The following is a 112,708-nucleotide window of genomic DNA, read 5'->3' on the forward strand; positions in this document are numbered from 1 at the left end:
TAGCGGCAACGGCGGATGGGGCGGCAACGACACCATTCAGCTGGGCGCGGGTATCCTCGCAAGCGAAGTGTCGGTGGCGCAAGCCAACAACGGCCGTGATCTGGTGCTAACCTTCATCGACGGCGGTTCGATCACGATCAAGGAAACGATGGTCAGCGGCGACTATCGCGTTGAAAGATTGGCGTTTGCCGACGGCATGACCTGGACGCATAACGAACTTGTTGCACGTTCAATGTCAATGAATGCCACACAATCTTCCGCTCGTATGAACACATTCGAATATCAAGAGGAGGCGCTGATCGACAAAACCGCATTCAGCGAGGTCGATCCGGATTGGGATAGCGAACATTATCCACAGAGCGTGTTGGACCCCGCCTTCAAATCGATCATAGCAGCGGCACAAATTGTTGAGGCTGCAGCCGCGTTCAGCCCTCGGGTCGCCGGAATGATCCAATGGTCAACGTCTGGCGATCGGGTTCGTATAGATTCTCATGTGTTGGGTATTAGCGAGCGTCGTATCTTTGCCGACATTCAATAACAGACAAGTGCCGCCCGCCATATCGCTTTGGGCGGCACCTGCCGCGCCGCTCATGTTTCACTAGGCCGCGTTGACAAAAGGGATTCCCAATCCGGTCGGTTTCTGATTCAGAGCTGCTTTTTGGGGAGCAGTCATGGGTCGCGGGGATTTGTCGGATGCGGAATGGAGCGTAATCGGGCCGCTGCTGCCATCTGAGCGGGGACGCTGGGCGCGTCCCGCAGGCGATAACCGGCGGTTCCTGAACGGGATGCTTCATGTGCTGCGGGTCGGTTGCCCATGGCGCGACATGCACGAGCGCTATGGCAAGTGGAACTCGGTCTATGTCCGGTTCCGGCGCTGGGCCGAACAGGGCGTGTGGGATGCGTTGCTGCAAACGCTGGTCGATCTGGGGCGCACCGACGACTGGCAGCACATGATCGACAGCACCACGGTTCGCGGCCATGTCTCGGCCGTCGGCGGAAAAGGGGGGGGCTGCGAACGCTTTTGGTCGATCGCGCGGCGGCTTTACGTGCAAGGTCCACGCCCGCTCGGACAATCAGGGACGCCCTCTCGGCTTCCTCCTGACCGGCGGCGAAGCATCGGATTACGCCGCCGCCGAACCGTTGATGAAAATCCCGGTCGCCAAGCCCAGGGCGCTGCTCGCCGATAAAGGCTATGACGGTGACCGCTTCCGGGAAAGCCTGTTGATCCGAGGCATCCTGCCGATCATCCCGCCGCGCTCGAACCGCAAGACCCCCGAACATCCCGACTATCGCCGCTACACGGATCGCAACCGCATCGAGCGCATGTTCGGAAAGCTCAAGCAACAGCGCCGCATCGCCACCCGTTACGACAAATCCATCCTGTCCTTCGAGAGCTTCCTCAACCTCGCAGCCGTCCGGCTATGGCTGAAGTCTTTTGTCAACGCGGCCTAGGCCTGACGTGCTCCCCTGATTGTTACCAGTCAGAAGTAGAGTCCGGCTCCTTCATGATGGTTGATTGATGGGATGGCAATGGTCCTGGGGGCATGCCCCCAGGACCATTGGCCGGCGATCTCGGCGGGGGTTTGCCCACCCAGTTTAGAGTGCGGCCTGACGTGATTATAATCGTGCCGCCAAGCCATGAGCACGAAGCGGGCGTGCGCCAGCGACGTAAACAGGGTCTCGTTGAGGCATTCGTCGCGCAGGCGACCATTGAAGCTCTCGACGAAGCCGTTCTGCATCGGCTTCCCCGGCGCGATATAATGCCATTCGACCTGACGCTCCTGCGACCAGCGCAGGATCGCCGACGAGGTCAGTTCGGCGCCGTTGTCGCTGACGACCATGTGGGGCTTCCCCCGCAGGCCGATCAGCGTCGTCAGTTCCCGGGCAACGCGGATGCCGGATAGCGATGTGTCCGCCACCAGCGCCAGACACTCCCGCGTAAAGTCATCGACGATGCACAGGATGCGGAACCGCCGACCGCACACCAGGCTGTCCGATACGAGGTCGAGCGACCAGCGCTGGTTCGGACCCTGCGGCAGTGCCATCGGCGCTCGCGTGCCCAAGGCCCGCTTGCGGCCACCACGGCGGCGGACCCGCAAGCCCTCCTCGCGATAGATGCGCAGCAGCTTCTTGTGGTTCGGGCGCATGCCCTCCCGCGCCAGAAGATACCCCAAGCGACGATAGCCGAACCGGCGGCGCTCGGCCGCCAGCTCGCGCAGGCGTTGCCGCAGAGCGCCGTCATCCGGCCTCGTCGGCTCATATCTGATTACCCGGCGACTCACGCCCACCAGGATGCACGCCCGACGCTCGCTCAGCCCGTGATGGTCACGGGCATATGCGACGGCCTCCCGCTTGGCGCCGGGCGTCACCATTTTTTGATGTCAGATCCTTCAGCACCGCATTGTCGAGCATCGCCTCGGCCAGAAGCTTCTTCAGCTTCGCATTCTCGTCCTCGAGCGCCCGAAGTCGCCGCGCTTCCGACACGTCCAGACCCCCGAACTTCGCCTTATACTTGTAGAAGGTCGCCGAGCTGATCCCGTGCCGGCGGCATACATCCGCCGTCGGCATCCCCGCCTCATGCTCCTTCAATATCGCGATGATCTGCTCTTCGTTGAACCTGCTTCGCTTCATTGCGTCCGACTCCTTCGCGTCGGACTCTACTCAAAATCGGTCACATTTCAGGGGAGCACGTCAATCGCGGAGAGCCACCATTCGGCAAACCACCCCAAAGTAGACGTGAGCGTCATCTACGGAGGCGTGATCGTGACGCGGCACCGCACGACCTTCTTCGATTTTTCCGCAGCCCGTTCGCAATCAGCAATCGTCTTCTTGTTACGACCCCGCATTTCGGCGGCATCCGATATCGCGCGCCAGTCCAACGGACTCCCCACCTTCAAGAGGCGCACTCCGGCATCCCATACCGACGGCTCACGGAGCGTCCGCATCGCAATCCTCTCAGGCATATGCCAGCTCTCCGGAAGCTGCCGTGCAAGGATTCCGGGCACGATCGCCCACAACAGGCATCCGGCCAGTACTCCGCCACACGCCGCCCATCTCAAATACTCGCGCTGGTACGAGGCACTCCAGGCCGACGCGACGATCTTAGTCAGGTCGCGCATCGCATCGTCATATCGGGTCTCCGCTGCCGCGATCTGCTCGCGGTCTGATTGGCGGGCGCTACGCGCCGCCTGATCCATCCGCTGCGCCATACCTTCGGGGGTCATGGCCATGGCAGGCTTGGCGGCAATCGTGTCCAGCGTATCGGCCACGGCCGCAAGAGACTCAGCCATTTCGCCAAGGGTGTCGCTGTAGTCCGGGATGTCGATGTTGGCCTTCTCGGTCGCGAGATTCTCGACCGCTCGGCGCATCAATGCAATTTGGCTTTCGAGGCGGGTGAACGCGGCCGCGGCGGGGTCCTGAGGCTGAGCGGTCTGGTCGTCGGTCGTCATTCATCCTTCTCCTACATGCCTATTCCAATGCCGAGCGAGCGGGTACGGCCGAGCACGGCGATGTCAGCCAGTTCCTGAGCGATGGGGCGAACCGATCGCATGTCGATGCCGAGCGCCGCCTTCCGAGCGCTGAGGATCGATTCGATCTGCGCGTCGCGTTCAAGGCTCTTTGCCATCGCGCCCATCTGGCCCGATATCTGACGCGCCGCGTCATGTGCCCCCTTGCGGGTAGCCATGTCGCGCTGCTGGCGCAGTTGCTGCCAGCTCTCGGTGAACCGGTCGGCGCGCTTGCCGGGATCGATACGGATTTCGAATTCGAACTGCATCGCGCGGATCGCCGCCCGGCTATCGCCTCGCGCCGCCGATCCGGCCAGGTCGGGTTCCCGCTCGAACGCCGCCGCCAGATCGGCGCGCGCGTGCGGACGAACCGCGTCGAGATCGGCGCCGGCCTTGTCGAGCGCACTGCGCTGGTGCGCGAGCGTGGGATAGCCTTTGGCTGTCATGCGATCGATGTCGGCCTGTGCACGGGCATAGCGTTCGACCGCGCGCGGCAAGGCGTCGGTTCGCGGCGCCTGCTGCGGTTCGATGCTCGCACGCATCACGGTCGGCTTGAACCCTGCGAAGATGCTGCGCGCCTTCTCGGGCACGGCCTTGACGATCTCGGCAACGCGCTCACGGATCATAATCCCGCGCCGCTCGGCAAATACGCGCGCCGGATCGGCCTTGGTATAGTCGCTCGCCATATCCTTCGCGCGCTCGCGCGACAGCGTGCGGGCGAGCTTGCCCTGATCGGCAAAATCGTCCCGGCCGTAATGGAGCGCGAGCCCGTCCCTGTGCCGCGACAGCGCGACATAGGTGCTATGGCTATCCATGCCCGGTGTCGCGAGCACATGGGCGCGATCAACGGTCATGCCCTGCGCCTTGTGGATCGTCGCCGCATAGCCATGATCGATGTCGCGATAGTCCTTGATGTCGAACGCGATCGATCGTCCGTCGTCGGTGCGCACCGCCATATTCTGTTCGCTGACGCGCTCGACCGTGGCGAGCGTGCCATTCTTCGCACCAAGGCTGCGCTCGTTGCGCAGGAACATGACCCGGTCGCCCGAAGCAAAACTGCGGTCGCCGCGCTCGACCTTGATCGCGATATCTTCGCCAAGATCGCCGCTTGCGTGCATCCGGTCGCGCGCTGCTTCGTTGAGCGCGCGCACTTCGTCATTGGTGTGGGTGAGAATGATCCGGCTGGCGTCCGGATGGAGTTTCCGGTCTTTGTCCCATTGCCCTACCAACTCCGCGCGCGCCGCTTCCCTCGTCTCGGCGGCGCACACCATCCCTGCTTCGTCATAGGCGTGGATCGCGTCGCCGGTGCGTCCCGTGGCAAGCTCGCGCGTCGCCTCGCGCTGCCACTCGGCATGCTGACGACGGACCTCGCCGATTTCGGCGGCGCCGTGTCGTTCGTGGAGCGCACGGAACGCGGCGCCGGCTTCGATCGACTGCAGCTGTTGCGGATCGCCGACCAGCACGACCTTGGCGCCAGCATCAGCCGCATGGCTCAGCACCCGCTCCATCTGCCGCGTGCCGACCATGCCCGTCTCGTCGATGACGAGAACATCGCGGGGGCCAAGGAGATCACGTTCCTGCGACCAGCCGTGCTCCATGCTGGCAATGGTGCGCGAGGGAATGCCGCTGCCATTCTCGAGGCCCTCCGCGGCGATGCCGGAGAGCGCAGCGCCGCGAACGTTCAGGCCCGCATCTTCCCAAGCCTCGCGTGCAACCCCGAGCATCGCGCTCTTGCCGGTCCCGGCATAGCCGACGACGATTGTCAGGCCCTGTTCGCCGGTTATATGCGCAAGCGCCGCCTGCTGTTCGCGACCAAGACGCAGGGCGGTCGTTCCGGCGATGTCCTTCCCTCCCTGGAGAGATGTCGCCGGGACCTTCATACCCCGACCCTGTGCAAGCCGCTGAGCCGCGTCATGCAAGCGTTGTTCGGTGTCGATCATGGCGCGCGACGTGAACCGCTCCGCGCCGCGTCCGTCCTGGCCGAGGGCGATCAGATCGGGCGACGAGCGGATCGCACCCAGCACCGCATCATATTGTTCGCGGCCGTTGCTGTGGCGATGCACGAACATAGCGAGATCGCGATCGGTGAACGTCGCTTGGCTGTGCGTGATAGCATCGAGCGCAAGGCTTGGGTTCGCGATGATGCGTTCGCCGTTACGCGCGGCGATCTCGCGATGCTGGTCGATCCGTTCGGCCTCTAGCCCGCGACCTTCCATGCGCGATGCGGCGGCACCAATCTTGTCCTGCGGTTCGAGCGCGATACCTTGCGCGTCGAGGCTACGATGATCGACGCGCGTATCGATATCGAGTTCGGCCAAGCGCTCGTTGACATGATCCGCCCAGCGCTCACGCCACTGCTCGACCATCTCCGTGCGGTTCCAGTCGCGCACCTTCGCGCCGAACCCGACTTCGCCATCGTCGCCGACGACGATCTCGCGCATGGTGAGCATGACATGCGCGTGGGGTTTGGCGAGCCCGTCGGCGCCGATGTCCCAATGGACATTGAGGTCGGCGATCATGCCGCGTTCGACGAACTCGGCAGCCGCAAAATCACGGGCCAGTTCGATGCCCTGCTGCTGATTCATCTCGCGCGGGATTGCGAACTCGACTTCGCGCGATAGCTGCGCATCCTTCCGCTTCTCGAACGCCTCGACAGCATTCCACAGGCGTTCGCGATCGTGCCATTCGTCGGGCGCGTCCTCCGGGAGCAGGACTTCCGAATGCACAACGCCCGACTTGTTTGTGAAGTCATGCGCGCGATCGAGCCGCTCGTCGTGCAGCCGCTCGGCCGAACGATAGGCCGCCGCCGCCACGGCGCTCCGCCCGGCGGCGCGGCTGATGACGTTAACCGAGAGGTGATAGATCGCCATGACGGCAATCCATCTACGCCATGAAGAGCACGTCGGCACGACGTATAAGCGCGCCCTCACACGAATAAATCCGCGGAGGGATTAGGCTGTGCCAGGCTGTCCCGACGACTTTGCTGCGCATCGAACGGCGCATCCCTATGATGGGCGCATCACCCCATCATGGAGATGCGACATGCGCAAACCACGCGATATCGATTCGGAACTGAAGGCGCTCGAAGCGAAAGCGAAGGCCCTAAAAGAACGCCGCGTTCGCCAGCTCGGCGAACTCGTCATTGCCACCGGCGCCGATGCACTCGATGCCGATATGCTGACCGGCGCATTGCTAGGCGCGGCCTCGACGAAAGATGCAAGCACGAAGGAGGGCTGGCGCAAGGCGGGCGCGAGCTTCTTTCAACGAGGGCCACGCAAAGCTGCGGCGCGATCTGATCGCGGTGCAGCGAATGACACGGCGCCTGATGGCCATGCGGCATCGGCTTGAAGCGGTGAAGGCACGAACCGGCACACGCGAATGGCAGGTGAAGCGCCGCGAGCGCACGCGCCAGCTCATCGAACTCGGCGGGCTTGTCGTCAAAGCCGGGCTGGTCGATCTGATCGATGACGATCGGGCGAAGCTCTATGGCGCTTTCCTATGGATGGCCGACAAGCTGCGGAGCGAACAAGGCGAACACGCCGCTGCACTCTGGCAACGGCGTGGCAAACGGGCCTTTGAGGCGGCATCGGTGCAGGCGTCATCATTTTCTTCCGACGGTGACCTTGCGGCATCGCGCTAGTGCGCGCCCCATATGCTTTTCAACCGTCTTGGCGCTGAGCCCGAGTTCGGCGGCGATCTCCGCATAGGTCATGCCGCGCAGCCGGTGCATCAGGAAGATACGCCGCGTCCGCGCGGGCATGGCGAGCAACACGGGCCGAAAGGCGCGCCGCAGATCGATCGATTCGATCCGTCGTTCCTGCTCGGGCGCTACGGGTGCATCGCAGCTTTCGTCGAACGGACAGGCGGTGCCTCCCTCACGCATAATTTTGCGCGCGCGCTCGATCAGCAGATTGTGGGCGATGCGCGCCAGATAGGGGCGCGGATATGCGACCCGATCGAACGCGCCGCTGCGAAGCAGCCGCGTGAAGGCTTCCTGCACAAGATCGGGCGCGGCATCGCGCCCGATCCTCCTGCGGAAATAATGGAACAGCCACCCTCGCTCGGCGCGATAGAAGGCCGCGAAATCGACCCTCCAACCGGGCGGGGCAAGAGATTCCGCCCGTTCGCGAACGTCGGCCGCGTGCTCGCGCCGAAGACATGTCTCGCCCATCATTTCGCGGCCACCGCCGCGCGGCAGAGTGTCAGCGCCCGCATCATATGATATTCGACGGTCTGGACGCAGACACCGAGCCGCTCGGCGATCTCCATGTAGGTCAGATGGCGCATTCGGTGCATGACGAAGACGCGCCGGGTCTTGGGCGGCATGGCGCGCACGGTTCGCCGGTAAAGATGGAACAGGTCGATCGCTTCGATCCGCCAAGTCTGATCGGCGTCGGTTGGCGCGATCCATTCTTCGTCGAATGGAAAACAGACGGGGCGGTTCACCATCTTCCGGCGCGCGCGGTCGATAAGGAGGTTGCGCGTGATCCGGGTCAGATAGGCGCCGTAATTCTCGATCCTTTCCAATTCTTTGCTGCGGAGCAGCCGCGCGAAAATCTCCTGCGCAAGGTCCGGTGCTTCCTCGGGGCCCACCCGTCGTTTGAGATAGCGAAGCAATCGAGGATGCTCGGCGCGATAGACGGTATCGAGCGTTCGGATGATGCCTGTCATGGCCGCACCCTCCCACTCTCGCGGCCACCCAGCGGCGCATCGCGCGAAGCGCGATAGAGGGTGATGCCGGCCTCCAGCCGGTTGAGGATGAACCTGTCGCGCTCCGCTTTGGCGATGCGGATGTCGGCGCGAGAGTAAATCTCAAGATCGACCGCGCAGCGGTCGCCAAGTTCGCGGCAAATGACGTCGCGGGCACGGCGCCAGCAGCATTCTTCCTTGAAAAGCTGATGATTGACGACGACCCAGAGTTCGTAATCGGAAAAGTCGATCGTTCTCTTGTCTTCGTACCAATTTCGCCGCGCATAGGGTCCGATCAGGACGATGCGTTTGATCCGCCCCGGTTCGGGCGCTTGCACTTGGGCTGGTTCGAAGAAGGCGCGCAGGATGCGCGTGACCTTCTCGATCTCGCCCTGCTTGCGGCGAATCAGATGGCCGACACGCGCCATCACGACTTCGCGCGCGTAAACGTCGTTCGTTGGGGTAGACATGATAAGCTCGCACAGCGGCGGTCCGCGCTTCGATGCGCGAATGTGCAAGCGGTGTCCGCTGTGCGCCGCTAATGCGGTCTACAGCAACTGCCCGACCTTAAGGGCCGGACCTGCATGATGCTGGCAGGACGTTCCTCGGGATGGACGCCAGTCATTCCATCCCGTAGACAAGATTATGTCAGAATCCGGGAGTCCCGGCAAGCGGGGCGGCGCAACGCAATTATGCGCGAGCCGCCTTTTCGAGTTCGGCGATCTTGTCAGCGCAGACCTCGTGGACGACGCGGCCGAGTTCTTCGACGCGCTCGCCAAGCCAGGTCAGTTCCTCTTCGCTGATCCGGTACTGACGCGAATACCTTGCCTTCGTATACGCTTCCTTGAGCTTCTGGAACATCGCGCGATCGCGGCGACTGGCCTCGGGCCAGATACCGTAGAGTCGCCGGTCGAGGCCTTCGGCGAGCGACCGAAGGAAGGCGATATTGTGGTTGTACGGCGTGTAATACGTCAGCGTGAGCATCAGTCCTTGGTACAGGCGTTCGGTTGCCTGATGCAGCATAAACGCGGCGTCGCGATGCTCATGCTGGGATAGGAAAAAGAGGAAACCCTTCTGGGCGCTGGCCGCTTGTGGCATCCATTCTTCAAAATACTCTCGCGCGGTATCTAAGGCTTGCTGCGGTGTCTTCGGTTTGGGCGTAGCGAGTCCGTTGCCGTCGGCTTCATAAACGGCAATCCCATCCTTCGCGACCTCCATAAAAAAGACGCGCCCATGCGCGAGCCCGTCGTTCACTTCGTGCAGCGAATGAACGATGAAGTTGACCGGTGTCCTCAGCGTCTTCTCGATGGTGTAGGCGCGGATCAGCCGTTCCTCGGCCTTCGCCCAATAGGCGGCACGGTCGGTTAGTTCCTTCTGGCTGACGATGACGAGAATATCGTAATCGGATTTATATTGGTTCGCCGACAGCGGCGCATCGACCCAATCGCCGCGCGCGTGTGATCCGAACAGGATGATTTTGAGGATGCGGGCTCCCTTGCGGCGCCCGGTCGCATTTTCGGTGGCGGCGCCGAACTCGTCGAAGATGATCTCGACGATACGCTCAAGCTCGCGCTGCTTGGCGGCAGGAAGATGATCGAGGTCGGTTCGCATTCCTCAAGAATCTTCGGGCAATGCCCGTCACTTGGCAAGAACAGATTGCCCGGCGCTTTGCGCCGGGCGAAAAATCTGGAGGGACGAGCAAAGCCGTCCCTCCAATTTGGCCGCTGGGAGAAATCAGGCCGCTTCGCGAAGTTCCGGTTCGGCCTCGACCTGCCCCGGAGCAAGCAGCGACGCAATGCGTTCGCTCCGCTCGACACAGCCGACACCGCCGCGCTCGGTATAGCCGCTCGGCGGAAAGGCGAACCAGCGCGGAAGCCAGCCCTCGACCTTTGCCCGGCCATTGCTGCCAGTGAGACAATCGACGAGGATGCTCCGCTGCACCTTGGCGGTGGCTCCCGCGTTGGCCTCGGCGACGTCAGTGCCCGCTACCTCTGCAACGACAGCATTGAGTAATTGCTTGTCGCGAATGAGGTCGGGCAGCACGGTCGTATCGTTCCAGCATGTCCGCAAATCGGTTTCGGTTACTTGCCCCAGCATATCGACCTCGGTGCCGCCGACGGCAAGCGTCTCGCCCATCACGACGGGAAGGATGCTCATCACCGCCTCATCGGACAGCGCCGCCAAGCGGGCGTACAGACCGGAAACGCCATGATCGCCGTCATAGCCGCCGACGACGGTCGGGGCTTCGGCATCGAATCCAATGAGGTCAAGCACCGACCGCCGCGCTTTGTCGAACGCGGCCTCGCTCGCCGATACCTCGACGCTCTCGGCGATGGCATCGCTCGCCGCGCGCTGCTTCTCGACATCGGTACGCCAGAGGTGCGAGCCGACGATGGCATGGGCGACCATCATGCGCAGCGCAATGGCGGGTTGGGATAGCAAGGATGCGCGCACGGCGGCATGACGGTGAAGGTCGATATAATTGCCGAGCGCCGCATTGACTTCGGGACGCACCGGCTTGTTGGTGTTCAGTTCACCCTTGACCCGCTGCCGCGCTTCCTTGGTGGTGATATAACCCTCGTGGAAGGCGACCTCGCCGCGATGAGTGACGGTCACGAACACTTTGCCACCCTTCTTTTTCGGGCAGCGTTCGTGCTCCCACGTATTGAAGTAGGTGCCGCGTTCCATGACGACGACATCGGACCAGCCGCTGTCGCTGTAGAAGGCGGCCTGCTTCTCGACCTCGGCCATCTGCGCCGTCCAGAAGACATCGGCATCGGCAAAATAGCTGTCCTCGCCGAACAAATCCGAAATCACTTCGCCCGCATAATCGGCAAGGTCGAACATCGCGACCTTCGCCGCAATCGCGCTGCCGCCGAACAGCCATGCTTTAAGCTGGCTTCCGGTCGGCGCATGCTTTTCAGGGCAGTCGACCAGCGCCAGCCATTCGCGCTGCTGCGCCTTGGTGGCAAGGGTCAGGTGGCGCATGGTGACGGCATCGAATTTGTCGGCGCGATACATGGTGCGGATGCGGGGGAGCAGATTGCCGATGGCGAGCGTCCGCTTCACCTGTAACGCGGTGAGTCCAAAGGTCAGGCCGATGTCCTCGATGCTCCGCCCTTCGCGGACAAGGCGGGTGAAGGATTCGCAGCGGTTGACCTCATCGGAGTCCAACCGGGCGATATTCTCGATCAGCGAGGCTTCCAATGCCGCCGCATCGTCCCCGGCTTCGATCACAGCGCAAGGCAGCGGGTCGATGCCATCCTGTTCCTCGGCAACGGTCAGCGCCGCATGATAGCGCCGCTTGCCCGCCACGATCTCGTAGGCCCCGTCTTCCGCTCTCGGCCTGATGATCAGCGGCACCAGAATGCCGCGCGCCCGGACGGACGGCAGGATATTGGTGAGGTCCGGCTTCTTGGTCACTCCCCGCATGTTGGCGGGCGACACAGAGAGGTTGGCGATGTCGATATGTTTGAGTTCCATGACTTGTCTCCTTTGCTCTTCAACCACCGCAGCCCCGGATGAGCGGGGGGAGCGGCGAGAGCGACCGGGGAGGCCCGCCACAAAGGCAGGGCGCACCCGAAGGGTCGAAATGCAATGGAGAACCCCGAAAGGGGTTGCGCACTGCCGGGCGGGCCTCAGAGGAGAGCGACGCTCCCACCGCACGGCCGGAGATCAACGCCAGCGCGCGAACGCGCGATGACCTTCGGGCCGGAGCCAAGCTCCGACCTCTTGCGTCGGCGATCGTCACGGCCGTCAGCCGACGAGACGGCGCGTGAGCGCAGGCTCGGTGGAGCGAAGCGGAATAGAGCGCGGCCATCGCAGATGGGACGCCCGCTTCTCTAGCTGCTCACATAGGGTCCAGGCACAAATGAGCGGCTTTCGATCTTATGGGGTCGTTTCTGCGACATGCTTCCGCAATCGAAGCTGCAGGAACCATAGGTGACACGAGAGGCAGATCGATGCCTCCCCCATTGCGTGAACCGAATCGACTGATGCAAACTGGCTGGTGGCGGGCAGACCATCAATGACGAGGCCTGCGATATGACAAGAACAGATAAAGCTGCACGCTCGTCGAACGGCGCATCCGGCAAAAGGCCAGCCAATTCTTTCCAGGGCTTTCCTATTCGCGCCCTTTGGCGCCGATTGGCGCCTTTTGAGCGCTATTGTTGTCGGGCGCCTGTTTTCGCATCCTATGGTTCGATTGCACCGGAATGCACCGAAGAGACACTTGAAAGGCAGGTGCCGTTTATCGAAATTCGTGCCGAGGGGGCATCGTCAACTATCCGCCAATGGAGATAACCCCATGCCTGCTCCCGATAGAATTCTCCGCCTCGATACCGTCCGTCATCGCACCGGCCTGTCGCGCTCGACCATCTATCGCAAGATCGCCGAAGGCACCTTCCCGAGGCAGGTCAAGGTGAGCGTTCACGGCGCCGGCTGGCACGAGTCCAAGATCAATCGATGGATCGCCGATCCGCCCGCCTACCGCGCCGAGAATGACGATCGGCCCGTCGATGACGGGCCGCTATGAAAAAGGATGATGCACCGCGCTCGCGCCCCATCGCACCCGCCAACGACAACCACATTGTCCCTGATCCGGTCGCCATCGATGCGGCCCTGACGCGCATCGCCGAGGCGATCGGCCGACATATCGCCCGCGAGCATATTCGGGCGCGCTGTGCGGCGAACGATAACGATCCTCAGCCGGAAAAGCCTCGGTCCCCAAAGCATTGACCATAGGGTGTTTGCGCGGGACACTGTCTTACTCGGCTGTGCGGGCCATACTCCCGCCACGCGAAAGGAAGACATGATGATCCGCGCCGCGCTCTATGCCCGCTATTCCTCCGACCAGCAGAATGCCGCGTCGATTGCCGACCAGCAGCGCATCTGCCGCGAACGCGCCGAACGCGAAGGCTGGCAAATCGTCGCCAGCTTCGAAGACGCCGCGATCTCGGGCGCGACCATGATCCTGCGTCCGGGTGTCCAGCGGCTGCTTGCCGAAGCGCAAGCGGGGAAGTTCGATATCGTGCTCGCCGAAGCGCTTGACCGCGTGTCGCGCGATCAGGCCGATGTCGCAACCTTCTACAAGCATTTGCAGTTCGCGCGCGTCCCGCTGATCACGCTTGCCGAAGGCGAAATCTCCGAGCTGCATGTCGGGCTGAAAGGCACGATGAACGCGCTGTTCCTCAAAGACCTTGCGAAGAAGACGCATCGCGGCCTGCGCGGGCGGGTCGAGAAGGGATTTTCCGCTGGCGCGGTCGGCTACGGTTATCGGATGGTCCGGCGCCTCACCAGCGAAGGTGAGCTTGTACGTGGCGAACGCGAAATCGATCCGGTACAGGCGTTGGTCGTCGAGCGCATCTTCCGCGAGTTTGCGGACGGCAAGAGCCCGCTTGCCATTGCGCGCGACCTCAATGCCGAAGGCGTTGCCGGTCCGGCGGGCAAGTCATGGCGCGACACCAGCATCCGCGGCGATGTTCGCCGGGGAACCGGCATCATCAACAACGAGCTTTATGTCGGCGTCCGCGTCTGGAACCACAAACATAGCGTCACCGATCCCGCCTCGGGCAAGAGCGTCACCCGGTTCAACCCGGAATCGGAATGGATTAGGAATGAGGTGCCCGAGCTTCGGATCGTCGCCGACGATCTTTGGGAAGCGGCCAAGCGCCAGCAACGGGCGCTTGCCGAACGCCATGCCGGAATCCGGGAAGCGGCGCAGGCGCGCGCGCTCGTCGGGGCGCGGCGCCCGGCCTATCTCCTGTCAGGCCTTCTCGAATGCGGTGTTTGCGGCGGCACTTATGCCGTGGTCGTCGGCGACCGCTATGGATGCGTCGGCCATCATCGTAGCCGTAGCTGCACCAACAGTCGGACGATCCGGCGCGGTGAACTGGAACGCCGGGCACTTGCCGGTATCACCGAAAAGCTCGTGTCGGCCGACAAGATCGAGGCGGCGGTCGCGGCCTATGCGGCGCACATCAACCGCGAGAATCGCGAGCAGCGCATTCAGGCGGAGGCAGACCGGCGGGGACTGGCACGGATCGACAAGGCTGTCGCGGGCATCATCGCGGCGATCGAGGATGGACTCTACCAGCCCGCCATGAAGGCGCGGATGGACGAACTCGAACGCGAGCGGGTCGAGATCACCGCGCGGCTGGCGGAAGCGCCGCAAGAAGTCCCCGACGTTCATCCCGGCATTGCGGAAATCTACCAGCGCAAAGTCGTCAAGCTCGCCGAAACGCTCGATGACCCCGAAACGCGGCTCGACGCGTCAAGCGACATTCGTTCGCTCGTCGGCAAGATCGTCCTCCATCCGGGCGCGAAGCGCGGCGAGGTGCACGCGACGCTCCACGGCTCGCTCATGGGCATTCTCGACTTCGCTAACGATAACCTGCAAACCGGGGAGCGCCGAGTTATAACATCGGTGCCCCCGGGTTCGCGGGGGTGACAGCCTAGGCCGGCAATTCGCCTTCGGGCCAGGGCCAGGGGCGTTCGCGAAACCATTTGGTGATGATATATTTGCGGCCCTTTCGCACCTTCATCCCGTGATGAAGCGTGTCGGCATTGGGAGTGCCGTCGGGGTTCACATTATTCCACGCCAGCAGCTTTCCCTGTTCGGGCTTGTGCATTTTTCCGGTCGCAAGAAAACGGGTGGCGCCCCCGGCGGGCGGTTCGTTGAGATAGATCATCAACGTCCAGCTGCGCTGCCCCGGAATCGCGCAATAAGTCTGCCAGTCGCTGCCGGCGGGATCGAAATAGTCGGTATGCGCCTTGAATTCCTGTCCCACATCATAGCGCTGCCCCTGCATCGGCTCGCCATAGGGCAGGGGAATGCCGGTGATGTCGTGGAGGCGGACATTCAGCGCGGCGACCAGCGGATCGCGGTGATCGAGATCGCAGGTGGTGCTGGTGCGAAAGGCGGTGTCGCCATTGGGATCGGCGATGGTCGAAGGATGGACGTCGCGGTCAATCCGCTCGATCAGCGCCTCGCACAAATCGACATCGAGAAAGCCCGGCAGGGTGAATTGCTGAAGCCGGGGCGTCGGGGCGCGGCGAATGCCCGGAAGGCGCGCCAGACGGTCGGCGGTGCGATCGGCGCCAGAGGTCGCCATGTCGACAATATGCTGTGCTGCCATGGGCGCCTTTTTAGAGGGGAGCGGGCGCGCGAACAATGCTTGACGAAAGGGGACGCGCCGCTTATCGCCCGCGCCCTGCCGACGGCATATTTGCACGCGGCGCATGGCGATCGTAGCTCAGTTGGTTAGAGCACCGGTTTGTGGTACCGGGGGTCGCGGGTTCAAGTCCCGTCGGTCGCCCCATTTTTTGCGATGATGACGAAGCAAAACGGGTCCGCAGGAAACGGCGTGACTCGCCACCCCTGTTGCATTATTACGCCCTCACGTAATTTTTGAACGTAGAGGGTTCCGCCATGTCCGCTGTATGGGATTTCGCCGATTTCGACGATCATGAACATGTTCATATGTTCCGGGATCGTGCGAGCGGACTGACCGCCGTGATTGCCGTGCATTCGACCCATCTTGGTCCCGGTGCGGGCGGTGTGCGCTATTGGCATTATCCCGAGCGTGCCTCTGCGATTACCGACGCGCTGCGCCTGTCGCGCGGCATGAGCTATAAAAATGCCATGGCGGGTCTGCCGATGGGCGGGGGCAAGGGCGTGATATTGGCCGATGAAGGCCAGGTAAAAACGCCCGAACTGCTCGCGGCCTTTGGCCGGGCGGTCGAATCGCTCGGCGGCGCCTATGTCACGGCCGAGGATGTCGGCGTGAATGATGCTGACATGGTCGAGATTTCCAAACACACCAAGCATGTCAGCGGCCTGCCCGTGGGCAACGGCGAGGTCGGCGGCGACCCGGGGCCTTTCACCGCGCTGGGCGTGTATCTGGGCGTCAAGGCGGCAATCAGGGAAGGGCTGGGCGTCGACGAGGTCAAGGATGTCCGCATCGCCATTCAGGGTGTGGGCAGCGTCGGCGGCAAGGTTGCGCGGCGGCTGGCGTCGGAAGGCGCGAAGCTGACGCTGGCCGATGTCAATCTGACGCGCGCGCAGGCGCTGGCTGAGGAATTGGGTGCCGATCTGGTCGATTCGGCGGCGATCATGGAGGTTGAGGCCGATGTGCTGAGCCCCAATGCGCTGGGCGCCATTCTGACCGAACAGAGCATCGAGCGGCTGAAGGTTCCCATTGTGGCGGGCGGCGCGAACAACCAGCTCGCCACCGCTGCCGATGGGCAACGCATCCATGATCGCGGCATCGTCTATGCCCCCGATTATGTGATCAACGCGGGCGGCATCATCAATGTCGCGCTGGAATATCTAGGGCAGGGCAGCCGCGAAGAGGTGGAAAGCCGGATTCACAAGATTCCGGGCCGCCTCGCCGAGATATGGGCCGAAAGCAAGGCGAGCCAGACCCCGGCATCGGTGGTTGCCGACCGGATGGCGCAACAGTTGATCGGTCGCGGCTGAGGACGGCCGGGGATGCCCCGGCGGCACAATGGGCGACGATAGGAGTGGCGGCGCGACCAGATTGCGCTAAGCCTTCTCGCGATGAAGCGGCATTTATTCTTTGTCGGCGGCTGGCTGTCGCTTGCCCTTGGCGCGGTGGGGGCGGTGCTGCCGCTGTTGCCGACCGTGCCCTTTGTCATTCTGGCCGCTTTCTGCTTTGCGCGCTCTTCGCCCCGGCTGGAGGCGTGGCTGGTGACGCACCCGCGTTTCGGGCAGCATATCGTCGCCTGGCGCGAGAATGGCGCGATCAGCCGCCGGGGGAAGGTGGCGGCACTGCTTGCCTTTGCGTTCAGTATCCTCATGGCCTTGCTGTTCGCCCCCTGGCCGTGGAAGCTGGTGCCGGTGGCAGCGGCGCTGATCGGCGGGAGCTGGATCTGGACGCGGCCGGAGGCCTGAGGCGCGCCGGGAAGGGCGCGGGCAAATTGCTGGACCGTCCGGTTCGGCTCGCCTAAGGACGCGGAACCGATGCACGCCTATGCGAATCCGACCCGTTTTCTGGCGATTGCCAAGCCGCTGACGCCCTGGCTGCTGGTGCTGGGGCTGCTTTTTGTGGCGGCCGGGGCCTTTGCCGGCCTGACGATGGTGCCGGGCGATTACAAGCAGGGCGAAACCGCGCGCATCCTTTATGTTCACGTCCCCTCGGCCTGGCTTGGCATGGGGGGATGGACCGGCCTGGCGCTGGCAGGGCTGGTGCAGCTGATCTGGCGGCATCCGCTTGCCGGGGTGGCGGCGCGCGCGATTGCGGTGCCGGGCATGTTGTTTACGGCGCTGTGCCTCGCCACCGGCTCGATCTGGGGCAAGCCCACCTGGGGCACCTGGTGGGAATGGGACGGGCGCATGACCTCGATGCTGGTGCTGCTGTTTCTTTATGCCGGTTTCATCGCGCTGACCAATGGCGAGCGCGAGAATGAAGCGGGAGGGAGCGTGTCGCGCGGCGCGGCCATTTATGCGCTGGTGGGGGCGATCAACCTGCCGATCATCAATCGCAGCGTCGTATGGTGGAACAGCCTGCATCAAGGGCCGAGCATCACCTTGCGCGGGTCGAGCATCGATGGCGCGCTTTTGTGGCCGCTGGGGCTGACATTGGTTGGATTCTCCCTGCTGTTCGGTGCGATTGTCCTGATGCGGATGCGGCGGATCATTGCCGATAATCGCGTGACGGCGCGGCTGCGGCGCATGGCGGGCAGCGAAGAGGGGGCGCTATGAGCGGAGTGATTACGGGGTCGGGCCAATGGGCCTATGTCGTTGCCGCCTATGCGCTGACGGCGCTGCTGACCGGCGCGGTGCTCTGGCATAGCTGGCGGAGCATGGCCAAGGCGGAAAAGCGCAGCGACGCGCTACGCCGGGACCGGCGATGAAGGCGAAGCATCAACGCCTGATATTGGGATTGCTCGCGCTGGCGGGCATTGTTGGCGCGGGCGTGCTGGGCGCCAGCGCGCTGCGCGACGAGGCCGCCTATTTTCGCACCCCTCAGGACGTGGCGGGCGGCGCGGCGAAGGTGGGCGAGGCGATGCGGCTGGGCGGCATGGTCGCCGCAGGCAGCATCGCGAAACAGCCCGATGGGGTAAGCATCCGTTTTGTTGCCACCGATGGCAAGGCGAGCGTGCCGGTCGAATTCACGGGCATCGTCCCCGATCTGTTTGCCGAAAAAGCTGGCATGGTGGCCGATGGGCGGATGCGCGCCGACGGGGTGTTTGTCGCCGACCGGATTCTCGCAAAACATGATGAACGCTATATGCCGCCGCAGATGGGCGATATGCCCGCGGCGGTGGCAGCGGAAGTGCAAGGGGCGGGGTCCGGTGCGGTTCAGGCGCGCGAGGCGGGGCTGTGATTGCGGAACTGGGCCTTGCGCTATTGTGGATAGCGGCGGCGCTGGCGTGCCTGACGCTTGTTTCGGGCATTTTGTTCCTGCGCGACGGACGCAGCGAACTGGCCTCGACCGTGCGGCCCGCCAGCGTAGCGCAGGGGGTGCTCACCGCCCTGTCCTTTGCCCTGCTGATCGCGCTGTTCGTGCGGTCGGACATGTCGGTCGAGCTGGTCGCGCGCAACAGCAACAGTCTGAAACCGATGCTGTTCAAGATCGCCGGAACCTGGGGCAATCATGAAGGGTCGATGCTGCTCTGGCTGACGATCCTGTCGCTGTCGGGGGGATTGATCGCGCTGTTCGAAAAGCGGCTGCGCGAGGATACGCTGATCGCGACCCTGACCGCGCAGGCCGCGCTGAGCCTTGGCTTTTTTGCCTTTCTGCTCTTTTCTTCCAACCCTTTCAGCCGTTTGCCGGTTGCGCCGCCCGACGGGCAGGGGCTGAACCCGCTGTTGCAGGATATCGGGCTCGCCTTTCATCCGCCGACGCTTTACGTCGGCTATGTCGGCCTGTCGGTGGCGTTCAGCTTTGCGGTCGGCGCACTGGTCACGCGCGAGATTGGTCCCGCCTTTGCCCGCGCGATGCGCCCCTGGGTGCTGGGAAGCTGGATCTTCCTGACCTTGGGGATCACCGCGGGCAGCTATTGGGCCTATTATGAGCTGGGCTGGGGCGGCTGGTGGTTCTGGGACCCGGTGGAAAATGTCTCGCTTCTCCCCTGGCTCGCCGGGGCGGCCCTGCTCCATTCGGTGGCGGTGACGGCGACGCGCAATGCGCTGCGCGCCTGGACGGTGATGCTCGCCGTTGTCGGCTTTTCCATGTCGATGGTCGGCACCTTCATTGTCCGGTCGGGGCTTTTGACCAGCGTGCACAGTTTTGCGGTCGATCCCGAACGCGGCGCTTTCCTGCTGGTGCTGATGGCGCTTTATATCGGCGGGGCGCTGACCCTGTTTGCGCTGCGCGCCGGGGCGGTGGCGGAGGGCAAGAAATTCGCGCTGCTCAGCCGCGAAGGCTCGCTGGTGATCAATAATTTGCTGCTCACTACCATCTTGGCGCTGGTGCTGCTGGGGACGCTTTATCCAATCGTTGCCGAGGCGATGGGCGAGAAAATTTCGGTCGGACCGCCCTATTATAACCGCGTGGCGGGGCCGCTCGCGCTGATCCTGTGCCTGGTCATGGTGGCGGGGCCACTGCTCGGCTGGCGCAAGGATGACGGGCGCAAGCTGTGGACGCGCCTGCCGGTGCCGCTGTTTGCGGGGGGCGCGATCCTGTTCTCGCTCGTCCTGTTTGGTGGGCGGGTCGAGATATTGCCGCTGCTCGGGATGACGGTGGCGGCGATTGTCGCGCTGGCGAGCTTTGCGCCGCTGTGGGGGCGCAATCTGCGCCGGACGCCCCTGCCCGTGTGGGGCATGGTGGTCGCGCATTTCGGGGTTGCCGTGACGCTCGCTGGTATGGGCGCCGAAAGCGCGTTCCTGAAAGAACGGCTGGTTGCGGCCGCGCCCGGCGATATTGTCAAAATTGACGATTTTTCGGTGCGCTTTGACGGCGTTCGTCCGGTTGCTGGCCCGAATTATACTGCGCTCAAGGCGCGGCTGGTTGTCACCGACCCGGGCGGGAAGGCGGTCGTCATGGCGCCCGAATCGCGCATGTTCCCGGGGCTGATGGGGCGCACGCCGGTCGAAACCAATGAAGCCGCCTTGCTGACGCGGCCGGGTGGGCAGCTTTACGCCGTGCTCGGCCAGCCGGTGCCGGGCGAAGGTGCGGGTGTGGCGCGCTATCAACTGCGCCTGTGGTGGAAGCCGCTGGTGTGGTGGATATGGCTGGGCGGCGGCCTGATTGCCTTGGGCGCGCTGCTCGCGCTGATTGGCCGCGCGCAGTGGTTGACCCTGTGGCGCGCGCGCCGTGCGCGCAAGGCAGAGGAGCGTTTTGCACCATGAAGAAACATTGGCTTTTGTTCGTGCCGCTGGCGATTTTGGGCCTGCTGTTCGGCGCCTTCCTCTATCGGCTGACCACCCCGGCCGAAACCCTGGTCCAGTCGCACTGGATCGACAAGCCGATGCCGCTGTTCAACCTGCCCCCCGCGACCGCCGGGGTGCCGGGGCTGAAAAGCGCCGATCTGGCCGATGGCAAGCCGCGGCTGGTCAATATTTTCGCAAGCTGGTGCATTCCCTGCCGCGCCGAAGCGCCGCAGCTGGAGGCGCTGAAAAAAGCCGGAGTGCCGATCGACGGCATCGCCATTCGCGACCGGCCCGAGGATGTCGCGCAATTTCTGAAGGAATATGGCAATCCTTTCGACCGCATCGGCTCTGACATGCAAAGCAGCGTGCAGATTGCGCTGGGGTCGTCGGGGGTGCCGGAGAGCTTTCTGGTCGATGGCAAGGGGATTATTCGCGAACAGATTCAGGGCGTGATCCTGGCCGAGCATGTCCCCGAAATCCTCGCCAAGCTGGAGGCGATGGAGTGAAGGCGCCCGGCCTGCTGCTGACGCTCAGCCTCTTGGCGGCGGCTTGGTGGGGCGGGGCGGGGCCGCTTGCGGCGCAGGATCGCTTGCCGCCCGCGCCCTATGCCTATCAGCAGCTTCGCGATCCTGCGAAAGAGGCGGAGGCGAGGGCGCTGATGGAAAGCCTGCGCTGTCTGGTCTGTCAGGGCCAGTCGATTGCGGACAGCGACGCAGCGCTCGCGGGCGATATGCGGCATGAGGTGCGAAGCAAATTGGCGGCGGGCGAAAGCCCCGAAGCCATTCGCGAATGGCTTGTCGCGCGCTATGGCAATTGGGTGAGCTATGACCCGCCGCTGGATATGGCGACGGCCTTGCTGTGGGGCGGCCCGTTCATTTTCCTTGCGCTGGGCATCTGGCTTGCCTCGCGGCGGTTCATGGGGCGCGGAACGCCCAGCGAGAATGAGGCCCCATGACCTATTTCTGGATATTGGTCGCGATCGGCGTCACCATGGGCGTGATGATCTGGCGGGGACGGCTGGTGGGCGATGCGCGCACCCGGCTGGCATCGGCGATGGTGATTGCGCTGTCAGGCTATGCTTTGCAAGGGCATCCGATGTTGCCGGGAAAACCCGTCGCGGCGCCCGACGAGCCCGAAGGATTTGGCGAGGCGATCCGCGATCAGCGGCGCGGCATGTCGGAACGCTTCGGTCCCGCGGCGCAGTGGCTGGGCATGTCGGACGGCTTCATGCGGACGGGCAAAACCAGGCTGGCCGCGCAAACGCTGGAAAAGGCGCTCGAAAAATATCCCGACAATGTCGATCTGTGGGTCGGGCTGGGCAATGCGCTGGTCGCCCATGGCGGCGGCATGATGTCTCCGGCGGCGTCGCTTGCGTTTGACGAGGCGGCGCGGCGCGATCCCGCGCACCCCGCGCCGCCTTTCTTTGAGGGGTTGGCGAAAGCGCAAAGCGGCGATTTCACGGGCGCGGAGCGCGTGTGGTCGGACTTGCTCGCGCGCAGCCCGGACGACGCGCCGTGGCGGCCCGATCTGGAGCAGCGGTTGACGCAGCTTCGCGCCGTGCTGGAGCCGGCACCGCCGAACCCTTCCGAAGCAGGATGATTTCCATGCTGTTCCAAATGGAACGACTGGGCTAAAGGCCCCGGCATGTCTGCTGAGTCGCAAAAGGCGACGGACCGCGCCATGGGCGCTGCTCCGACCGCCGCCGAAACCGGCCATTATGGCCACGGCCATCAGGGCGACGGCAAATTAAAGCTGGCGGTCGGCGCCGTTGGCGTCGTTTTTGGCGATATCGGGACCAGCCCGCTCTACGCTTTTCGCGAGACATTTGCTGGCCATCATCCGATCGAGCCCGACCGGCTCCACATCTATGGCGTACTGAGCCTTGTTTTCTGGTCGATGATGCTCGTCGTCACCTTCAAATATGTGCTGACGATCATGCGCGCCGACAACAAGGGGGAGGGCGGCAGCCTTGCCCTTCTCGCGCTGATCAGCCGCTCCTCCGAAGGCAAGCGCTGGACGTGGCCGATCATCCTGCTCGGCGTTTTTGCAACGGCGCTATTCTATGGCGACAGCATGATCACGCCGGCCATGTCGGTTCTTTCGGCGACCGAGGGGCTGACTTATGTTAACAAGGGCTTTTCGCCTTATATTGTGCCGATTGCGCTTGCGATCCTGATATTCCTTTTCGCCATTCAGTCGCGCGGAACATCGAAGGTCGGGGCCTTGTTCGGCCCGATCATGCTCTGTTATTTTCTGATGCTCGCGACATTGGGCGTCATGCATATCGCCGCCAATCCGTGGATTATCGTCGAAACGGTCAATCCGCTGAATGCGCTGCGTTTCTTCTATCTCGATGGTTTTACCGCGTTTATCGCCCTTGGTGCAGTGGTGCTTGCGGTGACGGGGGCCGAGGCGCTCTATGCCGATATGGGCCATTTCGGACGCGGGCCGATCGGGCTGAGCTGGCTGGTCTTTGTGCTGCCCGCGCTGATGCTCAACTATATGGGGCAGGGCGCGATGGTATTGGCCGCCGAAGCGGGGCCGCGCGCCGACCTGATCGCCGACCCCTTTTTCCAGATGATGCCCGACGCCTGGCGCATTCCCGTGGTGATATTGGCCTTGCTTGCAACGATCATTGCCAGTCAGGCCGTGATTTCGGGCGCTTTCTCGCTAACCCAGCAGGCGATCCAGCTCGGCTTTATCCCGCGCCTGCGCGTTGAACATACCAGCGCGTCGGCGGCCGGGCAGATTTATATTCCGGTGGTGAACTGGTTCCTGATGACGATGGTGATCATCCTCGTCCTCTTCTTTGGATCGTCCAGCAATTTGGCTGCGGCCTATGGTATCGCGGTGACGGGGGCGATGTTCATCGACACATGTTTGATGAGCGTGGTTCTTTTCACGCTGTGGAAATGGCCCGCTTGGAAAGCGTTGCCGGTTCTGGCTGTCTTCTTCATCGTCGATATCGCCTATTTCGGGGCGAACCTTATCAAGGTTCCCGATGGCGGCTGGGTGCCGCTGGCCATTGGTCTCACCATCTTCACGCTGCTGACCACCTGGTCGCGCGGCCGCGCATTGATGCAGCGTGAGATGGCCGAAGGCGCAATGCCCATCCCGGTGTTCGTCAAATCCGCGGCGAACAGCGCGACCCGCGTGCCCGGAACGGCGGTTTTCATGACGTCGTCGGCGGACGGTGTCCCGCATGCGCTGCTTCACAATCTGAAGCATAACAAGGTGCTGCACGAGCGGATCATCCTGCTCACGGTCAAAATTGCCGATGTGCCTTTCGTGCGCGAAGAAAAGCTGTGTGCGCTGGAGGATCTGGGGCAGGGATTCCACCGGCTTGTGCTGAATTATGGTTTCATGCAGCCCGTCGATGTTCCGGCGGCTTTGGACCGCGTGACCAGCTGTGGCGGCGAGTTCAAGATGATTGAAACCAGCTTCTTCCTGTCGCGCCAGACACTGATCGCCGCCAAGAAGCCGGGTATGCCCCTGTGGCGCGAGAAATTATTCGCATGGATGCTGCGCAATTCGGAAAGCGCGATGGAATATTTCCGCCTGCCGTCGAACCGCGTGGTCGAACTGGGGAGCCAGGTCGCCATATAAGCGGGGGGCGGGGGGCCGGGCTGTCAGCGCCTTTTTTCGCTGCATCCTGTGTTTTGGCAATCCCGCGCGGATGAATAGGGGGAATTTGCCCCTCGTTCATCCGCGCATCTGTGTCAAAGCCCCGCTTCAGGCGCGATATTTCGCCTGCAGAGCGCGATAGGCCTCATGATATTCTTCGGCGAGCTGAGCGACGAAATCGGCGGCGGGGCGGACCGCGCCGACCGCGCCAATGCCCTGGCCCGAGCCCCAGATATCCTTCCATGCTTTCGCTTTGCTGCCGTCGCCAGAGCCGAAATTCATTGTCTTCAGGTCACCCTTGGGCAGATTGTCGGGGTCGAGGCCCGCCGCGACGATCGAGCCGCGCAGATAATTGCCATGAACGCCGGTGAAGAGGTCGGAATAGACGATGTCGCCCGCGCGCCCTTCGACGATGCCTTCCTTGTAGCCTTCCGCGGCATTCGCCTCCTCACACGCGATAAAGGCGCTGCCGATATAGGCGAGGTCGGCACCGCACGCCTGCGCGGCGAGCACCGAGCGGCCATGGGCAATGGCGCCGGACAGAGCGATGGGCCCGTCGAACCAGCTGCGGATTTCCTGCACCAAGGCAAAGGGTGACTGCGTGCCAGCATGGCCGCCTGCACCCGCTGCGACGGGGATCAGCCCGTCGGCGCCCTTTTCCACCGCCTTGCGGGCGAAACGATCGTCGATGACATCGTGCATCGTGATGCCGCCCCAATTATGCACCGCCTGATTCAGCTCTTCGCGCGCGCCGAGCGAGGTGATGGTGATCGGCACCTTCCATTTTTCGCAGGTTGCAAGATCCTGTTCGAGCCGGTCGTTCGAGCGATGGACGATCTGGTTGACGGCAAAGGGGGCGGCGGGCTTGTCCGGATTGTCGCGGTCCCACGCGGCCAGTTCTTCGGTGATACGGTGCAGCCATTCTTCGAGAAGGCTTTGCGGCCGGGCGTTGAGCGCCGGGAAGCTGCCGACGATTCCGGCCTTGCACTGTGCGATTACCAGATCCGGTCCCGAAACGATGAACAGGGGCGAGCCGATAACGGGCAGGCGAAGACGGTCAAAAATCGGGGGCAGGGCCATGAATCACTCTCTCCGGTTGCGGTTTGAAACTGACCTTAACGTAAGCGGAAGGTCGTGCAAGATTGATTGCGAGTTTTTACCTCATTCTTCTGGCCCTTGCCTCACTCTTTCGATCGGATACACAGGGGCGATATCAGCATGCGGCGCCGAAGGGGTGTCCAAGGCTTTCCATACCGTAAACAGGGGACAAGCGTTTATGCCATCGGGCCTTTTTGCTCTGCTTGACGATGTCGCCACGATCACCAAGGTGGCGGCGGCGAGCATCGACGATATTGGCGCGGCAGCGTCCAAGGCGGGGGTGAAGGCCGCCGGGGTTGTGGTTGATGATACGGCGGTCACCCCGCGCTATCTGACCGGTTTTACGCCGGACCGCGAATTGCCGGTGATCTGGCGGATCGCCAAGGGCTCGTTCAAGAACAAGCTGCTGTTCATCCTGCCGGTGCTGCTGCTTTTGTCGGCGTTTGCCCAATGGGCGATCACCCCCATTTTGATGATCGGCGGCACCTATTTATGCTTCGAGGGCGCCGAAAAAGTCTGGCACTCGCTACGAAAGAAAAAAGGCGATCTGGCCGAAGAAGCCGCCATCGTTGCCGACAAGGCGCATGAGGAAAAAATGGTTTCCGGCGCGATCCGTACCGATTTCATCCTGTCGGCGGAGATTATGGTGATCGCGCTCAACGAGGTGCTGACCGAACCCATGCCGATGCGGGCGGCGACATTGGTGGTGGTTGCGATCGGCATCACCATTGCTGTCTATGGCGTGGTCGGCCTGATCGTGAAGATGGATGATATCGGGCTGGCGATGACCCGGGGAGGGTCGGGGTTTCGCAAGGCGGTCGGACGCTGGCTCGTCGCCTTCATGCCCAAATTGCTGGCGGCGCTGGCGGTAATCGGAACGGCGGCGATGCTGTGGGTCGGGGGGCAGATCGTCCTGCACGGTCTGGATGAATATCATATCGGCAATATCGGCCATGGCCTGCATGATATCGCCCAAGCCGTAGCAGGCGGCCTGCCCGGTGCGGGGCTGTGGGAATGGGTAATCAATGCTGCCGGTGCGGGCGTGTTCGGTTTGATCCTGGGCGGGATGGTCGTGGCGCTGCTCCACTTGATACCGGGGCGCAAGGCGGAGCATTGAGGAGGGGCTGCTAGCCCAGCCGATCCCTTAGCGCATAATAGAGCAGTCCCAGCACCGCGAGCGGGGTCTGAAGCCATTTGCCGCCGGGAAAGGGGCGAGCGGGCAGATTGGCGAAAAGGTCGAAGCGTTCGGCAGTTCCCGCCATCGCTTCGGCGATAAGCTCGCCCGCCAGGGTCGTCACGAGCGCGCCATGACCTGAAAAGCCATGGGCATAGAATATATTGCCGCGTCGCCCGACATGCGGAAGCCGGTTCATCGTCACCGCGACCGCGCCGCCCCAGCCATAGTCGATGGGCGCGGCGGCGATCTGCGGAAACAGCTCGGCCATAAAGGGGCGGACAAAGGCGGCGATGTCGCGGGGTGGGCGCTGTGTATAGCGTTCGCCACCCCCGAAAATCAGCCTCTTGTCAGCCGACAGCCGATAATAGTTGAGGATGAAGCGGCTGTCGGAAATGGCGGCATCGCCGGGGATGAGTGCGTCAGCTTCGCGTAGCGGCGCCGTGGCGATATTAAAATTCATGATCGGCACGGTGTAGCGGCCCAGCGCCGGATCAATTTCCCCGATCCAGTGATCGGTGGCGTTGATGACATAGCTTGCCTTCGCGCTTGCCTCCTCAGGCGTCATCCGGCGCTCTTCGATCAGGCGCACTCCTGCGGCTTCGGCCGCGCGGGCGAGGCCGAGGGCATAGTTGAGCGGATGAAAATGGCCACCCTGCGGGTCGCGGATGCCGCCATGATAGCAGGTGGTGGCGACATGGGCGCCCATCTCCTCTGGCGCAATCCGCTCTGTCGCATAGCCAAAGCGGCGTTCGAGATAATCGGCCTCGCGCTGCATGGCGGCAAAGTCCCGCGGGGTCCAGGCGGCCTCGACATGGCCGGATTTGAGGTCACAGGCGATGCCATGGCGGTTGATGCGCGCCTTGACCCGATTGCTGCGCCAGCAGAGGTCGAACAAGGCGTCGGCGCGTTCGCGCCCCAGTTCGGCCTCGATCTGGGAGGCGCTCCAGCGCAGGCCGGGGATAAGCTGTCCGCCATTGCGCCCCGAAGCGCCGAAGCCGATATGCTGCGCTTCGTAGAGGATGACCGAAAAGCCGCGTTCGGCGCAGGCCAGCGCGGCGGCAAGGCCGGTGAAGCCGCCGCCGATCACCGCAACATCGGCGCGCTCTTCGCCCGCGAACGGCCGGGGGCGCCAATCGTTCGCCGTCGCGGCATAATAGCTGTGGTTGAGCGGGTCGGGGGTCATGGACGAAGGGAGCAGGGGCCGCGCGCCGGGTCAGACGCGCATCAGCAGATGCTCACGCTCCCAGCTCGACACGACCGATTGATAGTTGAACAGCTCATAGTCCTTCACCGCAAAGAAGATTTCGAAGAAATCATCGCCCAGAAGATTGCGGACCTTTTTGCAGGACGAGAAGCGGTCGAGCGCAGCCTCCAGCGTGCGGGGCAGGGTGCGCGCGCGGTTATAGGCGCTGCCGGTGATCGGCTTGGGCGGCACCATCCGGTCGGTCATGCCGATATAGCCGCAGAGCAGCGAAGCGATGATGGCGAGATAGGGATTGGCATCGGCCCCCGGCAGCCGGTTTTCGACGCGCCGGTTCGCCTTGTCCGAAATGGGGACGCGAAAGCCGCAGGAGCGGTTGTCTATGCCCCAATGGCCATTGATCGGCGCGGCGCTGTCGGGGCGCATCCGGCGGAAGCTGTTGACATTGGGCGCCCACATGGGGGCGATTTGCGGCATGAAGCGCACCAGCCCTGCGACATAGCTGCGGAACATCGCGCTGTCGCGGCCATTGGCCGTGGCGAACAGGTTGCGACCGGTCTCGATATCGACGACCGACTGGTGGATATGCATCGAACTGCCCGGTTGGCCCGACATGGGATTGGCCATGAAGGTCGCGTAAACGCCATGCTGCCGCGCGACATTGCGGACCACCCGCTTGAACAGAAACACTTCGTCGGCAAGGCGCAGCGGATCGCCATGAAGAAAATTGATCTCGAGCTGTGCCGGGCCCATTTCGTGGATCATCGTGTCGATATCGAGCCCCATCAGCTCGCAATCGTCATAGATATGATCGATGATATCCTCATATTCGTTCATCGCCTCCAGCCCATAGGGTTGACTGGCATTTTCCGACCGGCCCGACTGGCCGGTGGGCGGCGTCAGCGGGAAATCGGGGTCGGTGTTGGGCGAGACGAGGTAAAATTCCACCTCGGGCGCGATGATCGGCCGCCAGCCGCGTTCGGCATAAAGGGCGAGCACCTTTTTCAGCAGCGCGCGCGGGGCGATATTCACCTCGCTGCCGTCGCTGTTGAAGGCGTCGGCGATGACAAAGGCCGTGGGGGTGGAAAAGCCCGGTGCCACCCGGATCGTGTCGGGGTCGGGCACCAGAATGCGGTCGGGGTCCTTGTCCCATATATCGCCGATATCGTCGGGATAATGGCCGTCGATGGTGCAGATGAAAACACTGCCGGGAATGCGGAGCGATCCGTCGCTGACCGACGACAGAAATTTCTTGGCCGGCAAGACCTTGCCGCGCTGAACGCCATTGATGTCGGGAACGATGCACTCGACCTCGTCGATCTTGTGCTCGGTGATCCATTGTTTGAGATTGATCGTCATATGCCCTCGTGCGGGCCGGGCGCCCGCTATGCCCCGCAGCCTATCGTGAAGCGCAGGGCGGCGCCAGTGGCCGCATTGGCGATTGCCACTCTGACAGAGGCTTGGCACATTCGCTTCGCGGGGGCGACAACAGGTGCCGGGATGGCGCCGTGAAATGGAGAGCCGAATGCGCGGGGACAATGACCAGTTGGCGGCCTTTTGGATGCCTTTCACCGCCAACCGCGTATTCAAGACGCATCCGCGCCAGCTCGTTTCGGCGAGCGGCCTCTATTATCAGAGCAGCGACGGGCGGACGATCCTCGACGGCACCGCCGGGCTGTGGTGCAGCAATGCAGGCCATTGCCGCCCCGAAATTACCGAAGCGATTGCGAAGGCGGCAGCGACGCTCGATTTTGCGCCGACCTTTCAGCTGGGGCATCCCTTGCCCTTTGAGCTGGCGCAGCGGGTCGCCGCGCTGATGCCGCCGGATCTGGACCGGATATTCTTTACCAACAGCGGGTCCGAATCGGTTGATACGGCGCTGAAAATAGCGCTCGCGGTACAGCGGGCGCGGGGGCAGGGGACGCGGACCCGGCTGATCGGGCGCGAGCGCGGCTATCATGGCACCGGCTTTGGCGGGATCAGTGTTGGCGGGATCGTCGCCAATCGGCGCAGCTTTGGCAGCGGCCTGCCGGGCGCCGACCATCTGCGGCACACGCATGATCTGGCGCGCAATGCCTTTACGCGCGGATTGCCGGAGCATGGCGCCGAGCTGGCCGATGATTTGCAGCGCCTCGTCGATCTGCATGGCGCCGACACTATTGCGGCGGTCATTGTCGAACCGATGGCCGGATCGACCGGGGTGCTATTGCCGCCAAAGGGCTATTTGCAGCGGCTGCGCGAAATTTGCGACCGGCACGGCATCATCCTGATCTTTGACGAGGTGATCACCGCCTTTGGTCGGCTGGGCGCGGCGACCGCCGCCGAAGCCTGGGGCGTGACCTCCGATATCATCACCATGGCCAAGGGGCTGACCAATGGCGCGGTGCCGATGGGCGCGGTGGCGGTGCGGCGAGGGCTGTACGATCTGGTGATCGACAGCGTGCCGGGCGGGATCGAGCTGTTCCACGGCTATACTTATTCGGGTCATCCGCTGGCGAGCGCGGCGGGACTGGCGACGCTCGACCTCTATGCAAAGGAGGGATTGTTCGACCGCGCGCGCGGGCTGGCGCCTTATTGGGAGGAGGCCGCGCATCAGCTCAAGGGGCGGCGGCATGTCATTGACATTCGTACCGCCGGCCTCGTCGCGGGGATCGAGCTGGAGCCGCGCCCCGGCGTTCCCACGGCGCGCGCGACCGAATTATTTCATGCCGCCTTTGACGCGGGGCTGCTGGTGCGCGCGACAGGCGATACCATCGCGCTGTCGCCGCCGCTGATTGTCGAGCGTGAGCATATCGACCGCATGTTCGCTATGATCGGCGATCTTTTGGGGCAGATCCGCTGAGGAAGCGCGGAGCGCTCGTCAGTCGCCCGCCTTCAAGGGCAGGTTGATCGAGACAATCGTGCCCTTTCCGGGTTCGCTGGCGATGTGAAGCTTTGCCTGATGACGTTCGGCAATATGTTTGACGATGGCGAGGCCAAGGCCGGTGCCGCCAACCGACCGGCTGCGGGCTTCATCGACACGGTAGAAACGCTCGGTCAGGCGCGGCAGATGTTCGGGCGCAATGCCATCGCCCTCATCCGCGACCGATAGCAGCGCCTGTTCGCCCTTGCGCTTCAATGTCACCGTAACCGGCGTGCCAGGGCGGCCATATTTCATCGCATTGGAGATGATATTATGCGCCATCTGGCCAAGCTGCGCGGCGTCGCCTTCGAGCGGGAAGGGCGCTTCCTCGATCCGGGTGACGATATCGGCGGCGCGCTTGTCTTCGCCATCCTTGATCTGCGCGGCGGTCGCCCGCACGATGGCGCCGAGGTCGATCAGTGCGGTGGGCCGGCGAAAGCGGTCGGCCTCGACCCGCGAAATGGACAATAGGTCAATCACCAGTTGCTGCATCCGCCGCGCTTCGCGGTCGATGATGGCAAGGAAACGGCTGCGCGTCGGCTGGTCAGCCTCGCCATTCATATCCTGCAGCGTTTCGACATAGCCGAGGATCGCTGCGAGCGGCGTACGCAGTTCATGGCTGGCATTGGCGACGAAATCCGACCGCATCCGGTCCGCCGCGTCGAGCGCCGAGCGATCGACCAGAAAGATGATCCGTTCGTTCCCCGACAGGGTGGCGGTCCGCATCGTCCAGCGCTGGCCCGAGCGCGGAAAATCGGCGAGGTTGATGACCTGCAGGGCCGCCGCCTCGTCGGGCTGCGACAGATAGTCGGTCGCGGCGGGGTGGCGGATGGCGGTGCGAATATCGGCCCCCACAATGTGGCGCCCCAGCAACTGGATCGCTGCATCATTGGCGATGGTGACGATATTGTTTGCCGTGCCGATCACCGGCTCTTTTTCCTGATCGGCCCAGCGCGCGAAATCGGGATGATGGAGCAGCGACACAAGCGGGGCGTCGGCGCCCTCCGATGCAGCGGCGCCCGGTTCGGGCAGGGATGACGGCAGTGCGGCATGGACGGTGGCGGCAGCCGCCACCCCTGCAAGCGTCAGGATCAGCACGGAAAGCAGGTCCCCGCCCGCCATCAGGGCAAAAATCGCAGCCAGCGCCACCAGCGTCAGCGCGATGATCAGGCTGGAGAGACGATCGAACATCAATGCTGCGCCTTGCATGGTGGCGCCGCTTTCGCAAGCCGCTTTACGCCTGTTAACTTGGGGCGTGCGCCTGTCCCATAGCGGGAATGGCCGGACGGTGGCGGGGGTTTTTCTTTTCCTGTTAACAGGATTGGGCTATGCGCGAAGCCCATGGAAAACAGCGAAACTCCCAACGACGTCCCCGCCGCTGCGGGCGAGGAAGCACCGTCCCGCCGCAAAATGCTGGCGCTGGGGGCTGTCGGCGTGTCGGCGGCGCTGACCATCCGGCCGGCTTTCGCGCAGACGGCGGCATCGGTGATGAATTGCCAGATTCCGGTGCCCGGCCCGCATGGCGTGGGGCAGTATATCGACCGCAACGGCCAGTTGGTTCCGCCGGGAACGAAGGATGCATTTCCCGGTTCGCCGCGGCCTTTTACGGGCGAGGAAGTCAAACGCGCCTTTCGGGGGCGCTCGCTGCCCGGGGCGACTTATGAACAGTCGCAGGCCTATCTGAAATATATCCGGCGCTTGCAGGCGGGGCAGAGCGGCTTTACCTGCTACGCATCGATCCAGATGCCGCGCTGACCCATCGCACCCCCCAATCCTGCGATGCACAAAGAGCCGGCATCGCAGACAAAGGGATAGAGTGTGAAACTAGCTTCGCTAAAGCATGGCCGCGACGGTCGCCTGGTCGTCGTATCCGACGATCTTGCCTGGTATGTCGATGCTACGCAGATTGCCCCGACACTGCAGGCCGCGCTCGACAATTGGGCCGAGGCTGCACCCCGGCTCGCGGCGCTTGCCAATGATCTCAACCATGATGCCATTCCCAAGGAGCGGTTCCACGAACGCGACGCGGCCTCGCCGCTGCCGCGGGCCTATCAATGGGCCGATGGCAGCGCCTATGTGAACCATGTGGCGCTGGTGCGGCAGGCGCGCGGCGCGGAAATGCCCGAAAGCTTCTGGCACGATCCGCTGATGTATCAGGGCGGAAGCGATGCCTTTCTTTCGCCGCGCGATCCGATCCCGCTCGGCGATCCTGCCTGGGGCTGCGACATGGAGGCCGAAGTGGTCGTCGTGACGGGCGATGTTCCCGCAGGCATTGACCCGGCTGCGGCGCGTGAGAAGATTTTGCTCGTCGGCCTGACCAATGACGTATCGCTGCGCGGGCTGATTCCCGCCGAGCTTGCCAAGGGCTTCGGCTTTTTCCAGTCAAAGCCGTCGAGCGCCATGTCGCCGGTATTCGTCACCCCCGATGCGCTGGGCGAACGCTGGAAGGACGGGAAGCTGCACGGCACACTCAGTGTCGATCTCAATGGTCAGCCGCTGGGCCGGGCCGATGCCGGGGTCGACATGACCTTTGATTTCGGGGCGCTGATCGCCCATGCGGCCAAGACGCGCAATCTGGGCGCGGGAACGATCATCGGATCGGGAACGGTCTCCAACCGCGACGCCGATGGCGGGCCGGGCAAGCCCATTTCCGAAGGCGGCCTGGGTTATAGCTGCCTTGCCGAAGTGCGGACGGTCGAAACCATTCAGCAGGGCGAGGCCAAAACGCCCTTCATGAAGGCGGGCGATACGGTCCGCATCTGGATGGACGATGATCGGCACCACAGCATCTTCGGCGCGATTGAACAGCAGGTCGTGGCCGTCTGATCCGGCCCGGTCTCGATGAAAAACAAGGGGGAAGGGCGGCAGGGCGCCGCGCCTTCCCCTTTTTCGTTTGGACTATTGCCCGCCGCCCATCACGCCCGACGACATCACATCGCTGAGCGAGCAGGCCGCCGGACCCAGAATGACGATGAACAGCACCGGCAGGATGAAAAGGATCAGCGGCACGGTCATGATCGCGGGCAGGCGCGCGGCCTTTTCCTCGGCACGCATCATGCGCTCGTTGCGGAATTCTGCCGAAAGGACGCGCAAGGCGCTGGCGAGCGGCGTGCCATATTTTTCGGTCTGGATCATGGTCGTCACCACGCCCTTCATCGCTTCCAGATCGACGCGATAGGCGAGATTTTCAAACGCCTGCCGTCGTTCCGTCAAGAAGCCGAGTTCAATGGACGTGAGGGCAAATTCCTCCGCCAGTTCGGGATAGGCGCGGCCGAGTTCCTTTGCGACGCGGCTGAAGGCGGCGTCGACGGTCAGCCCCGCTTCGGCGCAGATGACGAGCAGGTCGAGCGCGTCGGGCAGCCCCTTGCGAATGGCGTCGGTGCGTTTTTGCCGCTTGTTCTGAACAAACAGGTCCGGAGCCTTGTAACCGAGCAGCAGCGCCACCATCACCGCGCCGGAGCGTTTGAAGGGCGTCCAGTCGGGGAAATAGTTAACGACATAAACCAGAAGGGCAACCAGACCGCCCAGCGCGATTGGCAGCACCATCCGGCCAAAGATAACGGCGACGGCCATATCCTTGGAGCGAATACCGGCCTGCGCCAGCTTTTGCTGCACATCCTTGACCTGTTCCTCTTGCAACACTTGCAGGCGGCCGAGGAAACTGCGCAACTTGTCGGTGGTTTCATTTTTCCGCACCAGGCGCGCGCGACGCTTTGTCGTTGAAGCGGTAATGCCGGCCTTGAGCTGTTCACGGCGCTCGTTCAGCGCCTTGACGCGGCGCGTCATCGGATCGCGAACCGTCATCGCGCCATAGACGGCGATAACGGCGGCAAAGACGCCAACGGCGGAAAGGATGGTCGCCGCCCAGATGACGTCGATGCCGAGCAGCTTGGGACCGGGCTGTGCTCCCGTAAAGGCGCTGAGGAGAAGGTTGATGTTCATGGCCTTTCCCCCTTATATTTCGAAGCTGATCATGCGGGACATGATGAAGACGCCGATGCCCATCCACGTCAGCCCGCCCAACCCTGCGATGATCAACCGATCTTCATAGAAAAAGCCCTGAAGATATTCGGGATTCATCATCCAGACGATGCCAAAGACGAAAAAGGGCAGCGCGCCGACGATATAGGCGGAGGCCTTGGCCTCCGACGACATGGCGCGGATTTTGAGCTTCATCTGAGCACGTTTCCTGAGCACATCCGACAGATTGGCGAGCGTTTCGGCAAGGTTGCCGCCCGTTTCGCGCTGGATGGCGATGGAGATGCAGAAGAACTGAAACTCGGGCGTGCCCAGCATATCCGCTGTTTCCTGCAGCGCGGCTTCCATCGTGTTGCCGATGCGGATGCGTTCGACGACGCCCTTGAACTCTTCGCCCACCGGCCCCGGCAATTCCTGACTGACGACCTGGAAGGTTTCGGTCACGGGAAGGCCGGATTTAAGGCCTCGCACCAGAAGGTCGATGGCGTCCGGAAAGCGGGCGTTGAAGGCGGCCACCCGCTTGTTGATCAAAAATCCGGTCACGGTATAGGGCAGGCCGATGGCGGCCAACAGCCCGATCATCAGGCTGAGCACCGGCGGCGAGCGCATCAACAGCATGAAGCCCGTGGCGAAAATGAACAGTCCCATCGATGCCAACATATATTGGGTAATGGTCCATCCGCGCCCGGTGCGGCGCAAGCGAAGCTCCATCTGGTCCCGCTGCGGCATAAGGGCCGATAGGCCCCCTTCGCCTTTGCGATTGACGGCCTGAATTGTCTTGCGCATCTGCGCTGCCACCACCGCTTCTGCCGAAGCGGCGTGGCGATCCTTGACCGCTCCCAGCCGCCGGCTTTTCGCCTTGGCGGGCGAAGGACCGCCCAAAGCCATGGCGAGCAACGCGAAGGCCGATATGGCAGCGCCGACAATGAGGAGTATCGGAAGGGTCATGGTTGTTATTCGTCCCGTCTCCGGCAACTGGAGGCAGGGCGCCGTCAGCCGCCGCCCGCTCCGTCGCCGCTATTTGGCGCTTTTTTTGCTCCGGCGGCTCAGTCCGGCGAGCTTGCCCAGAAGCGAATTGCCGCCCTTGGCCTGATCCGCGCCCTGCACGCCATTGCTGTCCGATCCGTCGAGAACCAGCTGCATCAGATTGCTCCAGACCTGGCTGGCCTTGGTGCCTTTGCAGATTTCGGCATAGGATTTGCCCAGCTTGGCGGCCTGGCTCATCAACTTGGGGTCAAAAGGCACGACGATGTCGATTTCGCGCTCGATCGACGATTCAAACTCCTTGCGCGACAATTCGCCGACGCTCGTCTGGAATTTGTTCGCGACCAGAATGACACGGGCACTCGGCACATTCTGTTTGAACCAGGACAAGAGCCGAATGGTGTCGCGCGCCGCGGCAAGCGTTACGTCGCTGACCAGAACAATGGTTCCCGCTTCGGACACCAGGTGTGGGAAGGGAATGAGAACCTGTCGCGGAATATCGACAATTGTAACTTCAAAGGCGTTGCGCAGCTCTTCCTCAAGCTGGAAATAAGCCGATCCGTCGGTGAGAACCGGCTGATGAATTGGCGCTTCGGCCGAGAGCAGGCTGAGCTTGTCCGAGGCGCGAACCATGGCGCGTTCGATGAACAGCCCGTCGATGCGGCTGGGATTGTCGATGGCATCGATCAGCCCGCGGCCGGGTTCAAGATCAAGCGTCAGCGCGCCGGTGCCGAAATGCACATCGAGATCCAGCAGTGCTGTCTGGCGGTCGCCTTGTTCGCTCATCGCCCAGGCGAGCGATGTCGACACCATCGAGGCGCCTACGCCGCCCCGTACTCCGACGACAGCGGCCAGATGGTGCGGCTTGTCATCCATCATGTCCATCTGCTTGGGCGCAGAGAGCAAAGCCTGCGCCATGGTGAGCGATTCGCGCAGCTGGTCGAGCGACAGCGGCTTCAGCAGATAATCCTGAATCCCGCTCGACAGAAGGTCGCGGTAAAGGCGTACGTCATTGACCTGCCCCGCCGCGATCACCACCGTTCCGGGTTCGCAAACCTCAGCGAGCGCGTTGATGTCATTGATAGGATCGCCCGATTCCGACATGTCGACGAACAGGATGTTCGGACTGGCGGAAACCGACAGCGATTGCACCGCGTTGCGCAGGCCGCCCTTGTTGCACTTTTCCATCGGCCAGCCCATGTCATTGGCGGCCACGCGGATCAGCTCCAGTGTGTCATCGTCGCAGACAAAGGCGTTGAAAGGGTCGCGTACCCCCGTCGGCTTGAACGGAGCGTTCACTGGCTTCCTCCCCCATTGTTGGTCGTTTCGCCGCGCAGTTCGCCTGCGCCGGTGGGTGTTTTCTCACGATAGGTTTTGATCGCCCGCGTGGCGGCGGCGGGATCATAGCTTTCGTTGCGCGCACCCTTGATCAGATCATTGGGGTCGGCGACCATCGCGGCCAGATTGGCGTTCGTCGCGCAGCCATAGTTGGACGATGTGGCATTATTGGGATTGATCGAGGATTTGCTCGACCAGTCGGGGCAGCCGGGGACATGAGCCGTTGCGCGCGTCACGACGATACGCAAATGCCCCGGCGGCACCGCGCCGGTGGTGACGGGCACGTCCTTGCTGACAAGCAAGCCGCGCCGTGCAAGCATCGCGCGCACCGTTTCCTGGGCGGCATCGCTGCCATAGGTGGAGGTATCTTCGATGGCGATCCGGTCGCCGTAGCGCACGCCCATGGCGTCGAGCCAGCCTTGCAGCCGTCCCTGTTCGCTGGGGCCAAGATCGCCCCCCGTCGCGGCGACGTCGAACTGATAATTTTGCATCTTTACGACCGGCTGGTGCACCGAATCGAGGCTGCGATTGCTATGCGCGCTGCCCGTGCATCCGGCGAGGGTGGTCGCGAAAGCGAGGGCGGTCCAAGTGGCAATATTTTTCATCGTCATGCTCCTGAAAAGCAGCGCATCAGTTAAAGCTGAAGCCCGGCGACACCGCATCGTCGCCGCGCAGCCGGGCGGCATCGCCCGCCGAGGTGTCGAGGCGCGGCTTGGGCCGTTCCCCGCCGGTTTGCCCGTCGCTCGTCTGGCCCACAAACAGCCGCGCGGCATCATTGGCATCGCGATAGGCATCGGTCGGCAGCTTGATCTCGTTCGCCGAGACGGGATTGACCAGATAGGGGGTGACGACGATTACCAACTCGGTCTCGCCGCGCCGGAAGCTGTCGGATTTGAACAAATTGCCCAGGATCGGCACGTCGCCCAGCCCCGGCATCTTGTCGATCGCGCCGATTGAGCGATTGTTCATCAGGCCCGCGATCATGAAGCTTTCGCCCGAACCGAGTTCGACCGTCGTTTCCGCGCGGCGAACGGTAAGGGCTGGGATCTGGAACCCCTCCATTTCGATCGCGCCCTCGGTGGACAGCTCCGAAACCTCGGGCCGTACGCGCAAGCTGATGCGACCGTTCGACAAGACCGTGGGGGTGTAAGCGAGGCTGACGCCATATTTGCGATATTCGATAGTCGTTCCGGCGATGGGGATCGGAAATTCGCCGCCCGCAAGGAAGTCGGCGGTTTCGCCCGAAATGGCGGTCAGATTGGGTTGCGCCAATGTGGCCACCATTCCCGAACGCTCACCCATGTCGAGCGAGGCGATCAGGTCGAGGCCGAACAGGCGCCCCGCACCCGCAAGGCTGCGAACGCCGCTGGGGGTCGTTATCTCATAGGTTCTTCCCGTCACCGGGGGTTCCCCCTCGCCGGGATAAAGAATATTGCCCGCCCGGCGACCACTGAAGACACCGCCAAGAAAGCCATTGCCCAGCGGACCGTCGCGGTCGCGGGTCAAGAGGTTGCCGCTCATTTCCTTCACCAACGAGCGGTTGACCTCGGCAATGCGCACCTGCAGATTGACCTGCAGCGGCGTCGCGGTGCGCAGGCGGGACAGGACTTTGGTTCCTTCGCCGACAAAGGCCTGAACCAGCCGTTCGGCTTCGGCGGCATCGTCGGGCGATTGCACCGTCCCCGTCAGCAGCACAAAGCCGTTCATCGTGTTCGAGGTGATATTGGCATCGGGCATGGCGAGCGAAAGCATCTGGCCGATGGTTTCGATATTATTGCCGACGCGCGCGATGGTCGAATAGACGACCCGCCCGCTGGCGTCGGTGGCATAGATGCTCGTTTCCCCCGGCTTTTTACCGAAAATATAAAGCTGCCGGCTTGATCGCACCTGCACATCGGCCACCTCGTCATTGGCGACAAAAATGTCGCTCATGGCGGTGGGCAGGCTGATCAGCCGGCCCCGACCGACCGACAGGTCGATGCTCTGGTTGGCGTTCTGGGTACCCTGCGCCGCCGCGGGCCGGGCAGGCGCCCCCACCAATGTCGCGGTGACGAGACTTATGGCAAGGGTGCGGGCGAGCGCCGACCCTGCAAGCTTCGCTTTGATGGTCATCTTATTTCCCCCCGACCGGAACTTCGGTCACCTTGTCACCCCGCGTCACACGGACGACCGGGCCGCGCGGCGCTGGCGCCGCGATGCTGGCCGCCGGCATGGCGGGCGCCGACATATTGGCTGGCGCATTGGCGTTTGACTGCTGACGCGGCACAGAGACGCGGCCGCGCACCGGAACCCAAAAGCGCGAAACATCGCCCCCGGTGGTGGCAGAGGAACGACCGCTGGTAGGACGCGCGGCCGCTTCGGCCATCATCTTGCGCTCGGCGGCGCTGCCGCCTTTGGTCGGCACGCTTACCTCGCCCGAGGCAATGGCAGCGTCGAGTTCACCGGCGCTTTCGGCCAGCGGCCGCAAAGCGAGCGACAATTTGCCCATATTCTGGGCGACGGCGATTTTTTCGGCGATTTCCGGGGTTGCTTCAAGCGTCACCGAACCAAAGGTCAGAACCTCGGTTTTGCCTTCCTCATTCGCGGCATTATAGCGCTGATCCGTCGCGAGGACGCGGACATTGCGGACAATGGTTTCGGCGGTGAAAAGCTGATCATCCGGATAGGAGCCGCCTTCCTTGACCTCGAGTTCCTGCGCGAGCACGACATCGACGCGGTCGCCGGGAAAGACAAAACCCGCCACGCCCTGTTCGTGCGAGACCTTCACGGTTACAGCGCGCATGCCGGGACCAAGGGCGGCGGCGAGGAAGCCGCGATCATCCGGGTGGACGAGTGCCCCCTGCGTCAACGGTTGGCCTGCCGTGATCGGGAACCGAACGACCGTTCCCACCAGCGCCTGCGTATCGGTCTTGTCCTTCAGGAAATAGGCGCTTTCCACCAACTCCTTGGGCCAGGGCTGAAAGCGAAAGCTGTCGGGGCCGATAATCGTCCCGGTCGGCAATTGCCGTGTCGCCACCAAAATCATCGGGCCATCGATCTGCGGCGCGGCTGCAGCGCGCGCTTCAGGCGCGGAAGAGCCGCGCATCATCATATTGACCCCCAGCGCGGCGCCTATGGCAATCACCAGCGCGCCAGCAATCAGTATTAATTTTCGCGTATCCATGACGATTAGTCGCCCTCCTGCACCCACCAGAGATGGCTGAGCCTGCCCTCAGCTCGCTCCGATAGCCTCAAACTGGTTAAAATAATGTTGGTGAAGCGCCCAAAGTCCGGCGGCGGCAATCGCCACGCCGTACGGCACTTGCTGTGACATGGCCGATGGACGCCATTTATGCTGGATCAACAGGATGATCGACAGCAGCCCCCCGGCAATCGCCATGATGGTAAGCGTCGGCAGCATCAGCGGAAGCGAGACCCATAACATAACAGCCCCGATCATCTTGACGTCGCCGCCGCCCATCGCGCCGATTGCAAATAATCCCAGGAAAAGCAGAAACACCGCAAAGGCCGCCCCGGCCTGCATGAGCATGTCGGGCCAGGGGGCAAGCCCGCTGGCGACCCAGAAAAGGGGCGCGAGTGCGGCCATGGCCAGGTTGAGGCGGTTCGAGATGGTGCGCGATCGCACGTCGCTGATCGCTGCCGCGATCATCAAGGCGGCCAGCGCGGTCATAAGCCCCAGTGCAATCCATTTACTGTCCATGACAAAGGGGTTAGCGACTATGGCTTACCAAATAGTAACCTTGTCTTTCCGCGCTTGGCCTTGCAATCGCGCGGCAAGCCGATATGCGGCGACGCATGACCGACGCCCCGTCCGCAACGACCGACGTGCTGATCGTCGGCGCCGGGATTGCCGGCGCCAGCCTGGCCGCGCAGCTCGCCCCCTATCGCCGGGTGATGATGATCGAGGCGGAGGATATGCCGGGCTATCATGCCACGGGCCGCTCGGCAGCTTTCTGGCTGGAAAGCTATGGCGGCGTTCAGGTGCAGCCGCTGACGGCGGCTTCCGGCCCTTTTCTCGCACACCCCGATCCTGAATTTTCGGACCATCCCTTTTTGCTGCCGCGCAGCGCGCTCATCATCGGGCGCCGCGAGGAACGATCGGCCGTCGATGCTTTTGTGGAAGAATTTTCGGGGCGCGGGGTCGATGTGGCGCGCTTGTCCACCGATGCGCTGCGCCAGCAGGTTCCGGGCCTGCGGCCCGAATGGACCGAGGCAGCGCTTGAGGCCTCTTGCCGCGACATTGATGTCGGGGGCCTGCATCTCGCCTATCTGAAAGCGGCCCGAAAGACCGGGGCGGTGCTCGCGACGCGAACAGCGCTGCTTTCGGCCCGCCATAACGGACGCCATGGCTGGACCGTGGAAACGGGGCAGGGACGCATTCATGCCGCTACTCTCGTCAACGCTGCCGGGGCTTGGGCCGACCATGTCGCCCGCGCTTGCGATGTGGCGCCGATTGGCATCCAGCCCTATCGCCGCACGGTGGCGCAGATCAGATTTCAAACGGCGGTTCCCGCCAGCCTGCCGCTCATCTCCCACATTGGCGGCGAATTTTATTTCAAGGGCGAGAGCGAAGGGCGCGTGTGGCTGAGCCCACATGATGAAACCGCCTCTCTCGCTTGCGATGCGGCGCCGGAGGAAATGGACGTTGCGCTCGCCATCGACCGGCTGCAGCAAGTGGTCGACTGGCCGATTGCGGCGGTTGAGCGCAAATGGGCGGGACTGCGCAGCTTTGCACCCGACCGTTTACCTGTTTTCGGCCTTGATCCGCATCAGCCCGATTTTTTCTGGTGCGCCGGACAGGGAGGCTTTGGCATTCAGACCGTGCCTGCCATCTCGGCGTTATTGGCCGAGCAAATGGGCGGTGCTCCGGCCCCAGCGGCCATAGGGGCAATTGATGCCAGGCCTTTTTCGCCCCTGCGTTTTTCTGGTTAACTATCGATACTTGCAAGCGGCGTCTCAAGGCGTAACATGCGCCTGTCCCGTCATTCCGGCGGGTGCGACCAATGGAGAGACCCATGGCCCATTATTTCGAGATCAAGCAGAACAAGGCGGGCGAATATGTCGCCTATTTCAAATATAATAGCGAAACCATGTTCTGGACCGAGGGCTATTCGAGCAAAGCCTCTGCCTTGAACGCAATCCAGTCGATCAAAACCAACGGTCCCAGCGCCGAAACGCGCGAAGCTGAGTAAGGGGGCCGAATAAGGGGGAGGGGCGGACGCTGCGGGCGTCCGGCCCCTTTCAACCCGGTCAGCCGCGCGCGATTTGCAAGGCGGCGTCGCTGGCCAGTTGGTCGGCCAGCTCATTATCGCCATGCCCGGCATGACCCTTTACCCACAGCCATTCGATCCGGTGCCGCTTGGCTTCGGTCAGCAGGCGCTGCCACAGATCGGCATTGGCCACGGGCTTCTTCGCGGCGGTTTTCCAGCCGTTCTTTTGCCAGCCATGGATCCATTTGGTGATGCCGTCGCGGACATAGACGCTGTCGGTCGACAGTTCGACGTCGCAGCTTCGCTTGAGCGCAGCCAGGGCTTCGATGGCACCCATCAACTCCATGCGGTTGTTGGTCGTGTCCTTTTCGCCGCCCGACAGGGTTTTGACCACATCGCCCCAGCGCAGCACCGCTCCCCAGCCGCCGGGACCGGGATTGCCCTTGCAGGCGCCATCGGTCGCGATGACGACCTTTCGGGTGGGCGCATCCGTCATGCGAGGCCGTCGAACAGGTCGGCGGCGTCGGCCTGCTGATAGCGTTTCAGGCGGTTGAGAAAGGGCAGCGGGTCCTTGCGCGTTACCAGCGCATCAGCAGGCGTGTGAAGCCAGTCGTGGGCGCGCGTCAGCAGGAAGCGCAAGGACGCGCCGCGCGCAAAGATCGGCATGGCAGCGATTTCGGCGTCGGTCAGCGTAACATCGCTTGCATAACCGCGCATCAATCCTTGCGCCAATGCAGGGTCGCAGCTCTGCCCGTCGTCGGAGAAGGTCCAGGCCGCATGGGTGACGGCAAGGTCATAAGCGCGAAAATCGGTCGCCGCGAAATAAAAGTCGATCAGGCCGGTGACCCGGTCGCCCAGCATCAGCACATTGTCGGGGAACAAATCGGCATGAATGACATGGGCAGGAAGGCCGCTCGGCCAATGCGCGTCCAGATAGGCGAGCTCGTCCGTCACAATGGCGTCAAGGCCGGGCAAAACGCTATCGAGATCGCCCGCCCCCGCGGCCACGGCGCGCCACTGGGCATGGCCCATGCTATTGTCGCGCGCGCCTTCATAAGCGGCCAGCGCCTTATGCATCGCGCCTAGCGCCGCCCCCGCCGCTTCGCACTGCGCTCCATTGGGGTGGGTCAGTGAAATGCCGGGCAGAAACTGGATGATGCAGGCCGCGCGATCTGAAATGCGCTGGATGGCCTTGCCCTCGCGGTCGGCGATCATGGCGGGGACGGGACAGCCGGACCGGGCCAGATGGGCAAGCAGATCGACGAAAAAGGGTAGGTCGCCTTCGCTCACCCTTTTTTCATAGAGGGTCAGGATGAAGCGTCCGCCGCTGGTTTCGAGCAGGAAGTTGCTGTTCTCGACGCCCTCGGCAATGCCCTTGCACGATTGCACGGTGCCGATGTCATAGCGCGCGACGAGCGCGGCGAGATCGTCGGGATCGACGCTGGTGTAAACGGCCATGGATCAGGCCGATTCCGCTTCCAGTCCGCGCGGAAGCTTGAAGATCATCTTTTCTTCGGCGGTGACGACGACTTCTTCCTGCATCGGTCGGTGGGCGGCGACCGCATCAATGACTTCGCGCACCAAGGTTTCGGGTGCGCTGGCCCCGGCGGTGATGCCGAGTGTGGCGATATCGGCGAGCCATTCGCCGCGAATATCGCTGCCGCGCTGCACCAGATGGGCCGGCGTTCCCATACGCTCGGCGACTTCCACCAGGCGGACGCTGTTCGAGCTGTTGGGCGCACCGATAACGATGACGCGGTCGCAAAGGCCGGCAATGGCTTTCACCGCTTGCTGGCGGTTCGATGTGGCGTAGCAAATATCCTCACCGCGCGGCCCGACGATGTCGGGAAAGCGATGATGGAGAGCGGTGATCATATCGCGCGTGTCATCGACCGACAGGGTGGTCTGGGTGAGGTAGCTGAGTTCGACGCCCTTGGGCGGGTCGAGCCGGGCGACATCATCGACCGATTCGATCAGCGTCATCGCGCCTTCGGGCAATTGGCCCAGCGTGCCGATCACTTCGGGATGGCCCGCATGACCGATGAACAGGATATGGCGTCCGGCCTCATGGGCGCGTTCGGCCTGCCGGTGGACCTTGGACACCAGCGGGCAGGTCGCGTCGATATAATCGAGCCCGCGTGCCTCCGCCTTGGCGGGAACCGCCTTGGGGACGCCATGGGCACTGAACACCACGGGAACGCCGTCAGGCACTTTGTCGAGCGATTCGACGAAAATTGCGCCTTTTGCCTTCAAAGAATCGACAACATAGCGATTATGAACGATTTCATGGCGAACATAGACGGGCGCGCCAAAGCGTTCGAGCGCCAGTTCGACGATGCGGATCGCCCGGTCGACCCCCGCGCAAAAGCCGCGCGGGGCGGCGATCAATACCCGAAGATCGGCCTTTTTGTCGCTATCGGGGCGGCTGGTGGCGAGCGGAGCGTTCATGATCGCGCGCTCTAGCGCAGGCGGGCATATGGGGTAAAGCCGCTTCGTCCCCGTTGCGCCGCGTTAATCACACCGATAAGAAGCAGCGCGCATAAAAACCCCTCGCTCCTTCCGCGCTATTTTGGAAAGCCGATCACCATGAAGCCCATTTCGCCGACCGCCCCTCGCAAATATATGGCCATGCTGCTTGCGCTGGGATCCGTCGCGGTGGTGAGCGGCTGCGCGCGCGACAATGATATCGACCTGTCCTCAGGCGTAGGGATCACCGCGACGCGCGGCGTCTGCCCAGCGGTGGCGGTGCCGCTCCATACCGGGGATGTAACCTTGTTCAACCCGGCGACAAGCCGGGATGCTGCGGCCATTGATGTGGTCGCGTCGATCACCAATATAACGCCGCAGTGCAACGATGAGGGCGAGAAAATCTATCAGCTCGCCAGTTTCGATGTGGTGGCAACCCGGCGCGAAGCCGGGCCTGCGCGTACCGTCACCTTGCCCTATTTCGTTACGGTTGTGCAGGGCGGAACCGCGGTTGTCGCCAAGCGCGTGGGACAGGTAAATGTAAGCTTTGCCGAAGGGCAGATTCGTGGGAGCGGAAGCGGGCAGGCGTCGGCTTATGTCGATCGCGCTGCGGTAACTCTGCCCGCCGATGTACAGGAACGAATTACGCGCCGCCGTCGTGCGGGCGATCAGGATGCCGCCGTCGATCCGCTGAGCATTCCAGAAGTGCGCGCAGCCGTGCGCCGGGCGAGCTTTGAATTGCTGGTCGGATTTCAGCTGTCACAGGATCAGCTCGAATATAATGTGCGACGATAGAAGATAGCGGGGGCGCACGGGCTGCGCTATCCGCTTATCATGCGCGCCACACCGCGAAACCGTGGTGTGGGGCTTTTCGCGCGCGCCTGGCTGAGCTAGGGCGCGCCCGCTTTTAACATGCGAAGATAGGTCTTTTGCCGTGACCCTTTTCAGCCGCTTCTCTGATCATATCAATGCCGCTCTCGACCAGCTTGTCGCGCGCGATGTTCTGCCCGAGGGATTGGAGCGCAGCGCGATCAGTGTGGAGCCGCCGCGCGACGCAGCGCATGGCGATATTGCCACCAATGCCGCGATGGTACTGGCCAAGCCCGCCAAGACCAACCCGCGCGCGCTTGCCGAGCAATTGGTGGGCGAGTTGAGCCAGCTGGACGAGGTGGTTGAAGCGGGCGTCGCCGGACCGGGTTTCATCAACCTTCGTCTCGCCGATCAAAGCTGGCGCGCGGAACTGGAGCTGATCCACGCGCGCGCCGCCGATTATGGCCGCTCGGCGACGGGCGACGGGCGGCGGGTGAATGTCGAATATGTCTCGGCCAATCCGACGGGGCCGATGCATGTCGGCCATTGCCGCGGCGCGGTCGTCGGCGATGCGCTCGCCGCGCTGCTCGAATATGCCGGGCATGAGGTGATCCGCGAATATTATGTCAATGACGCGGGCGCCCAGGTCGATGTGCTCGCTCGTTCGGTTCATATGCGGTATCGTGAGGCGCTGGGTGAAGATATTGGGATGATCCCCGAGGGGCTTTATCCCGGCGATTATCTGAAAGCGGTCGGAAACGCGCTCGCCGCCGAATATGGCGATATCTATGTGAATGCGCCCGAGGGGGAATGGCTTGTGCCCTTCCGCACCCATGCGGTGGCCGCCATGATGGACATGATCCGCGCCGATCTCGCCAAGCTCGGCATTCATCATGATATTTTCGCTTCCGAGGCTGAATTGCAAGCGGCGGGCAAGCCCGCGGCCGCCGAGCAATGGCTCCGCGAACAGGGGCTGGTCTATGATGGCGTGCTGGAAGCGCCGAAGGGCGAGACGCCGGAGGATTGGGAGCCTGTTGAGCTCCCGCTGTTCCGTTCCACCCAATTCGGCGACGATCAGGACCGGCCGATCAAGAAATCGGATGGCAGCTGGACCTATTTTGGCGCCGACCTCGCTTATCATTTCCAGAAAGCCGAAAATGCCGACGAATTGATCGATATCTGGGGCGCCGATCATGCGGGCACGGTGAAGCGGATCAAGGCTGCCGTCGCGGCGCTGACCGGTGGCGCCAAGAAATTCGACGTCAAACTGGTGCAGATGGTGCGCCTGCTCAAAAATGGCGAACCGTTCAAAATGTCGAAGCGGGCGGGCAATTTTGTCACCCTCGCCGACGTGGTGGATGAAGTCGGCAAGGATGCGGTGCGCTTCACCATGCTGACGCGCAAGGCCGATGCCCAGATGGATTTCGACTTTGCCAAGGTGGTCGAGGCTTCGCGCGATAATCCGGTTTTTTATGTTCAATATGCCCATGCGCGCATCGCTTCGCTGAAACGCAAGCTGGTCGAGGCCGGGGTCGCGGCGGCAGAGCCCGCGCCGGAGCGGCTGGGCGAGGAAGAACTGGCGCTCGTCAAGCTGCTCGCCCAGTTTCCGCGCATCGTCGAGGCGGCAGCAGCGGCGCGCGAACCGCACCGTATCGCTTTCTATCTGGGTGATGTGGCCGCGGCTTTTCACGCCTGGTGGAATCTCGGCAATGATCGGCCCGACGCCCGTATCATTTTGGCAAAGGACCCTGAACTGACCGCAACGCGCCTTTATCTGGCGGACGGAATAGGGCAGGTTATTCGAAACGGGCTGAGCCTGATGGGGGTGGATGCGCTCGAGGAGATGCATTGATGGCAAAGAAACAGGATGCGACGGGCGAGGAACAGGATCTTGGCCTGACCGAAGAAGATCGACTTCCCTGGCTGGAGGCCGCCGATGATTTTGAGGAAGAGGGCGAGGTTTCGCCCGTGCGTTTGCTGGCGATGGTGCTGGGCGGCCTGATTCTGATCGGCGCGGTGCTGGGCGGCCTGTGGTGGATCCAAAATGGCGGCACGCGGGGCGGACAGGGCGAATTGATCGCCGCGCAGCAGGGCGATTACAAGGTCGCGCCGACCGATGACGCTGCCCGAACCTTTGAAGGCGAAGGCGACGCAAGCTTCGCCGTGAGCGAAGGCGGCGCCCCGGCAGCCAAGGTTGATCCCAGCCGCATGCCCGAAGAGCCAGCGGTGTCGCCGGAAGCGCAGGCGGAGGCTGCCGCAAAAGCAGCCGAGGCCAAGCCTGCAGCGGCAAAGGCGAAGGAAAGCGACACGGCGGAAAAGCCCGCGGCGAAGATGGCGGCAGCGCCCGGAACCATTCAGCTTGGCGCGTTCAGCAGTGAAGGGGCGGCGAACAAGGCCTGGGCAAGTTTGTCAAAGCGCTTCACCTATCTCGGCGAGTTGAATCGCTCCGTTTCCCCGGCCAAGATTGATGGCGGAACCGTCTATCGTCTGCGCGTATCCGCAGGATCGGGTACGAAGGCGGCAGAACTGTGCGGAAAACTGCGGGTCGCCGGGGAGAATTGCGTCGTCGTTCGTTGATTCGGCTCGTTTTGCCGCAGAAAGCTTTGGCGCCTCCTTTTCCTTGTGGCATGGTCATCTTTTGATGAGCGGCAGTGGGGTGTCGATGGAGGTTGAGACAGAATGATACCCGCAATTTTCGGACTGTCCGGTCCGGTGCTGACCGATGACGAGCGTGCTTTTTTCCGGGATTGCCGTCCGGCGGGGTATATATTGTTCGGGCGCAATATCGAAAATCGCGACCAGCTTCGCCGCCTGACCGACGACCTGCGCAGCCTGGACGGGCGCGATGCTACCCCGATTCTGATTGATCAGGAAGGGGGGCGGGTAGCCCGGATGAAAGCGCCTGAATGGCCCGATTTTCCGTGCGGAGCGGTCTTTGACGCGCTGTACGAGCGTGCGCCCGCGAGCGCGATCGAGGCCGCGCGTCTGAACGCCATGGCGCTTGCCGTCATGCTGGCGGAAGTCGGCATTACCGTCGATTGCCTGCCGCTGCTCGATGTGCGCCAGCCGGGGGCAAGCGACGTGATCGGCGACCGCGCGCTGGGCAGCGAGCCGATGCGGGTCGCCGCGCTGGGACGCGCCATTCTGAGCGGATTGCGCGCGGGCGGCGTGGTCGGCGTGGTAAAACATATCCCCGGCCATGGGCGTGCGCTTCTGGATTCGCATAAGGACCTTCCCCGCGTTGCGGCCTCGGACCAGGAGCTGCAAACCGATCTTGCTCCTTTCGCGGCCCTGCGCGATGCAGCCATGGCAATGACATGTCATGTTGTGTTTGAGGCGTGGGACGCCGAGCGGCCCGCTACGCTGTCGCCCTATATTATCGAAACGATCATACGCCAGCGCGTCGGTTTTCACGGCCTGTTGATGACCGATGATATCGACATGAAGGCGCTGTCGGGCGAGATACCGGAACTGGCGGCGCAATCGCTGGCCGCTGGCTGCGACATTGTTCTGAACTGCTGGGCCAAGATGGACGATATGATCGGCATCGCCAAGGCGGTGGGCCCGATCAGCAGCGTCTCGCGCGCGCGGCTGGACGGCGCGATGGAGCGTATTTCGGGGGGGAAAGATGCCCATGAATTTGCCGCGCTTGTCGATCAGCGCGACGCGCTGTTGACGATAGCCTGATGGGCTGTTGAGCGGTCTGTGGAGGATGTGCCCCTCAGCTTTGATGTGACAAACGCCGGATTATCGGCGGAGCGCGAAGATGCGCTGCGTGTCAATCTGGAAAGCTGGGAGGGGCCGCTCGACCTGCTGCTCACCTTGGCGCGGGGGCAGAAAGTCGATCTGCGCCAGATTTCCATTTTAGCGCTGGTCGAACAATATCTGGACTTCATTGCCGAAGCCCGCGCGCTGAAGCTGGAGGTGGCGGCCGATTATCTGGTGATGGCGGCCTGGCTCGCCTATCTGAAATCGGCGCTGTTGCTACCCAAGGACCCGTTGGAAGAACCGTCGCCTGACGAACTGGCCTTGCGTCTGCAATTGCGGTTGCAGCGGCTGGCCGCAATGCGCGAAGCGGCGGCGCGCTTGATGGCGTGCGACCGGATCGACCGCGATATATTTCTGCGACCCAAGCCGGAGGGGCTACGCGATGTGAAGGTGCGGCGCTGGGATGCCAGCCTTTATGACCTTTTAGCGGCCTATGGACAGGTGAAGGCGCGCAGTGAGCCGGTGGTGCATATGGTGGCGCGGCGACCGGTGATCACGCTTGACGCGGCGCTGCATCATCTGGAACGGATGATCGGAACGCGGCTGGACTGGAGCGCGCTCGTCGATTTCCTGCCCGCCGATTATCAAGGGCCGCTGCGTCGATCGGCCATTGCATCAAGTTTCGTCGCTGCCCTGGAACTGGCGCGGCAAGGACGGATCGACCTGAAACAGGAGGCGGCCTTCTCGCCCCTTTACTTGAAAGCAGCGCCAGCATGAACGAGATCGACGACAGCGAACGCGCCATCGAAGCAATGCTTTTTGCGAGCGACGCGCCACTTGATCCGCGCCAACTGGCAGCGCGAATGGACGGGGCGATGACGCCGGGCGAGGTAAAGGCGATTGTCCAGGCGATTGCCGCGCGCCATGCGGGGTCGGGCATCGAACTGGTCGAACGCGGCGGAGCGTGGCATTTCCAGACGCCCGCCGATCTGGCCCATCTGCTGCGCCGCGAACGCGAGGAGCCGCGCAAATTATCACGAGCCGCCTCTGAAGTGCTGGCGATTATCGCTTATCATGAACCGGTAAGCCGGGCGGAAATAGAAGCGATCCGCGGCGTGCAGACGTCGAAGGGAACGCTGGATGTGCTGATGGAGGCCGAATGGATTGCGCCGGCCGGTCGGCGTGAAGTTCCGGGGCGCCCGCTCATCTACAAGACCACCGACGTTTTTTTGCAGCATTTCGGACTTAGCAGCCGCAAAGACCTGCCGGGAATCGATGATTTGCGCGCGGCGGGCCTGCTCGATCCGGTCTATCTGGCTTTTGAAGAGGCCATGGACGAGCGGGACCTAGTAAAAGACGAAGAAGGCGCCTAAATGGGCGCTTCAAGGAGATAGGAAATGGGTAGCTTCAGCATCTGGCATTGGCTGGTGGTCGGGATTCTTATCCTGCTGCTCTTTGGCAAGGGCCGTTTTTCGGACATGATGGGCGACGTTGCCAAGGGCATCAAAAGCTTCAAAAAAGGCATGGCCGACGATGAAGAAACGCCGCCTGCCGCGCCCAAGCAGATCGAAGGCCAGCGCAGCCCCGAAACGCCCGCGCCCAGCCCGACCGCCGATACCAAAACCCACTGATCGCGTCCGCGCCCGGGGGAAAGTCTGATCCATGCTCGATGTTGCGCCCACCGAGTTGTTGCTCGTCGTGGTGGTGGCCTTGGTCGTCATTGGCCCCAAGGACCTGCCCAAGGCGATGCGCTTTGTCGGCAAATGGATGGGTAAAGCGCGCGGCATGGCGCGGCATTTCCGGTCCGGCCTCGACACGATGATGCGCGAGGCGGAACTAGAAGAGCTGGAAAAGCAGTGGCGCGAGCAAAATGAAGCGATCATGCGGGAGTTTCCCCGTATTGACGGAGACGCAGCGCCGCCGATGATCCCCGCGACCGCCGTGCCGCCCGCTCACCCAGGAGACGAAAATCCGCCCCAGCCGGGCGCTGCTCCTGCACCCACAAAGACCGTGAAAACCGAACAAGCGGACGCCAAGGACGCCAATCCCTCGCTGACGCCCAAAGAAGACAAGCCGCTGCCATGAGCGAGGAAGCCCGGCTTACACCCGAGGATGAGGAAGGCGCAGGCGGAAAAATGCCCCTGCTCGACCACCTGATCGAGTTGCGTTCGCGCTTGCTTAAATCCTTAGTCGCTATCGCCATAGCTTTTGGTGTCTGCCTTTATTTTGCGCGGCAGATTTTCGCCGTCCTCGTTCAGCCGCTCGTCCAGGCCGGGCAAGGCAAGCTCATTTACACCCAATTGTTCGAGGCCTTTTTCGTCGAGATAAAGGTGGCGCTGTTTGCGGCCATGATGATCGCATTTCCAGTGCTCGCCAATCAATTGTGGAAATTTATCGCGCCGGGACTCTATCGGCAGGAAAAGAGGGCGCTTTTGCCTTTCATTTTGGCGACGCCCATATTGTTCGGCATTGGTGCGAGTTTCGCCTATTTCATCACCATCCCCGTCGCGCTCAAATTTCTGCTCGGCTATCAGGGGGATATTGGCGGGGTGACGCAGGAAGCGCTGCCGTCGGTCGGCCATTATCTCAGCTTTACCATGCAGTTCATCATGGCGTTCGGAATCGCGTTCCTGCTGCCGATCCTGCTGATGCTGATCGAGCGGGCAGGGCTGGTAACGCGCGATCAACTGGTCTCGGCGCGCCGCTATATGATCGTCGGCGCTTTTATCATCGCAGCGATTTTTACGCCGCCTGATATTCTGAGCCAACTGCTGCTCGCCGTGCCGTTAACGCTATTGTACGAACTGTCGCTGCTGGCGATCTGGTTCACGCAGCGGCGACGGAAAAAAGGCGCCGAAACGACGCCTGAATAGGTCCGGAAACCGTAGTTTCCGGCGCGGGAAAGAAAGGCGAGGCCCGGTCTGGACAAGACCGGGCGGCAGGATCAGATAGCGCGATCGGCGGCTTCGCCGACGGATTCGACGTCACGCCCGACGCCCTTGATCGTATTGCAGCCTGCAAGCAGAGCACCTGCCAACAGGGTCAGGATAACAGCGCGAAATCCAGTCATATGTTTCACCTCTTCCCCCGTTTTAAGGCAATATGGCCCGGCGCGCTCGAGGGGGGGGGAGGGTTGCGGGCCGGGCCAATGTTGCTGAGCAGCGCTGCGGGGGGCGATGATCGCTGCTCAATCCCCCAACGAGCGGGCTTCTTATAAGGTTCCCCAAGATCCACCGGCAAATGTTGTTTTTTTCAAAAGCAGCAGAAAAGGCATCGCTCAGCCGTTACAGCGTGGTCAGGCCGCTTGCCACCGCCAGCCCCAGAAATGCCAGAAAACCCATGGAGTCGGTGGTCATGGTCACAAAAATCGAGCTGGCAACGGCCGGGTCCTGATCGAGCTTTTCCAGAAGCAGCGGAATCGCGACCCCGGCCACCCCGGCGACGAAAATATTGACGACCATTGCCGCCGCGATGACCACCCCCAAGCCGGGATTGGAAAACCAGAGCGCGGTTGCGGTTCCGGCGATCAGCGCAATGGTCCCGCCATTGAGCAAGGCAATCTTCATTTCGCGAAAAATGGAGCGCCAGCTGTTCGAATCGGTGAGCTGGTTCATGGCGAGCGCGCGCACGGTCACCGCAAGCGTCTGGGTGCCGGCATTGCCGCCCACGCCCGCCACGATGGGCATGAGGACGGCGAGCGCCACCATCTCCTCGATTGCGCCGCCAAAAAAGCCGATAATCGAAGAGGCGACGAGCGCGGTGCCGAGGTTGGCGATGAGCCAGCGAACGCGCGCGCTGTAGGTTTCGCGGATTGGCTCGTTGATATCACCTTCGCCTGCGCCCGATAGGCGCAAAATATCTTCGCCCGCTTCTTCCTGAATAATATGGACGATGTCGTCGACGGTGATCATGCCGACGAGCCGCCCCGCATCGTCAACGACCGCAGCGGAGATGAGCGCATATTTCTGAAAGCGCAGCGCGACCTCTTCCTGGTCCATGTCCACCGGGATCAGCGTCTGTTCGCGTTTCATCACATCGCTGATGGCGATGTCGCGCGGAGTGCGGAGAATCCAGCTGAGCTGGCACGTGCCGACCGGTCGATGCATGGGGTCGACGATATAGATCTCCCAGAAATCGGTTGTCATATCGCCGTCTTCGCGCAGACGGTCGATGACATCGCCGACGGTCACATGTTCGGGCACCGCGACATATTCGCGCTGCATCATGCGGCCGGCGGTTTCCTCCGGGAAAGACAGCGCATTCTCGATCGCGGCGCGATCTTCGGGCTCCATCGCGCGCAGCACCGCCTGCTGCTCGTCAACCTCCATATCCTCGATGATCGCAACGGCATCGTCAGTATCGAGTTCAGCGGCGAGTTCGGCGACTTGTTCGGGCGCAAGAAGGTCGAGCAACTCCTCGCGGACATAGTCATTCATTTCCGCCAGAACGTCGGCGGACAGCATGTCGCCCAGCACGGCGGCCAGAAGCTGCCGCTCGTCGCTGTCAGACAGTTCGAAAAGATCCGCGATATCGGCCGGATGCAGCCGCCCTATTCGTTCGCGCGCCTCTTCATGCTGTCCCGCTTCGGCATGAGCGATCACGATGCGGACGAATTGGGGCTTTAGCCGGTCGTCTTCGTCCAGTTCGGTCTCGGGCGGAGGGGCGCTGCGCGCCTCTTCGGCCGCGTTGTCGCTGATGTCGCGGGGAGGCAGGGAATCTTCGCGTTCGTTCATCGCGCTTCTCCCTGATCAATATGCCGTTCCTGGCGCCTCCCTAGAACCAGCGGGCGCGCATGGCAACGCCGCAGCGGTGGGCCGCGCGCAAATTTCCGCGTGGCATATGCGGCGCGGGTCGCTATGGCGGCGCAAATCCAATTATCAGGAGCTTTTCATGTCCGACCAGACGCTGACCCTCAGCCTTTCCACCGGCGATGTCGTTATCAAGCTGCGCCCCGACCTCGCGCCCCAGCATGTCGAACGCATCACCCAGCTCGCCAAGGAAGGCTTTTACGATGATGTCGTTTTTCACCGCGTGATCGACGGTTTCATGGCGCAGGGCGGTGACCCGACCGGTACGGGCATGGGCGGCAGCAAGCTGCCCGACCTTCCCGCCGAATTTAGCGCTGAACCGCATGTGCGCGGCGTTTGCTCGATGGCGCGCGCGCAGAATCCGAACAGCGCGAACAGCCAATTCTTCATCTGCTTCACCGATGCCCGCTTCCTCGACAATCAGTATACGGTCTGGGGCGAAGTGATCGAAGGCATGGAAAATGTCGACGCGCTGCCCAAGGGCGAGCCGCCGCGCGAGCCCGGCAAGATCGTCAAGGCGACTGTATCGTAATTTGGCGTCGCCCCCGCGAAGGCGGGGGCCGCCATCCACGGCTGAGGTCGCCAGCGGCCACCGCCTTCGCGGGGGCGACGGTGGTTTTTCAGCGGCTTTTCTTAGTCTCTTTCCGAGCCTTTTTCAGCGGCTCATTCCTCCAGAAAGCCGTTCAGCCGTTCTGCGGCGGCGATCCAGTCTTCCTTGAAGGCTTGCACGACCTGCCCCGCGCTCATCGCTTCATTCATCAGACCGACGCCCTGGCCGACCCAATAGGTGGCGAGCGCCTTTGCGCCTTCATGCCCGCCTTCGGATAATTTATCGACCTTGCGAAGCGCGGGTTCGCTGACCAGCGATTGCAGCGGCATGGGCAAAGCCTTGGGCGCGCCGTCGGCTTCCCAGGCATCGGTCCAGGGCGAGCGAAGCTGGCGCGAAGGTTTGCCGGTGCGGCTTTTCGAACGCACGGTATCGCGCGCACTGGCGGCGAGCATCTTGTCCTTGACCACCGGGTTCGTCTCCGCCTCTGCCGTCGTCAGCCAGACCGATCCGCACCAGGCGCCATGCGCGCCCATCGCCATGGCCGCCGCCATCTGGCGCCCGGTGACGATGCCGCCCGCGGCGAGGATCGGCGTATCCGCGCCGATGGCGCCGAGCGCGGCGGCGACTTCGGGGACGAGCACCATCGTCGCTACCTCGCCGCAATGGCCGCCGGCTTCACCCCCCGCAACGACGAGAATATCGACCCCGGCGCGGACCTGCGCCAGCGCATGATCGCGCGTGCCGACGAGCGCGGCGACCGGGACATGATGGCGCTTTCCCAGTTCGAGCATCAGCGGCGGGGGCACGCCGAGCGCATTGGCGATCAGCCGGATCGGGTGACGAAAGGCGACGTCGAGCAGGCGGGCGGCGCCGTCGGCGCGCATATTGTCGCCGAAACTCTGGCGCGCGGCCATGGCGCTGTCGAGGTCGCCCGCGTCAATATCGTGGCGCGCGAGCAGGTCGGCGGTGAAGTCGCGGTGGCTTTGCGGGATTTGCGGCCCGGTGGCGGCAGGGGCGGGCGCTTCGCCCTTTCCGGCGAAGCTGTTGGGGACGATGAGGTCGACGCCATAGGGCCGGCCGTCGATATGCGCGTCGATCCACGCCAATTCTTCCTCCAGCCGTTCGGGCGGCAGGGCGGCGGCGCCGAACACCCCCATGCCCCCGGCTTTCGACACGGCGACGACGACGTCGCGGCAGTGGGAAAAGGCGAGGAGGGGAAATTCAATGTCGAGCATTGTGCAAATGGGGGACCGCATATCTTGCCTTTCCGATGGTGCCAAAGGTGTTACGCGGCACCATGTCAGCGTCAGTTTACGTAAACGTCAAGTTGATTTGCACGGGTTGATTTGCGCCGTCGCTGGGGTATCGCATGCGGCCATGAGCGATTTTTCCCTGCCCGGTTTCGACCTTTCCGCCTTTGTCCGCGCCACTTTGGCCGAGGATCTGGGGGCGGAGGGCGATATCACCTCGCTGGCGGTGATCCCCGCCGACGCCCGTTTCGAAGGGGTGATGGACAGCCGCGATGCGATCATCGTTGCGGGATTACCGATTGCCGAAGCCTTTTTCCGGGCGCTCGATCCCGAGATGGAGATCGAGATATTGGCGGAGGAAGGCGCAGCGGTTCCGGCAGGGGCCGATCTGATGCGACTGTCGGGCAATGCGCGCGCGATGCTGACCGCGGAACGTTCGGCGCTGAACACGGTGCAGCATCTGGCGGGCATTGCGACGATGACGCGCCAATATGTCGATGCGCTGGCGGGCGGCGCGACCTTGCTCGACACGCGCAAGACGATCCCCGGGCTGCGCGTGCTCGAAAAATATGCGACGCGCATGGGCGGCGCGACCAATCACCGCATGGGATTGTGGGACGCGGCGATGATCAAGGATAATCATGTCGCGGTCGCCGGATCGGTCGCCGAGGCGGCGCGGCGCGCGGTCGCGGCGGGGATCAAGGATATTATCGTCGAGGTCGATCATATCGAACAGATTGAGCCTGCGCTCGGCGCCGGGGCGACCCATTTGCTGCTCGACAATATGAATGTCGAGCAATTGCGCGCGAGCGTCGAGCTGGTCGCAGGGCGCGTGCCGACCGAGGCGTCGGGCGGGGTCACGCTGGAAACGATTGGCGCGATCGGCACGACGGGCGTGACCTATGTGTCGGTCGGGCGGCTGACCCAGTCGGCCCCGGCGGCGGACATCGGGCTTGATTTTGCGCTGGCATAAGCGGGCAGGCAAGGGCGCGGCGCGTGCGCTGTGCGCGGCGCTGCTGATCCTCTGCCCCGCGACGGCGCTGGCGCAGGCCAAATCCTGCGTCGTTCCCGACCGCACGCCCGTCCCCCGGCTGGAAAAACCGGGGCGCGGGGAAAAGGTCCGCAAGACGCCGATCACCAGCTATCTGCTGGCATTGAGCTGGTCGCCGCAGCATTGCGCCGGGGTCCGCAACCCCAAGGGCGCGCGCGACCGTTTCCAATGTTCGGGCGATTATGGCCGCTTTGGCTGGGTGCTCCATGGTCTGTGGCCCGAAACCGACCATCCGGGCTATCCCCAATGGTGCCGCCCGGCAAAGACTGTGCCGCAGCCGGTGCTGCGCCGCCATTTGTGCATGACCCCGTCGGCGCAGCTGTTGCAGCATGAATGGGCCAAGCATGGCACCTGCATGAGCCCGAACCCCGCCGCCTATTTCCGGGCATCGCAAATATTGTTCGACGCGGTGAAATTTCCCGACATGAAGAAATTGTCCGCGCATCCGCAGACCGCGGGCAGCATCCGCGCCGCCTTTGCCGCCGCCAATGAAGGCATCGGCCCGGCGATGATCGGGGTGACGGTGGACGGCCAAGGCTGGCTGAAGGAAGTGCGCCTGTGCCTTGGCGCGCGAATGCGACCGCAGCGTTGCAAGCCCTTTCAGGCGGGCGCAGGCGACCGGCGGCGCGTGCGGGTGCGGCCCCCGGTTTGAGCCGGGGGGCTTTTGCGGGCGCCGATGGGCGTTTTGACGTGGCGGCTCCTTTCGCACCCATCCCATGTCATTGCGAGGTCGGCGAAGCCGACGGAAGCAATCTCCAGCGCGCGTTCTGGCATGGCCGATAGCGGGAGATTGCTTCGCCCGGCTGCGCCGGGGTCGCAATGACGGTTGGGGGAGTGCGCGAGGGCGGCTGCATCAGGATTCGCGCAGAGGCGCAGAGGGCGCAGAGATAATTTTGTTCGCGCGGAGACGCGGAGACGCGGAGAGATGGTTTGTTCGGTCGTGGGGCGCTCATGGTCGGGGCATAGGTTTAGCCAATGTGACCGATTTGGAGCGGCTCTGCCGCTCCGATCATTTTCTCCGCGTCTCCGCGTCTCCGCGTGAACCCTCTCTTCTTTCCTCTGCGTTCCCTGCGTCTCTGCGCGAAACTTGTGACGGCGTCGGGGTTCCACGCTTTGGGGCGTGGATACTGAAACAGATTCCGCATGATGGAAGATGGGGGCGCAGGAGGAAAGCGGGTCCCGGGTCAAGCCCGGGATGACGAAGCGGGTCAAGCCCGGGAGGGTGAGGGGTTCGACGCGGCGCTAAGTTTTGGCGGGGCTTTCGTCCCGGGGCGGGACGGATGGAGCGTTGACGCATTTTTAACCTTATCGCTTCGTTAACTTCGTCCTAGCCTTTGGGCATGGAGTCGCACGAACACCCCGATATTCGCGAGCGCATCCGGGCGCATGGCGCGCGGCAACTGGTGATTGCGCGGATGAGCGCGCCAGCCGACTGGGAGGGCGAATTGCGCCGTGCGCTGGCCAGCGAACGCGCGGCGACAATGCGCCCCTGGGGCAGCAAGGATGCGTGGCTGTTCGTCCAGAGTTTCGCTATTTTCTTCACCGCGACGATGATGTTTCTGATGTGAAGATCGGCGCCCAAGGCTTTGGGATGTTTTTGTTTCGCGCAATGACGAGAAAGGGGCGGGCCCCTAATCGCAGGCTTTGTGTAGTTTCCAGGCGAGGAGCGCGGATACCACGCACATGCCGGCGACCATCATCAGCGTGTCGTCGATGGTGAGGCCCATGCCGATCAGCAGGCTGAGCAGCAGCGCGGCGGCGACCATGAAGGCCGAGTTGACGATATTGTTCGCCGCGACGGTGCGCGCCGTCTGGGACTTCGCGACGGTGGTGGTCAGAAAGGCATAGAGGGGGACAACGAACATGCCCCCGGCGATGGCGATGCCGAGCAGGTCGAGGATGATGCGGTCCCCGGCGGTGAGCGCGAGAAATTCACGCCATCCCATGAGGTCGCCGCCGATATGCTGCCAATTTTTGACCGACCACCAGAGGTCGAGCACGAAAAAGCCCATGACGATGACCGACCCGGGGGAGAAGCGCGCTGACACCTGCCCCTTGAGCAGCCGGTTGACGACGATCGAGCCGATGGCGACCCCAACCGAGAAAATGGCGGTGAACAGCGTCGCAACCGTATTGTCGGCGCCGAGCGCATTTTTGACGAGCGGGGGGAATTGCGCGGCGAGAATGGCGGCGATGGCCCAGAAAAAGCTGATCGACAAAATGGCGAGGAAGAGGCGCGGGATATGCATCGTCGAATTGACGAGCCGCCAGGAGGAACGGAAGATGTTGAGGTCGATCACCAGCCCTTCGGCCTCTTTTTCCGGCGGAGCGGGGGGGACATAGGAGGCGGTCAGGCGGCCGATGACCGCGACGATCAAAATGCCGATGATGGCGACGGGAGGCGAGGCAAGGCCGCCGACGATGGTGCCGCCGAGGATCGCGATATAGGTCCCCGCCTCGACCCAGCCGGTGCCCGCGAGCACCTCATCCTCCTCCAGATGCTGGGGCAGAATCGCATATTTGATCGGGCCGAAGAAGGTCGAATGCACCCCCATGGCAAAGAGGGCGAGCAGCATCAGCGGCACATTGTGGAGCCATATGCCCAGCGACCCGGCGATCATGATGACGATCTCAGCGCTTTTGATGAGGCGGATGATGCGCGTCTTGTCGCTGCTGTCCGCCAATTGCCCGGCGAGCGCGGAAAAGAGGAAATAGGGAAGGATGAACAGCCCGCCCGCGAGCGCGTTGAACCAGGCCTCGGTCTCCGGATCCTTGTAGATCGTGAAAGTGACGAGGATCACCATCGCCATCTTGTAGAAATTATCGTTGAAGGCGTTGAGAAACTGGGTCGCGAAGAGCGGCAGGAACCGGCGTTGCTTCATCAGCGCAAAGGAACCGGTCATGTCAAATCCACTTTTAAATCACCAACAAGGATAATCGCCTGTCCCGGGGGGCAAAGCGGTTGTCGCGCGGCGGGCTTATCGGCTAGGGGTGGCAGGGTCAAAACCAATTTCGGACATTGAGGCCATGCGGAGGCCGCACGCGCGGGACTAAGGGGATTATGCTCAGCCTTCCCAATATTCTGACCATGTCGCGAATCCTGGCGGTTCCCATCCTGCTTTTCCTTTTATGGCCGGGGGTGGGCGAGGGTGTGCACCAGCCCAAACCCATTGATTATGCCCTGGCCTTTGTCCTCTACTGCCTGATGGGCATTACCGATTATTTTGACGGATATGTTGCGCGCGCGCGCGGAACGGTGTCGCGGCTGGGGGTGTTTCTGGACCCCATTGCCGACAAGATCATGATTGCGGCGGTGATCCTGCTGCTGGTGTTTACGCGCGATATTGCGGGATGGCATGTGATTGCCGCGCTGATCATCCTGCTGCGCGAGATTATCGTGTCGGGCCTGCGCGAATTTCTGGCGACGCTGCAGGTGTCGATGCCAGTGACCAAGCTGGCCAAGTGGAAAACCACCTTTCAGATCGTCTCCTTTGGCGCGCTGATCCTTGGCGGGGCCTTGCCCGCGATGCCGTGGATCGAGAGCGTGGGGCTTGCGACCTTGTGGGGCGCGGCGGTGCTGACGCTGATCACGGGCTGGGACTATCTGCGCGTCGGCCTGAAACATATGGATTGAGGGAGGACGCCGCGGATGCTGCGCCTTTGCTATTTCGCCTGGGTGCGCGAGGCCATGGGCGTGGCGGAGGAAGAATTGCGCCTTCCCGATGATGTTGCAACGGTCGGCGCGCTGATCGGCTGGCTGGCAGGGCGCGACGCGCGCGGCGGTCAGGCCTTTGCCGAGCCCGCGCGCATCCGTGCGGCGGTCGATGGCGAGATGGTCGGCGCCGATCATCGGCTCGCCGGAGCAGGCGAGGTGGCGCTGTTTCCGCCGGTGACGGGGGGATGATCCGCGTTGCGGTCGGGGCCGCGCCGGTCGATGTCGCGGGCGAAATGGCGCGGCATGATGCGGGCGGATATGGCGCGAGCGCGAGCTTTGTCGGCCGGGTGCGCGGCGATGGCGGGCTGACCGAACTCTATCTGGAGCATCATCCCGTGATGACGCCGCGCGGGCTGGAAAAACTGGCGGCGGAAGCGCAGCGGCGCTGGACGCTGTCCGCGCTGACGCTGATCCACCGGGTCGGGGCGATGGCGCCGGGGGAGACGATCGTGCTGGTGCTGGCAAGCAGCGCGCACCGCGCCGAGGCGCTGGCGGCGTGCGAATTTCTGATCGACCGGCTGAAAACCGACGTCATGCTGTGGAAGCGCGAGGCTTTTGCCGACGGGCGCGTGCGCTGGGTCGAGGAACGCGCGGGCGATCAGACGCGCGCGGCGCGGTGGGAGCGGGGCGCTTAAGCCAGCGTTATTGGGGGGGCGATAGCTGGAGATTGCTTCGCCCGGCTGGTGCCTGGCTCGCAATGACGGTGGAAAGGGGGCGCCGCCCTAATCCCCCTGATGCTTGCGGAAAATATCGGCGAGCATGCGAAATTCGTCGGCGCGCGGGCTGCCCTTGCGCCAGACGAGCGCGATGGTGCGCCAGTCATGCTGCGAATCGAGCGGGCGCGTGTCGATGTCGGTATGGTCGAGAATGCCGGCCTCAATCGCCATTTGCGGGAGCATGGTGATGCCAAGGCCATTGTCGACCATCTGAACCAGCGTGTGGAGCGACGTGCCCATCATGCGGGCGCCCGCGCGCAATTCGGGGCGATTGCAGGCGGCGAGCGCATGATCCTTGAGGCAATGGCCATCCTCCAGCATCAAAAGCTGGGCCGGGTCGAGCTGGTCGGCGCTGACCATCGCGGGCAGTTCCTCCGCCTGATCGCCGGGGAAGGCGACGAACAGCGCATCTTCGAACAATTTTTCGGTTTCGACATCGCCGCAGGCATAGGGAAGCGCGAGCAGCACGCAATCGACCAGCCCGTGATGGAGCGATTCGCAGGCCTGCGCGCTCGGCTCTTCGCGGAGAAACAGTTTGAGCGCGGGGCGTTCCTGGCGGAGCCGGGGGAGAAGGCCGGGGAGGAGAAAGGGGGCGATGGTCGGAATGACGCTCATCCGCAGCTCGCCCACCAAAGGCGCGGCAGCAGCGGCGGCCATATCGGCCAGTTCCTCCGCCTCGCGCAGCACGCGGTGCGCCTTGTCGACGATCGCATTGCCCAGCGTGGTGAAGCGCACGACGCGGCGGGTGCGTTCGACGAGCGTCTGGCCGAGCAACGTCTCCAGCTCCCTGATGCCTGCGGACAGGGTGGATTGGGTGACATTGCAGGCATCGGCGGCGCGGCCGAAATGCTGATGATCGTGCAGCGCGACCAGATATTGCATCTGTTTGAGCGAAGGCAGGTAATTGTGCATCGATCGGATATAGTGATGGAAAGCGGTATTTTGAATAAACATGTCGATAAATGGTAGCGAAGTTTCATTGCGAGCGCTTTCAGGCATGTTATGTGACGTCATAAGCTCAATATGGCTTGCAGGGGGACTATGGCGATTTCGCGTTTTCTGATCGGCGGCGTCGCGAGCGCCTTGCTGCTGACCGGCGGGCTGTTCCTGTGGCAGGGGCATAGCCAGACCGCCGAGGAAGTGGAGATTCCCGAACCGCCCCCGCCCTTGCCCGCCATTCCGGTGGCCGCCGCCGACGCGCCGAAGCGCGGGCCGGCGCCGCCCGAACTGCCCTCGGCCAAGGAGGCATCGCGCGAGGAACGGCGCTTCAACCGCTATGACCGCAACCGCGATGAACGGATCACGCGGATCGAGATGATGTCGACGCGCACCGCGGCGTTTCGCAAGCTCGACAAGGATGGCAATAATCTGCTGACCTTCGAGGAATGGGCGGTGTCGACGAGCGACCGCTTTGCAGGCGCCGATGCCGACAAGTCGGGCGATTTGACCCGCGCCGAATTTGCGACGACCGCGCCGAAACGGAAGCCCAAGCCGACGTGCCGGTGTTGAGGGGCGGAAGTTTTTGGTGTGCAAGGCGCCATTGCGGGCCGGGCGAAGCAATCTCCTGCCAAGGTTCCGCGCGATGTGGTTTCGCACGAAGCCACAAAGCCACAAAGGCGCGCACGCCTTCTCCGCAGGTCGGGCGCTTCCCCTCGCCATCGGGGGCTTGACCCGGTTCGTCATCCCGGACTTGATCCGGGACCCGCCTTCCTCCTCTCGATCATCCATCTTGTTTCGGCATTTATGGCAGAGCGCGGGATAAAGTTTCGCGCAGAGCCGTAGAGGGCGCAGAGAAAAAAGAGGGGTTCACGCGGAGGCGCGGAGACGCGGAGAAAAACGGAGCGGCAGAGCCGCTCCATATCCGTCACCGTGCGAAAGGCCGAGACCCCGACCATGAGCGCCCCCCTCCCGAATAAACCATCTCTCCGCGCCTCCGCGTCTCCGCGTGACCAAAATATCTCTGCGCGCTCTGCGCCTCTGCGCGAATTAACCAGCCACCCCTCTCGCGCCAGCCAGCCGCGTCGCCCGTAATTCCCATGTCCCGGCGCGCGCAGCTTGTCAGTCGGGACGGGCGCCGGGTGGGGGTGGCCTTGGTGATCGGGTGGCATTCGGGGGCGTCGCCATGACGTTGGCGTGGGAGGTGGACCCCGGATCAAGTCCGGGGTGACGAGGGGAGGGGGTGGGTTGACCCGCGGATCAAGTCCGGGGTGAGGAGGAAGGAGAGGGCGTGGCGGGCGAGGGGGTAGCTGTCAGGCCGCCTTGCTCTCCGCTTGCTGGATCCACTGGGCGAGGGCTTCGCCGGCGCGCTGGGTGTAGCCGAGTTTGCGGTCCTTTTTGCGGACCTGCTCCGCGAGCGGGGGGAAGAGGCCGAAGTTGACGTTCATCGGCTGATAATTTTCCGCATCCGCGCCGCCGGTGATGTGGGTGAGGAGCGCGCCCAGCGCGGTTTCGGGGGGCGGCGGTGGCAGGGTGCGGCCCGCCAGTTCGGCAGCGGCAAAGCGCGCGGCGATCAGGCCGATGGCGGCGCTTTCGACATAGCCTTCGCAGCCGGTGATCTGCCCCGCAAAGCGGATATGCGGCGCCGATTTCAGGCGCAATTGTTGGTCGAGCAATTCGGGCGAGCGGATGAAGCTGTTGCGATGTAGCCCGCCAAGCCGCGCAAATTCCGCCTTTTCGAGGCCGGGAATGGTGCGGAACAATTCGACCTGTGCGCCATATTTGAGCTTGGTCTGAAAACCGACCATGTTCCACAAGGTACCCAGCGCATTATCCTGCCGAAGCTGGACGACGGCATAGGGCCAGCGTCCGGTGCGCGGATTGTCAAGGCCGACGCCCTTCATCGGGCCAAAGCGCAGCGTTTCGACGCCGCGTTCGGCCATCACCTCGATGGGCATGCAGCCTTCGAAATAGGGTGTGTCCTTTTCCCAATCCTTGAAGTCGGTCTTTTCGCCGTCGATCAATCCCTGGACGAAGGCATAATATTGATCCTTGTCCATCGGGCAGTTGATATAATCCTTGCCATCGCCAATCGGGCCGACCTTGTCCCAGCGGCTGGCCATCCACGCAATGTCCATGTCGATGCTGTCGCGATAGACGATGGGGGCGATGGCATCGAAAAAGGCGAGCGCATCCTTGCCCGTCGCTGCGCCGATGCTTTCGGCAAGGCTGGCGGCGGTGAGCGGGCCGGTGGCGACAATGGTGAGGCCTGCGTCGGGCAGCGTGTCGATGCGTTCGCGCACGATGGTGACATTGGGATGCTCCGCCAGCGTACGCGTCACTCCGCCCGCGAACAGGTCGCGGTCGACGGCGAGCGCCGATCCTGCGGGAACCTTGGTCGCATCGGCCTCGCGCATGATCAGCGAGTTCAGCGCGCGCATTTCGCGGTGGAGCAGGCCGACGGCATTGCTGTCGCCATCATCGCTGCGAAAACTGTTCGAACAGACCATTTCGGCAAGCGCATCGCCCTGATGCGCCGGGGTCATGTCGCCGCCCCCGCGCATTTCGGAGAGGCGCACACGCAAGCCCGCTTCGGCCAACTGCCACGCGGCCTCCGACCCGGCGAGGCCGCCGCCGATGATGTGAATATCGTAGTCCATTTACCGTTTCCGTTGACAGCGATGAAAGCGACGGCGAGCAAGGACGCCGATCAGCCGATGTTTGGGCGCCTGTGACATGTTGCGCGGCAGTTGGCAAAGGGGGGATGATGAGCGGAGCGGGTGATGTGGCGGGCTGGGACCGGGCGCGCTGGCTGTGGTGGGCGGCGCTGGCGGCGGGGGCGAGCTATTTTATCACGGTGCTGATGCGCTGGGACGGACCGCTGTTTCATCTGTGGAAGGCGAGCGGCGTGGCGCTGCTCGCTGCATGGGCGGCAGTGAATGCGCGCGGCGACAAGGCGGCGATGCTTGATGGACGGTTGATCGCGGCGGCGCTTGCCTGTGGCGCGCTGGGCGATTGGCTGCTCGATGCGCGCGGGATGGTGCAGGGCGGCGCGGCCTTTGCCGTGGGGCATGGGGTGGCGATTTTTCTTTACTGGCGCAACCGGCGCGCCGCGCTGGCACCTTCGCAGCGGGCGCTGGTGGGGCTGACCGTGCCTTTGGCGCTGGTCATCGTCTGGGCGCTGGCGCGTGGGGCACCGCCCGAACTGGCGGCGGCGGCGATTGGCTATACGGCGATTGTCGCTGTCATGGCGGCGGCGGCATGGGCCAGCCGTTTCCCACGCTATCGCACCGGCGTGGGCGCGATGCTGTTTTTGCTCAGCGATTTGATCATTTTTGCCGGGGAAGGCGGGGCGATGGCGCCCGATTTGCGCGCGTGGCTGGTGTGGCCGCTCTATTTCGGCGGGCAGGCGCTCATTGCCTGGGGGGTGGTGAGCAGCTTGTCGCGCGAGGGGGCGATTTGATTCGCGCAGAGGCGCGGAGAGCGCAGAGATTTCCTGTTCGCGCGGAGACGCGGAGAGGTTTAACCAAAGAGACATATTGAGCGGCTTTGCCGCTCCTCTCTTTTCTCCGCGTCTCCGCGTGAACTTCCCTCTTTCTTTCTCTGCGCTCTCTGCGTCTCTGCGCGAAACAAAGGACATGCAACGGACGAAGGCTGGAGATTGCTTCGTCTCCCGGCTTTGCCGGGCTCCTCGCAATGACGTTGCAGGTTAAAGGGGCGGGGTGGGCCGTGCGCCACCCCGCCTGTCGTTGATCAAAGGCCGTCGAGGCCCTTGCTGACGAGGATATTGACCGCGACGCGGCGGTTCTGGGCCTTGCCCTCGGCGGTGTCGTTGCTCGCCGCCGGATCGGCCTCGGCCATGCCCGTGGGGGTGAGCATGCGATAGGGTTTCCAGCCGCACGCCTGTTGCAGATGATTGACGACGCGGCCCGCGCGTTTTTCGCTAAGCTGTTGATTATATTCAAGCGGTCCGGTGCTGTCGGTATAGCCGACGACGAGCAGCAGCGCATTGTCGATGGCATCGGCAGCGCGCGCGGTTTCGCATAATTGCTGTTCAGCGCCGGGCGACAGGGCGGCCTTGCCCGTGTCGAAATGCACATGGGTCGTGCTTTTGATATTATATTGGTCGATGTCGCCCAGACGCCCGCGCAGCGCCTCGGTCGCCGCTTCCTGCGCGGTGAAGCGCTGGTCGGTGCCATTGTGGATCATCGCGGCGGTTTTCATATCCTTGCTCTTGAGCTCGATGCGGTCGGCGACCAGCATTCCGCTTCCCTGCCGCGTTTCGACCCGAACGGGCAGGCCGTTGAGGAGGGCATTGGCGCCGAGCTCCTTGCTGCTGAGCCCCAGAAAGCCGCCGCTGGCCTTGATCTGGGTGGCATCGTGCAGCGTCACCACGGCGCGGTTGCCGTCGGCAGTGGTGATTTGCAGCGCATTGCCGCTGCGCGCCGAAATAATCCCTTCCAGCTCTGGCCCTTCGGCCATGGCGGCGATCATCGCCGCATCGGCTTCGGTCGAGCCATAGACGGTGGTCATCACCTGTTCGTCGGCCCCTGTTTCTTCGGGTTGGGCCGCCATGCCGCCCGCCGCCGGCATCGCCAGCGTGGCAAGGGCAAGCATGGCCCCGGAATATTTGATCGTGCCGCTCATTAACTTCTCCTTCGGCTAAATTGCCGCCCCACAGCAAGCGGGCAGAGCTGTTCAGATCAACCTTGCTGGCGGATGAACGGGGCGGGTGGAGCCGGGGGGCGGACGGATCGTTCGGGGCGATTTTGGGGTGAGGTGATGCGGTGCGTGGGGGAGGGTGGTGTGGGCCTCTCTCAAACATGTCATTGCGAGCGACGCGAAGCGGTCTCCCGCTAACGGGCCTGCCAGAAGGCGTGCTAGAGATTGCTTCTCCCGGCTTCGCCGGGCTCGCAATGACGGTGTTGAGGCGGCGGAGTGGTCAGCTATCGGCCTGGCGGGTGGCGATCACCGCGGACATGGGCAGGTCCGCGTAGAGGTGCGGGAAAAGCGCGCCGCCGCGGGAGGGTTCCCAGCGGAGAGTATCGCCGAAGCCGGTAAGGTCGACTTCGGCGATGACCAGATTTTGCTGGCCTGCAAAATGTTTGGCGAGCGTGCCGGGAAGCTGATCGGCGGTCGAGAGGTGGATATAGCCATCGGCAATATCCACCGGCGCGCCGCGAAAATGCCCGTCGCGCTCGAACGCCGCCCACTGGTCTGCCGTCAATATCTTGAAGGCGGTACGGGTGGTCATTCGTTCGGCGTTTCGGCTTCCGGGGTTTGGGACGGCGGGGTTTCGGGCGCGGTTTCGGCTACACCCTCGGTGCCTTCGCCCTCTTCCTCTTCGTCGCTTTCCTCGATGAGCGCGGCGGAGACGACATGCTCATTCTTGGCGACGTCGAACAAACGCACGCCCGCCGAGCCGCGCCCGATGACGCGCAGGCTGTCGAGACCCATGCGGATGAGCTTGGCCTGATCGGTGACGAGCATCAGCTGGTGCGCCTGCGTTGCCGGGAAGCTGACGACAACGGGGCCGTTGCGGGCGATATTGTCGATATTGGTGATGCCCTGACCGCCGCGACCGGTGCGGCGATATTCATAGGCCGACGACAGCTTGCCATAGCCATTGGCGCAGACGGTAAGAATGAATTGTTCGCGCTCGGCGAGTTCGGCCATGCGCTCATCGCTGAGCGTCGGTTCATTCTCATTATCCTTCCACGGCGCGGCGCGCAGATAGGCCTCGCGCTCGTCGCTGGTCGTGCCGACCTTGTGGAGGATCGAAAGCGAGATGACGGCGTCGCCTTCCGCGAGCCGCATGCCGCGCACGCCGGTCGAGTTGCGGCTTTGAAATTCGCGCACATCCTCGGCGGCAAAGCGGATCGCCTTGCCCTGGCGGGTGGCGAGCAGCACATCGTCGCTTTCGTCGAGCAGCGCGACGCCGATCAGCCGGTCGTCGGCATCATCGCCTTCGAACTTCATCGCAATCTTGCCGTTCGAGGGGACGTTGGTGAAGGCGTCCATGCTGTTGCGCCGCACGCTGCCCTTTGCCGTGGCGAACATGACGTGGAGCTTGCCCCATTCATCCTCATCCTCGGGCAGCGGGAGGACGGTCGAGATGGTCTCCCCCGTTTCGAGCGGGAGCAGATTGACCATCGGGCGCCCGCGCGTCGCCGGGCCGCCTTCGGGAAGGCGCCACACTTTCATGCGGTAAACCCGGCCAAGGGTCGAGAAGAAGAGCACCGGCGTGTGCGTCGAGGTGACGAACAGCTCGGAGACGACATCGGCATCCTTGGTCGCCATGCCCGCACGGCCCTTACCGCCGCGCCGCTGCGCGCGGAAGGTATCGAGCGGGGTGCGCTTGATATAGCCGTCCATGGTGACAGTGACGACCATATCCTCGCGTTCGATCAGATCTTCATCGTCGATGCCATCGGCGGCAGGCGCGATGAGCGTCTTGCGCGGGGTCGCAAATTCGGCGCGGACCGCGACCAGCTCCTCGCGCATCACGCCGTAAAGCTTGACCCGGTCGGCCAGGATCGAGAGCAGTTCCTCGATCACCGTCGCCAGTTCCTTGAGCTCGTCGCCGATTTCGTCGCGGCCGAGCGCGGTAAGGCGGTGGAGGCGCAGCTCGAGGATCGCCTTTACCTGCGTTTCGGAGAGGCGATAGACGCTCGCCTCTTCCATCTCGCCCTCAATCGCTTCGACCAGCCGGATATAGGGAGCGATTTCGCCGATCGGCCATTCGCGCGACAGCAGCGCCTCGCGCGCCGCGGCCGGATTGGGCGCGCCGCGAATGATGCGGACAACCTCGTCGAGGTTCGAGACCGCGACGACAAGGCCGAGCAAGATGTGCGCCCGGTCGCGCGCCTTCGCCAGCTCATATTTGCAGCGGCGGGTGATCACTTCCTCGCGGAAGGTGATGAAGGCGTTCAAAATATCGGGCAGCGCCAGCATTTCGGGGCGGCCGCCGCGAATGGCGAGCATATTGGCGGGGAAGCTCGACTGGGCGGGGGTGTGGCGCCAGAGCTGGTTGAGCACGACATCGGGGGTCGCATCGCGCTTGAGGTCGATGACGATCCGCACGCCCTCGCGGTTCGATTCGTCGCGGATATCGGCGACGCCCTCAATGCGCTTGTCGCGCGCGGCCTCGGCGATTTTTTCGACGAGGCCCGATTTTCCGACCTGAAAGGGGATGGAGGTGAGGACGATCGAACGGCGGTCGCCGCGCCCTTCCTCTACATCATGGGTCGCGCGCATCATGATCGACCCGCGCCCGCTGTTATAGGCGTTGCGCGCGCCGCCCTGGCCCAGAATCATCGCGCCGGTCGGGAAATCGGGGCCGGGAATGATCTGCATCAATTCCTCGACCGAAAGCGGCGCGCCGCCTTCGAGCTGGCGGTCGATGGTGGCGAGGCAGGCATCGACGACTTCACCGAGGTTATGCGGCGGAATATTGGTCGCCATGCCGACGGCAATGCCGCCCGCGCCATTGACGAGCAGATTGGGGAAGCGCGCGGGCAGAACCGTGGGCTCTTCGCGGCTGCCGTCATAGTTGGGCTGGAAATCGACGGTGTCCTTGTCGAGATCGCCCAGCAGCACCATCGCCGTTTTGGCGAGGCGCGCCTCGGTATAACGCATCGAGGCCGGGGGATCGGGGTCCATCGAGCCGAAATTGCCCTGACCGTCGATCAGCGGCACGCGCATCGACCAATCCTGCGTCATGCGCGCGAGCGCGTCGTAAATCGCGCTGTCGCCATGCGGGTGATAATTACCCATCACGTCGCCGACGATCTTCGCCGATTTCTTGTACGGACGCCCCGGAACGAAGCCGCCTTCCTGCGCGGCATAAAGAATGCGGCGGTGAACCGGTTTCAAGCCGTCGCGGATATCGGGCAGCGCGCGGCTGACGATGACGCTCATCGCATAGTCGAGATAAGAGGTCTTCATCTCGTCGACGATGTTGATCGGCGAAACACCATTCTCCGACGGCGGAATATGCGAATTTTCTTCGGTCAAGACCCGGCCTTTTTCTTCTTTTCAGGAGGTGGTTCGGGCCTAGCCCAACCCCCGTGCAAATGCCAGCGATTCGGACGGTTTTGAGAGGTTTTTTTGGCGATACACGCGCTGGTCGCTTTTGCCCTGGGGCCAGGGCGGGCGGCGGCGTCATGGCGCAATATCGCCGCTTGCCAATCCGTCATCACGCCCTAAAGGTCGCGGACGATGAAATTCTGCCTGCCTGGGGGGTGCCGGTGGCCTTGATCGCGCTGGTCGGCGCCAGTGAAATATTGCCTGACGGCGGTTTGCGCGCGCTTGTCCATGTGGCGGGCGAGGCGCTGATCGAGCGCCAGGCGGTGCGGCTCGCCGATGCGGGGGTCACCCATATGCTTGTCGCCGTGGGGACGGTGCCGGGCGAATTGCTTGCGACGTGCGACCGCATCCAGCGGCGCGGCATGAAGGTGACGCCGGTGCGGACCGCCGCCGATGTTGCCGCGGTGGTCAGCGCCGACGACCAATTGCTGCTCGTCGCCGACGGGCTGCGCGCCGGCGGCACCCATTATGCCGCCATCGCCAAAAGCGCCGCACCCGCCATATTGGTGACCGGCGATACGCTGTTGACCCAGGGATTTGAGCGGATTGACGCGACGCGGCGCTGGGGCGGGCTGGCCAGCGTGTCGGGGCAGATGGTCGCTGACCTGGCCGCCATGCCGGGCGAGTGGGACATGATGCTGACCCTGCTGCGCCTTGCGGTGCAGGCCAGCGCGCGGCGCCTCTATTGCGAACCCGCCCTGTTCGAACAGGGGGAGATTGCGATTGTCACCGACCGGCCGACGGCGGTGCTGATCGAGCAATCGAGCCTGCAACAGGTCGAATATGGCGGCATGGGGCTGGGCCGGTCGGCGGTGATGATGCCGCTGGTGCGGCTGATGGGGCCGGTGCTGGTGAAATCACCCGCCACCGCGCGCTATCTGCCGTGGATTACCGGGCTTTTGTGGATCATCGTCGCGCTACTCGCGGCCAGCGGGCTGGCGGCGGCGGGGGCGTTGGTCGCGATTGTCGCCGGGTTGGGGCTGGCGGCGATGCGTTTCCTCTCGTCCTTTCGCGCCGAAAGTGCGCGGCAGGACCGGATACGCCACTGGATTCGCCGTTTTTCCTGGCTGCTCTTGGGCAGCTTTCCCTGGCTGCTGTCGCTCGGCGGGCCCGCACATAAAATGCCGCCTTTTGCCGAGGCGGCGCTTGCGCCTTGTCTGGCGGCAACCATATTGCTCGCGCGTGCCCTCTATGAGGATGGCGGAGAGAAAAGGCGCTTTCATTGGCTGCTCCCCGATGCCGATCAGGCCTGGCTGATGCTGGCGCCCGCGCTGCTGTTCGGGCTGGCGCCGCTGATGTTCGCCATATTGCCGCTGCTCGCGCTGCTCCAGATTTTGCTGTGGCAGCGGCTCGCACGCCGTCCCGATCCCGAAATTGCGAAGAACAGCAAGGTTTAGGCGGCATTAACGCTCGGCTGATAGGGCCAGCATTGCATGAGTGAGATTCTCGCCCCGACCGGCATGGATATGCCGTCGCCGACCCTGTCGGCGCGCCTGCGCGAATTGGGCGATTTTTTTGCCGCGCCGGGGGCGGAACGGCTGACCGAAGAGCAGCGCGCGCTGTCGCTGGCGATTGCGCGGCGGCTGGTGGCGGCGACTGCGCGGCGGATCGACCGCGATTTCGACAGCGCGGCGCTTTGGACCGACTGGCTATATGGCGGCCTGCCCGGCGGCGATCGGCTGGCCTATTTCTGCTTTGCGCGCGGCGAAGAACATCGCTGGCGGGCGCGTTCGGCGTGGACGAGCGAGCCGGCCGGGAGAGCTCCGCCAGCGGAGGCGGAAACACAGCCCGATGCGACGGTCGCACCGCGCGAGGCGGAGCAAAGCGAGGCGGATGAACGCGAGGGGCGCGCCTATCTGGCGTTGCAAATCGCCCACCGCGCACGCTTCGACGCCGCAGGGCAGCCGACGCTGACCGCGCATGACCTCGACAGCGGCACTTATCGCGCGCTGCTCAACGACATGGCCGGATGGCGGCTCGAACGGCTGGGCGGCGACCCGGCATTGGCGCGGCAATTGGGCGACCATGTGCGCGCCGCGCTCGACGAACAGACGGCCGGGGCGGGCATTGATACCGCGGGCCGCGCCTATCACCAGTTGCTGGTGACGCGGGGGCGGCTGCGCGCGGCCGCCCATGATGCGGCGGAGCGGCATGACTGGCCCACCCTGATCGCTTTGCTCGCGGCGGCGCGTGACCGGCTCTATGCCGAGACCAGCCTTGCCCTGATATGCGCCGATGGCGACGATCTGGCGCGGCTTTGTGCGCCGCTGGAACTGGACACAGGCGCTTTGGCACAGGTGGAGGCATCGCTTGCGCGTCTGCCCGCGCGCGCCGTGGGTGCGGGAAGCAGGACATGAGCGAACCCCTCATCCGGGGGCGGGTCGACCGCAGCGGCGCGCTGGTTGCCGCCGATGCGCCGCTGCTGCGCTTGCAGGAACGGGCAGGCGCCACCATCGGTCAACCGCTGGCGCTGCCGCACCTCGCGCGGCTGATCATATTGGCGATGCGGCTCGACCGCGAAATCGCGCGGCCCTTTGTTGCGGCTGATGAGCGCAGCGATATTCATGCACTGGTCCATATCCGGCCCGATGCGCGCGGCGCGGACCTTGAAATCAGCGACTGGCAGACCGAACCGTCTCCACCCCCCGTGGCTTCCAGCGCGGAGGAGAGGGGAGAGGACGGCCCCTTGCCTTCGCCGCAGGATTGGACGTGGGAATGTGACGCGCAGTTGCGTGCGATTGCGCTGCGTGCAGGCGAGGCGGCGCCGCCGGTTCCGGCCGAATGGGCAGGGCAATCGCTCGCCGAATTATTCGAATTGCAAGCCGACAAGGATGGTCGCTTCCCCTTGTTGCAAGCGCTGGCGCAGCAGCGCGAATTTGCCGATCAGCATGTACGCGCCGGGGATGATCCGCGCACGCATATGATCCTGTCGGGCGTGCCGCTGTTCGACGCGCGCGGCGGATTTTCCGGCTTTCGCGGAATCGCGGTGCCCGGCGAGCCACTGGCGCAAAGCCTGTCGCCCGTTGCAGAGGAGGCATCTGCGCCGGTCACCTCCGATCCGGCCTTTGGCTCCCTGCCGCTGTCCGATCCCACTTTCGGCCGGCGGATCGACGGCGCGCTGCGCGGGCCGCTCAGCCGCATCATCGCCACCGCTGAGACGATTTCGGGGCAGTTCGATGGGCCGATCCGGTCCGACTATGCCCGTTATGCCGGGGATATCGCCCACGCGGCGCGCCATTTGCTGGGGCTGGTCGATGATCTGGCGGATCTGCAGAATATCGAACGTCCGGGCTTCAAGGCGGCGGCTGACGAGATTGACCTCGGCGACCTCGCCCGGCGCGCGGTCGGTCTGCTCGGCATGAAGGCCGAGGAAAAGGGCATTCGCATCGACGCGCCGAAGACCGACGACAAAATGCCCGCGTTCGGCGAATTTCGCCGGGTGCTGCAGGTGCTGCTCAACCTCCTTGGCAATGCCGTGCGCTATTCGCCTGAAAATTCGCAAATATGGATTCGCGTTGATCGTGAGGGGGACCGGGCGATGGTGACCGTCGCCGATCAGGGGCAGGGAATTGCCGTCGATCAGCAGGATGCGGTCTTCGAAAAATTCGAGCGGCTGGGGCGCACCGACAATAGCGGATCGGGCCTTGGCCTTTATATCGCGCGTCGTCTGGCGCGCGCCATGGGCGGGGATCTGACCGTCGACAGCGCGCCGGGGCAGGGCGCGCGCTTCACGCTGAGCCTGCCGGCGCGGGATGGGGAATAGGGGCGCATAGCGGAGTCTTGCGTGAGCGACGTCTGGTCCCGTCCAGAAAAAGGCGGGCCCCGGGTCAAGCCCGGGGTGACGGACTGGGCGTAAGCCCGGATTTTCGCGCAGAAAAAAGGGGCCGCTGGGGCCCCTTTTCCTTTTCATGTCTGCAGGCGCTTAGCGCTTGTCGACCGGCACGAAGGGACGGTGCGTCGGGCCGGTGTAAAGCTGGCGCGGGCGACCGATCTTCTGCGCGGGGTCCGAAATCATTTCGTTCCACTGCGCGACCCAGCCGACGGTGCGGGCGAGCGCGAAGAGAGCGGTGAACATCGTCGTCGGGAAACCGATCGCCGAAAGGATCACGCCCGAATAGAAATCGACATTGGGGAACAGCTTCTTTTCGATGAAATAATCATCGTTGAGTGCCATTTCCTCAAGCTGCAGCGCGACTTCGAACACGGGGTCGTTGACCTTGAGCGCGTCGAACACTTCGCGCACCGTTTTTTGCATCACCGTCGCGCGCGGGTCGTAATTTTTATAAACGCGGTGGCCAAAGCCCATCAGGCGGAACGGGTCGTCCTTGTCCTTGGCGCGCGCGATATATTCGGGGATGCGTTCCGGGCGGCCGATTTCGCGCAGCATGTTGAGCGCGGCTTCGTTCGCGCCGCCATGCGCGGGACCCCACAGACAAGCGATGCCCGCCGCGATGCACGCAAAGGGATTGGCGCCCGACGAGCCCGCGAGGCGGACCGTCGAGGTCGACGCATTTTGCTCATGGTCAGCGTGAAGAATGAAAATCCGGTCCAGCGCCCGCTCGACGGCGGGGACGACTTCATATTCCTCGGCCGGGACGCCGAAGGTCATACGCAGGAAATTTCCGGTATAGCTGAGGTCGTTGTTCGGATAGATGAAGGGCTGTCCTACCGAATATTTATACGCCATGGCAGCGATGGTCGGCATTTTCGCGATCAGCCGGTGGCTGGCAATCATCCGCTGGTGCGGATCGTGAATTTCCGTCGAATCATGGTAGAAGGCCGAGAGAGCGCCGACGACGCCGCACATGATGGCCATCGGGTGCGCGTCGCGGCGGAAACCGCGATAGAAAGTCGCAAGCTGTTCATGCAGCATGGTGTGGCGGGTGATGGTGCTGTCGAACGAGGCAAGCTCGTCGGCGTTCGGAAGCTCTCCGTTCAAGAGGAGATAGGCGACTTCCATGAAGCTCGAATGTTCGGCGAGGTCGCCAATCGCATAGCCGCGGTGAAGAAGAACGCCTTCGTCGCCGTCGATATAGGTGAGTTTCGATTCGCAGCTCGCGGTCGAGGTGAATCCGGGATCATAGGTGAAGGCACCCGTCTGGCCGTAGAGCTTGCGGATGTCGATGACATCGGGTCCCACCGTTCCCGAGAGGACGGGGCTGTCGATAGTCTGGTTGCCCAGAGTGATTTTGGCATTTTTCTCGGTCATATTCATTCCCCTGATCTGACGGAGGGTGAGACTGTGGCTACGCCCCTGCCGGATAATTGTGCGCTGCGTCAAGTCGCGCCAGGCTGGCCTCGCGCCCCAAGAGGAGCAGCACGTCGAAGATTCCCGGGGAAATACTGCGGCCTGTCAGTGCCGCGCGCAGCGGCTGGGCCAATTTGCCCAGCCCCAATCCGGCGGCTTCGGCCTCTGCCCGTACCGCTTCTTCGAGCGTTTCGGCAGTCCATTCATCGAGTCCGCGCAGCCGTTCGGTTGTTGCCGCGAGCAGCCCTTCGGGCGCATTTTGCAGCAATTGCGCGGCTTTTTCTTCCATTTGCAGCGGCAATTGTTCGAAAAGGAACAAGGCGCCATCGCCAACCTCGATCAGCGTCTTGGCGCGCGGCTTGAGCGCGGCCATGGCGCGAGTGAGGAGCGCCTTTTCTGCATCATCGAGGCTGCGGCCCAGCTGATTTTCGATCCGCGGGGCGGCGAGCGCGGCGAGACGTGCGTCATCAGCCTCGCGCAGATAATGGCCGTTCAGATTTTCAAGCTTTTTAAAGTCGAAGCGCGAGGGCGAGCGGCCGACATGGTCGAGGTCGAACCATTCAATCGCCTGGTCGCGGCTGATGATCTCATCATCGCCGTGCCCCCAGCCGAGGCGGAGGAGATAATTATTCACCGCTTCGGGAAGATAGCCCATTTCGTCGCGATAGGCATCGACGCCGAGCGCGCCATGGCGTTTCGACAGCTTGGCGCCGTCGGCGCCGTGGATCAGCGGGACATGGGCATAAACGGGTTCGGCCCAGCCCATCGCGCGCAGCAGCGCAATCTGGCGAAAGGCGTTGTTGAGATGATCATCGCCGCGAATGACATGGGTGACGCCCATGTCATGATCATCGACGACGACGCTGAGCATATAGGTGGGGGTGCCGTCGCTGCGTAGCAGGATGAAATCGTCGAGTTCGGCATTTTGCACCGTCACCTCGCCCTGCACCCGGTCGCGGATCGTCGTCGCACCATCCTGCGGCGCGCGCAGGCGCACCACATGCGGCGCGGCGGGGTCGCCGTCGCTCCGGTCGCGCCACGGGCTGCGGACGCGGAAGGGCAGGCGCTTTTCCTGCGCCTCTGCCCGCATTGCGGCGAGTTCATCCTGCGTCAGATAACAGCGATAGGCCGCGCCCTTTTCGAGCAAGGCGGCTGCCACCTCGGCATGGCGGGGTGCGCGGGCGAATTGGAAGACGGTGTCGCCGTCCCAGTCGAGATCGAGCCAGCGCATCCCGTCGAGAATCGCTTCAATCGCGTCATCGGTCGAACGCGCGCGGTCGGTGTCCTCGACCCGCAGCAGGAATTTGCCGCCATGATGGCGCGCGAACAGCCAGTTGAACAGCGCCGTGCGCGCGCCGCCGATATGGAGAAAACCCGTGGGGGAGGGGGCGAAACGGGTCACGACATCGGCGCCGGTCGCCTCACGCGGTTCTGCAATATTGGTAGGGATTTCAGTTGCCACCGACGGGTCTTTCACTCAGTTTGAAAATTCCGGCCAATCTGGGCGCCGGAAAGGGATCGGGGCAGCCCCTAGCATGGCGACAAGGCAGCTTCAAACGCCCATTCGCGCGCGGGCGGCGCAAGCGCGCGCGCGCATGGTCGCGCGCGTTCTGGACGCGCTGGAGGCGCGACTGGAGCGCGAGCGCGAACGCATCGGCCTGTGGCTGCCAATTGCGCTGGGCGCGGGGATCACGGCCTGGCTCGCGCTGCCCACGCGCACGGCGTGGATCGGGCTGCTGTTGCTGCTCGGCGCGGGGGTTTGTGCCGGGCTGCTGATCGGCTGGCGGCGGCGCAGCGGGCGAATGCTCGTCATCGGATGCGCGGCGATGGCGGCGGGATTGCTGCTGATCTGGGGCCGCGCGCTGTGGGTCGCGGCGCCAGTGCTCGCCTGGCCGGTGACGACCGAATTTTCCGCCGGGGTCGAACGGGTGCAGCCGCTGCCCGCGCGCGGGCAGATACGGCTGTGGCTGCGCCCGATCGCGCGCGCCGACCTGCCGCCGCGCCTGCGGCTGACCGCGCGCAGCGAACAGGCGGTGGGCATCGTTGCGGGCGAATATATCGGCCTGCGCGCGCGCTTGATGCCGCCGCCATCGGCGAGCCTGCCCGGCGGATATGATTTTGCCCAGCGCGCCTGGTTTGACGGGATAGGCGGCGTCGGCACGATTTTCGGCGACATTGCCAGCGCCAAGGGGGCGGGCGCGGCCGAAGCGCCGCTTCGCGCGCGGCTGAGCGCGCATATCCAGGGCGAGGTGGCGGGGTCGGCGGGCGGGGTCGCATCGGCGCTGGTGACGGGCGACCGGGGCGCGATTGACGAGGCCGATGAGGAAGCGATGCGCCGGTCGGGCCTCGCGCATCTGTTGTCGATCAGCGGGCTGCATGTCACCGCGGTCGTGGGCTTTGCGATGTTTTTCGCGATGCGGTTGCTCGCGCTCAGCCGCCGGCTGGCGCTTGCCGGGCTGGTGCTGCCGCTCGCGGCGGCGGCGGGGGCGCTTGCGGGAGGCGGCTATACCTTGCTCGCCGGGGCCGAAGTGCCGACCTTGCGGAGTTTTATCGCCGCGACGCTGGTGCTTATCGCCTTTCTGATCGGGCGCGAGGCCTTGACCCTGCGGCTGGTTGCGGCGGGGGCGCTGATCGTCATGCTCTTCTGGCCCGAGGCACTGGCGGGGCCGAGCTTCCAATTGAGCTTTGCGGCGGTGACGGCGATTATCGCGCTCCACGAAAGCGCCCCCATGCGCGCCTTTCTGGAGCGGCGGGACGAGGCGCGGATCAAGCGGCTGGGGCGCGGCATTGCCGGGCTGTTCGCGACCGGCGCGGTCGTCGAGATTGCGCTGACCCCGATTGCGCTTTTTCATTTCCACAAGGCAGGGCTTTATGGCGCGCTCGCCAATATCATCGCCATTCCGCTCACCACCTTTGTCATCATGCCCGCCGAGGCGCTCGCGCTGCTGTTCGATGCGGCGGGGCTGGGCGCGCCCTTCTGGTGGGTGGCGGAAACTGCGCTCAACCTGCTCATCATGCTGGCGCATGGCGTCGCGGGGGCGCCGGGCGCGGTGACGACGCTGCCGAGCTTTCCGCCCTGGGGCTTTGCGCTGACGATCGGGGGCGGACTGTGGATGTTGTTATGGCGAAGCGGCTGGCGCTGGTGGGGCGCGGGGCCGCTCGTCCTGGGCATGGGCGCGCTGCTGCTACAGCCGCGCCCCGATCTGCTCGTCACGGGCGACGGGCGGCATATTGCCGCGGCGCAGCCCGATGGCAGCTATGCGATGCTGCGTGCGCGGGCGGGCGATTATGTGCGAAGCGCCATGGCCGAGACCGCCGGGATCGACACACCGCTGACGGCGCTGGCCGAGCTTTCCCATGCCGAATGCAACCGTGATCTTTGCCGCTGGGCGCAGCGAAGCGGGGCGGGGGAGGCGGCGGAGAATGCGCGCATCATCCTTGTCGCCCATGGCCGCGACCGGATGGAGGCGGAGGATATGGCGGCGGCCTGCGCCGCGGCCGATGTGGTGATCAGCGAACGCTGGCTGCCGCGATCGTGCCGCGCGCGCTGGCTGACCATCGACCGCGACAGCCTCGCGGAAACGGGCGGCCTTTTATTTTATCTGGGCGCGACGCCGCGGGTCGTCGCGGCGCACCGGGTGCGCGACGATCATCCGTGGCGCAACCCCCAGCAACTTAGTGGTAACGACGAAGCAGTCCCGAAAGCCGACCTTGCACCATGACGCGTTCGGCGGGGTAGCGCTGCGGCTCATAGGCGCTGTTGGCGGGATCGAGCCGGATCATCGCGCCTTCGCGGCGGAAATATTTGAGCGTGGCATTTTCGCCATCGACGAGCGCGACGACAATTTCCCCCTCGCGCGCGGTATCGGCCTTTTGAATCAGCGCATAATCGCCGTCGAGAATCCCCGCCTCGACCATCGAATCGCCCGATACTTCGAGCGCATAATGGTCGCCCGAGCCGAGCAGCGCGGCGGGAACCGAAAGCTGTTCATGATCTTCAAACGCCTCAATCGGCACGCCAGCGGCGATTTTTCCGTGCAGCGGCACTTCAATAATATCATTCGCCGCCACGGGGCGCAGCGCGGGCGCGGGCTTGCGGAGCGGGACGATATTGTCGCTGCCGCCAGCCGGGGCAGGAGCTTTTGCTGCGTCGGGGAGCTTCAGCACCTCCAGCGCGCGGGCGCGATTGGGCAGGCGGCGGAGAAAGCCGCGTTCTTCCAAAGCGCTGATCAAACGGTGAATCCCCGATTTGGATTTCAGCCCCAGCGCTTCCTTCATTTCCTCAAACGAAGGCGAAATGCCGCTGTCGTCGAGCTTTTGCTGGATGAAGCGGAGCAGCTCATGCTGCTTGGCGGTCAACATTGGTCGTTCTCCACGATGCCATTACCGGACATAAGGGGAACGATAGTGGAACGAAGCGCGATTTGTCAAGCGATGCCGATATAGGGTGCCATGCTGCCTGCGGGCGCCGGGGGAGCGCCGATCTCCCGGATGAGCAGCGCATCAGCCTCGGCCAGCGGGCGCGTCTGGCCGCTATCCTGGCTGGTGAAGGGCAGAAGGCCATCATCGGTGAGGCGCGCGCGCAGATATTCGCGGCGGGCTTTTCCGGGGCCGAGCGGCGCGGCGAGCGGGGCCTGGCGGATGCGGGGCAGCGGATCGGCGGCCCCGGCGAGGTGGCGCGCGAGCGGCAGCAGGAACAAGGTCGCAGTGACAAAGGCCGAGGCGGGATTGCCGGGGAGGCCGAGCAGCACGGCGTCGCCGATGCGGCCTGCGATGAGCGGCTTTCCGGGGCGCATGGCGATTTTCCAGAAATCGAGGGTGCCGCCCGCATCGGCGAGCGCGCCCGCGACATGATCATGGTCGCCGACCGATGCGCCGCCAATGGTGACGATGATGTCATGGCGGGAGGCAAGCTCTGCCAGCGCGGTGGCGAGCGCGGCACGGCTGTCGGGCACGCGGCGGCTTTCGCCGAGGATGACGGGGAGCGGGGCGAGCATGGCGGCGAGCATAATGCCGTTGCTGTCGGGGATCTGGCCGGGGGCGAGGGGCGTGCCGGGGGCGACAAGCTCGTCGCCGGTCGCGAGTATGGCGATGCGCGGGCGGGCGCCGACGGCGAAGCGCGCGGCGCCGCCCATGATCGCGGCGGCGATGGCGCCGGGAGTGAGGCGGGTGCCGCGTGCAAGCAGCCGGTCGCCGGTGCGGAAATCGCCGCCCGCCGCGCGGACATGGCGGCCCGCCGCGCCGGGGCCTTCGCCGCTGAGGAGGAGGTCGCTGCCCTTGGCGGTGACATCTTCCTGCACGATCACTGTGTCGGCGCCCGCGGGCAGCATCGCGCCGGTGAAAATACGGATCGCCTCGTCGGGTGCCAGCGCGGCGGTGGGGGCGGTGCCAGCGGCGACTTCGCCCGCGATGCGCCATGGCCCCGGCATATCGGCAAAGCGGATGGCATAGCCGTCCATTGCCGAGAGCGGAGCGGCGGGCTGGTCGCGCGCTGCTATAACATGGTCTGAAATATAGCGGCCAGTGGCTTCAGTTACCGCGATTTCTTCGGGCGGAAGCGGCGGGCGGGGGGGGGGGGGGCGCGTCTGGGCTTGTTCGACCGCGAGCAGCCCGCTCATGCGGCGCGCCAGTCGCCCGAGCGCCCGCCGCTCTTTTCGAGCAGGCGAATGTCGCCGATCACCATCGCGCGGTCGAGCGCCTTTGCCATGTCATAAAGGGTGAGCAGCGCGGCCGAGGCGGCGGTGAGAGCCTCCATCTCCACCCCCGTCGGGCCGGTGGTGGCGGCGGTGGCGGCGACCGAAAGCCCGTCTGCTTCCCACGCGAAATCGACGCTGACCTTGCTGAGCGCGATGGGGTGGCAAAGCGGGATGAGGTCGGCGGTGCGCTTCGCCGCCATGATGCCCGCGATGCGCGCGGTGGAGAGCACATCGCCCTTGGGGGCATTGCCGCTGCGGATCGCTTCGAGGGCGCCGGGCGACATGGTGATGCGTCCGCTGGCCACCGCGCGGCGCTGCGTCGCGGGCTTGGCCCCGACATCGACCATATGCGCGGCGCCGGTTTCGTCGAGATGAGTCGGGCGGGTTGTCATGGCGCGGGAGCGAAGCACGGGCGCGGCGAGAAAGGCAAGGGGGGAGTGTGCCTTTCGTCGTCATCCCGAACTCTTCGACAGGCTCAGGACAGGCTTGATCCGGGATCTATTTCCACCGGCGCTGCATGGATCCCGGATCAAGTCCGGGATGACGAAGGGAGGGGAGAAGGCTGGCCCTATCCCTCTAGCAGCGCCCTGGTTGCCGCCGTGACGTCATGCTGGCGCATCAGGCTTTCGCCGACGAGGAAGGCGTTGACGCCGCTTTGGCTGAGGCGCTGGCAGTCGGCGTGGGCCGCGATGCCGCTTTCGCCGACGAGCAGGGCGTCCGCAGGCACGCGCGCGGCGAGGCGTTCGGTGACCGCGAGATCGGTTTCGAAGGTGCGAAGGTCGCGGTTGTTGACGCCGATCAGGCGCGACTGGAGTGCGGTGAGCGCCCGGTCGAGTTCGGCCTCGTCATGCACCTCGACCAGCACGTCCATGCCGCGTTCGATGGAGGCGGCCTCGATCTCGCGCATCATGCTGTCTTCGAGCGCGGCGACGATGATCAATATCGCGTCGGCGCCGATGGCGCGCGCTTCGGCGACCTGCCAGGGGTCGATCATGAAATCCTTGCGGAGCACGGGAAGGTCACAGGCGGCGCGCGCGGCGACCAGATAATCCTCATGCCCCTGAAAATATGGCGCGTCGGTGAGCACCGAGAGGCAGGCCGCGCCGCCAGCGGCATAGGCGCGGGCGTGGTCGGCGGGGTCGAAATCGGCGCGAATCAGGCCTTTGGAGGGTGAAGCTTTCTTGATTTCGGCGATGAGGGCGAATTGCCCGGCATCGATCTTTGCCTGAAGCGCGGCGCGAAAGCCGCGTGGCGGGCTGGCTTCGCGCGCGGCGCTGTCGAGATCGGCGAGGCTGCGCGCGGCGCGGCGTTCGGCGACTTCCTGCGCCTTGGTATCGAGGATCCGGGTGAGGCGGTTCATTTATAAGCGATCCAGCAGTTGAGGAGCGCGTTGGCGAGCCCCTTGTCAATGGCTTCGGCGGCTTCCTCCACCCCTTCGGCGACCGTTTCCGCCTCGCCCGCGACGATGAGTGCCATGGCGGCGTTATAAAGGACGGCGTCGCGATAGGGGCCGGGCTCGCCCTGAAGCAGCGCGCGCAGGGCCCTCGCATTATAGGCCGCATCGCCGCCGCGAATGTCCGAAATGGGGCGCGTCGGCAGGCCGCCGTCGGCGGCGTGGCTGCGCTGCATCTGCACCCCCTGCGGGGTGACAACGGCGACTTCATTGCCGCCCGCGAGCGACAGTTCGTCAATGCCTTCATCGCCGCAGATGACGCGTGAATGATCGGTGCCCAGCCGGTGCAGCGCCTCGGCATAGACGGGGACATAGGCGGGCCGCGCGATGCCGATAAGCTGGCGCGTCACCCGTGCAGGGTTGGCGAGGGGTCCCATCAGGTTGAAGATGGTGCGGCGCGCGAGCGCACGGCGGATCGGCATGATGCGCTTCATCGCCGGATGGCGGGTGCCCGCGAAAAGGAAACAGATGCCGAGATCGGCGAGCTGTTCCTCGGCCATGCGGTCGGCGCGCTCCATGTCGAGGCCCAGCGCCTCCAACGTGTCCGCCGCGCCCGATTTGGAGGAGGCGGCGCGATTGCCATGCTTGGCGACCGGCACGTCGCAGGCGGCCACGACAATCGACACGGCGGTCGAGACATTGAGCGTATGATGCCCATCGCCCCCGGTGCCGCACACGTCGATCGCGCCTTCGGGAGCTTCGATGGCGATCAGCCGGTCGCGCATCGCCTGCGCCGCAGCGGCGATTTCGACCATGGTTTCGCCGCGATCCGACAAGGCGACGAGAAAGGCGCCGACTTCTTCATCGCTGCCACCGCCGTCGAGCATGGTGGCAAAGGCGGCCTCGGCCTCGTCATATTCCAGAAACTGCGCGGGGTCGGGAAAGGGCCCGAAACGGCTCATGCGGGCTTTCTTTCCTTTACCGGCAACCCCGCGATCCGCAGGAAATTGGCGAGCATGGCATGGCCATGTTCGGTGGCAATGCTTTCGGGGTGGAATTGCACGCCATGGATCGGCAGTTCGGCATGGCGAAAGCCCATGACCGCGCCGTCGTCGCTGGTCGCATTGATCGCGAGACTGTCCGGAATATCGACGACTTCCAGACTGTGATAGCGGGTCGCGGTGAGCGGCGAGGGCAGATCGGCGAACAGGCCCGTGCTGTCGTGGCAAATGGGCGAGGTTTTGCCGTGCATCAAATGGCCGCGCTGGACGGTGCCGCCGAAATGCTGGCCAATCGCCTGATGTCCCAGACACACGCCGAGCAGCGGGCGCCGTGCCTCGGCGCAGGCGGCGACGAGATCGAGGCTGATCCCGGCTTCGTTGGGGGTGCAGGGGCCGGGCGAGATGAGAATGGCATCGGCGCCGCTGGCAAGGGCTTCGGTGGCGGTCAGCGCGTCATTGCGTTCGACACGCACCTCGGCCCCCAGCTCGATCAGATAATGAACGAGGTTGAAGGTGAAGCTGTCATAATTGTCGATGACGAGGATCATGCGCTGGCCCTAATCCTTTTGGCCGTGGCGGGGAAGGGCGGGAGCTGCTGTTCCGGCAGGGATATGGGCGCGCAGAGAGCGCAGAGGATTTGAAAGATTATTCGCGCGGAGACGCGGAGACGCGGAGAAGAAAATCCGGGCCGACAGGCCCCTTTCTCCATCAGCACTGCGTTGTGATGCGACGTGGAAAGGGGCACGCGCCTTGATCACTGTCCGTATCCCGGTGCGCCAGCGAGCCGGACCGCTTCGCGGGCGGCGGCGAAGAGGGCGCCGGCCTTGGCTTCGCATTCGCGCTGTTCATAGGCGGCATTGCTGTCAGCGACGATGCCCGCGCCTGCCTGCACATGCATTTCGCCATCCTTGACGATGGCGGTGCGCAGCACGATGCAGCTGTCCATATTGCCGTCGGGCGCGAAATAGCCGACGCCGCCGGCATAAGGTCCGCGCGCCTCGGCTTCGAGTTCGGCGATGATCTGACAGGCGCGCACCTTGGGCGCGCCGCTGACCGTGCCCGCCGGAAAGCCCGCGAACAGCGCGTCGATGGCGTCCCTGTCCGGCGCGATGCGGCCGATGACGTTCGAGACGATGTGCATCACATGGCTGTAAAATTCGACCGTATAGCTGTCAGTGACGGTCACGCTGCCGCCGGTCGCGGCGCGGCCGACGTCGTTGCGGCCCAGGTCGAGCAGCATCAGATGTTCGGCGCGTTCCTTGGGATCGGCGAGCAGCGATTCGCGGTTTTCGGCGTCCTCTGCGCTGGTGCGCCCGCGCGGGCGGGTGCCTGCAATCGGGCGGATGGTGATTTCGCCGTCGCGCACGCGCACCAATATTTCGGGCGACGATCCGATGAGGGCAAAGCCGGGGAGGTCGAGGAAATAGAGGAAGGGCGATGGGTTGATCCGCCGCAGCGCGCGATAAAGATCGAACGGCGGAAGGTCGAAGGGCGCCGAGAAACGCTGCGACAGCACGACCTGAAAAATATCGCCTGCGGCAATATATTCCTTCGCCGTGCCGACCATCGCCGCATAATCCTCCGGACGGGTGGCCGGGGACGGGACAATATCTTCGGGCAGCGCGCTGGTTACGGGGCGCTGCGGCTGTGCGCTGCCGCTCGCGAGGCGCGCAGCGACGCTGTCGAGGCGCTCCTGTGCCGCCTCGATCATCCGGTCGATGGCGCCACCGGCGTCGGGCCAGATGGGCGCGATCAGGAAAAGCTCGTCGGCGAGCCGGTCAAAGACGAGGATTGTGGTCGGACGCACGAACACCATGTCGGGCAGGCCCAGTCCCTCGCCCGGCGCGCGCGGGATATGTTTTTCGGCGAGCCCGATGGTTTCATAGGCGAAAAAGCCGACCAGCGTTGCGAGCGCCTTGGGCAAAATTTCGGGCACGTCGAAACGGCATTCGGCGACGAGGGCGCGCAGCGCGTCGAGCGCGGGGGGCGCAAGGTCGGCAAAGGCGCCGCGGTCAGCGCGCCAGTCGCGGTTGATGCGCGCGGCATCCCCGCGCACTTCGAACATCAGATCGGGGTCGAGACCGATCAGGCTGTAGCGCCCGCGCGTCTCCCCGCTTTCGACCGATTCGAGCACCCAGTCGCCGCGCCCCGGCTCGATAAGCTTGAGCGCCGCCGAAACCGGGGTCTCGACATCGGAGATCAGCCGCTGCCACACGACCGCGCCGCGCCCCTGCGCCAGCGCCTCAAGCGCGGCGGCCTTCCCCTCGAGGCTCATCGCGGCGCTATTCGACAACCGAATTGGTGCCGGTGAGTTCGCTGCGAAGCTGACCGACCAGCGACTGGTTGATCTTGACGCCCACGCGGCGCTTCGCCTCGGCGATCAACTGCGCCACCAATTCATTGCCAACGGCCGGGGCGAGCGGGCCGGCGATAGCCTTCACGCGCTCGCGGTCGATTTCCTTGGGGTCCGGGCGCTTCACTTCGGTCAGCGCGATGACCATCCAGCCCTGATTGCCGGGGATTTCGAGCGTCTTCACACTGCCTTCGGCCATGGAAAAGAGCAGCGACAGTTCGGGCGGGACTGGTTGGCCGTCGCGGCCCAGATCGGCGCGGCGTCCGCCAATGGGCTGGACCCGGCCGATATTGTCGGGGCCAATGTCGCGCACCGTCTGAGCGAGCGTCTTGCCGCCTTCGACCGCCTTGACGAGGGTGCGCGCCTTGTCGCGAGCGAGTTTCTGCCCTTCGGCAAGCTGCCAGTCAGCAAGAAGGTCGGCGCGAATTTCGGCAAAGGGCGGGGGTGCGGCAGCGATGATCGACTTGACCGCAAAGACGGCAAATTTCTCATTTTCCTCAATGGTGGCAAGCTGGCCTTCGCCTTCGCCCGAAAGCTGGAAAGCCTGGGTGAGCACCGGCGCCAGTTCGGGGGGCAGGGCGTAGCCGGGCTTGTCAGGGGCTTGGCCGCTCGCCAGCAGGGCAGGCGTTTCGACCAGCTTGAGATTGCGATCGGTCGCGACTTCCTCGAGCGAGGCGCCGCCGTTCACTGCGTCCTGCAGCGCGTTATAATAATCGACAATCGTTTCATTCGCCTTTGTCTTGGCGAGTTCGGTGCGGATTTCGGAAGCGGCATCCGCCTGGCTGCGCGCGGGCACCGACTTTACATCCTCCACCCGGGCCACGACCCAGCCGAGCCCGGTCTGGAGCGGGCCGAGCACCTCACCGCGCTTTGCGGAAAAGGCGGCCTTGGCGGCATCGGCGCTGCTTGTGGCGGCATAGGCGGAGCGGGTCAGCTCATCGGTGGTGGCCGCCGAAAGACCCGCTGACTGCGCCGCAGCGGCGAGCGAGGTTCCGCCCCGGACCTTGGCCGCAATGCTGTCAGCGGTTTTCTGGTCGGGCGCGATCACTTGCGCAAAGCGGCGTGTTTCGCGCGCTTCATAGCGGGCGGCGTTATCCTTGTAGAATTTCGCGATCTCGGCATCGGTCACCGCCGGCACGGGAACTTCGCTGCGTTCGAAAACCGCATATTGCAGCACGCGCCGTTCGGGGATGGTGAATTTGGCGCGATTCTGGTCGAGATATTTGCGAAGCGTCGCATCGCCCGGATCCTTTTTTGGCGCCAGCGGACGGGCCGGAATGAACGTCGCCTGCCCCCGGCGTTGTTCGAGGAGGAGGGCGGCATAGGGTTCGGCCATGGCGACTGCAATGCGCGGCATCGAACCGATGGGCATCACAATCTGTTCGGCCAGAAGCTGTTGGCGAATATCGCGGCGAAAGGAAGCTTCGTTGATGCCATTCTGGCGGAGGAAATTTTCAAAGCGCGTCTGGTCGAACTTGCCCGAGACCCCGGCGAACACCGGCAGGTCGGCGATCTGACCATCAATGAGCCGCTTGCTGACCCCGAAACCCAATTCGCCCGCAAATTGCTCGAACGCCGCCCCTTCGACGAGCTGCGCGAGCACCTGATCGACTCCGCCCGATTCGACAAAGGCCGCCATGGTCAGCGTCGGCTGTTCCTGCCGCGCCTGATCATAGGCAAGGCGGACGCGTTCGCGCAGTTCGCCGACGCCGATGTCGGTATCGCCGACGCGCGCGACATTGGCGCCGCCAAGGCCGCCAAAGGTCGAATTGCCCGTCACATCGCTGAGCGCGAAGGCGACGCCCACAAGGACGACAAAGGCGAGGGCGAAAAATTTGCCGAGCGTGGAGCTGAAAAGGCGGCGAATGGCAGTGATCATATTCTGGCTAATCTCTCGGGCAAAGCGCGGCGAGGCGCGGTCGAGCGTTGCTTTAGGCGCGCGGGGGCGGTGCATCAAGGCGGGAATGCGGCTGCGCTGGCCGGGGCGGCGATGCTGGCAGCAGGGACGGGCGGGGGCGGAGCCCTTGCCACCGCCGCGATTCTCCCGCTAGGGGCCGGGCCAGATTTCAACAAGGAACGAGCAGGAGCAGAGGATGGCGCGGCGCAAATATGTGGTCGGCAATTGGAAGATGAACGGCCTGGCGTCGGCGCTGGACGAGGCGCGCGCCATTTTTGAAGGCGCGGCTGCTCATCCGTCGGTCGATGTCGCGCTGTGCCCGCCCTTCACGCTGATCGGCGCGATGCATGCCGCCGCACCCGATGCCGCCGTGGGCGGGCAGGATTGCCATAGCGCCGATGCGGGCGCCTTTACGGGGTCGGTAGCTGCCTCAATGTTGGCCGATGCCGGGGCGACGCTGGTGATCGTCGGGCACAGCGAGCGCCGCGACGGATGCGGCGAAACCAATGCGGAGGTGAAAGCCAAGGCCGAGGCCGCGCTGGCGGCGGGCCTCTCGGTGATCCTGTGCGTGGGTGAGCCGCGCGAAGTGCGCGAGGCGGGCGGCGCGATTGACCATGTGCTGGCGCAGGTGCGCGAATCGCTGCCCGATCAGTTCGATCGCACACGGCTCGCTATCGCCTATGAGCCCATCTGGGCGATCGGCACCGGTCTGGTACCCACGGTGGAGGATGTGGCGGCGATGCACGGGTCGATCCGCGCCGCGCTGACCGAGCGGATTGGCGCGGGGGCCAATGAATTGCGCCTGCTTTACGGCGGTTCGGTCAATGGCGACAATGCCGCCGAACTGCTGGGCGCGGGCGATGTCGACGGCGCGCTGGTCGGCGGCGCCAGCCTGACGGCGGCCAAATTCCTGCCGATTGTCGCGGCGGCGGCGACACTCGCGGGTTGAAGCGACGACGCTTCGCCTCTATGTGCGCGGCGGGCGCGACCCGATTGAGGGCGCGCAAGTTCGGGAAAATTCGATGTCTGGTCTCTTCACCTTTCTGCTTGTCGTTCAGGCGCTCGTAGCCGCCGCGATGATCGCGGTCATCCTGATGCAGAAGTCGGAAGGCGGCGGCCTGGGCGTCGGCGGAAGCCCCGCGGGCCTGCTTTCGGCGCGCGGCGCGGCCGATTTCATGACCCGCGCGACGACGGTGCTCGCCTGTATGTTCGTCGGCCTGTCGATCCTGCTCGCCGCCATGGCGGCTTCGGGGAAGAGCGGCTCGACCATCGACACCTCGCTGTCTAAAAGCGCGCAGCCGCAGAGCGGGGGCAGCGAAACCCCGTCGATCCTGACTGGTCCGGCAGAAACGGATCCCGCAGCGGCGCCTGCTGCCGCGGAGCCCGCCATCGCGAGCGATGATCCGCTGGCTGCGGCGGCAGCGGCAGCGGCGGCACAGGATGCCTCGGCTGCGGGCGCTCCCAAGGCGCCGCCCACCAAGTAAAAGGCCCCACGGCCCCATTCACCCCGCAAGCGGCGGAAATATTTTCCGCCGCAAGCGATTCGACGGCTTGCGCCGTCCCCCTCCTATTGAGTAAGTCTATCCTCCCATGGCGCGGTTCATTTTTATCACCGGCGGCGTGGTCTCCTCCCTTGGCAAAGGTTTGATGGCGGCTAGCCTGGCGGCATTGTTGCAGGCACGCGGATATCGCGTGCGGATCCGGAAATTCGACCCTTATTTAAACGTCGATCCGGGCACCATGTCCCCCTATCAGCATGGCGAAGTCTATGTGACCGATGACGGCGCCGAAACGGACCTCGATCTGGGTCATTATGAACGCTTCACCGGCGTGGCCGCGCGGCAGAGCGACAATGTGACCTCGGGCCGCATCTATCAGGATATCATCGCCAAGGAACGGCGCGGCGACTATCTGGGCGCAACGGTCCAGGTGATCCCGCACGTCACCGATGCGATCAAGGATTTCGCGCGCGCCGATACCGAAGATCTGGATTTCGTCCTGTGCGAAATCGGCGGAACGGTCGGCGATATCGAATCGCTGCCCTTTATCGAGGCGATTCGTCAGCTGCGTAATGAAGTCGGCCGCGACCAGGCGATTTCGGTGCATGTCACGCTCGTCCCCTATATTGCTGCGGCAGGCGAACTGAAGACCAAGCCGACCCAGCATAGTGTGCGCGAACTCGCCTCGCTGGGCGTGCAGCCCGACATCTTGCTGTGCCGCTGCGAAAAGCCGCTGCCGGAGAGCGAGCGGGCCAAGATCGCCCAATTCTGCAACGTCCGCAAGGAAGCGGTCATCCCCGCGCTCGACGCCGACAGCATTTATTCGGTGCCGGTCCAATATCATGGCGAAGGGCTGGACAGCGAAGTGCTCCACGCCTTTGGCATCAAGGATGCGCCCGAACCCGATTTGTCGCGCTGGTACGACATCATGGACCGCAAGCTTCACCCCGAAGGCGAAGTGACGATTGGCGTGGTCGGCAAATATGTCCAGCTTCCCGACGCCTATAAGTCGCTCAATGAAGCGCTGGTCCATGGCGGCATGGCGCACCGGGTAAAGGTCAATATCCGCTGGCTCGACGCCGAATTGTTTGAACGCGACGAGGATCTGGCCGCCAATCTGGAGCCGATGCACGGCATTTTGGTGCCGGGCGGCTTTGGCGAACGCGGGTCGGAGGGCAAGATCGCCAGCGTGCGCTTTGCGCGCGAACGCGGCGTGCCTTTCTTCGGCATTTGTCTTGGCATGCAAATGGCCTGCATCGAGGCCGCACGAAACACGAGCGGGCTGGAAAAGGCATCGAGCAGCGAGTTCGGTCCGACGGACGAGCCGATTGTCGGCCTTATCACTGAATGGATGAGCGCCGAAGGCCTGCAAAAGCGGGGCGCCGACACCGATCTGGGCGGAACGATGCGCCTTGGCGCCTATGAAGCCAAGCTGTCGCCCAACAGCCATGTCGCAAGCGTCTATGGCGCGGAGACGATCAGCGAGCGGCACCGCCACCGCTATGAAGTCAATGCCGCCTATCGCGAGAAATTGGAAAAGGGCGGGCTGGTCTTTTCGGGCATGTCGCCCGACGGGACCCTGCCCGAAATCGTCGAGCGCCCCGACCACCCTTGGTTCATCGGCGTGCAATTCCACCCCGAACTCAAGTCCAAGCCCTTTGACCCGCATCCGCTGTTCAAGGGCTTTATCGAGGCGGCGGTGAAGCAGAGCCGGCTTTTCTGAGGTTGGCCGAACCGTAGGGTGCCGACACTATGTGCTGGCTCGATCTCGATTTATTCGGGGATGTCAGCTAGCCTGAGGGATGGCATGTCGATGACAATGCAAAACCCTTTTCTCTTCCTGATCGCTCTTTTTTCAGGCTGCGTGGTGCTTTGGGGTTTGAGCAAGGGGGCCATGCCGTTCCCGCCAATATGGATCGAGCGTGATAAATACCCGCTTCTATACGGCGCGACTGTGACGACTTGGTCCGTCCTCTGCATTTATTTCCTGATAAAGGCTTTCTGACGCAGGTCCTTTAAAGTGCTGCCGGAATCACAACGCCCGGGCCTTGCCTTTGCAAAACCCGGGCGCCTGTGACGAACACTCGCCATCCCCCTTTGGTGCAGACCGGCGAAGGATCTGCACTCCCTGGAACCGGGCCTTTGGGCCGCATTTGTGCCAGAAGCGATGGGCTAAAAGGCTGAAGGGGCTTTGTCACCCGTGCGCGCGCAATTGCCGAAGATTTTGCGCGGCGCTGTGACCTAATGGCAACAATATTTGCGAATGAGTCGCAGCTGTGGAGGCGTTGCTGCGGCTCCAAAAGCCCGTGATGGCCATTGCCAGCCGCCCCGCCGCTTCGTAAAGCAGCCGCATGATCCCGATGCGCGATGCGCGGCAAAGGCCGGTTCTTCCATGATTTTGCGATCCTATGAGCGTGCGATTTTCAAGCGCTACCTGCTCCCGCACCGGGGCGAAGGCTTTATCTTCGTCGCTGCGGCCTTCAGCTTTATCGCGGTGATGCTGGGCGTGGCGGCGCTGGTCATCGTGATGAGCGTGATGAACGGGGTGCGCGCCGATCTGTTCGACAAGATCGTCGGACTCAACGGCCATGCGGTGATTCAGGGCTATGGCGGGCGACTCGACGATTGGCGCGATGTGCTGAAACAGGCGAAGGCGACACCCAATGTCGTCTCCGCAACCCCGCTGATTGAACAGCCTCTGCTCACCACCTTTAACGGGCGAGTCGAGGCGGTGCTGGTGCGGGGGATGCTGGTGTCCGACATTCGCCGCAACGATGTGCTGAACGGGAAGGTTTTGCAGGGCAATCTGAACGCGCTGACTCCGGGGTCGAGCAATGTTGCGATCGGCAGCGAACTCGCCCGCAATATCGGCGCGCAGGTCGGATCGGATATCACGATCATCAATCCCGCCGGGCGCTCCACCCCCTTTGGTACGGTGCCGCGCCAGATCAGCTATCGCGTCGCGGCGATTTTCGAGATTGGCGTCTATGATTTCGACAAGGCCTATGTCGTCATGCCGATGGAGGACGCGCAATTATTGCTGCTGACCGGCGATCAGGTCGGGATGATCGAGGTCAAGACCACCGACCCTGACAAGGTGGGGACGATATTGGCGCCCTTGCAGGAAAAATTGGCGGCGCAGGCGGTGGTGTCCGACTGGCGGTCGATGAACAGCAGCCTGTTCGAAGCCCTGACCATCGAGCGGGTGGCGATGTTCGTCATCCTGTCGCTGATCATATTGGTGGCTTCCTTCAATATCATCTCTTCGTTGATCATGCTGGTGCGCGCCAAGACGCGTGACATGGCGATTTTGCGCACCATGGGCGCGCCGCGCGATGCGGTGCTGCGTATTTTCATGGCGATCGGCCTGTCGATTGGTGTTGCCGGGACTTTGGTCGGTCTGGCGGTGGGTTTCTCGCTGCTTTATTTCCGGCAGGGCGTGCTGCGCGGGGCGGAGATCATCACCGGCCAGCCCTTGTGGGACCCGTCGATACGCTTTCTGACCGAATTGCCGTCGAAGCCCGATCCGGCGGAGATCATCGGCATTGCGATTATGGCGGTGGTGTTCAGTTTCCTCGCGACGCTTTATCCGGCGCTGAAAGCCGCCAATACCGACCCTGTGCAGGTGCTGCGCTATGATTGATGCCACGCTGGAACTGGTCGATCTTCGCCGCAGCTTTGAACAGGCGGGGGTACGGATCGACGTGCTGCGCGGAATCGACGCCACGCTGCATCGCGGAGAGATTGTTGCGCTGCTGGGCCCCTCGGGGTCAGGCAAGTCAACGATGCTGCAGGCGGTGGGTCTGCTCGAAGGCGGATTTGAAGGCACGATCCGCATCGACGGCGAGGATGTCACCCGGCTGAGCCAGGGTGACCGCACGCGCACACGGCGTGAGAAGATCGGCTTCGTTTATCAATTCCACCATCTGCTGCCCGATTTCTCGGCGCTGGAAAATGTCGTGCTGCCGCAGCTCATTCGCGGCGCAAAACAGGCTGACGCCGAAGAACGCGCCGCCGACCTGCTCGCGCGGCTGGGGCTGGGCGAACGGCTGCACCACAAGCCCAGCAAGCTGTCGGGCGGCGAGCAACAACGCGTCGCGGTCGCGCGCGCGCTGGCGAACCGCCCCTTGCTGGTGCTTGCCGATGAACCGACGGGCAATCTCGACGAAGCCACCGCCGACCGGGTGTTCGACCAATTTGTGCAATTGGTGCGCGACCATGGATCGGCAGCGCTGGTCGCTACGCATAACGAACGGCTCGCGGCGAAGATGGACCGGGTATGGCGGCTGCATGAGGGGCATATCGCCTGAGGGCGGGACATTTTTGAACCGTCATTGTGAGGCCGGCGCAGCCGGGCGAAGCAATCTCCAGCGGGCTTCTTGCGCGGGCGATAGGGGGGGGTGCTTTGTCACCCGGACAAGTCCGGGCTCCTCGCAATGACGGGGTGGGGTCGCGAGGGGGCGCGGCTTTCCCCAATCGGCCCTTCCCCGAATCGTCACATATGCCTAGCGTCGCCCGCATGGCCTACAGCCCCTTTGTCCCCTTGCGTCTATTTTCCAGCTACACGATGCTCGAAGGGGCCATCGACCCCAAGGATATTGCCAAAGCGGCGCGCGAGCGCGGTTTTCCGGCGGTGGCGGTGGCCGACCGGAACGGGCTTTATGGTGTCATGGCCTTTGGCGATGCGTGCAAGGGCGCGGGGGTGCAGCCGATTGTCGGCGCGCTGCTGAGCGTCGCGCGGCCGGGGCAGCGGCTGGCCAATGGTGCGCCGCTGATCGACTGGCTCGCCCTCTATGCGCAGGATGCGGTGGGCTATGACAATTTATGCGCGCTGGTGTCGGCGGCGCATCTCGGGCGCCCGGTCGAGCTGGAGCCGCATGTCGAGCTGTCGGCGCTGACCGGGCGGACCGACGGGCTGATCTGCCTGACCGGGGGCGGCGAAGGCGCACTCGCCCGGCTGCTTGCCGATGAGCAACAGGCGGCGGCGGAGGATTATGTCGAGCGGCTGGAAGCCTTGTTCGGCGACCGGCTTTATATCGAATTGTCGCGGCGCGGCGACAAGGTCGAGGAAAGGGCCGAAGAGGCGCTGATCGGCATGGCCTATGCGCGCGCGCTGCCGCTGGTCGCGACCAATCCCGCGCAATTTGTCGAGCCGCAATTTCACCCCGCGCATGACGCCATGCTGTGCATCGCGCAATCGGCCTATGTCGAAAGCGAGGATCGCCGGGTGTCGAACCCCGAAGCCTGGTTGAAATCGGCCGAGGCGATGGAGGATGCTTTTTCGGACCTGCCCGAGGCGATCCGCAACACGCTGGTCGTCGCGCAGCGCTGCGCCTTCATGGCGCCCAAGCGCAAACCGATCTTGCCGAGCCTTGCAGGCGACCGTGAGGGCGAGGCGGCGCAATTGAAGGCCGATGCCTACGCCGGGCTGGAGGCGCGGCTGGCGCTTTATGACGACCTGTCGGACGAGGAGCGGCAGGCCTATATTGAGCGGCTCGACTTTGAGGTCGATGTCATCACGCAAATGGGCTTTCCCGGTTACTTCCTGATCGTCGCCGATTTCATCAAATGGGCGAAGGCGCAGGATATTCCGGTGGGGCCGGGGCGCGGTTCGGGGGCGGGGAGCCTTGTCGCCTGGGCGCTGACGATCACCGACCTCGATCCGCTCAAGCTGGGCTTACTGTTCGAACGCTTTCTGAACCCCGAGCGCGTGTCGATGCCCGACTTTGACATCGACTTTTGCGAAACGCGGCGCGGCGAAGTGATCCGTTATGTGCAGGAGAAATACGGGCGCGATACGGTCGCGCAGATCATCACCTTCGGTAAGCTGAAGGCGCGCGCGGTGCTCAAGGACACGGGACGCGTGCTCCAGATGAGCTATGGCCAGGTCGACCGGCTGGCAAAGCTGGTCCCCAACCACCCGACCGACCCCTGGACGCTCGAACGCGCGCTCAACGGCGTTTCGGAGCTGATGACCGAATATAAGCAGGATGACGGCGTGCGCCGCCTGTTCGACATGGCGCGCCAGTTGGAAGGGTTGCCCCGGCACAGCTCGACCCACGCCGCCGGCGTGGTGATCGGCGACCGCCCGCTCGACCAGCTTGTCCCGCTCTATCGCGACCCGCGGTCGGACATGCCGGTGACGCAGTTCGACATGAAATATGTCGAGACCGCGGGGCTGGTGAAGTTCGACTTCCTTGGCCTCAAGACGCTGTCGGTGCTGAAAGAGGCGCGGCGGCTGCTCGCGCTGCGCGGGATCGACGTCGATCTCGACACGCTCGGCTGGGATGATCCGGGCGTGTATGAACTGCTCCAGCGCGGCGACACGGTCGGGGTGTTCCAGCTGGAATCCGAAGGGATGCGGCGCACGCTGTCGGCGGTAAAGCCGACCAATTTCGGCGACATCGTTGCGCTCGTCGCGCTCTATCGCCCGGGGCCGATGGATAATATTCCGCTGTTCGGCGCGCGCAAGAACGGGCGCGAGCCGATCGCCTATCCGCACCCGCTGCTCGAAGGCATCCTCGCCGAAACCTATGGCATCTTCGTCTATCAGGAACAGGTGATGCAGGCCGCGCAGATATTGGCGGGCTACAGCCTCGGCGGCGCCGACCTGCTGCGCCGCGCGATGGGCAAAAAGATCCAGGCCGAAATGGACGCGCAGCGCGAAACCTTTGTCGCGGGCTGCGCCGAGCATAACCAGATCGACGCCAAGACCGCGAACGAACTGTTCGACTTGATCGACAAATTCGCGGGCTATGGCTTCAACAAGAGCCATGCGGCGGCCTATGCGCTGCTCTCCTATCAGACGGCGTGGCTGAAGGCGCATTATCCGCACGAATTTTTCGCCGCGTCGATGTCGTTCGATAGCCACCAGACCGACAAGCTGTCGGTCTTCATTGACGACATGCGGCGGCTCGACATCGCGGTCGCACCGCCGTCGGTGAACGAGAGCGAGGCCGATTTCTCGGTCGGACGGACCGAGGAAGGACTGGTCGTGCGCTATGCGCTCGGCGCGCTGAAAGGCGTGGGCGAAAAGGCGATGGAGGCGCTGGTCGCCGAACGGCAGGCCAAGGGCGACTTTGCAAGCCTCGATGATTTTGCGGGGCGCATCGACCCCAAAATGCTCAACCGCCGCCAGATTGAGGCGCTGGCGGGGGCGGGGGCGTTCGATTGTGTCGAGCCCGACCGGCCGCGCGTTTATGCTGGGGCGGAGGCGCTGCTCGCCTGTGCCAACAGCTCGGCGCAGGAACGCTCGACCGGGCAAGGCGGGCTTTTCGGCGGCGATGTCGATCTGGCGCCGGTGCTGCAACTGCCGACCGCCGAACCCTGGACGCTCGCCGAACGGATGACGCGCGAGAAAGAGGCGTTCGGCTTTTATTTCTCGGCGCATCCGGTCGAACAATATGAGGCAATATTGGCGGCGCGCGGCGCGCGCACCTATGGCGATATTTGCGCCAATGTAGACATGACGCCGGGAACGCGGGTGCCGATGGTGATGGCGGCGATGGTCGAAAGCGCGCGCGCGCGGGTATCGCAGCGCGGCAACCGTTTCCTCAACCTTAGCCTTTCGGACCGCAGCGGCCAGTTTCAGTCGAGCTGCTTTGACGAAGGCGCGGGCAAGGTGCTGGAGGCGCTGGCGGGTAATGGCGGCTGCGCGCTGCTCAATGTCGAACTGGACTTGATGGAGGGCGAAGAAACCCCGCGCGTGACGGTACGCGGCGCGCAGTCGCTTGCCGATATGGCGGCAAGCGCGGCACTGGAGCTCCATTGCCGCGCCGAAACACCCGAAGCCGTGACGGAACTGGCGGCGCTGGCCGAATGGCGGGGCGATGCGCGCGGGAGGATCATCCTCGCCACCTTTGACCCGGAAACCGGGCGGGACATTCACGTGATGCTGGGCCGCAATTTTGTCTTGGGCCCCGACCTGGTTTCGCGGCTGGAAGTGGTGGCGGGCCTGTCGGATACGCGGCTGTCGCTCTACACCCCCCGCGATTTTCGCGTCCGTTAAGCGGCTGCCCCCCGGTTACACTTGCGTCAACGCTCATCCTCGCCTTATCCCTAGGGTAATGAAAAAGGAGAGGATGACCGATGTTCGGAATGCAGAGCCAGCCGCTGCTCGTTACCAGCCTGATCGACCACGCGGGGCGCGAGCATAAGGATCGCGAAATTGTTTCGCGCTGGGCCGATGGCAGCCAGACGCGCACGACCTGGGGCGCGGTGGGCCGCGATGCGCGCCGCTTTGCCGCCGCGCTCGTCAAGCTGGGGATGAAGAAGGGCGACCGTATCGCGACGCTGGCGATGAACCACGCTCATCATCTGGTGAGCTGGTATGGCAGCGCGGGCATGGGGGGCGTGCTCCACACGGTGAACCCCCGGCTGTTCGATGAACAGCTGGTCTATATCATCAACCATGCCGAGGATCGGCTGCTGTTCCTCGACGGCGCTTTCCTGCCGATTGTCGAGCGGCTGCGCGATCAATTGCCGAGCGTCGAGCATTTCATCCTGTTCGATGCCCCCGCGCAGGAGGGATATCTCTCCTATCGCGACCTGATCGACGCCGAGGATGCAAGCTTCGAGTGGGTGGACCTCGACGAGCGCGATCCGGTGGGGCTTTGTTATACCAGCGGGACGACGGGCAATCCGAAGGGGGTGCTCTATGAGCATCGCTCCAACGTCATCCACGCGATTACCGAGGTGCAGCCCGATGTCATCGGCCTCTCCAATCGCAGCGTGATCATGCCCATCGTGCCCATGTTCCATGCAAACAGCTGGGGCGTTCCCTTTGCCGCTGCCGCCGTGGGCGCGAAGCTGGTCTTTTCGGCGACCAATGATGCCGAGGGGCTGTGCAAGCTGATGGAAGACGAAGGCGTGACTCACAGTGCGGGCGTGCCCACCGTCTGGATCGGCATGTTCGCGCATATGGATGCCACCGGTGCGGGCTATGGCAAGCTGCAACGGGTGATCATCGGCGGATCGGCGGCGCCGCGCGCGATGATCGAACGCTTTATGAAAGCCGGGATTACCGTCAGCCATGCCTGGGGCATGACCGAAACCAGCCCCATCGGCACCATGGGCAAGCGCCCGTGGAACTGGGACGAAATGAGCTTTGACGAGCAGGTTGATATCGTCTGTCGTCAGGGCTGCCCGCCCTTTGGCGTCGAGCTTCGCATCGTCGATGACGAAGGGCGCGAACTGCCGCGCGATGGCGAAACCAGCGGACGGCTGCAATGCCGCGGGCCGTGGATCGTCCAACGCTATTTCAAGGGCGAACAGGATGCCGCCGATGCCGATGGCTGGTTCGATACCGGCGATGTCGCGGTGCTGCACCCCGATGGCGTGATGCAGATTACCGACCGGGCCAAGGATGTGATCAAGTCGGGCGGCGAGTGGATCAGCTCGATCGAGCTGGAAAATGCGGCGGTCGGCGCGCCGGGGGTGCAGGAAGCCGCCGCCGTTGGCGTCTATCACCCTAAATGGGACGAGCGCCCGCTATTGCTGATCGTCAGAAAACCGGGCGTGGAGACGAGCGAGGCGGCGATCGTCGATTATCTGAAGGACAAGGTCGCCAAATGGTGGCTGCCCGATGAAGTGGTGTTTGTCGCCGAACTGCCCCACACCGCGACGGGCAAGATACTGAAACGCCAGATCCGCGAGGATTACAAGGATTACAAGCTGCGCTCGCTGGCGGAGGCGTAAGGCGGCTTCACAAGAAAGGCGGCTCACAAGACAGGCAAATCGCCGCCCCCGCGAAAGCGGGGGCCGCTGCCGATCCGTTGCAAGGGTGCGGACCCTCTCGCTTCTTGGGCGAGCGCATCTCAAGGAGTGGATCTCAAACTGTCTCTTGCCCTTAAATAGAAGCAAAAGGAATATTTAAGTACGCTCCCTATTTGTCGATTGTCATTTCCGATATTTCTATATAGCGAAATATCGACGATCTGGGGGGCGTATGAAATTTACTCTTCTGAAGAAAAGCCTTTTATTCGGATCAGTCGCACTGACGGTGTCGAGTTGCGGCGGTGGTGGAAGCCCGTCTGGCGGAAATACGGTGACGGTACCACCCACGCCAGCCCCAACACCTGCGCCTACGCCAACGCCACCTTCCCCATCTTATGCGACCGCGTTTGATTTCAGCGGCGACCGCTCCTTTAACTCGCCGATGGCCAAGATATATCATGTTGAGCGCTACACAAGCGATGCTCCGCCTTATTATAGTTTGGAATCTTCAGGAGGAGATATTTTCGGGCGGAATTTTCAGCAGTCGAAATTCGCTTATGCTCACGCTTCCGAAACGTTTTCGATATCTCACGAAGGTACGACCTCTGCTTTCGGGCCTTCTGACCTATATCGAAAAGATGAGGGAACACTCCATTTTCTGCGGAGGGTGGCCAATACCCCTGAGAGCGACCAGCTATCTCTCTATAAGCTTAGGCTTATGAAATTTGTCGCGTTGGGAACTCAAGAAACCCGTGCAGCGGCTCGGGAACCGGGGCAGTCCGCCGGCCTATTGGTAACGACGCGCTATTTTTTATGGGGTGTGCCCACGCTTGCCAGCGACATCCCTAAATCTGGCAATTTCAGTTATCAGCCCGAACTCGTCACTTCTGCTCCATATGGACCGGATGGAGGGGGGGCATTCGCGGTCAATTCGGGCAATATTCAGATAAGTCAGGGAATGGCCCGGATCACTGGCACCTTGGACATTGCCCAAGTGTCATGGATAACAGGCACAGAGCAGGAAAAGGGACAGATCACGCTTTCCGGCACGGTCAAACCCGATACCAATGAGATTAGCGGCAGTATATCCGGGGCCACCTCACGGTATATTTTTACGGGGGAGTTTGCTGGCCACCTGTACGGGCCGCAAGGATCAGAACTGGGGTTAGTCGTTATTCTCAGGCGACAACTCTTGCAAGATGGGAGCAGCAGTCCGCCCATCGTAGCCGTTCTTGTGGGTCAGCGATGATTGCCTTCGAAGAATTCATAAGGCCTCGTTAAAGTCAAAACAGCTCCATCTGCCCATCGCGTTCGGGCGGGCGGAAAAGGTCGCAGCGTAGCGGCGGGAAGCTTTTGTCGAGGCCATGTTCGCGCGCCGCGCGCTTGACGCGGGTGCGGATGAGCTGGGCCCAGATGCCGCGTCCCTTCATCCGGGTGAAAAACTCCGGATCATTGTCGCGCCCGCCGCGAATATCCTGCACCATATGCATCACTTTGTCGGCGCGGTCCGGATAATGGGCGTCGAGCCAGGCGCGGAACAGCGGCGCGACCTCGTGCGGCAGGCGGAGCAGGATATAGGAGGCGCGGATCGCGCCCGCCTCTGCCGCTGCCGCCAATATCGCCTCAATCTCATGGTCGGTGATCGCGGGGATGATCGGCGCGATATTGACCTGCGTCGGCACGCCTGCATCGATCAGCGCCCGGATCGCGGCGAGGCGGCGGCGCGGGTGCGGTGCGCGCGGTTCCAGCGTCCGGGCGATGGCGGGATCGAGCGTCGTTACCGATATGGCAACCCCGACCAGATTGTCGCGCGCCATGTCCGCAAGCAGGTCGATATCGCGCAGCAGCCGGTCGGACTTGGTGGTCAGGATCAGCGGATGGCGCGTTTCGGCCAGCACCTCGATCACCGAGCGGGTGACGCCCCATTCGCGCTCGATCGGCTGATAGCCATCGGTATTGGTGCCGATGGCAATGGGGGCGACGCGGTAATTGCGCTTCGCCAGTTCGGCGCGCAGCAGCTTCGCCGCATCGGGCTTGGCGAACAGGCGGCTTTCAAAATCAAGCCCCGGCGACAGGTCGTGATAGGCATGGGTGGGCCGCGCAAAACAATAGATGCAGCCATGTTCGCAGCCGCGATAGGGGTTGATCGACCGGTCAAAACCAATGTCGGGCGAAACATTGCGCGCGATGATGCTTTTGGGACGCTCGGCCGTGACGCTGGTGCGAAGCGGCGGCGGGGCGCCGTCGATGCTTTCCGCCGCGTCGAGCCAGTCGCCATCGGCCTCATGCGCCAGCGAGCCGGTGCGGGTGGGGCGCAAATTGGTCGGCGCGCCGCGACCAGAGACAGGGGGCAGGGGCTTGGCTTGTTCCACTCATATAGCGTAGCGAGTTGGCAGGAACAAATCAAGAACACTTAAGGGTGGAAAGAAGCTCTTCTTCGTCATGCCGGACTTGATCCGGCATCCATTGCGTCGGCCTCCCTGGACCCCGGATCAGGCCCGGGGTGACGAAATGAGGGGGATTATTCCATCAACCGCGGCATCAGGTCGACGAAGTTGCACGGCCGATAGCGGCTGTCGAGCTGCGTTGCCAAAATGCCTTCCCAGGCGTCGGTAACCGCGCCGGTCGAGCCGGGGAGGGCGAAGATATAGGTGCCGCGCGCGACGATGCCGCAGGCGCGCGACTGGATCGTCGACGTGCCGATCTTCTGATAGCTGAGCCAGCGGAACAATTCGCCGAAACCTGGAATTTCCTTGCCGTCCAGGCGGTGGAGCGCCTCGGGCGTGACGTCGCGGCCGGTGAGGCCGGTGCCGCCGGTGGTGATCACCACATCGACTTGCGGGTCGTCGATCCAGTTATGGAGGCGCGAGACGATAAGGTCGGTTTCGTCCCGAATAATGGCGCGCGCGGCGAGAATATGCCCCGCGCCGGTGAGCAGCTCTTCCAGCCTGTCACCCGAACGATCCTCGGCGGCGCTGCGGCTGTCTGAAATGGTGAGCAGCGCGATGCGGACCGGCTTGAAGGGGAGGGCGGGGTCGATGGCCATGTCAGCGGGCCTCCATATCAGCGGGTGCCGTTACCAGCTCCCGCGCCGATCAATTTGCATGGCCCCCGCCGACATAGGTCAGGCGGATGCGGTCCTTGTCGTCGGGAAAGCGCGGCCATTGCCCCTGCGCCAGCGCGGCGCGGCTGTCGGACGGCTTGCCCTGCTGCGCTTCATACATCCAGTAGTTGCGGAGCACGATGCCGACATAGCCCCGCGTTTCCCAATAGGGGATGGATTCCATGTAAAGCAGCGGGTCGCCATTGTCGCGGATTTCGCTCTGCCAGCGCGCGACGGGAGTGGGCCCGGCATTATAAGCGGCGATTACCTTGGGCAGCAGGCCGCCGGTGGCGGGATCGCTGCTGAGATGCTGAAGATAGCGCTGGCCCAGCTCCATATTGACCTCGGGCGTTTTGAGGTCGCTGAGCGCGGCGCGGATTTCGCCGTCATTCCAGCGAACAATGTCGCGCGCGGTGCCGGGGCGCACCTGCATCAACCCATAGGCGCCCGCCGAACTGACGACCTGCCGCCGGAAGCGCGATTCCTGCAGCGTATGGGCAAAAACCAGCGCGGGATCGACCTTCCACCCGCCGACCGGCTCCCATTTGGGCTGCGGATAGCGGTTGGCTGCGGCAAGCTGGCGCCCGTGCGGCGTGTTGTGCGCCAGATAAAGCTGGGTTTCGGGCAGGCTGAGCGCCTGCGCGAGGGCGATCAGTTCGGCATGATCGTCAGCATTGCCGATCCGCGCCTGATGGCGCAGCGCCTCATCGGCATAGCCTTCTTCGCCCAGTTCGGCGAGCGCGATGGCCATGCGGACATTGGGGTTTTTCTGGAGCGCGCGCCATGCGCTGCGGTCGGCGCGCAGATTTTCACGCTGTTCCTTGACCTCGACCGCCAGTACTTCGGTGGCGAGTAGGCCGTAAAAGGTTTCCTCATTGGCAGCGGCGGCGCGCAGGCGCGGCTGCACCAGCGCGGGCTGTCCGACGGCGATGGCGGCGCGGGCGGCCCAATAATGGCCCGCGGCGCGAATTTCGCTGTCGGCCCCGGAGCGCGCCACCCGGTCAAAGGCGGTGAGCGCGGTGCGATAATCGGCAAGCCGCCAGGCGGCGAGCCCCTGCACCCAGGCGCCTTGCGCGGCCCAGGGGCCGCCATTCTGCACGCTGTCGCTGGCAAGGCGCAGCGCATTATGGTCGTCATTTTCAATATAATAGGACCAGGCGACTTTCTGCGTCCATTCCGCGCGCGCCTCCGGGCTGAGCTTGTCGATCACGGCATTGAGTAGCGTCTCGGCCCCCGCCGGATCGTCATTCTTGATGCGGTCGGGGATGGAGGTGGCAAGCCCAGCCGCGAAGGGATCGCTGACGCCGTCGGCATTCAGGCGGCGTGGGGCGCTGCCCGCCCAGGCGAGCCGGGTTTCGGGCGGCAGTGCAGGCAGGTCCACCGCGCCGCGCCGCGCAGCAAGGCGCGAAAGCTGCGCCGCCTGCGGCAGATAGGGTGAGCGCGAGAGGATCGGCAGCAGGTCGCTGATCTCCGCGCGGGGACTTTTGGCGTCGAGCCAGAGTTCGGCGCGCAGAAAATCATTGAGCAGCCCGTCGCGATCCTGATCCAGCAGCGCGCGCGCCTCGTCCCAGCGCTGCCCGCGAATGGCGGCGAGCGTATCGCGGTAAAGCTGCCGCTCCTTTGACGACAGGATCGTCGGCACACTTTGCGCGCTGGTCACCAGATCGCGGTCGCGTGCATCGGCGGCAAAGGCAGGCGAGGCTATGGCGAGAGCAGTCAAAAGGCCAAGCTTGGCGAGACGGGGGGAGATTTTGGGCATGAACTAACGTTCCCGGTTGAACAGTTTCAGGCTGTCCCAGGCCGCTGCCTTGTGCGCGGGCCGGGCAAGCAGCATCGCGGGATGCGCGACCGCCACACAGGCCATGCTGCCGCCATATTGGTTAATATCGAGTAATTTGCCGCGCGCCTCGGCCAACGGGGCGTCGGCGGCCATGCGCGTGATGTCGCCGCCGATGAGCAGCAGGCGCTGCGGCTTGGCCAGCGAGAGATGGTGGGCGAGCAGCCGTTGCAGTTCCGACCGCTCGGCGGCGGAGCAGCGTCCGCCCGGCGGGCGGGTCACCGCAAGGCTGGCGATATAGCATTCGCCGCGCGTCTGGCCGATGGCGGCCAGCATCGCGTCGAGCAGTGCCCCCGCCTTGCCCGCAAAAAGCTGTCCGTCGCGCTGGTCATCGAGTTCAGGCCAGGCGGTGAGCAGCATCAGCGGCGCGCCGGATTCGCCAACAGGCAGCACGCGGCGCGCATCCCATTGCGCGCCCGGTACATCAGGGTCCTTGGCGAGCCATTGCTGAAATTCGGTCCAATCGTCCGGAAAAATGACGGGGGCCTTGGGCGCCTTTGCTTCGGGCGCTTCGCGGGGTTGCAGCGCGGCGGGAAGCGGGGGCGGCGCAACCTCTTCTTCGATGACCGGCTTTTTCCTGCTTGCCGCAGCGTCATTGGCGGGCGGCGGCGTCAGCCAGCCTGCCGGCGTTTCGCCGACCAGCGCCTCGACGCCCGCCAGCGACCACCAGTCGCAAAGGCTTTGTGCAAGCCGTGCTGAACTTTGTCCGCCCATGAAAATGTTCAAACAGGCGGTTGACGGCCACGTCAATTGGCTGTCATCGCAATATCTGACAGAAGGAGTGCCGGGCGCGACGAACGCGAGGCACAGGGACGGCAGAAAGGTGTTTGACGTGAGCGAACGGGAATCGATGCCCTATGACGTGGTCATCGTCGGCGCGGGTCCGGCGGGGCTTTCGGCGGCGATCCGCCTCAAGCAGCTGGCGAATGAAGCGGGCAGCGAATTGTCGGTCTGTATCCTTGAAAAAGGGTCCGAGGTCGGCGCGCATATTCTTTCAGGAGCCGTGATCGACCCCAAGTCGCTTGACGAACTGCTTCCCGAATGGCGCGAGTCTGGCTGCCCGCTCGCCGAAGTGCCGGTGAACGATAATCAGCATTGGGTTCTGACGAAGAAAAAGAAATTCAGCCTACCCGAATTTATCTCGCCCGGTTTCATGCACAACAAGGGCACTTATACGGGCAGCCTCGGCAATTTGTGCCGCTGGCTCGCCGAACAGGCCGAAGGGCTAGGGGTCGAGATTTTTCCCGGATTTCCCGCGGCGGAAGTCCTTTATAACGAAGATGGGTCGGTCAAGGGCGTCGCAACGGGCGACATGGGTGTCGCACGCGACGGCAGCCACAAGGCCGACTATGCGCCGGGGCTCGAACTCCATGCGAAATATACTTTCTTTGGCGAAGGGGTGCGCGGCCATCTGACTAAGCAGCTCAAGCCCCAATTCGGCCTTGATGCCGATTGCGAGCCGCAGGTTTATGGTCTTGGTGTCAAGGAATTGTGGGATATCGACCCTGAACTTCATGCGCCGGGCCGCGTCATCCATACGCAGGGCTGGCCGCTCGATGAAAATTCGAACGGCGGCGGTTTCCTCTATCATCAGGCCAATGGCCAGGTGGCGCTGGGTTTTGTGACCTGGCTCAACTATCGCAATCCGCACACTTCGCCTTTTCAGGAAATGCAGAAGTGGAAGACGCATCCGGAGATTGCGAAAATCCTGAAGGGCGGCAAGCGCGTCTCCTATGGCGCGCGCGCGATCAGCGATGGTGGTTATCAGTCGGTGCCCAAGCTCGCTTTTCCGGGCGGCGCGCTGATCGGCGACAGCGCCGGTTTCCTGAACGTCCCGCGCATCAAGGGCACGCACACCGCGATGAAATCGGGCATGATGGCCGCCGAGGCCGCCTTTGCGGCGGTGACGGGCGGGCGGAGCGGCGACACGCTCGACGCCTATCAGGCCGCCTATGACGATAGCTGGGTCAAGAAGGAGCTGAGCGTCGTTCGCAACGTGCTGCCGCTCGTTGAAAAATATGGCGATCTGGCGGGCACCATCTTTGCGGGCATGACGATGTGGCTGGAAAATCTGGGTATTCGCGTGCCCTTCACGATGAAGCATCACCCGGACAATACGACGTTGTATCGCGCCGATATGATGCCCAAGCCCGATTATCCGAAGCCCGACGGCGTGCTGACCTTTGACCGGCTATCCTCGGTGTTCCTGTCGAACACCAATCATGAGGAAGACCAGCCCTGTCACTTGCAGCTGAAAGACCCGTCGATCCCGGTCGAATATAATCTGCCGCTCTATGACGAACCCGCGCAGCGCTATTGCCCGGCCGGCGTTTATGAAATCGTTGGCGAAGAAGAGGGCGATCCCAAATTGGTGATCAATGCGCAGAATTGCGTCCATTGCAAAACCTGCGATATCAAGGACCCGACCCAGAATATCAACTGGGTCACCCCCGAAGGCGGCGGAGGCCCCAATTACCCCAATATGTAAGATTGCCGTCACGACATTGGCCGCGCTGGCGCTGACCGCTGCTGGCGCGGCGCAAGCCGCGGAAAATAATCAGGCCGCCCTTCACGCGCTGGTGAAAGCGCGGCTGGCCGAAGAAGAGGGACGCCCGGCGGCGGCCCTTTCGGCGCTTTCCACGCTGGAAAAAGCAGCGCCGGGCTTGCCGGGGATCGACGGGCGATTGCTGGAACAGGCGATCAACGCGGGCGACCTGAAAATGGCAAAGGCCTCGGCCGAGCGACTGTGGCTTCGCGGTGAAGCGCGTTTCGATGTGCAGCTGGTGCTGATCGTCGATGCCATGCGCCGGTCCGACTGGAAGGCGGCGCAGGCCTATGTCGATCATCGGGGCGGCGCGCCCGGCAGTGAAGCGATGGCGCAGTTGATCAACCCTGTGCTCACCGGCTGGATCGGGGTGGGCGCACGGCGACCGCAACCCGAAAGCGCGCTGCGCGATACGACCGGTCCCGCCACTACGCGGCCTGAATTGCAGATCGAAACCGCGCTGATCCGCCTTGCCACAAAGCGACCGAAAGCTGCGGTTCCTATTGCGGACAAGGTGGCACTGGATGACCGGATGAGCCGTCTCATCGCCGCACGGCTTGCCGCGACGCTGGCCGACAGAGGGGAAGGCGAGGCAGCGGACCGGCTGCGCCAGCGGATAGCAGAGGCAGCAGGGCAGGATGACACCATGGGGATGCTGCCCGATCAGGTTATCGACAATCCGCGCCGGGGCAGCGCGCATTGGCTGGCGATGATCGGCGAGCTTTTTGCCCACACCCCCAATGGCGGGGGCGGACTGCCGATATTATTTACCCGCGCGGCCGTCTGGCTGGATGAAGAGGATTGGGCGGTGCGCGCGGCACTGGTCGAAGCGCTGGCGCGGGCCGAGCGCAGCGAAGCCGCCGTCGCCTTTCTGAACGAGCAAAAGGGCGGCCTACCCCCCGTGCTGCAAATGCGCCGCGCCGAATTAATGGCCGATGGGGGCAGGGTGGCAGAGGCCGTACGGATCGCCGAAGCGGTGGTTGCCCCCGCGGATACGCCGCGCAGCCTGTTGCTGCGCTTTGCCGACCTGGCGCGGCGCGGTGAAGATCCCGCCGTGGCCGCTCGCGCCTATCAGCGGCTCGACGCCGTGCTGGGCGAGGGGGCTGGGGATGCGGCGCTCCGTGCAATGCTGCTGATCGCCCGCGCCGATCTTAAATTGCGCGTCGATGACTGGGCGGGGGCAGAGCCGCTGATGGAACAGGCGCTGGTGCTGCGTCCCGGCGATGCGACCATCCTCAACTATGTTGGCTATTCGGCGCTGGAACGACGCAAGAATGTGGAACAGGCGCTGGCCCGGATCGAGGCGGCGTGGCAGCTGGAACCTGACAATGCCAGCATCACCGATTCGCTGGGCTGGGCCTATTTCTTGACCGGACGCGAGGAGGAGGCGGTGGCGCTGCTGGAAAAGGCGCAGCAGGGCGAACCCGATAATGGCGTGATTATTGAACATCTGGGCGATGCTTATTGGCGCGTGGGTCGCCGTTTTCAGGCGCGTTACAGCTGGCAGGCCGCCGCGCTGGTCGCCGATGATGAGCGGATGACCGCCCGTTTGGAAAGCAAATTGCGCGACGGGCTGACCCCGGCCACCGTGGCGCCATGACCGATCTCCACCTCGTAAATACGGCGGAGGGCGAGATGCACGCTACTGCATGGGCAAAGGTCAATCTGGCGCTGCATGTCCGCGCGCGCCGCGCCGATGGCTATCATGAGATTGAAACGCTGTTCGCCTTTGTTGATAGCGGCGACACCCTCACCGCGCGCGTGGCGGATTCCGACGCGCTGACGGTCGAGGGCCCTTTTGCCGAGGGGCTGGAAACCGGCGACGATAATCTGGTGCTGCGCGCGCTGCGCCTGCTGCGCCAGCATTTCGGCGAAGCGCGCGTGCCGCCTCTGGCGCTGCGGCTGGAGAAGAATCTGCCGGTCGCGGCCGGAATTGGCGGCGGATCGGCCGATGCCGCGGCGCTCGCGCGATTGGTGCGCGCGCATTTCCTGCCCGACACATCCGAAAGCGCGTTCGCCACGCTCGTCGGGACGCTGGGGGCCGACATCGCCGCCTGCGTCGCGAGCCGCAGCTGCCTTGGCCGCGGAACGGGCGCGACGCTCGCGCCCCTGCCCGGTGCGGGGGTTGGGGGCATGCCGATATTGCTCGTCAATCCGCGTCAGCGCGTGGCGACCGGCCCGGTTTTTGCCGCGTGGGACGGGATCGACCGCGGGCCGCTTTATATCGGCAGCGACTTGCGCGCCGAACTGATCGGCGCGCGCAATGATCTGCAGCGGCCCGCGACCGCCGAATGTCCCGCCATCGCCGATGTGCTGCTCGAATTGGGCGCGCTGGGGCCATGGCTCGCGCGGATGTCAGGATCGGGCGCGACTTGTTTCGCACTGTTCGATGCGCCAGCCCAGCGCGATGCGGCGGCGGCGACCTTGGCAGAATTACGCCCCGACTGGTGGCAGATGAAAGGAGTGTTACGATGAGCGAAGCATGGCGGCAGATTGGAACGCCGCGCGCCGGGGGAATTTTGCTGATCGGCGATCATGCTTCGGCCCATGTCCCCGATGACATTGAATTGGGGATCGACCCCGCCTTGCTTGCCGAACATATCGCCATCGACCTTGGCGTCGCCGAAGTCGCCGCGCTGCTGATCGAAGGCGGCGCGGTCGATGCCGCCATTTTGGGCGGCGTGTCGCGGCTCGTCGTCGATTGCAACCGTGAGGAAGAGGCGCCGGGGCTTATCCCCACGGTCAGCGATGGCCATGCCATCCCCGGCAATGCCCTCGATCAAGCGGGTCGCGAGGCGCGGCTGGCGCGCTTCTTCCGTCCCTATCATGCGTATATCGAGCAGGTGATTGCCGCCGCGCGGCCCGCGATGATCCTTTCGCTCCACAGCTTCACTCCCTCGCTCGCGAGCGACCCCGAACAGCAACGCCCATGGCAGGCCGGGGTGCTCTATAATGAGGATGGCCGGCTGGTGGCGGGGGCGATTGCGGCGCTGGAAGAATGCGGGCTGATCGTCGGCGACCAGCTTCCCTATTCGGGCAAGCTGCTCAACGCGACGATGAACCGTCATGCCGAGGCGAATAGCATCCCCTATGTCGGCATTGAAATGCGGCAGGATCAGGTGAGCGATGCCGATGGACAGCGCCGCTTTGCCGACTATCTGGCGCATATGTGCAAGAATGTGGCGTTGAAACTTCCCCAATAGCCGTGTAGACGCGCTTCCAGCACATAGTTTATGAAATAAAATTACTCGGAGCCTGTGAAATGCCTTCTTATCGTTCGCGCACGACGACCCATGGTCGCAATATGGCCGGTGCGCGCGGCCTGTGGCGCGCGACGGGGATGAAGGACAGCGATTTTGGCAAGCCGATCATCGCGGTGGTCAACAGCTTTACCCAGTTCGTGCCCGGCCATGTCCATCTGAAAGATCTGGGCCAGATGGTCGCGCGCGAGATTGAAGCGGCGGGCGGAGTCGCCAAGGAATTCAACACCATCGCGGTCGATGACGGCATCGCCATGGGCCATGACGGCATGCTCTACAGCCTGCCGAGCCGCGACCTGATCGCCGACAGCGTCGAATATATGGTCAATGCCCACTGCGCTGACGCGATGATCTGCATCTCCAATTGCGACAAGATCACCCCGGGCATGTTAATGGCGGCGATGCGGATCAACATTCCGGCGATCTTCGTCTCGGGCGGCCCGATGGAAGCGGGCAAGGTGGTGCTGAAGGGCAAGGAGGTTGCGCTCGACCTCGTCGATGCGATGGTCGCCGCCGCCGATGAAAGCTACAGCGATGCGGAAGTCGCGGCGATCGAGCAAAATGCCTGCCCGACCTGCGGGTCGTGCAGCGGCATGTTCACCGCCAATTCGATGAACTGCCTGACCGAAGCGCTGGGCCTCTCGCTCCCCGGCAACGGATCGCAGCTGGCGACCCACGCCGACCGCAAGCAATTATTCCTGCGCGTCGGCGCGATGATCGTCGAAATGTGCCGCCGCTATTATGAAGAAGATGATGAAAGCGTTCTGCCGCGCAACATCGCCAGCTTCGAAGCCTTTGAAAATGCGATGAGCCTCGACATTGCGATGGGCGGATCGACCAATACCGTGCTTCACTTGCTGGCTATGGCCCAGGAAGGCGGGATTGATTTCACCATGGCCGACATCGACCGCCTGTCGCGCCGGGTGCCGTGCCTGTCAAAGGTCGCCCCGGCGAAAAGCGATGTGCATATGGAGGATGTCCACCGCGCGGGCGGGATCATGGCGATTTTGGGCGAGCTCGAACGCGCCGGGCTGCTCCACGCGCATCTGCCGACGGTGCACAGCGCGACGCTGGGCGATGCGTTGAACAAATGGGACATCAGCCGCACCAATGATCCCGATGTCCAGAAATTCTACCTCGCCGCGCCGGGCGGGGTGCCGACACAGACTGCCTTCAGCCAGGACCGCCGCTGGGACAGCCTCGACCTCGACCGCGAAAATGGCGTCATCCGCTCGGCCGATCATGCGTTCAGCAAGGATGGCGGCCTCGCCGTCCTGTCGGGCAATATTGCGCGAGACGGCTGCATCGTCAAAACCGCGGGGGTCGATGAGAAAATATTGAAATTCTCCGGCCCCGCCAAGGTGTTCGAAAGCCAGGACGCTGCGGTCGCGGGCATTTTGACGGGGCAGGTGGTCGAGGGCGACGTCGTCGTCATCCGCTATGAAGGGCCAAAGGGCGGCCCCGGCATGCAGGAAATGCTCTATCCGACGAGCTATTTGAAGTCGAAGGGGCTGGGCGCGGCCTGCGCGCTGATCACCGACGGACGCTTTTCGGGCGGAACCTCAGGTCTGTCGATCGGCCATGTCTCGCCCGAAGCGGCCGAGGGCGGGGCGATCGGCCTCGTTGAAAATGGCGATCGGATCGAGATCGACATTCCCAACCGCAGCATCGAACTCATCATTTCCAGCGAAGAAATGGCGGCGCGCCGCGCGGCGATGGAAGCAAAGGGCGAGGCGGCGTGGCAGCCCGAAAAGCCCCGGCCGCGCAAGGTTTCGGTTGCACTTCAGGCCTATGCTGCGATGACAACCAGTGCGGCGCGCGGCGCTGTCAGGGATTTGTCGCAGCTTAAAAGGGGGTAAAGTGGCCGGATGGAAGGGGGCGGCGTGGATCGCGCCGATGTTGCTGCTGGCGGGGTGCGAACAGGCCCCTGATAACCAGACCTTGGCCGAAGCAGAGGCGCGCGGCGCACAGGCTGCGGCGGCCAATGGCCGCATCGACTGCGCGCTCGAAGGCGCCAAGCTGTTCGATCGCGATTGCAGTCTGCAGGAAATCTCGGGCCCCGAAGGCACGGTGCTCCTCGTCGGGCGTGACAATGTCGGCTATCGCCGCCTGCTCATCACCAAGGACGGGCGCGGCGTGATCGCGGCCGACGGCGCCGAAGAGGCGAAGGTGGCGATCGTTGGCGACGGGCTGATCGAAGTCACCGTCGGGCCCGACCGCTACCGCCTGCCCGCCAATACCGGGGGCGGGAAATAGGTGCCCCAAGGATAGGGCTGGAAGCGGCCCCGATCCTTGGGATCAGGGCCGCGTCATATCAGTTTAGCAACAATATCCCCGGCATTAGGGCGCAGGCACTTCCTCGCTTTCGCTGGCTTCGCTTGCCGCCGGGGTGGGGACAAGGTCGCTCACGCCGGGAAAGTCCATGCGCGTCATCACCTGTCCCGCGCAGCTATAGGTCGCGCCATTTTCGATCCTGGCCTCGACCATATTGGCCTCGGCATCCGGCTGAAACTGGGCGAGCGCCCCGCGCGCCGCCTCGAAATGGCGGGCATAGCCCATGCCGCTGAAGCGTTTGCCGGTGGAAAGGGACACGTCCACAAAGGGCGTGGCATCGGTGAAATAGTTGAATTTCCCGGCCTTCACCTCAAAAGCGGGGGCGCCGAAGCAATTGGTCGTATTGGCGGGCACCTTGGCGATGCTGTCGGTCTGCAAAATATACCAGCCCGGCGTCAGCTTGACGATCTGCAGCTCATAGGGCGCCTTTTTGTCCTTGCTGGCAACGCTGACAAAATAGGTGGTCCGGTCGCCTTTCTTCTTCCAGTCGCGCGGTTGATAGAAAAGATCGCCCTTGTCGCGGTCGAACCGCCGGATTTCGATCAGCGCGGACCGCCCCATGCTGCCTGCATCATTGCGACGAAAAGCCAGCACCAGAGCGCCTTCATCGTCGCCAAGCCTGACCGGTACAGCGGGATCGACCTTCTTGCCCAGATAAAGGCTGGGCGGCCTCGTGAGCGCGGCAT

105 protein-coding genes, 1 tRNA gene and 1 pseudogene (1 of these 107 cut by a window edge) are annotated in these 112,708 nt (G+C 63.7%); 60 read left to right on the forward strand and 47 right to left on the reverse strand.

Features of this window, described 5'->3' with window-relative positions; translation table 11 throughout:
• Both JV18_RS0100810 and JV18_RS14790 read left to right on the forward strand, forming a co-directional pair.
• Positions 1–538 (forward strand): calcium-binding protein (locus JV18_RS0100810; protein WP_033073032.1); only part of this gene is annotated, 538 nt, incomplete at its 5' end.
• A gap of 133 nt (positions 539–671) precedes the next feature.
• A pseudogene (locus JV18_RS14790) lies at positions 672–1,452 on the forward strand (IS5 family transposase).
• A 29-nt stretch (positions 1,453–1,481) separates the two neighbouring features.
• On the opposite strand, the gene JV18_RS0100825 reads toward JV18_RS14790, so the two are convergent.
• The 3 genes from JV18_RS0100825 to traA form a co-directional block, all read right to left on the reverse strand.
• Positions 1,482–2,631, reverse strand: a protein-coding gene (locus JV18_RS0100825) for an IS3 family transposase (RefSeq protein ID WP_144243835.1) whose coding sequence is annotated in 2 segments (ribosomal slippage) — positions 1,482–2,379 and positions 2,378–2,631 — 1,152 coding nt in all. Because the reading frame shifts where the segments join, the coding sequence is not laid out codon by codon here.
• A gap of 116 nt (positions 2,632–2,747) precedes the next feature.
• Positions 2,748–3,449 (reverse strand): DUF6118 family protein, encoded by a 702-nt coding sequence (locus JV18_RS0100835; RefSeq protein ID WP_033073036.1) that lies wholly within the window; start codon positions 3,447–3,449, stop codon positions 2,748–2,750.
• A gap of 11 nt (positions 3,450–3,460) precedes the next feature.
• The gene (gene traA, locus JV18_RS0100840) at positions 3,461–6,376 is read right to left on the reverse strand and encodes a Ti-type conjugative transfer relaxase TraA (RefSeq protein WP_033073037.1); all 2,916 of its coding nucleotides are present in this window, start codon (positions 6,374–6,376) and stop codon (positions 3,461–3,463) included.
• A 172-nt stretch (positions 6,377–6,548) separates the two neighbouring features.
• On the opposite strand from traA, the gene JV18_RS0100845 reads away from it, so the two are divergent.
• Together JV18_RS0100845 and JV18_RS0100850 are read left to right on the forward strand one after the other, a co-directional pair.
• The gene (locus tag JV18_RS0100845; RefSeq protein WP_033073038.1) at positions 6,549–6,854 is read left to right on the forward strand and encodes a conjugal transfer protein TraD; all 306 of its coding nucleotides are present in this window, start codon (positions 6,549–6,551) and stop codon (positions 6,852–6,854) included.
• Positions 6,838–7,146, forward strand: coding sequence for a conjugal transfer protein TraD (locus JV18_RS0100850; protein WP_443027755.1), 309 nt, complete (start codon positions 6,838–6,840; stop codon positions 7,144–7,146). The genes JV18_RS0100845 and JV18_RS0100850 overlap by 17 nt, the downstream gene beginning before the upstream one ends.
• On the opposite strand, the gene JV18_RS15770 is transcribed toward JV18_RS0100850, so the two are convergent.
• The 5 genes from JV18_RS15770 to JV18_RS0100875 all read right to left on the reverse strand — a co-directional run bounded on the left by JV18_RS15770 (position 7,108) and on the right by JV18_RS0100875 (position 11,678).
• On the reverse strand, positions 7,108–7,680 hold the full coding sequence (locus tag JV18_RS15770; RefSeq protein WP_081944640.1) for an RNA polymerase sigma factor: 573 nt from the start codon (positions 7,678–7,680) through the stop codon (positions 7,108–7,110). The genes JV18_RS0100850 and JV18_RS15770 overlap by 39 nt on opposite strands.
• The gene (locus JV18_RS0100860) at positions 7,677–8,177 is read right to left on the reverse strand and encodes a sigma-70 family RNA polymerase sigma factor (protein ID WP_052071660.1); all 501 of its coding nucleotides are present in this window, start codon (positions 8,175–8,177) and stop codon (positions 7,677–7,679) included. Before JV18_RS0100860 ends, JV18_RS15770 begins: the two co-directional genes overlap by 4 nt.
• Positions 8,174–8,665 carry a hypothetical protein gene (locus JV18_RS0100865; protein ID WP_235302704.1) on the reverse strand — a complete coding sequence of 164 codons (492 nt, stop codon included), beginning with the start codon at positions 8,663–8,665 and terminating at the stop codon, positions 8,174–8,176. The genes JV18_RS0100860 and JV18_RS0100865 overlap by 4 nt, the downstream gene beginning before the upstream one ends.
• 220 nt (positions 8,666–8,885) lie before the next feature.
• The gene (locus tag JV18_RS0100870; protein WP_033073040.1) at positions 8,886–9,806 is read right to left on the reverse strand and encodes a HEPN domain-containing protein; all 921 of its coding nucleotides are present in this window, start codon (positions 9,804–9,806) and stop codon (positions 8,886–8,888) included.
• A 123-nt stretch (positions 9,807–9,929) separates the two neighbouring features.
• On the reverse strand, positions 9,930–11,678 hold the full coding sequence (locus tag JV18_RS0100875) for a ParB/RepB/Spo0J family partition protein (protein ID WP_033073041.1): 1,749 nt from the start codon (positions 11,676–11,678) through the stop codon (positions 9,930–9,932).
• Positions 11,679–12,501: 823 nt separating this feature from the next.
• Between JV18_RS0100875 and JV18_RS0100880 the strand changes: the two genes are divergently transcribed.
• The 3 genes from JV18_RS0100880 (at position 12,502) to JV18_RS0100890 (ending at position 14,643) form a co-directional block, all read left to right on the forward strand.
• On the forward strand, positions 12,502–12,729 hold the full coding sequence (locus JV18_RS0100880) for a helix-turn-helix transcriptional regulator (RefSeq protein WP_033073042.1): 228 nt from the start codon (positions 12,502–12,504) through the stop codon (positions 12,727–12,729).
• Entirely contained in the window at positions 12,726–12,932 is a 207-nt protein-coding gene (locus JV18_RS0100885; RefSeq protein ID WP_033073043.1) for a hypothetical protein, read from the forward strand. Before JV18_RS0100880 ends, JV18_RS0100885 begins: the two co-directional genes overlap by 4 nt.
• Positions 12,933–13,005: 73 nt before the next feature.
• On the forward strand, positions 13,006–14,643 hold the full coding sequence (locus JV18_RS0100890; RefSeq protein WP_235302706.1) for a recombinase family protein: 1,638 nt from the start codon (positions 13,006–13,008) through the stop codon (positions 14,641–14,643).
• Between the two features lie 4 nt (positions 14,644–14,647).
• Here JV18_RS0100890 and JV18_RS0100895 read toward each other — a convergent pair whose 3' ends face one another.
• Positions 14,648–15,331, reverse strand: a complete 684-nt coding sequence (locus JV18_RS0100895) for a prolyl hydroxylase family protein (RefSeq protein WP_443027756.1) — start codon at positions 15,329–15,331, stop codon at positions 14,648–14,650.
• Positions 15,332–15,437: 106 nt separating this feature from the next.
• Here JV18_RS0100895 and JV18_RS0100900 point away from each other — a divergent pair.
• The 11 genes from JV18_RS0100900 (at position 15,438) to JV18_RS0100945 (ending at position 24,138) form a co-directional block, all read left to right on the forward strand.
• Positions 15,438–15,514: transfer RNA gene (locus JV18_RS0100900), tRNA-His, on the forward strand.
• A 110-nt stretch (positions 15,515–15,624) separates the two neighbouring features.
• Positions 15,625–16,674, forward strand: a complete 1,050-nt coding sequence (locus JV18_RS0100905) for a Glu/Leu/Phe/Val family dehydrogenase (protein WP_033073044.1) — start codon at positions 15,625–15,627, stop codon at positions 16,672–16,674.
• 81 nt (positions 16,675–16,755) lie between these two features.
• Positions 16,756–17,109: a YbaN family protein gene (locus JV18_RS0100910; RefSeq protein ID WP_033073045.1), complete on the forward strand. Its 354-nt coding sequence runs from the start codon at positions 16,756–16,758 to the stop codon at positions 17,107–17,109.
• Positions 17,110–17,178: 69 nt separating this feature from the next.
• Positions 17,179–17,919 carry a heme ABC transporter permease CcmC gene (ccmC, locus tag JV18_RS0100915; RefSeq protein ID WP_033073046.1) on the forward strand — a complete coding sequence of 247 codons (741 nt, stop codon included), beginning with the start codon at positions 17,179–17,181 and terminating at the stop codon, positions 17,917–17,919.
• Entirely contained in the window at positions 17,916–18,071 is a 156-nt protein-coding gene (locus JV18_RS15110) for a heme exporter protein CcmD (RefSeq protein ID WP_144243836.1), read from the forward strand. Before ccmC ends, JV18_RS15110 begins: the two co-directional genes overlap by 4 nt.
• Positions 18,068–18,544 (forward strand): cytochrome c maturation protein CcmE, encoded by a 477-nt coding sequence (ccmE, locus tag JV18_RS0100920; RefSeq protein WP_033073047.1) that lies wholly within the window; start codon positions 18,068–18,070, stop codon positions 18,542–18,544. The genes JV18_RS15110 and ccmE overlap by 4 nt, the downstream gene beginning before the upstream one ends.
• Entirely contained in the window at positions 18,541–20,511 is a 1,971-nt protein-coding gene (locus JV18_RS0100925; protein WP_033073048.1) for a heme lyase CcmF/NrfE family subunit, read from the forward strand. The genes ccmE and JV18_RS0100925 overlap by 4 nt, the downstream gene beginning before the upstream one ends.
• Positions 20,508–21,038 (forward strand): DsbE family thiol:disulfide interchange protein, encoded by a 531-nt coding sequence (locus JV18_RS0100930; RefSeq protein ID WP_033073049.1) that lies wholly within the window; start codon positions 20,508–20,510, stop codon positions 21,036–21,038. Before JV18_RS0100925 ends, JV18_RS0100930 begins: the two co-directional genes overlap by 4 nt.
• Positions 21,035–21,487, forward strand: a complete 453-nt coding sequence (locus JV18_RS0100935) for a cytochrome c-type biogenesis protein (protein ID WP_081944641.1) — start codon at positions 21,035–21,037, stop codon at positions 21,485–21,487. The genes JV18_RS0100930 and JV18_RS0100935 overlap by 4 nt, the downstream gene beginning before the upstream one ends.
• A complete protein-coding gene (locus JV18_RS0100940) occupies positions 21,484–22,131 on the forward strand; it encodes a tetratricopeptide repeat protein (RefSeq protein ID WP_052071661.1) in 648 nt (215 codons plus the stop codon). The genes JV18_RS0100935 and JV18_RS0100940 overlap by 4 nt, the downstream gene beginning before the upstream one ends.
• A 45-nt stretch (positions 22,132–22,176) precedes the next feature.
• The gene (locus JV18_RS0100945) at positions 22,177–24,138 is read left to right on the forward strand and encodes a potassium transporter Kup (protein ID WP_033073050.1); all 1,962 of its coding nucleotides are present in this window, start codon (positions 22,177–22,179) and stop codon (positions 24,136–24,138) included.
• Between the two features lie 126 nt (positions 24,139–24,264).
• Here the strand turns inward: JV18_RS0100945 and JV18_RS0100950 are convergent, their stop codons facing one another.
• The gene (locus JV18_RS0100950; RefSeq protein ID WP_033073051.1) at positions 24,265–25,236 is read right to left on the reverse strand and encodes an NAD(P)H-dependent flavin oxidoreductase; all 972 of its coding nucleotides are present in this window, start codon (positions 25,234–25,236) and stop codon (positions 24,265–24,267) included.
• Between the two features lie 196 nt (positions 25,237–25,432).
• Here JV18_RS0100950 and JV18_RS0100955 point away from each other — a divergent pair, with 196 nt between their 5' ends.
• Positions 25,433–26,371, forward strand: a complete 939-nt coding sequence (locus tag JV18_RS0100955) for a DUF808 domain-containing protein (RefSeq protein WP_033073052.1) — start codon at positions 25,433–25,435, stop codon at positions 26,369–26,371.
• A 10-nt stretch (positions 26,372–26,381) separates the two neighbouring features.
• Here JV18_RS0100955 and JV18_RS0100960 read toward each other — a convergent pair whose 3' ends face one another.
• Both JV18_RS0100960 and JV18_RS0100965 read right to left on the reverse strand, forming a co-directional pair.
• Complete coding sequence (locus JV18_RS0100960; RefSeq protein WP_033073053.1) at positions 26,382–27,614, reverse strand: NAD(P)/FAD-dependent oxidoreductase; 1,233 nt, start codon at positions 27,612–27,614, stop codon at positions 26,382–26,384.
• Positions 27,615–27,644: 30 nt separating this feature from the next.
• Entirely contained in the window at positions 27,645–28,991 is a 1,347-nt protein-coding gene (locus JV18_RS0100965) for a glutamine synthetase family protein (RefSeq protein ID WP_033073054.1), read from the reverse strand.
• 166 nt (positions 28,992–29,157) lie between these two features.
• Between JV18_RS0100965 and JV18_RS0100970 the strand changes: the two genes are divergently transcribed.
• Positions 29,158–30,474, forward strand: coding sequence for an aspartate aminotransferase family protein (locus tag JV18_RS0100970; RefSeq protein ID WP_200879058.1), 1,317 nt, complete (start codon positions 29,158–29,160; stop codon positions 30,472–30,474).
• Between the two features lie 18 nt (positions 30,475–30,492).
• On the opposite strand, the gene JV18_RS0100975 is transcribed toward JV18_RS0100970, so the two are convergent.
• Positions 30,493–31,725 (reverse strand): sensor histidine kinase, encoded by a 1,233-nt coding sequence (locus tag JV18_RS0100975; protein WP_033073056.1) that lies wholly within the window; start codon positions 31,723–31,725, stop codon positions 30,493–30,495.
• A gap of 150 nt (positions 31,726–31,875) precedes the next feature.
• On the opposite strand from JV18_RS0100975, the gene JV18_RS0100980 reads away from it, so the two are divergent.
• Both JV18_RS0100980 and JV18_RS0100985 read left to right on the forward strand, forming a co-directional pair.
• Positions 31,876–32,289, forward strand: a complete 414-nt coding sequence (locus JV18_RS0100980; RefSeq protein ID WP_033073057.1) for a hypothetical protein — start codon at positions 31,876–31,878, stop codon at positions 32,287–32,289.
• Between the two features lie 63 nt (positions 32,290–32,352).
• Complete coding sequence (locus tag JV18_RS0100985; RefSeq protein WP_033073058.1) at positions 32,353–33,360, forward strand: fumarylacetoacetate hydrolase family protein; 1,008 nt, start codon at positions 32,353–32,355, stop codon at positions 33,358–33,360.
• 72 nt (positions 33,361–33,432) lie between these two features.
• On the opposite strand, the gene JV18_RS0100990 is transcribed toward JV18_RS0100985, so the two are convergent.
• The 7 genes from JV18_RS0100990 to JV18_RS0101020 form a co-directional block, all read right to left on the reverse strand.
• The gene (locus JV18_RS0100990; protein ID WP_033073059.1) at positions 33,433–34,476 is read right to left on the reverse strand and encodes a type II secretion system F family protein; all 1,044 of its coding nucleotides are present in this window, start codon (positions 34,474–34,476) and stop codon (positions 33,433–33,435) included.
• A 12-nt stretch (positions 34,477–34,488) separates the two neighbouring features.
• A complete protein-coding gene (locus JV18_RS0100995) occupies positions 34,489–35,460 on the reverse strand; it encodes a type II secretion system F family protein (protein ID WP_033073060.1) in 972 nt (323 codons plus the stop codon).
• Between the two features lie 69 nt (positions 35,461–35,529).
• A complete protein-coding gene (locus JV18_RS0101000; RefSeq protein ID WP_033073061.1) occupies positions 35,530–36,795 on the reverse strand; it encodes a pilus assembly protein CpaE in 1,266 nt (421 codons plus the stop codon).
• Positions 36,792–37,439 carry a CpaD family pilus assembly protein gene (locus tag JV18_RS0101005; protein ID WP_052072003.1) on the reverse strand — a complete coding sequence of 216 codons (648 nt, stop codon included), beginning with the start codon at positions 37,437–37,439 and terminating at the stop codon, positions 36,792–36,794. The genes JV18_RS0101000 and JV18_RS0101005 overlap by 4 nt, the downstream gene beginning before the upstream one ends.
• A 25-nt stretch (positions 37,440–37,464) precedes the next feature.
• Positions 37,465–38,946, reverse strand: a complete 1,482-nt coding sequence (locus JV18_RS0101010) for a type II and III secretion system protein family protein (protein ID WP_033073063.1) — start codon at positions 38,944–38,946, stop codon at positions 37,465–37,467.
• A gap of 1 nt (position 38,947) precedes the next feature.
• Positions 38,948–39,997, reverse strand: a complete 1,050-nt coding sequence (cpaB, locus tag JV18_RS0101015; RefSeq protein WP_033073064.1) for a Flp pilus assembly protein CpaB — start codon at positions 39,995–39,997, stop codon at positions 38,948–38,950.
• Positions 39,998–40,045: 48 nt separating this feature from the next.
• Positions 40,046–40,534 (reverse strand): A24 family peptidase, encoded by a 489-nt coding sequence (locus tag JV18_RS0101020; protein ID WP_033073065.1) that lies wholly within the window; start codon positions 40,532–40,534, stop codon positions 40,046–40,048.
• 95 nt (positions 40,535–40,629) lie between these two features.
• Between JV18_RS0101020 and JV18_RS0101025 the strand changes: the two genes are divergently transcribed.
• Together JV18_RS0101025 and JV18_RS14795 are read left to right on the forward strand one after the other, a co-directional pair.
• Complete coding sequence (locus JV18_RS0101025) at positions 40,630–41,766, forward strand: NAD(P)/FAD-dependent oxidoreductase (RefSeq protein WP_033073066.1); 1,137 nt, start codon at positions 40,630–40,632, stop codon at positions 41,764–41,766.
• 83 nt (positions 41,767–41,849) lie between these two features.
• A complete protein-coding gene (locus JV18_RS14795) occupies positions 41,850–42,026 on the forward strand; it encodes a YegP family protein (RefSeq protein ID WP_081944642.1) in 177 nt (58 codons plus the stop codon).
• Positions 42,027–42,084: 58 nt separating this feature from the next.
• On the opposite strand, the gene rnhA is transcribed toward JV18_RS14795, so the two are convergent.
• From rnhA to ispH, 3 genes are read right to left on the reverse strand one after another with little or no spacing between them, the layout of a single operon-like run.
• Positions 42,085–42,540: a ribonuclease HI gene (rnhA, locus tag JV18_RS0101030; protein WP_033073067.1), complete on the reverse strand. Its 456-nt coding sequence runs from the start codon at positions 42,538–42,540 to the stop codon at positions 42,085–42,087.
• Positions 42,537–43,502: a homoserine kinase gene (gene thrB, locus JV18_RS0101035; RefSeq protein WP_033073068.1), complete on the reverse strand. Its 966-nt coding sequence runs from the start codon at positions 43,500–43,502 to the stop codon at positions 42,537–42,539. The genes rnhA and thrB overlap by 4 nt, the downstream gene beginning before the upstream one ends.
• Before the next feature lie 3 nt (positions 43,503–43,505).
• On the reverse strand, positions 43,506–44,492 hold the full coding sequence (ispH, locus tag JV18_RS0101040) for a 4-hydroxy-3-methylbut-2-enyl diphosphate reductase (protein ID WP_033073069.1): 987 nt from the start codon (positions 44,490–44,492) through the stop codon (positions 43,506–43,508).
• A gap of 138 nt (positions 44,493–44,630) precedes the next feature.
• Here ispH and JV18_RS0101045 point away from each other — a divergent pair, with 138 nt between their 5' ends.
• The 9 genes from JV18_RS0101045 (at position 44,631) to tatC (ending at position 51,901) form a co-directional block, all read left to right on the forward strand.
• Complete coding sequence (locus tag JV18_RS0101045; protein WP_052071662.1) at positions 44,631–45,305, forward strand: hypothetical protein; 675 nt, start codon at positions 44,631–44,633, stop codon at positions 45,303–45,305.
• Positions 45,306–45,444: 139 nt separating this feature from the next.
• The gene (argS, locus tag JV18_RS0101050; protein WP_033073070.1) at positions 45,445–47,172 is read left to right on the forward strand and encodes an arginine--tRNA ligase; all 1,728 of its coding nucleotides are present in this window, start codon (positions 45,445–45,447) and stop codon (positions 47,170–47,172) included.
• A complete protein-coding gene (locus tag JV18_RS0101055; RefSeq protein ID WP_052071663.1) occupies positions 47,172–47,897 on the forward strand; it encodes an SPOR domain-containing protein in 726 nt (241 codons plus the stop codon). The genes argS and JV18_RS0101055 overlap by 1 nt, the downstream gene beginning before the upstream one ends.
• Positions 47,898–47,999: 102 nt before the next feature.
• Entirely contained in the window at positions 48,000–49,007 is a 1,008-nt protein-coding gene (gene nagZ / locus JV18_RS0101060; RefSeq protein WP_033073071.1) for a beta-N-acetylhexosaminidase, read from the forward strand.
• 18 nt (positions 49,008–49,025) lie between these two features.
• Positions 49,026–49,805, forward strand: coding sequence for a segregation and condensation protein A (locus JV18_RS0101065; RefSeq protein WP_081944643.1), 780 nt, complete (start codon positions 49,026–49,028; stop codon positions 49,803–49,805).
• The gene (gene scpB, locus JV18_RS0101070; RefSeq protein ID WP_033073072.1) at positions 49,802–50,401 is read left to right on the forward strand and encodes an SMC-Scp complex subunit ScpB; all 600 of its coding nucleotides are present in this window, start codon (positions 49,802–49,804) and stop codon (positions 50,399–50,401) included. The genes JV18_RS0101065 and scpB overlap by 4 nt, the downstream gene beginning before the upstream one ends.
• 24 nt (positions 50,402–50,425) lie before the next feature.
• Entirely contained in the window at positions 50,426–50,659 is a 234-nt protein-coding gene (locus JV18_RS0101075) for a twin-arginine translocase TatA/TatE family subunit (RefSeq protein WP_033073073.1), read from the forward strand.
• A 31-nt stretch (positions 50,660–50,690) separates the two neighbouring features.
• A complete protein-coding gene (gene tatB, locus JV18_RS15535) occupies positions 50,691–51,113 on the forward strand; it encodes a Sec-independent protein translocase protein TatB (RefSeq protein ID WP_052071664.1) in 423 nt (140 codons plus the stop codon).
• Positions 51,110–51,901, forward strand: a complete 792-nt coding sequence (tatC, locus tag JV18_RS0101085) for a twin-arginine translocase subunit TatC (RefSeq protein ID WP_033073074.1) — start codon at positions 51,110–51,112, stop codon at positions 51,899–51,901. The genes tatB and tatC overlap by 4 nt, the downstream gene beginning before the upstream one ends.
• 71 nt (positions 51,902–51,972) lie before the next feature.
• On the opposite strand, the gene JV18_RS0101090 is transcribed toward tatC, so the two are convergent.
• Positions 51,973–52,098, reverse strand: coding sequence for an entericidin A/B family lipoprotein (locus tag JV18_RS0101090; protein WP_033073075.1), 126 nt, complete (start codon positions 52,096–52,098; stop codon positions 51,973–51,975).
• Between the two features lie 214 nt (positions 52,099–52,312).
• The gene (gene mgtE / locus JV18_RS0101095; RefSeq protein WP_033073076.1) at positions 52,313–53,761 is read right to left on the reverse strand and encodes a magnesium transporter; all 1,449 of its coding nucleotides are present in this window, start codon (positions 53,759–53,761) and stop codon (positions 52,313–52,315) included.
• Positions 53,762–53,918: 157 nt separating this feature from the next.
• Here mgtE and JV18_RS0101100 point away from each other — a divergent pair, with 157 nt between their 5' ends.
• Positions 53,919–54,368, forward strand: a complete 450-nt coding sequence (locus tag JV18_RS0101100; protein WP_033074790.1) for a peptidylprolyl isomerase — start codon at positions 53,919–53,921, stop codon at positions 54,366–54,368.
• 131 nt (positions 54,369–54,499) lie between these two features.
• Here JV18_RS0101100 and JV18_RS0101105 read toward each other — a convergent pair whose 3' ends face one another.
• A complete protein-coding gene (locus tag JV18_RS0101105) occupies positions 54,500–55,621 on the reverse strand; it encodes an NAD(P)H-dependent flavin oxidoreductase (RefSeq protein WP_235302707.1) in 1,122 nt (373 codons plus the stop codon).
• A gap of 142 nt (positions 55,622–55,763) precedes the next feature.
• On the opposite strand from JV18_RS0101105, the gene nadC reads away from it, so the two are divergent.
• From nadC to JV18_RS0101120, 3 genes are all read left to right on the forward strand, one after another.
• Positions 55,764–56,609, forward strand: coding sequence for a carboxylating nicotinate-nucleotide diphosphorylase (gene nadC / locus JV18_RS0101110; protein WP_033073078.1), 846 nt, complete (start codon positions 55,764–55,766; stop codon positions 56,607–56,609).
• Positions 56,596–57,339, forward strand: coding sequence for a ribonuclease T2 family protein (locus JV18_RS0101115; RefSeq protein WP_235302708.1), 744 nt, complete (start codon positions 56,596–56,598; stop codon positions 57,337–57,339). Before nadC ends, JV18_RS0101115 begins: the two co-directional genes overlap by 14 nt.
• Positions 57,340–58,027: 688 nt before the next feature.
• Positions 58,028–58,255, forward strand: coding sequence for a hypothetical protein (locus tag JV18_RS0101120; RefSeq protein ID WP_033073079.1), 228 nt, complete (start codon positions 58,028–58,030; stop codon positions 58,253–58,255).
• A gap of 63 nt (positions 58,256–58,318) precedes the next feature.
• Here JV18_RS0101120 and JV18_RS0101125 read toward each other — a convergent pair whose 3' ends face one another.
• Positions 58,319–59,590, reverse strand: a complete 1,272-nt coding sequence (locus JV18_RS0101125) for an MFS transporter (RefSeq protein WP_033073080.1) — start codon at positions 59,588–59,590, stop codon at positions 58,319–58,321.
• A gap of 158 nt (positions 59,591–59,748) precedes the next feature.
• Between JV18_RS0101125 and pgsA the strand changes: the two genes are divergently transcribed.
• Genes pgsA through JV18_RS0101140 form a run of 3 tightly spaced genes read left to right on the forward strand, consistent with a single transcriptional unit; the run spans position 59,749 to position 61,037 of the window.
• Positions 59,749–60,321: a CDP-diacylglycerol--glycerol-3-phosphate 3-phosphatidyltransferase gene (gene pgsA, locus JV18_RS0101130; RefSeq protein ID WP_033073081.1), complete on the forward strand. Its 573-nt coding sequence runs from the start codon at positions 59,749–59,751 to the stop codon at positions 60,319–60,321.
• Positions 60,322–60,336: 15 nt separating this feature from the next.
• The gene (gene moaD / locus JV18_RS0101135) at positions 60,337–60,591 is read left to right on the forward strand and encodes a molybdopterin converting factor subunit 1 (protein WP_200879059.1); all 255 of its coding nucleotides are present in this window, start codon (positions 60,337–60,339) and stop codon (positions 60,589–60,591) included.
• A complete protein-coding gene (locus JV18_RS0101140) occupies positions 60,588–61,037 on the forward strand; it encodes a molybdenum cofactor biosynthesis protein MoaE (RefSeq protein ID WP_033073082.1) in 450 nt (149 codons plus the stop codon). The genes moaD and JV18_RS0101140 overlap by 4 nt, the downstream gene beginning before the upstream one ends.
• 87 nt (positions 61,038–61,124) lie before the next feature.
• Here JV18_RS0101140 and JV18_RS0101145 read toward each other — a convergent pair whose 3' ends face one another.
• On the reverse strand, positions 61,125–62,030 hold the full coding sequence (locus JV18_RS0101145) for a hydrogen peroxide-inducible genes activator (RefSeq protein WP_033074793.1): 906 nt from the start codon (positions 62,028–62,030) through the stop codon (positions 61,125–61,127).
• A 129-nt stretch (positions 62,031–62,159) separates the two neighbouring features.
• Here JV18_RS0101145 and JV18_RS0101150 point away from each other — a divergent pair, with 129 nt between their 5' ends.
• Positions 62,160–62,627 carry an EF-hand domain-containing protein gene (locus JV18_RS0101150; RefSeq protein ID WP_200879060.1) on the forward strand — a complete coding sequence of 156 codons (468 nt, stop codon included), beginning with the start codon at positions 62,160–62,162 and terminating at the stop codon, positions 62,625–62,627.
• Positions 62,628–63,367: 740 nt separating this feature from the next.
• Here the strand turns inward: JV18_RS0101150 and trmFO are convergent.
• Positions 63,368–64,714: a methylenetetrahydrofolate--tRNA-(uracil(54)-C(5))-methyltransferase (FADH(2)-oxidizing) TrmFO gene (trmFO, locus tag JV18_RS0101155; protein ID WP_033073083.1), complete on the reverse strand. Its 1,347-nt coding sequence runs from the start codon at positions 64,712–64,714 to the stop codon at positions 63,368–63,370.
• 107 nt (positions 64,715–64,821) lie between these two features.
• Here trmFO and JV18_RS0101160 point away from each other — a divergent pair, with 107 nt between their 5' ends.
• The gene (locus JV18_RS0101160; RefSeq protein ID WP_052072008.1) at positions 64,822–65,517 is read left to right on the forward strand and encodes a lysoplasmalogenase family protein; all 696 of its coding nucleotides are present in this window, start codon (positions 64,822–64,824) and stop codon (positions 65,515–65,517) included.
• A 290-nt stretch (positions 65,518–65,807) separates the two neighbouring features.
• Here JV18_RS0101160 and JV18_RS0101165 read toward each other — a convergent pair whose 3' ends face one another.
• From JV18_RS0101165 to gyrA, 3 genes are all read right to left on the reverse strand, one after another.
• On the reverse strand, positions 65,808–66,701 hold the full coding sequence (locus tag JV18_RS0101165) for an OmpA family protein (RefSeq protein WP_033073084.1): 894 nt from the start codon (positions 66,699–66,701) through the stop codon (positions 65,808–65,810).
• 295 nt (positions 66,702–66,996) lie between these two features.
• On the reverse strand, positions 66,997–67,308 hold the full coding sequence (locus JV18_RS0101170; RefSeq protein WP_033073085.1) for a DUF952 domain-containing protein: 312 nt from the start codon (positions 67,306–67,308) through the stop codon (positions 66,997–66,999).
• Positions 67,305–70,070: a DNA gyrase subunit A gene (gene gyrA / locus JV18_RS0101175; RefSeq protein ID WP_033073086.1), complete on the reverse strand. Its 2,766-nt coding sequence runs from the start codon at positions 70,068–70,070 to the stop codon at positions 67,305–67,307. Before gyrA ends, JV18_RS0101170 begins: the two co-directional genes overlap by 4 nt.
• Positions 70,071–70,219: 149 nt before the next feature.
• On the opposite strand from gyrA, the gene JV18_RS0101180 reads away from it, so the two are divergent.
• From JV18_RS0101180 to JV18_RS0101190, 3 genes are read left to right on the forward strand one after another with little or no spacing between them, the layout of a single operon-like run.
• Positions 70,220–71,539 (forward strand): hypothetical protein, encoded by a 1,320-nt coding sequence (locus tag JV18_RS0101180; protein ID WP_235302709.1) that lies wholly within the window; start codon positions 70,220–70,222, stop codon positions 71,537–71,539.
• Between the two features lie 36 nt (positions 71,540–71,575).
• Entirely contained in the window at positions 71,576–72,499 is a 924-nt protein-coding gene (locus JV18_RS0101185; protein WP_033073087.1) for a hypothetical protein, read from the forward strand.
• Positions 72,496–73,905, forward strand: a complete 1,410-nt coding sequence (locus tag JV18_RS0101190) for a sensor histidine kinase (protein ID WP_033073088.1) — start codon at positions 72,496–72,498, stop codon at positions 73,903–73,905. The genes JV18_RS0101185 and JV18_RS0101190 overlap by 4 nt, the downstream gene beginning before the upstream one ends.
• Positions 73,906–74,064: 159 nt before the next feature.
• Here JV18_RS0101190 and JV18_RS0101195 read toward each other — a convergent pair whose 3' ends face one another.
• The gene (locus JV18_RS0101195; RefSeq protein WP_033074797.1) at positions 74,065–75,351 is read right to left on the reverse strand and encodes a citrate synthase; all 1,287 of its coding nucleotides are present in this window, start codon (positions 75,349–75,351) and stop codon (positions 74,065–74,067) included.
• Positions 75,352–75,388: 37 nt separating this feature from the next.
• Positions 75,389–76,852, reverse strand: coding sequence for a glutamate--tRNA ligase (gltX, locus tag JV18_RS0101200; RefSeq protein WP_052072009.1), 1,464 nt, complete (start codon positions 76,850–76,852; stop codon positions 75,389–75,391).
• A 73-nt stretch (positions 76,853–76,925) separates the two neighbouring features.
• Between gltX and JV18_RS0101205 the strand changes: the two genes are divergently transcribed.
• Complete coding sequence (locus JV18_RS0101205) at positions 76,926–79,112, forward strand: ComEC/Rec2 family competence protein (RefSeq protein ID WP_033073089.1); 2,187 nt, start codon at positions 76,926–76,928, stop codon at positions 79,110–79,112.
• On the opposite strand, the gene lexA is transcribed toward JV18_RS0101205, so the two are convergent.
• The 8 genes from lexA to JV18_RS0101245 form a co-directional block, all read right to left on the reverse strand.
• Positions 79,066–79,752: a transcriptional repressor LexA gene (lexA, locus tag JV18_RS0101210; RefSeq protein WP_033073090.1), complete on the reverse strand. Its 687-nt coding sequence runs from the start codon at positions 79,750–79,752 to the stop codon at positions 79,066–79,068. The two genes, JV18_RS0101205 and lexA, sit on opposite strands and share 47 nt — an antisense overlap.
• Before the next feature lie 65 nt (positions 79,753–79,817).
• On the reverse strand, positions 79,818–81,008 hold the full coding sequence (locus JV18_RS0101215) for a molybdopterin molybdotransferase MoeA (protein WP_033073091.1): 1,191 nt from the start codon (positions 81,006–81,008) through the stop codon (positions 79,818–79,820).
• Entirely contained in the window at positions 81,005–81,478 is a 474-nt protein-coding gene (gene moaC / locus JV18_RS0101220; protein ID WP_033073092.1) for a cyclic pyranopterin monophosphate synthase MoaC, read from the reverse strand. Before moaC ends, JV18_RS0101215 begins: the two co-directional genes overlap by 4 nt.
• Positions 81,479–81,654: 176 nt before the next feature.
• Positions 81,655–82,446, reverse strand: coding sequence for an indole-3-glycerol phosphate synthase TrpC (gene trpC / locus JV18_RS0101225; protein WP_033073093.1), 792 nt, complete (start codon positions 82,444–82,446; stop codon positions 81,655–81,657).
• Complete coding sequence (gene trpD, locus JV18_RS0101230; RefSeq protein WP_033073094.1) at positions 82,443–83,441, reverse strand: anthranilate phosphoribosyltransferase; 999 nt, start codon at positions 83,439–83,441, stop codon at positions 82,443–82,445. The genes trpC and trpD overlap by 4 nt, the downstream gene beginning before the upstream one ends.
• The gene (locus JV18_RS0101235; protein ID WP_033073095.1) at positions 83,438–84,028 is read right to left on the reverse strand and encodes an anthranilate synthase component II; all 591 of its coding nucleotides are present in this window, start codon (positions 84,026–84,028) and stop codon (positions 83,438–83,440) included. The genes trpD and JV18_RS0101235 overlap by 4 nt, the downstream gene beginning before the upstream one ends.
• 206 nt (positions 84,029–84,234) lie before the next feature.
• Positions 84,235–85,755: an anthranilate synthase component I family protein gene (locus JV18_RS0101240; protein WP_033073096.1), complete on the reverse strand. Its 1,521-nt coding sequence runs from the start codon at positions 85,753–85,755 to the stop codon at positions 84,235–84,237.
• A gap of 7 nt (positions 85,756–85,762) precedes the next feature.
• Positions 85,763–87,712: a peptidylprolyl isomerase gene (locus JV18_RS0101245; RefSeq protein ID WP_235302710.1), complete on the reverse strand. Its 1,950-nt coding sequence runs from the start codon at positions 87,710–87,712 to the stop codon at positions 85,763–85,765.
• Between the two features lie 214 nt (positions 87,713–87,926).
• On the opposite strand from JV18_RS0101245, the gene tpiA reads away from it, so the two are divergent.
• The 8 genes from tpiA (at position 87,927) to JV18_RS15120 (ending at position 100,192) form a co-directional block, all read left to right on the forward strand.
• A complete protein-coding gene (gene tpiA / locus JV18_RS0101250; RefSeq protein ID WP_033073098.1) occupies positions 87,927–88,679 on the forward strand; it encodes a triose-phosphate isomerase in 753 nt (250 codons plus the stop codon).
• Positions 88,680–88,752: 73 nt separating this feature from the next.
• Positions 88,753–89,214, forward strand: a complete 462-nt coding sequence (gene secG / locus JV18_RS0101255; RefSeq protein WP_033074799.1) for a preprotein translocase subunit SecG — start codon at positions 88,753–88,755, stop codon at positions 89,212–89,214.
• 106 nt (positions 89,215–89,320) lie between these two features.
• On the forward strand, positions 89,321–90,952 hold the full coding sequence (locus JV18_RS0101260) for a CTP synthase (protein ID WP_033073099.1): 1,632 nt from the start codon (positions 89,321–89,323) through the stop codon (positions 90,950–90,952).
• A 669-nt stretch (positions 90,953–91,621) separates the two neighbouring features.
• Positions 91,622–92,872 (forward strand): lipoprotein-releasing ABC transporter permease subunit, encoded by a 1,251-nt coding sequence (locus tag JV18_RS0101270; protein WP_033073101.1) that lies wholly within the window; start codon positions 91,622–91,624, stop codon positions 92,870–92,872.
• On the forward strand, positions 92,865–93,539 hold the full coding sequence (locus JV18_RS0101275; RefSeq protein ID WP_033073102.1) for an ABC transporter ATP-binding protein: 675 nt from the start codon (positions 92,865–92,867) through the stop codon (positions 93,537–93,539). The genes JV18_RS0101270 and JV18_RS0101275 overlap by 8 nt, the downstream gene beginning before the upstream one ends.
• A 209-nt stretch (positions 93,540–93,748) precedes the next feature.
• A complete protein-coding gene (dnaE, locus tag JV18_RS0101280; protein WP_033073103.1) occupies positions 93,749–97,237 on the forward strand; it encodes a DNA polymerase III subunit alpha in 3,489 nt (1,162 codons plus the stop codon).
• Between the two features lie 89 nt (positions 97,238–97,326).
• Positions 97,327–98,925 (forward strand): long-chain fatty acid--CoA ligase, encoded by a 1,599-nt coding sequence (locus JV18_RS0101285; protein WP_144243933.1) that lies wholly within the window; start codon positions 97,327–97,329, stop codon positions 98,923–98,925.
• A gap of 250 nt (positions 98,926–99,175) precedes the next feature.
• Positions 99,176–100,192, forward strand: a complete 1,017-nt coding sequence (locus JV18_RS15120; RefSeq protein ID WP_144243837.1) for a transferrin-binding protein-like solute binding protein — start codon at positions 99,176–99,178, stop codon at positions 100,190–100,192.
• Between the two features lie 34 nt (positions 100,193–100,226).
• Here JV18_RS15120 and JV18_RS0101295 read toward each other — a convergent pair whose 3' ends face one another.
• The 4 genes from JV18_RS0101295 to JV18_RS0101310 form a co-directional block, all read right to left on the reverse strand.
• Complete coding sequence (locus JV18_RS0101295; RefSeq protein WP_200879061.1) at positions 100,227–101,315, reverse strand: PA0069 family radical SAM protein; 1,089 nt, start codon at positions 101,313–101,315, stop codon at positions 100,227–100,229.
• Between the two features lie 149 nt (positions 101,316–101,464).
• Positions 101,465–101,989 carry a molybdenum cofactor biosynthesis protein B gene (gene moaB, locus JV18_RS0101300; protein WP_033073106.1) on the reverse strand — a complete coding sequence of 175 codons (525 nt, stop codon included), beginning with the start codon at positions 101,987–101,989 and terminating at the stop codon, positions 101,465–101,467.
• Between the two features lie 49 nt (positions 101,990–102,038).
• Positions 102,039–103,805, reverse strand: a complete 1,767-nt coding sequence (locus JV18_RS0101305) for a lytic transglycosylase domain-containing protein (RefSeq protein ID WP_033073107.1) — start codon at positions 103,803–103,805, stop codon at positions 102,039–102,041.
• 3 nt (positions 103,806–103,808) lie between these two features.
• Complete coding sequence (locus JV18_RS0101310) at positions 103,809–104,597, reverse strand: uracil-DNA glycosylase family protein (protein ID WP_033073108.1); 789 nt, start codon at positions 104,595–104,597, stop codon at positions 103,809–103,811.
• A 118-nt stretch (positions 104,598–104,715) separates the two neighbouring features.
• On the opposite strand from JV18_RS0101310, the gene JV18_RS0101315 reads away from it, so the two are divergent.
• From JV18_RS0101315 to JV18_RS0101340, 6 genes are read left to right on the forward strand one after another with little or no spacing between them, the layout of a single operon-like run.
• Complete coding sequence (locus tag JV18_RS0101315) at positions 104,716–106,371, forward strand: electron transfer flavoprotein-ubiquinone oxidoreductase (protein WP_033074801.1); 1,656 nt, start codon at positions 104,716–104,718, stop codon at positions 106,369–106,371.
• Positions 106,372–106,387: 16 nt separating this feature from the next.
• On the forward strand, positions 106,388–108,028 hold the full coding sequence (locus JV18_RS0101320) for a tetratricopeptide repeat protein (protein WP_235302712.1): 1,641 nt from the start codon (positions 106,388–106,390) through the stop codon (positions 108,026–108,028).
• Positions 108,025–108,903: a 4-(cytidine 5'-diphospho)-2-C-methyl-D-erythritol kinase gene (locus tag JV18_RS0101325; RefSeq protein ID WP_235302714.1), complete on the forward strand. Its 879-nt coding sequence runs from the start codon at positions 108,025–108,027 to the stop codon at positions 108,901–108,903. The genes JV18_RS0101320 and JV18_RS0101325 overlap by 4 nt, the downstream gene beginning before the upstream one ends.
• Positions 108,900–109,631 carry an N-formylglutamate amidohydrolase gene (locus tag JV18_RS0101330; protein WP_033073109.1) on the forward strand — a complete coding sequence of 244 codons (732 nt, stop codon included), beginning with the start codon at positions 108,900–108,902 and terminating at the stop codon, positions 109,629–109,631. Before JV18_RS0101325 ends, JV18_RS0101330 begins: the two co-directional genes overlap by 4 nt.
• Positions 109,632–109,690: 59 nt before the next feature.
• On the forward strand, positions 109,691–111,547 hold the full coding sequence (gene ilvD / locus JV18_RS0101335; RefSeq protein WP_033073110.1) for a dihydroxy-acid dehydratase: 1,857 nt from the start codon (positions 109,691–109,693) through the stop codon (positions 111,545–111,547).
• 1 nt (position 111,548) lies between these two features.
• A complete protein-coding gene (locus tag JV18_RS0101340; RefSeq protein ID WP_235302716.1) occupies positions 111,549–111,944 on the forward strand; it encodes a hypothetical protein in 396 nt (131 codons plus the stop codon).
• Positions 111,945–112,028: 84 nt separating this feature from the next.
• On the opposite strand, the gene JV18_RS0101345 is transcribed toward JV18_RS0101340, so the two are convergent.
• Positions 112,029–112,708 carry the 3' portion of a hypothetical protein gene (locus tag JV18_RS0101345; RefSeq protein WP_052071665.1) on the reverse strand. Its footprint extends 547 nt past the window's final position, so only the last 680 of its 1,227 coding nucleotides appear in the window; its start codon lies off the right edge, out of view; its stop codon occupies positions 112,029–112,031.

This window comes from Sphingopyxis sp. MWB1, assembly GCF_000763945.1.
Taxonomy (GTDB): domain Bacteria; phylum Pseudomonadota; class Alphaproteobacteria; order Sphingomonadales; family Sphingomonadaceae; genus Sphingopyxis.

What these genes read in the sequence shown, in the direction of transcription:
- JV18_RS0100835 (WP_033073036.1), bottom strand. Translation starts at nt 3,449, where the DNA reads ATGACGACCGACGACCAGACCGCTCAGCCTCAGGACCCCGCCGCGGCC.
- traA (WP_033073037.1), bottom strand. Translation starts at nt 6,376, where the DNA reads ATGGCGATCTATCACCTCTCGGTTAACGTCATCAGCCGCGCCGCCGGG.
- JV18_RS0100845 (WP_033073038.1), top strand. Translation starts at nt 6,549, where the DNA reads ATGCGCAAACCACGCGATATCGATTCGGAACTGAAGGCGCTCGAAGCG.
- JV18_RS0100850 (WP_443027755.1), top strand. Translation starts at nt 6,838, where the DNA reads ATGCGGCATCGGCTTGAAGCGGTGAAGGCACGAACCGGCACACGCGAA.
- JV18_RS15770 (WP_081944640.1), bottom strand. Translation starts at nt 7,680, where the DNA reads ATGATGGGCGAGACATGTCTTCGGCGCGAGCACGCGGCCGACGTTCGC.
- JV18_RS0100860 (WP_052071660.1), bottom strand. Translation starts at nt 8,177, where the DNA reads ATGACAGGCATCATCCGAACGCTCGATACCGTCTATCGCGCCGAGCAT.
- JV18_RS0100865 (WP_235302704.1), bottom strand. Translation starts at nt 8,665, where the DNA reads ATGTCTACCCCAACGAACGACGTTTACGCGCGCGAAGTCGTGATGGCG.
- JV18_RS0100870 (WP_033073040.1), bottom strand. Translation starts at nt 9,806, where the DNA reads ATGCGAACCGACCTCGATCATCTTCCTGCCGCCAAGCAGCGCGAGCTT.
- JV18_RS0100875 (WP_033073041.1), bottom strand. Translation starts at nt 11,678, where the DNA reads ATGGAACTCAAACATATCGACATCGCCAACCTCTCTGTGTCGCCCGCC.
- JV18_RS0100880 (WP_033073042.1), top strand. Translation starts at nt 12,502, where the DNA reads ATGCCTGCTCCCGATAGAATTCTCCGCCTCGATACCGTCCGTCATCGC.
- JV18_RS0100885 (WP_033073043.1), top strand. Translation starts at nt 12,726, where the DNA reads ATGAAAAAGGATGATGCACCGCGCTCGCGCCCCATCGCACCCGCCAAC.
- JV18_RS0100890 (WP_235302706.1), top strand. Translation starts at nt 13,006, where the DNA reads ATGATGATCCGCGCCGCGCTCTATGCCCGCTATTCCTCCGACCAGCAG.
- JV18_RS0100895 (WP_443027756.1), bottom strand. Translation starts at nt 15,331, where the DNA reads ATGGCAGCACAGCATATTGTCGACATGGCGACCTCTGGCGCCGATCGC.
- JV18_RS0100905 (WP_033073044.1), top strand. Translation starts at nt 15,625, where the DNA reads ATGTCCGCTGTATGGGATTTCGCCGATTTCGACGATCATGAACATGTT.
- JV18_RS0100910 (WP_033073045.1), top strand. Translation starts at nt 16,756, where the DNA reads ATGAAGCGGCATTTATTCTTTGTCGGCGGCTGGCTGTCGCTTGCCCTT.
- ccmC (WP_033073046.1), top strand. Translation starts at nt 17,179, where the DNA reads ATGCACGCCTATGCGAATCCGACCCGTTTTCTGGCGATTGCCAAGCCG.
- JV18_RS15110 (WP_144243836.1), top strand. Translation starts at nt 17,916, where the DNA reads ATGAGCGGAGTGATTACGGGGTCGGGCCAATGGGCCTATGTCGTTGCC.
- ccmE (WP_033073047.1), top strand. Translation starts at nt 18,068, where the DNA reads ATGAAGGCGAAGCATCAACGCCTGATATTGGGATTGCTCGCGCTGGCG.
- JV18_RS0100930 (WP_033073049.1), top strand. Translation starts at nt 20,508, where the DNA reads ATGAAGAAACATTGGCTTTTGTTCGTGCCGCTGGCGATTTTGGGCCTG.
- JV18_RS0100940 (WP_052071661.1), top strand. Translation starts at nt 21,484, where the DNA reads ATGACCTATTTCTGGATATTGGTCGCGATCGGCGTCACCATGGGCGTG.
- JV18_RS0100945 (WP_033073050.1), top strand. Translation starts at nt 22,177, where the DNA reads ATGTCTGCTGAGTCGCAAAAGGCGACGGACCGCGCCATGGGCGCTGCT.
- JV18_RS0100950 (WP_033073051.1), bottom strand. Translation starts at nt 25,236, where the DNA reads ATGGCCCTGCCCCCGATTTTTGACCGTCTTCGCCTGCCCGTTATCGGC.
- JV18_RS0100955 (WP_033073052.1), top strand. Translation starts at nt 25,433, where the DNA reads ATGCCATCGGGCCTTTTTGCTCTGCTTGACGATGTCGCCACGATCACC.
- JV18_RS0100960 (WP_033073053.1), bottom strand. Translation starts at nt 27,614, where the DNA reads ATGACCCCCGACCCGCTCAACCACAGCTATTATGCCGCGACGGCGAAC.
- JV18_RS0100965 (WP_033073054.1), bottom strand. Translation starts at nt 28,991, where the DNA reads ATGACGATCAATCTCAAACAATGGATCACCGAGCACAAGATCGACGAG.
- JV18_RS0100970 (WP_200879058.1), top strand. Translation starts at nt 29,158, where the DNA reads ATGCGCGGGGACAATGACCAGTTGGCGGCCTTTTGGATGCCTTTCACC.
- JV18_RS0100975 (WP_033073056.1), bottom strand. Translation starts at nt 31,725, where the DNA reads ATGTTCGATCGTCTCTCCAGCCTGATCATCGCGCTGACGCTGGTGGCG.
- JV18_RS0100980 (WP_033073057.1), top strand. Translation starts at nt 31,876, where the DNA reads ATGGAAAACAGCGAAACTCCCAACGACGTCCCCGCCGCTGCGGGCGAG.
- JV18_RS0100990 (WP_033073059.1), bottom strand. Translation starts at nt 34,476, where the DNA reads ATGAACATCAACCTTCTCCTCAGCGCCTTTACGGGAGCACAGCCCGGT.
- JV18_RS0100995 (WP_033073060.1), bottom strand. Translation starts at nt 35,460, where the DNA reads ATGACCCTTCCGATACTCCTCATTGTCGGCGCTGCCATATCGGCCTTC.
- JV18_RS0101005 (WP_052072003.1), bottom strand. Translation starts at nt 37,439, where the DNA reads ATGAAAAATATTGCCACTTGGACCGCCCTCGCTTTCGCGACCACCCTC.
- JV18_RS0101010 (WP_033073063.1), bottom strand. Translation starts at nt 38,946, where the DNA reads ATGACCATCAAAGCGAAGCTTGCAGGGTCGGCGCTCGCCCGCACCCTT.
- cpaB (WP_033073064.1), bottom strand. Translation starts at nt 39,997, where the DNA reads ATGGATACGCGAAAATTAATACTGATTGCTGGCGCGCTGGTGATTGCC.
- JV18_RS0101020 (WP_033073065.1), bottom strand. Translation starts at nt 40,534, where the DNA reads ATGGACAGTAAATGGATTGCACTGGGGCTTATGACCGCGCTGGCCGCC.
- JV18_RS0101025 (WP_033073066.1), top strand. Translation starts at nt 40,630, where the DNA reads ATGACCGACGCCCCGTCCGCAACGACCGACGTGCTGATCGTCGGCGCC.
- JV18_RS14795 (WP_081944642.1), top strand. Translation starts at nt 41,850, where the DNA reads ATGGCCCATTATTTCGAGATCAAGCAGAACAAGGCGGGCGAATATGTC.
- rnhA (WP_033073067.1), bottom strand. Translation starts at nt 42,540, where the DNA reads ATGACGGATGCGCCCACCCGAAAGGTCGTCATCGCGACCGATGGCGCC.
- thrB (WP_033073068.1), bottom strand. Translation starts at nt 43,502, where the DNA reads ATGGCCGTTTACACCAGCGTCGATCCCGACGATCTCGCCGCGCTCGTC.
- ispH (WP_033073069.1), bottom strand. Translation starts at nt 44,492, where the DNA reads ATGAACGCTCCGCTCGCCACCAGCCGCCCCGATAGCGACAAAAAGGCC.
- JV18_RS0101045 (WP_052071662.1), top strand. Translation starts at nt 44,631, where the DNA reads ATGAAGCCCATTTCGCCGACCGCCCCTCGCAAATATATGGCCATGCTG.
- JV18_RS0101055 (WP_052071663.1), top strand. Translation starts at nt 47,172, where the DNA reads ATGGCAAAGAAACAGGATGCGACGGGCGAGGAACAGGATCTTGGCCTG.
- nagZ (WP_033073071.1), top strand. Translation starts at nt 48,000, where the DNA reads ATGATACCCGCAATTTTCGGACTGTCCGGTCCGGTGCTGACCGATGAC.
- scpB (WP_033073072.1), top strand. Translation starts at nt 49,802, where the DNA reads ATGAACGAGATCGACGACAGCGAACGCGCCATCGAAGCAATGCTTTTT.
- JV18_RS0101075 (WP_033073073.1), top strand. Translation starts at nt 50,426, where the DNA reads ATGGGTAGCTTCAGCATCTGGCATTGGCTGGTGGTCGGGATTCTTATC.
- tatB (WP_052071664.1), top strand. Translation starts at nt 50,691, where the DNA reads ATGCTCGATGTTGCGCCCACCGAGTTGTTGCTCGTCGTGGTGGTGGCC.
- tatC (WP_033073074.1), top strand. Translation starts at nt 51,110, where the DNA reads ATGAGCGAGGAAGCCCGGCTTACACCCGAGGATGAGGAAGGCGCAGGC.
- JV18_RS0101090 (WP_033073075.1), bottom strand. Translation starts at nt 52,098, where the DNA reads ATGACTGGATTTCGCGCTGTTATCCTGACCCTGTTGGCAGGTGCTCTG.
- mgtE (WP_033073076.1), bottom strand. Translation starts at nt 53,761, where the DNA reads ATGAACGAACGCGAAGATTCCCTGCCTCCCCGCGACATCAGCGACAAC.
- JV18_RS0101100 (WP_033074790.1), top strand. Translation starts at nt 53,919, where the DNA reads ATGTCCGACCAGACGCTGACCCTCAGCCTTTCCACCGGCGATGTCGTT.
- JV18_RS0101105 (WP_235302707.1), bottom strand. Translation starts at nt 55,621, where the DNA reads ATGCTCGACATTGAATTTCCCCTCCTCGCCTTTTCCCACTGCCGCGAC.
- nadC (WP_033073078.1), top strand. Translation starts at nt 55,764, where the DNA reads ATGAGCGATTTTTCCCTGCCCGGTTTCGACCTTTCCGCCTTTGTCCGC.
- JV18_RS0101120 (WP_033073079.1), top strand. Translation starts at nt 58,028, where the DNA reads ATGGAGTCGCACGAACACCCCGATATTCGCGAGCGCATCCGGGCGCAT.
- JV18_RS0101125 (WP_033073080.1), bottom strand. Translation starts at nt 59,590, where the DNA reads ATGACCGGTTCCTTTGCGCTGATGAAGCAACGCCGGTTCCTGCCGCTC.
- pgsA (WP_033073081.1), top strand. Translation starts at nt 59,749, where the DNA reads ATGCTCAGCCTTCCCAATATTCTGACCATGTCGCGAATCCTGGCGGTT.
- moaD (WP_200879059.1), top strand. Translation starts at nt 60,337, where the DNA reads ATGCTGCGCCTTTGCTATTTCGCCTGGGTGCGCGAGGCCATGGGCGTG.
- JV18_RS0101140 (WP_033073082.1), top strand. Translation starts at nt 60,588, where the DNA reads ATGATCCGCGTTGCGGTCGGGGCCGCGCCGGTCGATGTCGCGGGCGAA.
- JV18_RS0101145 (WP_033074793.1), bottom strand. Translation starts at nt 62,030, where the DNA reads ATGCACAATTACCTGCCTTCGCTCAAACAGATGCAATATCTGGTCGCG.
- JV18_RS0101150 (WP_200879060.1), top strand. Translation starts at nt 62,160, where the DNA reads ATGGCGATTTCGCGTTTTCTGATCGGCGGCGTCGCGAGCGCCTTGCTG.
- trmFO (WP_033073083.1), bottom strand. Translation starts at nt 64,714, where the DNA reads ATGGACTACGATATTCACATCATCGGCGGCGGCCTCGCCGGGTCGGAG.
- JV18_RS0101160 (WP_052072008.1), top strand. Translation starts at nt 64,822, where the DNA reads ATGAGCGGAGCGGGTGATGTGGCGGGCTGGGACCGGGCGCGCTGGCTG.
- JV18_RS0101165 (WP_033073084.1), bottom strand. Translation starts at nt 66,701, where the DNA reads ATGAGCGGCACGATCAAATATTCCGGGGCCATGCTTGCCCTTGCCACG.
- JV18_RS0101170 (WP_033073085.1), bottom strand. Translation starts at nt 67,308, where the DNA reads ATGACCACCCGTACCGCCTTCAAGATATTGACGGCAGACCAGTGGGCG.
- JV18_RS0101180 (WP_235302709.1), top strand. Translation starts at nt 70,220, where the DNA reads ATGGCGCAATATCGCCGCTTGCCAATCCGTCATCACGCCCTAAAGGTC.
- JV18_RS0101185 (WP_033073087.1), top strand. Translation starts at nt 71,576, where the DNA reads ATGAGTGAGATTCTCGCCCCGACCGGCATGGATATGCCGTCGCCGACC.
- JV18_RS0101190 (WP_033073088.1), top strand. Translation starts at nt 72,496, where the DNA reads ATGAGCGAACCCCTCATCCGGGGGCGGGTCGACCGCAGCGGCGCGCTG.
- JV18_RS0101195 (WP_033074797.1), bottom strand. Translation starts at nt 75,351, where the DNA reads ATGACCGAGAAAAATGCCAAAATCACTCTGGGCAACCAGACTATCGAC.
- JV18_RS0101205 (WP_033073089.1), top strand. Translation starts at nt 76,926, where the DNA reads ATGGCGACAAGGCAGCTTCAAACGCCCATTCGCGCGCGGGCGGCGCAA.
- lexA (WP_033073090.1), bottom strand. Translation starts at nt 79,752, where the DNA reads ATGTTGACCGCCAAGCAGCATGAGCTGCTCCGCTTCATCCAGCAAAAG.
- JV18_RS0101215 (WP_033073091.1), bottom strand. Translation starts at nt 81,008, where the DNA reads ATGAGCGGGCTGCTCGCGGTCGAACAAGCCCAGACGCGCCCCCCCCCC.
- moaC (WP_033073092.1), bottom strand. Translation starts at nt 81,478, where the DNA reads ATGACAACCCGCCCGACTCATCTCGACGAAACCGGCGCCGCGCATATG.
- trpC (WP_033073093.1), bottom strand. Translation starts at nt 82,446, where the DNA reads ATGAACCGCCTCACCCGGATCCTCGATACCAAGGCGCAGGAAGTCGCC.
- trpD (WP_033073094.1), bottom strand. Translation starts at nt 83,441, where the DNA reads ATGAGCCGTTTCGGGCCCTTTCCCGACCCCGCGCAGTTTCTGGAATAT.
- JV18_RS0101235 (WP_033073095.1), bottom strand. Translation starts at nt 84,028, where the DNA reads ATGATCCTCGTCATCGACAATTATGACAGCTTCACCTTCAACCTCGTT.
- JV18_RS0101240 (WP_033073096.1), bottom strand. Translation starts at nt 85,755, where the DNA reads ATGAGCCTCGAGGGGAAGGCCGCCGCGCTTGAGGCGCTGGCGCAGGGG.
- JV18_RS0101245 (WP_235302710.1), bottom strand. Translation starts at nt 87,712, where the DNA reads ATGATCACTGCCATTCGCCGCCTTTTCAGCTCCACGCTCGGCAAATTT.
- tpiA (WP_033073098.1), top strand. Translation starts at nt 87,927, where the DNA reads ATGGCGCGGCGCAAATATGTGGTCGGCAATTGGAAGATGAACGGCCTG.
- secG (WP_033074799.1), top strand. Translation starts at nt 88,753, where the DNA reads ATGTCTGGTCTCTTCACCTTTCTGCTTGTCGTTCAGGCGCTCGTAGCC.
- JV18_RS0101260 (WP_033073099.1), top strand. Translation starts at nt 89,321, where the DNA reads ATGGCGCGGTTCATTTTTATCACCGGCGGCGTGGTCTCCTCCCTTGGC.
- JV18_RS0101270 (WP_033073101.1), top strand. Translation starts at nt 91,622, where the DNA reads ATGATTTTGCGATCCTATGAGCGTGCGATTTTCAAGCGCTACCTGCTC.
- JV18_RS0101275 (WP_033073102.1), top strand. Translation starts at nt 92,865, where the DNA reads ATGATTGATGCCACGCTGGAACTGGTCGATCTTCGCCGCAGCTTTGAA.
- dnaE (WP_033073103.1), top strand. Translation starts at nt 93,749, where the DNA reads ATGGCCTACAGCCCCTTTGTCCCCTTGCGTCTATTTTCCAGCTACACG.
- JV18_RS0101285 (WP_144243933.1), top strand. Translation starts at nt 97,327, where the DNA reads ATGCAGAGCCAGCCGCTGCTCGTTACCAGCCTGATCGACCACGCGGGG.
- JV18_RS15120 (WP_144243837.1), top strand. Translation starts at nt 99,176, where the DNA reads ATGAAATTTACTCTTCTGAAGAAAAGCCTTTTATTCGGATCAGTCGCA.
- moaB (WP_033073106.1), bottom strand. Translation starts at nt 101,989, where the DNA reads ATGGCCATCGACCCCGCCCTCCCCTTCAAGCCGGTCCGCATCGCGCTG.
- JV18_RS0101305 (WP_033073107.1), bottom strand. Translation starts at nt 103,805, where the DNA reads ATGCCCAAAATCTCCCCCCGTCTCGCCAAGCTTGGCCTTTTGACTGCT.
- JV18_RS0101310 (WP_033073108.1), bottom strand. Translation starts at nt 104,597, where the DNA reads ATGGGCGGACAAAGTTCAGCACGGCTTGCACAAAGCCTTTGCGACTGG.
- JV18_RS0101325 (WP_235302714.1), top strand. Translation starts at nt 108,025, where the DNA reads ATGACCGATCTCCACCTCGTAAATACGGCGGAGGGCGAGATGCACGCT.
- JV18_RS0101330 (WP_033073109.1), top strand. Translation starts at nt 108,900, where the DNA reads ATGAGCGAAGCATGGCGGCAGATTGGAACGCCGCGCGCCGGGGGAATT.
- ilvD (WP_033073110.1), top strand. Translation starts at nt 109,691, where the DNA reads ATGCCTTCTTATCGTTCGCGCACGACGACCCATGGTCGCAATATGGCC.